Raw genomic sequence first — 115,343 nt, 5'->3', positions numbered from 1 at the left:
TTATTATGGAGAGAAGAAGGCAGAGCGTTTTTTAGCGTTAAATGAATGCTCTGTAAAAAGTACTGAAGGGTCCATTGTTATGGACATAGAAATAAAGGGGGAATCGTTTGAGACTTTTCGTGGAGATGGATTATGTATTTCCACCCCATCTGGAAGTACCGCATACAACAAAGCATTAGGAGGGGCTATCCTACACCCATCATTAGCATGCATCCAACTTGCCGAAATGGCTTCCATTAATAATCGAGTGTATCGTACTGTTGGTTCCCCGCTAGTGTTACCACAGCATCATACATGCTTGTTAAAACCAGTAAAAGAGGCTGACTTTCAAGTAACTATTGACCATCTAACATTACTTCAGCAGGATGTAAAGTCCATACAATGTCGAGTTGCAGAGGAAAAGATTCGGTTTGCTCGCTTTCGTCCGTTTCCATTTTGGAAAAGAGTAAGAGAATCCTTTATTACTGGATAATGAAAGGGATTCAAGTGACATGGACTGTGTCGATAGAAGATGAAGGAGTATTGCTTCGTGAATTTTTACGTGAAAGTAAGCAACTATCAAGAAAAGCCTTAGCAGATATAAAGTTTCAAGGTGGAGCCATTTTTGTGAATTCAAAAGAAGAAACTGTTAGGTACGTTCTAAAGTCTGGCGATAAAATCCAACTTATTTTTCCGAGAGAGGAAGTTAGTGAGTGGATTGTGCCTACCCCTCTTTCGTTGGATGTTGTATTCGAGGACGAACATTTACTGATCATAAATAAACCACCACATTTACCAACCATTCCTTCTCGAAACCATTCAGAGCTATCGTTAGCTGGTGCAGTTATTAATTATTATAACCAATGTAAATATCCTGCTACGTTCCATGCAATCAATCGATTGGATAGAGACACATCTGGATTATTAATGATTGCTAAGCATCGTTACATACATGATCTTTTTTCAAAACAACAAGTAAGACAAGTGCAAAGAAGATATCAGGCATTAGTGCATGGACGATTGGAATTGGAATTAGGTACAATCAATGTTCCGATAGCAAGAAAACCAGATAGTATTATTGAAAGAGTGGTTTCAGAAAATGGTCAATTCGCAGTTACTCATTATAAAGTACTAGAACGGTTTGATGATGCAACTCTCGTTCAAGTTTCCTTAGAGACAGGAAGGACTCATCAAATTAGAGTCCATTTTAGTCATATAGGTCATCCTTTGCTTGGAGATACATTATACGGAGGAAAATCAGAAGGGATTCATAGGCAAGCACTTCATTCTAGTGAAATACAGTTTTTTCATCCTATCGATCAGCATAAAATTTCATTTACTTGTCCTCTAGCAAAGGACATAGAAGATAAGTTGACATCAATGAGAATGGATATATAAGGAAGAGATAAGAAAGAGTCAATGGATTTTTCCACTGACTCCCTTTTCTTAATATGGATCAAACGGGCGAAACTTTTCTTCGAAAGGTGGTTGCTCTGACGGAACAGAAACAATTGATTTTTCTGGCCATCGCAAGGCAGTTAGTTCATTTCCAAACACGCAACCAGTGTCAATATTAATGGTATTGCCAACAAAGCGTGGTTCCTTTACAGGGGTGTGACCATATACGACTGTACAATCATAGTTATATTTTGTTGGCCAATCTCTACGAATGGGCCGTCCATCTTCATGCTTCTCCCCTGTAATATCTCCGTACAAAACAAAGGTCTTCACGTTTTTCGACGTTCTTCCAATGTCATTCGGTCGTATTCCAGCATGGGCAACAACTAACTTTTGCTCATCCAAAACTAAGTACAATGGTGCTGATTCGTAAAGACCCTTAAATAGAGAAGAATAGTGGTTAAATTCTTTTGTTGTTAATTTCTTTAGCTCGGCTACGGTTGTTTCTAAACCGTGAGAAATAACTACATTTCTTCCGAGAAAATAACGGTAAAGTTTGTTACAGTGGTTTCCAGGACAATAAAGAGCTTGCTCCTTTTTTACCCAGTGGGCTACGGAGTATATAACTGCTAATGAATTAGGTCCACGATCCATTAAATCTCCTAAAAAAACAGGCTTTCTTCCCTCAGGGTGGGTAAGAGTATTGGAATCATCGTCAATTGTGTAACCCAATTTATGTAGTAGTTTTGTCATTTCGATATTACATCCATGTATATCTCCAATAATGTCAAACAAATGAATCACCTCGTTTCTCTACATACCATTATAATATCATTTGACGAACCAATGGAAACTATGTAAAATTAGGACCAAGTACTAACAACAACTTCTATTATAGGAGGAAGATGTAATGAAAATAGATTTAAGTAAACGCACGTACGTAATTATGGGTGTTGCAAATAAACGAAGTATTGCTTGGGGAATTGCAGAATCTCTTTCAAAGGCTGGGGCTAAATTAGTTTTTACATATCAAGGAGAACGGTTAGAGAAGAACGTGACTGAATTAGCGGCGACATTAGAACGGAAAGATTCTATCATTTTACCTTGTGACGTAACAAATGATGAAGAAATTAATAAGGCATTCGACCAAATTAAAGAACAAGCTGGTACTATCCATGGTATTGCACATTGTATTGCTTTCGCAAACCGCGATGAGATTGATGGAGAATACTTAAACACGACGAGAGAAGGATTCTTGTTAGCTCATAATATAAGTTCTTACTCGTTAACTGCAGTGGTAAAAGCAGCTAGACCTCTCATGTCAGAAGGGGGAAGTGTTGTAACTTTATCTTACCTTGGTGGAGAAAGAGTCGTTAAAAACTATAATGTTATGGGTGTTGCAAAAGCTTCTTTAGACGCCAGTGTAAAATATCTAGCAAATGATTTAGGGAAAGAAAATATTCGCGTAAATGCCATTTCTGCTGGTCCAATTCGTACGTTAGCAGCAAAAGGAATCGGTGGGTTTAATGAAGTGTTAAGAGAGATGGAAGAAAATGCGCCACTAAAGAGAACAGTAACGCAAGAAGAAGTAGGCGATACTGCATTATTCTTAATGAGTGATTTGAGCAGAGGAATAACAGGCGAACTTCTTCATGTTGATGGTGGTTATAACACAATAGGATTGATGTAAGCATTGCCAGTAGAGAGTAGCTATTTCATATAGCTGCTCTTTTTTTAAAAAAATAAGAATTTATAAAATTTTTTTGAACTTAGAAAGATGTCTAGCTCCAGGTGCCATTTGCTTTTCGCCGGGAGACAGATGTGCACATTACTCCGTTGGCCACAGGACGGAGGCAGATTTTAGGCGGAAATGGTGCGCTTTGCTCTTTACTAATAAAAATGCTTCTTTTTGCAAGTTTCCAGAATTTTGTTCATATGATGAAAAAGAACTATAAAAAAATAAATGAAAAGTGGGGGATTTCATGGAAAAGAGTAAAGTGCGGTTAAGTAATGTTCAGTTAAAGCAAAAGATACTGCATTTGCAATCAGAAACTGCTAAGTATAAGCAAAAAGTAAAAATTTATGAAGAACAATATCACTATAAGTTATTAGAAGAGTTGACGAAAGAGAAAGAGCAACTTGAAGATCGCGTACATTACTTAGAAGATCAAATAAAACGTATAGAGGAGAGGAACAAAATATTAGAAGAAGGTTTTCGTGAAATACATGTCAATCGACAGAAAGTAATACAAGATTTCAAAAAGGAGACGATGAAAAGTGAACAATTTGAAAAGGAGAATATAGCTCTAAAAGGAGAATTGGCATTATTGGAGGAAAAGTTACGTCTTACTAGCAAACGGCTTCAAGAGTCATTGAAGCATCATGATGAATCAAATGAAGATAACTAAGTTATTCTTTCTTTAAATATCGGAATTTATAAACCGATGTTTAACTTCTAGCTAAAAACGGGAATAGATTCTTAATAGAATTAAAGGGGGTGCTCTTATGGGATATATACCACCGATAAAGGATGATCAATTTCTTATTTATACGAACCGGCAAAAGAATGAGAAAACAGACCTTGCACCTACACCCCCAACAAACCGGGTAGCATTTTACCGAACAAATCATCACCATAGAAATTTATTTCATTGGAATACTTCAGTTGATAATAGTAAACAGATTGAAGATATTAAGAAAAAGGCTCATAAGCTTGAAAGTAAATTACTAGGGAAAGGTTCATATGTTGATGAGATTATATAATAAGAAAGATCGAAAGCTATAAGGTGTATCTAACGTTGCTTGTAACGGAGGGTACATCTTTTTTAGTGCATAATATAAATAAAAACGTTGTTATTACTGTATGTAGTTTAGATGTGATTTTTGTCACAGATTAGCCACTAGTTTGCAACCATATGTTCACAGTTATAACGTTCGTGCAGGGAAATTCCATTATATACTGTTAGTGAAGATAGTTAGTGATCACTAAACAACAAGAAAGAAATATCATCTGTATTGGTTCTTATCATTTATTTTATAAAAATAAAAATTTGGAGGTATGGTTAATATGTTTATGAATTTCTTAAGAAACAATGTATATGCTGCTGGGGCTTTAACTTTATTACGTATCTATCTTGGTTGGTCTTGGATGACTGCAGGTTGGGGTAAAGTTACTGGTGACTTTAGTGCGGCTGGATATTTAAATGGAGTAGTTGCAAACGAAACAGTAATGAACACATACCCAACCTATCATGCTTTTATCGAAAACTTTGCATTACCTAACGCTGGAGTATTTAGCTTTATGGTTGCTTGGGGAGAATTATTAGTTGGTCTTGGGTTAATCGTTGGAGTATTAACAACAGCGGCTGCATTCTTTGGTATCATGATGAACTTTGCTTTCATGTTTGCAGGAACAGTTTCTACAAACCCATGGATGATACTTTTAACAATTTTCATTCTTGCGGCAGGATACAATGCTGGTAAATTTGGTGGAGATCGTTGGGTAATACCTTATCTAAACTTGCAATTCAAAAAAATTATTAAAGGTAAAACAACAGCAGAATCTCCTGCATAAAATTGTAATAAAACTACATTAACGAAGAAAAGCACTCTCAAAAATGAAGGGTGCTTTTCTTCATTCAAGGAGAAGAAAGTTTTTAAATAAATCTAATTTCCTGTTACACTAATAAGACAAGGGGTGAAAACAATGTCAAAGGAAAATGAAGAAATGGTCGAAAGAGTAAAAGCCGAATTAGAGAATGTTATGGATCCAGAGTTAGGGGTAGATATTGTTAATTTAGGTCTCATATACGGAGTAGCATTTGATGACGAAAAGAATGTAAGAATCACGATGACCTTAACATCCATGGGCTGTCCTCTTGCCGGAACAATTGTGTCCGATGTAAGAAGAGCATTACATGAATTGCAAGAGTTTGGTGAAATTAGAGAAATAGATGTAGAGATAGTTTGGAAACCTGTCTGGAATAAAAAGATGATGTCTCGATATGCCAAAATTGCACTTGGAGTACATGATTATTAAGTATCTAATTTACTATAGTTCCAAAAATGAATTTTTTGTAAAATTCGATAAAATATATTGAGTAGTGTCCTTGCTGCAGACAACGCAGTAGTATTAGCGATGATGGTTAAAACATCTCTCTTCTGAGAAGCAAAGGAAGAAAGCCATATTATATGAATTGGGTGGGAGAGTTTTTCTTCAGACTTCTATCCTTATTTCTTATTTCGTTCTTATTTAATGTTTGGCAAATTCAAGCGATCGGAGCAATATATCTATTATTCTTAGAAATTCCAAATATTATGGGTAATTTCACATCACTTTCCAGAATCAAAGCTATGGAAACTAATTTTTGAGGGAGTATTTATTTCCATCGTACTGTTAGCCTGGTTCTTATCGAAGGAAAAACAAGAAGAAGTACTTGTAGATGAAGAACCAGTTAAACAAAAAGCTGCTAATTAATAGTTTAAGAGTAGAGCATAGAGCTAGTCAAAGGTCATAATTCTTTGAGTAGCTTTTTTTTCTACATTTTTTTCACCTAACAGGTTTGGTCCTTCATATAGTAACTGTGAAGGAGGAATGAAAATTGTCTAATATTATATGGGGTGTAGATTCAGCCGCCGCAGCAACGGAAAGTTTATATGACTGTGTTGTACGTAACTTTGGACAGCCTGACGTGTGGGGGAGATACTTAAACACGATACCGAATGTTAGCGAAGGATTATCTAGAAGTGAAATTCTATATTTAAAAGGGAAAGGAGTAAAGATCTTACCTATATATAACAACTTTCGAGAAGCAGTAGGAGCAACTGCTGGAAGAATTGCTGCACAAAATGCCATTTATAATGCCCATAGACTCGGTATCCCTAAAGGTGTCTTTATTTTTGCAAATGTAGAAAGGTTCTTTGAGGTAGATGCAGATTGGATTATTGCATGGGTTGAAAAATTTTATAATAGTGATTATCGCCCTGGTATTTATCATGATCCAACAGAAGGTCCTTTTAATGAAGCTTATTGTGAAGCGATTCAAAGAAGTGAGTTAGTGAGAACACAGACTGTTTTATGGAGTGCTGAACCGGAAACCGGTATAACAAGAAAAGCAAATATACCAGTATTCAATCCTAAAACTCCCAATTGTGCGGGGAACGTTTGGGCGTGGCAGTATGGACGAGATGCAGAGGAGTGTCCTATTGATACTGTATTATTACAAAAGAGATTGTACGACGAGTTATATTAGGTAAATGCATGTAAACATATTGGTTTAACATTAGAGAGTATTTTCAGACAAGAAGATAAACAGGATAAAGAAAAGCGCCTAATTATAAGGCGCTTTTCAAGTTATGGTGTTAGTCTACTACCAAGCAGTCCAAGCCGCTCCAATAATAACGAGCAGGATGAATAGGACTAATACTAAAGCAAAGCCTCCAGCGAACCCGCCGTGGTGACATCCGTAACCCATAATCATTCCCTCCTTTCATGTAGGGATAGTACAATCTATGATTGTTACTGTCTTTTTGTGTAGGTGAAAAGGAGAACCTGAAGAAATAAAGAAAAAATAGTTTTACAAAGATTTTTTAAAAATAGGCATTCACACATAGAGAATGAATAACATATTGTTATAAGGAAGCCGAAAGTCCATTTTAAGCTAAAGGAGAGGACATAATGAAAATGAGAATTTTTAAAAAGGCGAAGAGTGGAAATGCGGAAGAAGCTAAGGAAAGAGCAGAAGTTGTGAAGCAACTTATGGAAGCTAAAAAACAGGGGAAAGTATTTATTACAGATAAAGGGGAAAAAGTTCTAAATAAATGGTCTTAATTATTCTTAAAGTAATGAGCATTTGTAATTACATTATACTGTTATATAACCATCCATATAATGGATGGTTAATTTATTTTAATTAATTTCTTTTCTTATTAAAAAAAGGGTATACTGAGTATTAAGTGTATATCTGATATTAGTACCTGGTCATTACCGGTAAGGTTAGGGGTGTAATATGAAACATATAGGAATAACTGGAATTGGAACATTTCTTCCAGATGCAATCGTTACGAACAATGATTTAGAGAAGATCGTTGATACAAGCGATGAATGGATTCGAACAAGAACGGGGATAGAGGAACGAAGAATTGCGAACGAAGCAATGGATACCTCTCATATGGCTGTAATTGCTGCTAAAAATGCAATTATGGATGCCGGATTAGCTGCAGGAGAGATTGATTTAATATTAGTTGCAACAGCAACACCTGATTTTGCTTTTCCGTCTGTTGCAACAATGGTTCAAGAAGCATTAGAAATACCAACAACACCTGCGATGGATATCAGTGCAGCATGCTCAGGATTTGTATATGCATTAGTTACAGGAAAACAGTTTATTGAGTCGAATACATATAAAAACGTCTTAGTTATAGGTAGTGAGAAGTTTTCTAAAATACTGGACTGGTCAGACCGGACTACTTGTGTTCTTTTCGGAGATGGCGCAGGGGCAGTTGTGTTAAGTGAAGTGTCTGAAGGGAAAGGGATATTATCTTTTGAGTTAGGAGCTGATGGAGCTGGGGGAAAACATTTATTAGTAAATCCAAAATCTAACACCGTTGTAATGAACGGGAGAGAAGTGTTTAAATTTTCCGTTCGTCAATTACCTGAATCGACCTTACAAGTGGTAGAAAACGCAGGGTTAACCATTGATGATATCGATTTATTAATTCCGCATCAAGCGAATGTCCGAATTTTAGATGCGGCAGCGGCCAGACTTGGGATTCCGAAAGATAAGATATCCACTTCGGTAAGAAAACATGGTAATACATCTGCGGCTTCCATTCCTCTAGCACTCTCTTATGAGCTTGAAAAGGGGAAAATTGAGGATGGAGATATTCTTGTTTTCGTTGGTTTTGGTGGGGGATTAACATGGGGTTCTGTTTGTTTACGATGGGGTATATAAATACATTGAAGTAAGGGGAGAAGAGAGATGAAAAAGCGTGTTGTTATTACTGGTGTTGGTGCAGTAACTCCGTTAGGAAATGATGTAATCACTACATGGGAGAAAGTGAAAGCGGGGGAATCGGGAATTGCCCCGATTGAAAGTACAAATGTGGAGAACTCAAATGTGAAAGTAGCTGGGGAAGTCAAAAACTTTGAGCCTGGAAACTATATGGATTTTAAAGAAGCTAGAAGAATGGCGCGCTTCACTCATTTTGCTATAGCTGCAAGTAAAATGGCTGTGGAAGATGCAGGTGTTGTTGTTGGCGAAACTATTCCAGCCGAGCGTATCGGCGTATGGGTAGGGTCTGGTATAGGAGGATTAGACGAGTTTGAAATTCAACACAAACGTTTTTTATCAAAAGGGCCAAAGCGTGTTAGTCCATTTATCATACCAATGCTTATTCCAGACATGGCTTCTGGACGAGTCTCTATTGAATTAGGTGCTAAGGGAATAAATAATTGTTCTGTTACTGCATGTGCGTCGGGGGCGAACTCTATTGGTGATGCGTTTCGTGCAGTTCAAAATGGGGATATGGATATGATGATCGCTGGTGGAGCAGAAGCGGCGATTACGGAAATGACGATTGCTGGGTTTGCAAATATGACTGCATTGTCCACGAATCCAGATCCTAGGACTGCGAGCCGTCCGTTTGATAAAAATCGAGATGGATTTGTCATCGCTGAAGGCTCTGGGATTGTTATTTTGGAGGAATTGGAGCATGCTTTAGCTCGTGGTGCAAAAATTTATGGGGAGCTTGTGGGTTATGGTGCAACAGGGGATGCCCATCATATTACGACTCCTGCTCCAGATGGGGAGGGTGGCCAACGTGCAATGAAGCTTGCGTTAGCGGATGGTGGATTGTTAGGTACGGATGTAGATTATATCAATGCGCATGGAACTTCCACTTATTATAATGATTTGTTTGAAACGAAGGCAGTCAAGGCAGTATTTGGAGAGCATGCATATGACTTGAGTATCAGTTCTACGAAGTCGATGACTGGACACCTATTAGGGGCTGCTGGTGCAATTGAGGCTATCTTTTCTTTATTGGCGATTCGTGATGGAGTGTTACCGCCAACGATCAACTATGAAACTCCTGATGAGGAATTAGATTTGGATTATGTACCGAATGAGGCGAAGAAGAAGGATATTTCCGTTGTTCTTTCTAACTCGTTAGGTTTTGGTGGACACAATGTTACTTTAGCGTTTCGGAAGTTTGATAGATAGTTTGACGATTTGTGCCGATTAGTAGCTTATATAATCCTGTGCTCCCTACAGTGGATGCACAGGATTTTTTTTAAAGATAAAGTATAAAATTTTTGGACTTTGAAAGGTGTCTAGCTCTAGGCGCTATGACCTCGTGTCAAATAACCTAGCCGATTAAAAGTAAAAAGCGTTTTTTTTGTCTAGCTCCACCCGCTATCTGCTTTGAAAAATAACCTTCCAGTTGGAAAAGTAAAAAGCACTTTTCAACTGAAAGAACATTTTTCTTCGCAGACGGCAAGCGGATTACGCTTTTCGTTCGTCCAGAACATTTGCATTTCGGTCATGAGAGGGCGCCTTGCGCTTTTCTTACTTTGGAGGATTGAAGGGAGTGAGGGGAGGATTCCAGAGTGATGTGTTTGATGTGGCGAACGGGAATTGACGAGGGGTTTGAATTCCCGAAGTAGTGGTTGGAAGTGAGGAACGGGAAGGGAAGGGAAGGGGGGTTTGAATTCCCGAAGTAGTGGTTGGAAGTGAGGAACGGGAAGTGAAGGGGAGTTTGGATTCCCGAAGGAGTGGTTGGAAGTGAGGAACGGGAAGTGAAGGGGAGTTTGGATTCCCGAAGTAGTGGTTGGAAGTGTATGACGGGAAGTGAAGGGGAGTTTGGATTCCCGAAGTAGTGGTTGGAAGTGTGGAACGGGAAGGGAAGGGGAGTTTGGATTCCCGAAGGAGTGGTTGGAAGTGAGGAACGGGAATTGAAGGCCAGTTTCAATTCCCGAAGGAGTGGTTGGAAGTGTGGAACGGGAAGTGAAGGGGAGTTTGGATTCCCGAAGGAGTGGTTGGAAGTGGCGAACGGGAATTGACGAGGAGTTTGGATTCCCGAAGGAGTGGTTGGAAGTGAGGAACGGGAAGGGAAGGGGAGTTTGGATTCCCGAAGGAGTGGTTGGAAGTGATGAATGGGAATTGAAGAGGTGATTGGATTCCCGCAAACTGTGTCAGAAAAGGTAATCGGGTACCCATGCTAGTTAAGGTGAAGACTGGTTGTTTTGATCGCGACAAATTAATCATAGTTACTTTGTATAAGGAGACTCCTACTCGGGTCTCACTCCATTTAATACAACCGAAGCCATAAATGGAGAATATGTTTCAATAAGATTAATAGATTCACCCTCTAATACTCCTCCGACATAATGATGGATTCGATCTTTAATATATGTGTTTGAAACAATAAAAGGACCCATCTTCATATATTTATCCTCCACTGCAAATACCACATTTCGAATATTAGCCATAACAATGGTCGTCAAGCACATAATGCAAGGCTCCACAGTTGTATAAATGACACATTCCTTCCCGTGCTTCTTTAGGTAAGCTGCACATCCTATGATTGCCGTAGTTTCCGCATGAGCCACATCACTCGACATTGTTTCGCTTTTGTTCGATCCCCGCCCCACGATGACTCCTTTATGAACAATGACACAACCTATAGGTCTGTCACCACGTTTACCAGCTTCTTCCGCTTCTTTTAATGCTTCCTTCATAAAAATAGAGTGATCTATTTCATCAAAGTTATCAATCATAGTAAGAAGTTCCTCCTAAAGTATATGATTTTTCGTTAGTACTACTAGTCTTAAGTATAATAGAATAAATGAAGATTACTATCGTTTCAAAACTTTTTTCAACATACTGTAACTTTTACATACAGCAATTCGTCTGAATATCGACTTATTTGTTTTAGCTGGGGAGGTGTAGATTTGGGGAATGACAAGAAAATAGAGCTAGAAAAATGGTATCAATTATATAGTGATGCAATCTTTAAATATATTTGTATGATGACAAGGGATTATCAGCAAGCAGAGGACCTAACACAAGAAACGTTTATACGTGCATACAACAACATGGAAACGTTCGAACGAAAATCAGAGACGAAAACATGGTTGTTCCGTATTGCCCATAATATGACAATTGATTATTTACGGAAAAATAAGCCGTTAAGAATTCTCGAAAGTTTTTTGCTCAATAAGAAAGATACAGCCCCTTTACCAGAGGATGTCCTCCATATGAAGGAAAATATAAGAGAGATCTATAGAGCGCTAGGAAATTTGAAACATTCGTATCGGGAAGTGATTATTTTACGAAAAATTAAAGATTTTTCTATTCAGGAAACGAGTGATATTTTAGGGTGGTCGGAAAACAAAGTGAAAGTGACGCTACACAGGGCGATGCCATTATTACAAAAAGAACTAGGAAGGGAGGAAGCAGTGTATGAAGAAACAACCTGATTTTCATGAACTAGATGAAACGTTGAAGTCCGTTGATAAAGAGAGTCAGTGGGCTGAAGAGGGGAGAAATAAGGTGAAGCAGAGAATCTTTCATGATCTTGAAAAAAAGGAACGTTTTTTCTTTTCTAAAAAAGGTACGTCACTTAAATATTATCTCTCTCTTACAGCGGCAGCTTTTCTTCTGTTTATCCTACTTGTACCAGTACTTCCTTTTTTTGATCATGCACAGGAAAGTGGCAGAGGCGATGCTGCGCAAAGGTATTCTGATGAAATAGAAGGAGGGTTTTACTTTAATCTGCAAAGAATAGAAGAACAGGGGGATGGATATGCTGTCACTCTTTTCATTGAGAATACCAATGAAGAACCTTTTAACATACAGGATAATGAAATTTTTATTAAGAGCTTTGATAAGAGTAGGTTAGATGAAGTAGACGGAGAGTGGGTGAAACATCCTGAGGATCAATATGTAGATACATTTTCAGTTCTTATTGAGGTAGATGTATTAGAGGGATCCTTTGAGGTGGTGGAGCCAGGGGAAAATACTACGATTTCTTTTTTTGTTCCAAAGGAGTATATCGATAATAATAACTTTGAGTTAATGTATCAGAGCAAGGTTATTCCAAGTGGAAATTATAGAGGAAATTGGCCGGGAGTAACGTATCATGTAATCGATTTGCACCGAGAAAACATTGCGCTATATGACGAAGGGGATCACAATAGCAATGTTTTAGTGCCCTATTTACTATCAATTTTTATAATTACGGGACTACTTTTTGTTACTTGGAAATATAGCAATAGTACAAAACGAAAAACGATCCTGTCGGCTACAATTATTACGCTGGCGATTATTTCTCATTTTACGAATATTGCTTTAAAAGATGATATTGTAGAAATTAAAAAGGAGACGAACCAAACAACTTTGCCGATGATGGACGTGGTTCATGTAGAGATGTTAAGTAATAATGAAGCCCTTGCGTTTTATGAACATGGTGGGGGAACAATCTCCTATTTTGGCAGAAACATGCTTCAAAAAAACTTATTTGGTTGGCGCAATATTGGGGGAAGTTCGTATCAAATTACACAAAGAGATAATTTGCACTGGGGTTTTTCTAACTTATCATATAGCTCTCCTAACTTCGATAGTTTGATTAGTGGGAGATTATTTAATGACGAGGTAGTAGAAGTTATTGTAGTTGTAAATAATCAGGAAGAGAAAGCAAAAATTGTAGAGTACAGAGATGGCGAAAGGTTCTGGTTTTACTTATCAGAGGTAGAGGACTTATCAAATTCAGTACCAGTTTATGGCGTCAATGAGAATGGAGACATTTTGGAGCAATACCCTCCAGAGAGAGATAATTAAAGAATAGGATACGATTATTTGTGAGCCTACTTCATTAGCGGATATCACAAAGTAAAAATGTACGGGATGACTTCATCAAAATATATTTTTATAGGGGGTAACAAAGGAGGTGATTTTTCCCTTGTTGCTCCCTCTTTTTATTTGAATTTTGTTTTATATTTTCCGAGACTTCTTCTGAAAGGCACGGAAACGCTCTGATCGTGCCTTTCATGAGAAAAACTTCTTCTGAAAGGCACGGAAACGCTCTGATCGTGCCTTTCATGAGAAAAACTTCTTCTGAAAGGCACGGAAACGCTCTGATCGTACCTTTCATGAGTAAAACTTCTTCTGAAAGGCACGCAAACGCTCTGATCGTACCTTTCATGAGAAAAACTTCTTCTGAAAGGTACGTAAACGCTCTGATCGTGCCTTTCATGAGTAAAACTTTGATGTATATGTCAGAAATAATGTAAAGCACCCTTGACGTAAAGTTTCTTTTACATTACGATGAATATACAGGAAAGGAAGGAATTTTCCATGCAAAATCGTATGAAACAGTTACGGCAAGAAAAAGGGATTTCTCAAGAACAGATAGCTGTAAAACTAGGAGTCTCTCGCCAAACAATAATATCTATAGAAAAAGGTCGTTATAATCCTTCTTTGCCACTTGCAATGCAAATAGCTCGTCTTTTTGGAACGATTGTAGAAGAAGTTTTTTTATTAGATGAGGAAGATAGGCTTAACCAGTAATAAAATGGGGGTTGTACTATGAAGAAAGTTAAGAGTGGAAAAAGATTGATGTTTCTTATTTTTGGTATCTGTTTTACTTTATTTACAATATTAATATTTATTTCAACAATATATACAAATTCATTCCCACAGGGTCATGAGTTTGGTTTACTTTCTACAACAATCATGTGTTTTTGTCTTGCATACTTATACCCACAGTTTAAAGATAACGATGAACGAACGAAGCGAATAAAAGAAAAAGGAATGTTCTATAGTTACTTTTTCATTTTGGGATTCATGATTCTTCTTATGGTTCTATTCCAAACCAACGTAGTAAGTTTAGACGGATTCCAAACAGTAAGTATATTGGCCGCATTTACGATTACAACGGTGTTTTCTTCGTTTGTAATATTATCATTTCGATACTAAAGCAATTAGAAAGATTCACATTTAGGAACACCCTTCTTACAACTAACGAATAAAGAAATGAAAAAAGGCTCAAGAATCCCTGAGCCTTTTCCATTATTCCCCTGTCACTTTCAACTCTACATCCACATTCCCTCTTGTTGCTTTCGAGTATGGACAAAACTCATGTGCTTTTTCCACCAGTTCTTCTGCTTCACTTTGTGAAACTCCTTTTATGTCTGCGTGAAGGACAACTCCAATTTTGAAGCCTCCATCACTTTCGTCCTTTAATAAACTAACTTCAGCTGTAATTTTGGAATCAATTTCTTTTTTAGCTTTTCTAGCCATCAAGTTTAGGGCACCATCAAAGCATGCAGAATATCCTGCTGCAAATAGCTGTTCGGGATTTGTTGCGTCAGCTGGGATGTCGGAACCTTTTGGCATAGAAAGATCTAAATCAATCACACCGTTGTCCGATTTTACATGCCCTTCACGTCCACCTTGCGCTGTTGCTGATGTAGTTAAAATTTTGTCTGCCATCATTACCACTCCTTTTTTTGTCCTATCTAACTTATTTACTAAAAACGAGATTTCTAAACCACTAAAGTATGTACTTCTATGTTGGAAGCAAAAGTATTTGACACGAAACACTTTCGTATAGCGTATAGTTGTAGAAAATATCTCGTCATTTAAATAGTATGCTCGATTTTCATTCGATAAACAGTTTAATTAAAAGAAAAAGAATCATAATTATGGTAACATTATGACTATTGGCTAATAGTGGTGGGAAATACAACATAGAAAGAAGGTCTTATTAATGAAAAAAATGATTGGTATTACATCAAACTTGCGTCACGATGGTGTGTTAACAACAAGTCAAGACAACATTACAGCAATAACAAAATTCGGAGGAGTACCAGTTGTATTACCTAATATTTCTGATGAAAAGTCAATTGATAAATTAATAGATTCCATCGATGGATTATTAGTTACAGGTGGGGGCGATATTGACCCTACTTTATTTGGTGAGGAACCACATCCTGACTTAGGGGAAATTAATCCTGAACGAGACGTGTTTGAAATGATCTTGATAAAAAAATGTTTGGACCGTAATATTCCTATTTTAGCGATTTGCCGAGGGTGTCAAATTCTCAATATCGCAGCTGGAGGAGATATGTACCAAGATATTTATGCACAAACATTTCATCAGCTTCTTCAGCATTCCCAACGTGCGCCGAGAACACATACTTCTCATTTCGTTGAAGTAGCGGAAGATAGTTTGTTTCACCAAATCGTACAATCTTCTAAGTTTAAAGTGAATAGCTACCATCATCAGGCAGTAAGAGACTTGGCAGATGGATTTAAAGTGAGTGCAAAATCAAGTGATGGGATAATAGAAGCATTTGAAAGTGAACATCATAAATTTGTATTTGGAATTCAATGGCATCCAGAAAACCTTTTACAAACAGATGACATTAATTCTGTGAAGCTATTTAAAGCGTTCATAGAGTCACTTTGATTTTTACTAAGAAGCCAGTCAATGCTAAGAGTTGGGTGGCTTCTTCGCTACATTTTTTAGAATTGAGGTATCTTTATGCAACAATGTGGTCTGGTTTTAGAAGGTGGCGGTATGAGAGGGCTATATACTGCTGGTGTTTTAGAGTTTTTTCTACAAAAGAATCTGTTTTTTCCATATGTCATTGGGGTGTCAGCGGGTGCTTGCATGGCTGCCTCGTATTTATCAAAACAAAAGGGTAGAAATAAGCAGGTAAATATCGGTTTAGCGAATGATCCTCGTTATCTATCTTACCGAAACTTCCTTTTAAAGAGAGAACTATTTGGTATGGATTTCCTGTTTCATGAAATACCAAATAATGTTATCCCCTTTGATTTTGATACTTTTTATTCTGGAGAGGAACAGTTTTGGATAGGAACGACAGACTGTGAGACAGGAGAACCGATGTATTTTTCGAAACATAGCATTGGGGAGGATATCTTAACGATTATTCGTGCATCTAGTTCTATTCCATTTATCGCACCTGCTGTTCAATACAATGGAAAACAGTTATTAGATGGCGGCATAGCGGATCCTATCCCGATAAAAAAGGCACAACAGGATGGATTTAAAAAGAATATCGTTATTATGCCAAAACGAGGAGTTTTCCAAACGAGAAGCAAACTAGCTTTTTTATATAAATATTTTGTAAAGAAACATCCCAGTATAGCCAAAGTGTTAGAAAATTCATATAATATATACAATGAAACGCTTCATTACATACACCAAGAAGAAAAAAAAGGAAATATCTTACTCATCCAACCAAGTGTAGATTTGCCAGTCAGCAGCATGGAGCGTAATCAAAAACGTCTTACTCAGTTATATGATCTTGGATATGAAGACGCTCAGAAACGGTATCACACAATATATCAATGGCTACAGTCATAAACCCTACATCAAGAGAGAATATCTAATGATGTAGGGATTTTTTCATATCATCTATCCCAACATTAGGAAAAGCTTGAAACATAGGTATATACGCCTGAAAGAAATAATAGATTTGTTTTAAGAGGAATATTCTGGGGGGGTTGTGCGATGGAAAGCCAATTAGTACAAAAGACGTACTTTAAGAAATTTATGAAGCCAGGAGTGGAGTTGCAACCGGTAGAAGTGCTGGGGGAAGTGTTTCGTGGAATTCAAAGAAAGGAATCATCAACAGAGTTGTCTTCCATTCGGTTTGCACAAGGAGAAATTTATTTTCATGCAAATGATATGGAAGCTGCGATTTATAAATGGGAAAAAATCGATTCAGAATTAGAACCTTGGGCAAAGAAAAATATAGCGGATGCTTATGTTGAATTGGGAATGCACGTGGAAGCAGAGAAATTGTATATAAAGATACAATCACCTAGTAATGTCTTAGCGGTAGAAGTTGCTTTGAAGCTATTTTTTCTTCATAGAGATCGTGAAAAAATAGACAAAGCCTATAAATATATGAAAAAAGCGATATCGATTGATCCAGATTATCATGATGTAACAGAAACTGCGCGAATCTTTTATGAGCAACAAAAGGATTATAAGAGTGCTGTGGAATTAGCAGTATCAGAAGCTATTCGAACAGCCAATCCTTTGTGGTTTCGTGTTATTAAAAAATATGTAGATCAAGGGTATACAAAGGGGTACATACCTGATTATTTTTATGAAGCATTACAGATTGTTTCTACTGTGGATAAAACCTTATTTGCAGAGTTAGCAACTGCTTTTTGGGATAGCTATAAACATGGAGAGTATTATTTAACCTGGTTAAATAACGTAAATGTTTTGCTAGTAACCGGTGAGGAGCATCTTGCTGCTTGGGATAACTTATCGGATCTTTTTCGAGAAAGCTATTTAGATATTTTAGATGGAAGATATTTAGTGAAGGACGTACAGCCTATCATTCCTTCTATGCTAAAAAATTGGTTAACGTTCTCTAAGGAAAAGAAATATTTGTTTCCTGCTGCAGCCGTCTTTGCTTGGAATGAAGTGTTTCCATCTAGGATTGATGCATCCACGTTAGAGCTCGCAAATAACTATATCCTTCAGTCGGAGTATGAGAGTGTTAAGTTAGAGGACAGCATGCAATTACTTGAAACATTGTATACTTGGGCGGAAATTAATAACATGAAGATTGATAAAAAAGCAAAATGGCTCTCTTCCAAACTGTTGGAAGGAACGAAAAACCATTTATATGTGACAGGACTTATGGGAAGCGGTGTACAAGATGTTCAGTCTTTTCTGTTGGATGGAAAGGGGGCATCTGAATCCCATACATCGTTCGTTGAATTAGGCGATCGTTTGTTGCAGGAGGTTTCTTCCGAAGGGATAAAACAAGTGGAGGAGTCCTCAGAATTAGAAGAGAGTGCTATTGTTTTTCAAAAAGAAAATAGTTGGTTCTTAAGACAGCTGGAGTGTTCGCTAATTTTTGTTCCGGAGTGTGACAGGTTTGAGGAACTTCGGTATGTTGATGTTGCGGATGGTGTGTTATTTGTTGTGAAGGAGTTGTCTGATGAAAGTGTTTCCTTGATTCGTCGTTTGAGGAAGGAGTTTTTGGTTCCAGTACATTTTGTATTGAGTGTAGATGATGATGATTGGGAAGAGTCTGAGGGCAAGCTTCGTCGATGTTTTCCTGAGTCAAAGGTGTATTTGCATTTTACTCGTGAAAAGCGGTTGCGTGATTTTGTTATGTTCATTGAGGATTCGTTTGCCTTTGGTGAGGTTTCGGAGGAGATTCAGGCTTCTAAGTTGTTACATGTGATTCGTGCTACGTTGAATGATTTACTTTCAAGACGTGAAGCTAGGGAAGTGGCCTTGCATAAGAGTATTGAATTTTATGATGATATCTTGCGTAAGTTGAATGGGTTTATAGGGAATGTAGAGGAAGCGGAGCAGGAGAAGTTGGAGATGGTGGTTGATACGTATTCCTCTATTAAGGAGGATGCGAAAAATCAGGCAATGATGGCAATTCCGAAGCTGTTGCGAGATTGCTCTAGCTTTATTCAAGAGGATAGTGATTTTTCCAATCTTCATGAAGAGTTGAATAGGAAGATGAATGATGAGGTATATTCCTTTTTCCAAGAGGAACTAATTCCTGAGTTTCGGAGGGATTTGGAGGATTGGTTAGCGGCTACCAATGAGGATTTGGTTTCGTATCAGCAGTATTTGACAGAAATGTGTGAGACGTTACCTGTTTTTGCGGAGAAGCGTATGATGTTGACGTGTGATATGCAAGTTTTAAATGATTGGCGACGGGATATTAAGCGGAAAACAAAAGGAATAGAATTGGTAGAAGAGAATATTATGAATCGTTCTCATGCATCACAATTTTTTCTGAAGAGTGCTGGCAAATTGTTTGGGTCGCGGCAGAAAAATAATTCTATGTTGTATCAGCGTTATAAAAAATTTGTGGATAATCAAAGCTTTGATGAGGTTGCGAGATCCATTATTGAAAAGTATTTCTTTGAGTTTGATTCATTTGAAAGAGTGTTAAAGGGTGATGTTGGTATCTTCTTTGAGGATGTGAAGAGGGAGCTCGAAAAGCATGTGGAGTTCTGTTCGGTGGAGAAGGAAAATGCGCAAGAACAAGTGGAGGGTATGCATCAAAATCCAGAAATATTTTATGATCCTTTGAAGCTGTTTGAGGTACGGTTGATGCAATGCGAGACGATGGAGAGGGCGAAGAAGAGCGATGTTGCTGTTAAGTAGTTTTGAAGAAGGTGTATGGATATATTCTATGTAAGGTAGAGAGAACCATGTTCTAGTGAGATATTTGCTGGAATATGGTTTTTTAATAAGTCTCTAAGATTGCGCCATGGCGGATGAAAATACGTGTAAAGTCTTTTAGAACTCCCCATCTTATTTGCAATGAGTGTAAGCCCCTGAGACTCCTGTGGGATGCAGAGCAGAGGCGAGACTTCGGAGCGACGAAGGAGTGTAGAAGGCTCGGCAGCTCCCCTAGGAAAGCGAATGGGCTGAAACGAATGGAATAACTACCAACAATATTAGTAATACTAGATAGTTTGACTACTTATTGACACTCGTATTTTCAGGGTAGACTTTTAAAAGTAACAACTCCCTACTAAACCATTTCACAAAACAAACGAAAGGATTTCCAACCTCGGTGTAGAAGTGTTATACAAAAATAATGTATTGGGGGATCTATAAAATGAGCGACGAAAGCAGAAAACATTCACATATAATCAAACAAATAGAACAGAACCTTTCTAAATGTCTTCTAGGAAAACAAAAAGAAATTAAGCTGTTAATGACCTGCTTGCTTGCTGGTGGGCATGTCCTCCTGGAAGGGGTACCTGGTACGGGGAAGACAATGCTTGTGAAGGCATTAGCGAAAACAGTTCAGGGAGACTTTCGGAGAATTCAGTGTAACCCAGATTTACTTCCAACGGATATAACAGGGTTTTCAATATATCACCCGAAGGATGAGGAATTTGTGTTCAGACCAGGTCCAGTGATGACAAATTTCTTGTTAGTAGATGAAATTAACCGCGCATCTACGAAAACACAATCCGCACTTCTGGAGGCAATGGAGGAAAAACAAGTATCTGTGGATGGAACCATTTACGAACTGCCACAACCCTTTTTTGTGATGGCAACACAGAATCCAATGGAGTTTGAAGGAACGTACCTTTTGCCGGAAGCGCAGTTAGATCGATTTATGATGAAGTTTACAATGGGGTATCCAGACAAAGATACGGAGAAAGAGTTGTTGTTTTCCAAAAGTAGTGTCCATCCGCTAGAGGAATTGCAAGCGATTACAGATATGCAACACATTATGAAAATGCAGCAGGAAATGAAGTCAGTGCATATAGCGGAATCGGTGATAGATTATATCCTTGAAATAGGGAGAAAGACTCGTGAGCATGCTCAGATCTTTTTAGGTGTTAGTCCAAGGGCAACTTTAGCTTTAGTGCAGGCCTCAAAAGCATATGCGTATGTGGAGGAGAGGGATTTTGTTACTCCTGATGATGTGAAACTATTAGTTCTCTATGTTTTCGCTCATCGGATCATTTTGAAGTCTCAAGCGAGTGTAGAAAACAGAGTGGAATCGGTATTACAAACAATTATGGAAAGTGTGAAGGTTCCTATTCGATTGGAGAAGTAAGATGAGAAATCATTTGTTAATATTGCTTCCGAAAAACAAAGAACAGCGACCTTTCTTTTATAGTGTTGTTATTATTTGGTTTTCGAGTCTCCTCTTTTTCTTGTTCACTGGTGGGAAATTAGCTTTTATGCTTTTTACCATTGTGACAATTCTTTCTGTCTATTTGATTTCTTTGGAAAAATGGAGTGGGATTATGGAAATTAAGGGTGAGAGGATCATAGATCAGGAGGGAATGTCAGATAACGGTCGTTTGGAAACGGGAGATACCATACAGGTGAAAATGGAATATCTCTTGCCGGGGTTTTGGCCACTTACACATGTTTTCGTCAAAGATAGCTTGCATCATCATCAATTAGGTGTAACAACACATGAATCGTCCTTTGTTCCGAATTCTTATAGAAAAGGAGATATTACTTATTCTGTTAAGGTTCAACGGGGGGCTTATGTGTTTGGAACAACCGAATGTACGACAAGCGATGTGTTTCAGCTACAGGAGCATAAAAGTGTAATGGATCTTTCAGCCGCGTTTCGTGTGTTTCCGAAGACGATACCGATTTCCTATTGGGAAGACGTACACACTGTGGAGAGGGCAGCTCACCAGCTTTCTTCTTCCTTACATTATCAAAGGGAAACGACGCAGATTGATGGGGTCAGAGAGTATGTTCATGGAGATAGACTATCGCACATCCATTGGAATGCTACAGCGAAAACGGGAGAGTTGAAGTCAAAAGAGTTTGAGAGAGAGGCTCGTAGGAAAACGGTGGTAATACTAGATCGTCATATTCATAGTTACAGTGATGATAATCATTTCGAGCTGGCTGTTTCCGTTTGTGCTTCTCTTATTACTTACATGATCAGGAAACAAAAGCCTGTGGGTTTGCACTGTTATGAAAATTATATTGAGCCTAGTGTTGGGAAAAAGCATCATTACCGTCTGGAAGAGCATCTGCTCCACGTATATCGCGATGGAAAAATGCCAATTTATCAATTGATAAATAATAGAAGGAAGCTAGTACCAGGAACGGTTATTGCTGTAGTTACACCAGTAGCGAGTGAAGCACTCTACCACCAGTTACGTTTCTTGAAGCACATGAATCTTCAACCTTGTCATTTTTTTATAGGAAAACAAAGGAAGCAGGGTTTCCAGAAGTGGGAACGATCGTTAGCAGAGGAAGGGATTAACGTTTATAGTGTATCAACGTTAGATGATCTACGTGCGGTGTTAGGGGGGAAACTCCATGAATAGGAAGAAACAGGTGGACTGGCTAGAACGCAGTGTCATTCTATTATCTGGTGTTTTTCTTTATTCGTTGTTAACGTGGCTTTCCTCTTACTGGGCGGAGGGTACAAAACCAATCGTTATCGTCGTATTACTAACTGTTTGTGTAACAGAGATGTATTTATTTCGCCGAACATGGCTTCGACGAATGTGCCAATTTTTCCTTTTATTTGGAGTGTTAGTCTATTGGTTGGAGTGGGATATTGGGGGAGTATCCTTTACATCTTGGGATGAAATGCAGCAAGCAATCCTGTTTGTTGGAGATCAGTTATTGTATTATCTTCCCGTGTTTCTGATTGTATTAGGTACATGGATCATTTATATTGTGACAATTAGGTGGTTTGAATCAAAGTGGCGAGCGGTAGGAACTCTTTTTATTAGTGTGCTCTTTTTTTCTGTACTAGATACCTTTACTTCCTTATCTTTGTGGGTCGATATCGTCATAATGATTTGCGCAGTTCTTTTATTGTTAATGGTACATCAGTTTCGAGCACTAAGGGAAAAAAGCGAAGAGGCGTGGGAACACTTAACTGACTATCCTGAAACGTTTATCGTTCCAATAGCTGCGATTATGTCTATCGTTGTGTTTACTGGAATATTTGCCCCTGATATTCGACCTCTCGTTACAGATCCGTACACGTTATGGAAAAAACATAGTAGTTCCAAAGTGGAAACAGGTGTAAATCCAAATAGGAATAGTGATGCCAACAGTAGTTTACCAGTTAGTGGGGATAGTATTTCAGGGTATAGTCGAGATGATCAGGAACTAGGGGGTGGGTTTTCGTTCGACTACTCTCCTGTTATGACAATCGATACGTCTTATCCTACTTATTATCGTGGAGAATCTCGTTCTTTATATACGGGAGCAGGCTGGGTGGAGGATAAAGAGGATGAACTGTTCCAACAAGCTGTGTTTGTGGATGGGGAAGCGAGCACGTTTCAAGGTGATCGTGACTATATTGATACTTCTCTTTTAGAAACTCGGGAGATTACTCAAACTATCACATTTAGTCCGCGAATTGGAAGAACGTTTCCTGTTCTATTTGGTGCTTATTCTATATCAGAGCTTTCTATAACAGACTATTTTGAAGAAGAAGTAGGTTTGAGTCAAGAAAGAAGCCCAATCGTTGAGTATCGTTCATTGGAAAACGAGGATGCTGAAAACTCATTCATATGGCTTCCACATTCAGAAGAAATCCATTTTGTAAGTGACGACGAAACTGCTTTTCCTATGAAATATGAGGTTGTTTCCGAAATCCCCATCATTGATGAAACGAGTTTACGAATGGTAAATAACGTCAATCTAGAAGAAGGATACTGGCAAAGGTATTTGCAACTACCAGAAGAGTTACCGGACCGTATTTTTGACTTAGCGGAAGAAATTGTTGATCTGGATGCTTCTCAATATGATCAAGTATTGGCAATAGAATCGTTTTTAAAAGATACCTATGAATATACGACAGAGCCAGATACTAGTTTGGGAGAAAGTACGGACTTTGTGGATCGTTTTCTTTTTGAGGTGGAGGAAGGGTATTGTGACTATTTCTCCACAGCAATGGTTGTGCTAGCTAGAACTCTGGATATCCCAGCGCGTTGGGTAAAGGGATATACTCAAGGAACACGTGTGGAGGAAGAAATAGATTATTATTTTATGGAGCAAGATCCTACTGCACCTGGTACGTTCCAAGTTCGTAATTCGAATGCACATTCATGGGTCGAAGTTTATTTTGAGGGGTATGGATGGATATCTTTTGAACCGACGCCAGCGTTTTCTCTTCCGACACTGTATGCGACTGAGGAGGTTCCTGCTGAAAATGTAGAAGAGATAGATGTAGCAACAGATGGACAAGAGGAAGATAAAGGAACGTTTTCTCTTTCTGACATTCCTTGGTTCCACGTTGGCCTAATCGTAAGTATCGCAGTTCTTTCTGTTGCTCTTGTCGTAGTGGGGAAAAAACGGTCATGGCATTTTTCGAGAATATGGAGGGATTGGAAAAAAGGGAGATTAGCAACAACTTTAAATGAGAAAATAATCATCGAGTTTGAACGTTTTCTTCGTTTTGCGAACCGAAAAGGGTATGAAAAAGAGGAATATGAAACGATGAGAGAAACGTTTATTCGATGGGGGGAGAAAGATAGTAAATTAGAAGGTGATTTAATGCAGGTACTCCTTTTATTTGATAAGGCGAAGTATGGGAGCAGAGGTATGAGAAAAGTGGATCTTGAAAAAACCAGAAAAAAGGTAATGGATATAAAGAAAAGGATGAAGGGATAATCTTTATTCCCGGAAGAGCTTTAAGAAGGGGAAAGCGGGAAACGAATAGTGGTTTTATTCCCCCGAATGAAGTTTAGAAGAAGGAAACGGGAATCCAAGGGTAGATTGGATTCCCAAGTTATCCTTCCAAAGGAATAATTAAGATGTAACCAGAAGGAAAACTTCCTTCCAATCTTAAATAACCCGCCTAGTTAAAGAGATAGTAATTTTATTGCAGTAGAGGGAATGTGTTTTCCATTCTTACCCAATTGAATAGTGAGATATGGTAAGATAAAGTACAAAGAATAGAAGCAGTTTTCTACAGTAGGGGAGAGTGTGCGTATGATATTGCATAAGGTATTCGATGGTCTAAAGAATATGTTTTTGGACTTAGTTGCAATGGGAAAGGGCTTTATTTATGGATTTGTGATGGTAGGATTGTTTATTACCATTTGTAGTGCATTGATTTATGTTTTTTTCTTCTTAAAAAATGCAATCTTCTAGAAGTGGAGAATAGTGTGTGTGTAATTTAACCCATTCATGAGATAAAACTATCGTTACGAATACCTGATGTATTAGGAGGTAGAGATGAGTAATAATTGGAAGTCATGATAAAACTGAAAGGGAAAGTTCTAGGGGGAACATACGGGAAATACTTAAGTTCTTATCATCACAACAACTCACTTATTTTTCACGCTCCAGAAAATATTTATTGGCACGATAAGAATTGGGAAGGTCAAGGGTTTTGGAGACTAGAATGGTATGAACTACCAAATGGTGATGATGTTCTTTGCCTTTATGAACAAGAGACACCGACCCCTTTGGAATTTGAAGAATGCCCCCCATTGTCTAGTCAAAAATACATAGTGAAAGCCTCTAGCTATTCATCTTCTAACTCTTTGATAAAAAACGTCTTCGGATATGGAGCAGTTCCGAACGAAGAACTTCTTTATTCTATCGTCATACAGCTAGAGAATAACTTTGTACACATTATTGCAGGACCTGTTATAGAAATGAAGATTCTAGATAAACATCCGGAACTATCACATTATGACAGATTATTATTTACAACAGGGAATGAATGATCTAGTGCACAATGGGATATAAAACTACGCTGAGAGATACGAATACTAAATACTAATTAGGAATGAGTCTCGCACCTTCGATAAAAATCAGCATTGTCCTTAACTTAACCTTTATTTAAATAGATGATGATAAGTATCGAGGAGTTTAATTATTAGTCTTTCGATTCCAATTTCCCCAGCCATACTTGTTTTCATCAATACTTGAAATTTGCGTTGTTCCACAGTTATTTAAAAAATCAACAACAAAAAAAATTCTCACGTACTTAGTTATAAGATCGAACATTGTGTGAAAACCTCCTAAACACTTATATAAATTAATTATTGGATAGTTAAGCCAGAACTATACTAGGTGTAGTATTTCAGGCAATTTTTCTTTTCATCTTCACATCATTTCTATATAGTAAAAGTGAAGTAGTGATCTACATAGGAAAAAGCTTGAGGAGATGATAGTTTGCTAGAATTACAATGGTTTGAAATTGTAATGGTTATTTTGTGTGCAATGTTAATTGGTGTTTCAAAAACAGGCATACCTACATTAGGCATTCTTGTTGTTGCAACAATGGCTACCATTTTTCCAGCAAGAGAGTCGATTGGGATTGTATTACCAATGTTAATTGCTGCAGATATTATCGCAGTTACATATTATCGCCGAAGTGTTGATTGGAAGACTTTGTTAAAGCTTATTCCTTGGGTTCTTGGAGGAATTATCGCAGGGTTTATACTGTTATATACAATTGAAGCAAGTAGACCAATTGAAATCATTCTAGGTCTCCTGGTACTAATCTTGATTGGTGTCCAAGTATCGAGAGAGCGATGGGGTGCGAAGTGGTTGGAATCAATGCCAACAACAAAATGGTTTGTTGGAGTCATGGGAACATTAGCTGGTTTTACAACAATGATAGGGAATGCAGCGGGCCCAATTATGGCTATCTTTCTCATTGCGATTGCATTGCCTAAAGAAAAGTTCATTGGTACTGGTGCTTGGTTTTTTTTATCCGTGAATCTAATCAAAGTTCCTATGTATATTAGCCTAGGTTTAATTACAATAGGAACAATTACTTTTAATGCATGTCTAATTCCTGCTATTCTGGTAGGAACATATTTAGGAATAAAATTACTGCCGCGAATTCCACAAAAGCATTTTAATACCATTATATTAATATTAGCTACTATTGGAGGATTGCGCTTACTACTACCATAACTAACAAAGTTGTAGGTTAATCTTTTTTCTAAGAAGAGAATGTATAACATTTCTAGGTAATGTCTATGGAACTTACTATACGTCAAATACAATCTTCCCACGAATTATTCCCCACGTCCTACTCCGTTTTGCATCAGTATTAATGGTAGTGTTTTGGTGAAAATTATGATCATCAGTGGCCGCAAAATTTAGGATAAATATGGGTGGACTTTTAGGATCCATTATAAAGTATATGATGTTCCTCCTTGTGTTAAATTTGTTATCTAATACACTTTTTCTACAATCACTATTTTCGGAAAATAGGTTCTCTGAATTAGGAGATAAGAGATTTGTTTTCCGAAAGATCATGATATTCTAGTACTATTAGTTTTGGAAAGGGGTGACTGTATGAGGAAGTATGAGAAAGATTTCTATTTTGAGCAGAGAGACAAATTGATTAAAAAGCTTCCAGAGCCTGAAAAATCGGTGTTTCTTTATTTTAGAAAAGTGGAAAAAGCGCATTTAGAACAACATGGAAGACTTATAGTTAATGGAAAAACCCCAATCAAAGTAACAGCAGAACATTTCATGATGAGTGAGGGTGAAACGAAGAAAGTTTGTTTAAGAGCCACAATTTTACTAAAGGAGATGATGCAAAAGTAGACTCATGTGAGGTATCCCTCTAAACAAGGATTATTTGTATTCCATAGCGAATTATATAAAAGTCAAGGAGTATTAAGGGGGGCGTGTATTGGAAAATGTATATATCAATATACTAATAATTATTGTTAGTATTCTTATTTATCATATATTTATTACTATACATCAAATATTCAAAAAAAATAGTAAGTACGTACTCGTTATATTATCGGCACTATCTATAGTTCTCTGTATGCATTTTCCGATATACGAGCAACATGGACATGTTTATGATCTTCGTTTTATACCAATGTTTATTGGTGCAATTTACGGTGGGAGAAATGTCGTTTTATCTTTGGTTATATTTTCAGTAGTGAATCGCTTTTTTATTGGTGGCGACGGTTTCTATGTATATTTAATTACCATAACAGTTGTGCTTTTTTTTCTTTACTATTGGTATATTCCAAGATTTAACTCTCTATTGTTAAAACAAAAATTGATCTATTCTATGTTTATAGCTATGTTTTACCCAATACTTGAGTTTCTTATCTGCCATTTATGGTTCGGTACACTTGAACATATCCCGCCAAGACTGATAGGTGTAAGTTTAATTACTAATTTATTCGTAACTGTTGGTGTTATATATTTAATTGAATATTTAAGAAAAGCGAATGAATTGATGGAAAATTATTATATTCAAGATAAGTTTAAAGGATTAAGTGAAATGGCTTCCTCCATATCACATGAAGTTCGAAATCCACTAACGGTTACAAAAGGTTTTATTCAACTTGTAATGAATGATGAGAAGATTGAAATAGAAAAAAGAAATCTTCATCTAGGGCTTGCATTGCAAGAACTTAATCGTGCAGAATCAATCATTACGGATTATTTGACCTATGCAAAACCTTATGAAGAAATAAATTTAGAACAACTGGATGTAATTGAAGAAATAAAATATACTGTGAACGTCCTAAATCCTTTAGCGTTAATGAATAATGTTCATATTCAAGTGAAACATCAACAAAATGAGGCATATTTAATAAAGAATGATAAAAAGAAATTCCATCAAATTATCATTAATTTATCTAAAAATGCAATAGAGGCTATGCCAAGTGGTGGGGATTTAGTAATAAAGATTTCTAAAGAAAGTAAATTTGTAAGTATTGAGATTTCCGATACGGGTGTTGGTATGACAGAAGAGGAATTATCAAGGCTGGGAACACCATTCTTCTCCATGAAAGAGAAAGGAACAGGATTAGGTACAATGGTGGTGTTTAGTTTAGTAGATACATTAAACGGTCGCATATCAGTTACTAGTATAAAGAGGGAAGGAACGACGTTTCAACTTTTATTTAAGAGTGTTGATCACATAGCAGTTAGTGAATAGAATAACGAAAAATAAAGAGGCTGAGACAAAAGCGTTTCCAACGCTGGGAAATCCGAACGAAACTAGAACAAACAATTACAGATTTTTGTGGGAAATATAGTAGACTATATGTAAGCGTTTCTTTTTTTGTAATCCTCAGACAGAAAGGAAGGTTACAGTATGAAAGATCTTATTTACGTATGTAAACTTCAAGAATTAGAAGATGTAGGGGTAAAAGTAGTGAAAGGTGGCGGACATGGTATTGCAGTTCTATATGAAGATAACCATGTTTATGCTGTAGACAACAGATGCCCTCATTTAGGTTTTCCATTACATATGGGCAGTACTTGTGATGGGATCCTTACATGCCATTGGCACCATGCTCGTTTTGATATAAAAAGTGGTGGGACATTAGACCCGTGGGCAGATGATGTAACAACCTATCCAGTGGTAGTAAAAGCAGAAGAAGTTTTTGTGAATCCAACTCCCTATAACAAACAATCCGTAGCGAAACTAAGAAGACGACTGCGCGAAGGTTTAGAACAAAATATTAGTCTAGTTATTGCAAAAGCGGTTGTAGGGTTAGTTGAAAATGGAGAATCACCAAAGAACATTGCGCAAATAGGGGTAGAGTTTGGAACGAAACACCGTCAGAGGGGTTGGAGGTCTGGATTAACAATCCTAACTGCAATGACGAATGTCCTACCATACCTAGATAAAAATGGTAAAATATTAGCTTTATATCAAGGATTAGTTCATGTTGCAAGAGAAAGTGCAAGCATGGGAACTCGATTTTTACTTGGCCCTTTACCAAATACTGAAAAGAAACCAACCATGAAACAACTAACAGAGTGGTACAGACATAGTATAGAGGTAAGGGATACCCAAGGTGCAGAGAGAGTATTATTAACTGCTATTGAAATAGGTGCATCCACAGAGGAACTGTCAGATATGATGATGACAGCAATTACGGATCATTTTTATATGAACGTAGGTCACACGCTTGATTTTCATAACAAGGCATTTGAGGTTCTTTCACAATTAGGGGGAGAAAATAAACAATATATTTTAGCTTCATTACTCCCAGAATTAGCAAATGCATCAAGAAGTGAAGAATCTAATAGTTGGCAAGCCCCTATTAATCTTGTTGAACCGCTTCAAGAGGCATTCTCCAGAATACCTAGTTTCGAGAATAGTACCACAGATGAACACGGTGTTGATGAGGAAGAACTTGTTCAACAATTATTAAGTGACCAACCTATAGAAACCATTCATCAATTAACAAAAGCACTACAGCAAAAAATGTCACCAACTAGATTAGCACAGCTAGTAACGGTAGCTGCAGCTGAAAGAGTTGCTCGTTTTCACGTACAAAATGAATTTCGCGACTGGATAACAGTTCTTCATACATTCACACACACCCACGCAGTACATGAATCATTGAGAAGATCTTCAAGTAAAGAGCTAACAAGAGCAATTTATCATGGGGCAATGAGTATTTATCTAGATCGGTTTCTAAATACTCCATCAGCTAGAAGACCCAAGGTAGATGAGAATTGTACACATATATCCAATACGAATGAACTATTAGAATTACTAAATAAACAACAACAAACGGACGAAGCTGCAAAGTGGGTAGTAACATATCTTGAGAGTTCTGGAGATAAAGTGGAGTTGTTTAATACCCTAGGTCATGCGCTATTAAGAGAAGATGCGGAGTTTCATTCCTTTCAAATGTTTGAAGCTGCTATAACAGAACATGAACATTGGAGGAAAGAGGATTCGTCACTTTCATTAAAGGCACAAGAAACTCTCATCATTGCAGTGACAAGATACTTGGCATCACATGCACCTACTTCAAGAGAAATTCCTCACACTGCGAGAATCGCTATGCGTTTACATCGAGGTGAGAAGTTATTTGAGGAATAAAAAACAAAAGGTGCGTCAAAGGACACTGTCCTTTTGACGCACCTTTTTAACATGTCTAGACTAATTACGCAATTACGGTTGCGCCGATAATTACTAAGAGGATGAACAAGACTAGCACCAACGCAAAACCATTAGTGTAATACATTATTCCAGCCTCCTTATGGTAAGACATAGAAGGAGACGTTATCTCCTTTATTTTTATCATATGTGTAGTACTCTAATTTGTTTGGATGTTACCCTAGATCTCACAAACTTCTTGTTTGTAATTTATATAGTAATAAATATACATGAATGTTTTGTGAATAGAAGTAAGAAAAAGTTCGTGAATGTTTCAGACATTTAAAGTCATTTTCCGATTATCGCTCGGATTTCTCATGTTAAATCGATAAGTACAACGACGATAGTGTGTCAGAAAATGTAATTCCTAGTCAATAATAGTCTGAATATTTTAATATGGGAAACCTTAACAATGTGTTACGATAAATTCCGTTATTAAATAACTAACTTACTAGGTGGTGGCTGAATGCAAAAAAATTCTAAAATTATAAAGGAAGAGGATGAAATAGCAAAAGAAATGGAAGACGAAGATTTTTATACACTTCTTGAGGGTGATCGTCTTTAATTTTTAATATATATAATGGATCTGGAGGAATTAATTTGAAAAGAAAAGATTGTGTAGGAATGCTGTTAGCTGGTGGGCGAGGAACAAGGTTAAAAGACTTAACCGATTATAATGCAAAACCTGCAGTTCCATTTGGAGGAAAGTACCGTATTATTGATTTTACATTAAGTAATTGTAAAAATTCCGGAATTGATACAATTGGAGTATTGACGCAATATCAACCTCACTTATTACATTCATATGTAGGGAATGGAGATGCATGGGATTTTCAACAAAAGCATGGAGGGTTAACAATTCTTCCACCATATCAATGTAAGGATTCGGATCATTGGTACGAAGGAACTGCTCATGCGATATATCAAAACATGCATTTTATTGAACAATATGATCCAGAGAATGTGCTTGTCATTTCAGGAGATCACATATACAAAATGGACTATAACATTATGCTTAAGGAACATAAGCAGATCGATGCAGATGTTACCATATCTGTAATGGAGGTTCCTTGGAATGAGGCAAGTCGTTTTGGTATTATGAACATAGATGAAAAGAATAACAGAATAGTCGATTTTGAAGAGAAACCAGCTTTTCCAACCTCCAATTTAGCATCGATGGGTATCTATATTTTTAAGTGGAGCGTATTAAAAAAATATTTGATAGAGGAAGAGACAAAGGAATGCTCATCTAAAGATTTTGGGAAGGACATTATCCCTAGTATGTTATTAAATAATCAAAAATTGAATGCACACACTTTCAACGGGTATTGGAAAGATGTTGGAACAATTGAAAGCTATTGGGAAGCAAACATGGACTTATTAAAAAATGATACTAATATATTTTTATCAAACAGAGGGTGGGAGATTAATACCGTTGAAAAAACAACTCCACCTCAATTCCTTGATGAAGGCGCGATTGTGAAGCAGTCAATCATAAGTGGTGGTTGTGAAATCTACGGTCAAGTTACCCGCTCTGTCTTATCTACGGAAGTTAAAATTGGAAAGGGATCAGTTGTAAAAAATTCAGTGCTTTTGCCTGGAGCAACTATTGGAGAATTTTGTGTTATAGAAAATGCCATTATCGGTGAAGGTGTATCTCTACCGATGAATTTTAAGTTGAAACCTAATAATAATAAGATTGAATTAGTTGGAACATCCATTATTGAGGATAGTAGAATTTTTAGTGTAAGGTAAATAAAAAAATCACTTCGTGAAGAAGTGATTTTTTCATTTTTATAAGTTTTATAGTGTTAAAGAAATGTTACATTTATTGAATCTCTTGTGGGCTTTTAGGTTAATTCAGATTAATATCCGTAACCGCCACCAACAACAACTGCACCAATAATTGCTAAAAGTACGAAAATCACTAAAACAAAGGCAAAGCCTCCAAAATGGGATTGTGTATGTGACATTCTTTTCAGCCTCCTTAAATTTGAAAGTCAAAATGTTATTAACGAGAATTTGATTCTCTAATTATACCGTATGATTTATTGAAGGAATTGATTGTATATTTGCCTATGACGTCTCAAAATATTAATTCGTCTACCTCGAAAATTCTGTAGTGTACGATTAGTTCGTGTTTAGGAATATGCGAAATGCAGACCTTACTGATATATAATATAACCTGAAACGCTGGTCGTCACATTGGCAGGATCTACCGTTAATATTGCCAAACCTCTGGGAACGATCAATGAGGTATCATGCTACGACCATACAAACCCTTCCTGCGCCAAAAAAGGAACAGATTAACCAAAAATTGAAAGAATTGCATCCCGATAGAAATGTGAATCTTACTAACACATTTGATTACCAAACATTTTCTGGATTGTTGAAAAACAATGACATCCACGTAGATTTGGATGAAATGCTAGAGCGATTTATTGCTCAAGCTGTTTGCAAAGAATATTGTGAAACACTCCTTAAACAAAAGACTTTGTAATACATAAAGAGGTGGAACTAAGTAATATTCCGCCGCTTTTGTTGTAAGAAAAACCGCTGCTGTTCATTCTCCACGGTCTCAACTACGCTGGTGGAACTGCCGAACAACGTTCGTGAATTCTGTCTAAGTACGTACCCATACCTCCTGTGGGATAAACGACGTCATTTCTCCATCCTAGCTCCTGTCTGTTACAGAGTCTCACTTCTGTTCTCCTTTCCGCAGGACATTGTAAACATCCTTGAAACCGTACTAGCTTTTCAAGAAGTTTGTGGATTTACGAACAATATATATAGTTGAAAGCACTAATTTTCTAATCAGGTTATTATCATCTGATATAGGTTCAGAGGTTTGAGTACAACATCTGTATATTCATTTTTATGCATACAAGATACAAGTAATTCTAAGTTCCTATTGTTTTTGTATAGAGAGAGTAATATTCTTAATTTTGACATTATCCAACATAAAAATCTAACGAAATATTACAAAATATAGTAAAATATTCTCAGTTGTTAACAAAATGTTCAAAAAAGATAGTGAAAATAGTCGGAATATCCCTTATAATTATATTATAGAATACAAGAGAAAAGGTGATGTAGGTGAGCCAATTAAGCGATGAGCTGTTACTCGAAGCATATGATATAGCAAAAGATCTTAGTTTATCCAGTGAGTTCTTAACATTACTTGAATTTGAAATAAATTTAAGAGGTTTATATAAAGCATTAAAAACGGAAAAAGTGTTCACTATTTAGAACGTAAGAAGAAATAAGATAAGAGCCTGGCCAGTGCCAGCTCTTATTTTTTATAATTATGCATGAATGTAAGTATTTTCCCTCTTCATCTTTTACAATTACTTGACCGGGGCTCTTGTATTCCCTGGCTACTACTAAACTACGTAAGATAAGGTCTTTTGCCTCAAGTCTTGACTTTACAGATTAAGAAGAAGAGATTTATAGACATTTTCAATTGACGTGTTACAATATTGGTACATAGTACATATAAGGGAGATAGTCTCATGAAACTTTGGTTTAAGAAAATTTCCGTAATCCTTATAACTTTTATGACGTTGGGTGTTTTCATACCACCGACGTATTTAGATGCTCACGGAGACAATAAAGAGTATTCCTCAAATTCAAATTCTAATATAGGTGAACAAGACCTTTCGTCATATACTGAAGATAATTTTACAAGTAATTTAGAGGAAGAACTTGATTTTTCCAATAGCTATGTTGGATCTGAAGAGTATGATACTAGTGAATATTATATAGACTTCTTAACGGATTTAGCGAAGGAACAGATGGTTACTAAACTCGGTCCTAAAATTATTACTCAAGTAGAAGAAGATTTGATAAATAATATTATGCCAAATATGGAAGATGTTGTGAAATCTATCCTAGCAGAAGCAGGAGAAGAGGATATCCAAAATTTTAGTATCTCAGAACAGCCAGCAAGAGGGTATGGGGAGAAAATTTTCAATATTTATAATCAGAAAACAAATAAAGAAGTTGCAAGGTTTGATGTACGACGTGACATAAGACCGAAAGATGGATATTGGTTTAATTTTCATTACCATTTAAGTGACGATGATTTTGAAACACACCATGAATTAGGGGAAGTATATTGGGATAAAAATACTCCGCCAAAATGGATGTCATAGTAGATGGAAAATCCTTAGTATCAGTGATTATTGATACTAAGGATTTTTATTGAATCATTATATTCTACGCATAAGATTATGTTTAGAATATAAACGATTTTTCTCCTGTTCGAGTATTTTTCTATTCTCATGATCTTGTTTAACGTTTGGTTTAAATTGTTGTTTTATTTTTGAGAATAATGACATGTTATCTCACCTCACAGTTTCTTTCTTACTTATAGTCTAAACATTTCATAACATAATCAAAACGTTCTTGAGGTTGTTATTCGCTCCTCCCATGGTCTGAGTTTTCTCTCCAACGAAAGTTTACTATAAATTAATTTTAATCTCCTTAGGTAGGCGTTGAGGAGCGTTAGGTACATTACGTGGTTCAAAGTTCACGACATCGGAAGAAAAAATATGGATTACTACTTGTCCTTTTATTGTCTTTGCCTTAATCAATATTGGTTGGTTATGAATGTTTTTAAAAGTAAAATCAGGCCCGTACCAACTCACGGTAGCATCCCTTCCAGGTGGAACATACGGCACCCTTCGACTATGTGAATATCGCTGAATCATCTCAACTCCAGCACGATCTACTGCATTAAATAAGGTGGATGACACTTGACATATTCCTCCACCAATCCCTTCGTACAATTCTCCTTTCACGATAACTGGGGCAGGTAAATAGCCTTTCTCGAGGGTTCTTTCTCCAACAACTTCATTAAAAGAAAAAATCTCTCCTGGAAAAACAACAGCATTATTAATAGCTTCAGAAGCAAGACTTATATTATGTGAACGTTCATGATTTCTTTGATTGAAATAAGTAACATAACTACCTATTTGTTTCACGCGTATTTCTGCTAGTAATTCACTATCAACTTTTGGATGAATGGGTATAAGAGGTACATTCATTTTTGCTGAGCCTCGTCCGAAATAATATGTATAAAACTGTTTTTTAAATGCTAACTGGTTTAAAGCATAACCATCCTCGCCTGGTTTAATTTCTCCAGAATCATTAATAAATGCATTTCGCGGTGGATTGTAAACTTCTAGTTTTACTTTTTCCATTAAACCTTGAAATGTAGTCATATCAATTACGGAATCGCCAAAAATAGGAGAATAATACGCAGCTCTATTGACAGTAGCAAGTGTTTTATCTTCATGAGTGAGTAATAAATTATCGTTCGTTTTAGAAAAAGGTGCGATTAGTAATAGTAACGCTAAAAATAAGTTATGCATAAAAAAACCTCCTTTTATAAGTATTCGTAAGGAGGCGGTTTATCATGTAGATAAGTCTTACTAAATTTTCCCCATGGAGAAGCCATGAAACAAACGGCCACCATATGGATTCAAAATTAGGTCAGTTAATTCAATAATCTTCTCTTTTCTACCAGTTTGATAAAAATCTTCAAATGCAGTTACAAATTGTTCTGTAAAAGTTTCATCATAATTTCTTAGTGCACGCACGAGCCATTTTGATTCGCCAATCCAACAACCGTTTGTTCGAAGCACAAACTCATGAATCCAGGTTGCTAGCGTGTTAGCGATAAAAATAGCCTCTGATCTATCTGCTGAACCGATAAAATCATCTAATGCGTCAGTAAGGAAATAACGTTTTAATTCTATTTGCTCTTTTGACCATGGTTCTGGACCATTTTGTAACATTTGAAGCGCTTCTTTTTTAATAGGAGTTACAATTCCACGATCTACTAATACAATTCCTTCAGCTACCATTTTTTGGTGTGTAGGCATTGCGCATTCCAAGTCTTCTTTAAAGATTTCCTTATAGGAGTGTAAGTTATGAGCAAAGATTTCTATTGGCCATCCTTTAAACATAATAGATTCTCTAAACGGAAATAAAAGACTTGAATCAAAAATAACGATATCTAAATCAGATGTTGGTGTTCCCTCCCCTCGAACGACACTCCCTGCTAAAATAGCTCCATCACAAGTCGAATGATTAGAAAATATAAATTGACTAGCGGCTTCTAAAGGTTGAAGTTTCCCCAAAGTGGTCTTACCTCACTTTACTTTTCTAAGAATAAGAATATTTTATTACCACTAATTATATGAACGAATAGGTAGTACAATATCCGTTTATTTGAAATGATTTTTAGCAAATTAAATGATGTACTATCTTGACACGAAAATAATGATATGATAAATAAATAATGGGGTTAGCACTCGGATAAGTAGAGTGCTAAAATAGAAAGAAAAGAACATAAGCAGTTAAAAGGAATATAATTGAAAAGGAGAAATTGATATGGAGAAGAAAGAATTTCAAGCAGAATCAAAAAGACTATTAGAAATGATGATTAACTCCATTTATACACAAAAAGAAATTTTCTTAAGGGAGTTAATATCAAATGCAAGTGACGCAATTGATAAGATTTATTACAAAGCGCTAACAGACGATTCATTAACCTTTGAAAAGGATAGTTATTACATAAAAGTCTCGGCAGATAAAGAAGCAAGAACATTAACACTTACAGATACAGGAATCGGGATGACAAAAGAGGAACTAGAAAACAACCTTGGAGTGATTGCAAAAAGTGGTTCCCTCGCTTTTAAAAATGAGAATGAATCAAAAGAAGGTCATGACATTATTGGTCAATTTGGAGTAGGTTTTTATTCTGCATTTATGGTGGCCGATGTTGTAACGGTTGTGAGTAGAGCATTAGGTAGTAGTGAGGCATACAAATGGGAGTCAGAAGGTACAGATGGATATTCCATTGAACCTCATCAAAAGGATTCAGTTGGTACTGTGATAACATTAACATTGAAAGAAAATACTGAAGATGAGAACTTTGATGAGTATCTGGAAGAGTATAAACTGAAAAGTATTATCAAGAAGTACTCTGATTTCATTCGCTACCCTATTAAAATGGATGTTACGGTACAGAAGCCAAAAGAAGATAGCGCAGATAATGAATTAGAGGACCATGAAGAAGAGCAAACAATTAATAGCATGGTGCCAATTTGGAGAAAAAACAAGAGTGAGTTAACTGATGAGGACTATATTAACTTTTATCAAGAAAAGCGATACGGTTTCGATAATCCTTTAAAGCATATTCACATTAGCGTCGACGGGATGCTTCGCTATAACGCTATTCTATATATTCCTGAAAATATTCCATTTGATTATTATTCAAAGGAATTTGAAAAGGGGTTAGAGTTATATTCTAGTGGTGTTTTAATTATGGACAAGTGCGCTGATGTTTTACCAGATTACTTCAGTTTTGTTAAGGGTATGGTAGACTCCGAAGATCTATCCCTGAATATTTCTCGTGAAATGCTGCAACATGACCGTCAATTAAAGCAGATTGCCAAAAATATTAAGAATAAAATCAAAAGTGAGCTTCAATCACTATTGAAAAATGATAGAGAAAATTATGAACAGTTCTATAAGTCATTCGGGCGGCAACTGAAATATGGTGTGTACAGTGACTTTGGTAGTAATAAAAATGACTTGCAGGATTTATTGATGTTCTATTCTTCTAAAGAGAAGAAGATGGTTACGTTGGACGAGTATGTCTCAAACATGCCAGAGGATCAAAAGTATATCTATTATGCATCTGGAGATAGTTATGAGCGAATTGATAAGCTCCCTCAAACGGAGATGGTTTCAGAAAAAGGTTATGAAATCTTATACTTTACAGAAGATATTGATGAGTTTGCAATTAAAATGTTAATGACATACAAAGAAAAAGAATTCAAATCTGTTTCCAGTGGTGACCTGGGAATTGAGGAAGAAATATCAAAGGAAGACAATGATACAGAAGAAAGTAACAACAAAGAGCTCTTCGACTATATGAAAGACATCCTAGGAGACAAAGTAAAGGATGTAAGAGCATCGAAACGCTTAAAGTCTCACCCTGTCTGTTTATCAACAGAGGGGGAAGTTACAATTGAAATGGAAAAAATCCTGCAACAAATGCCCGATAACCAAAATGTAAAAGCGGATAAAGTATTAGAAATAAACGTGAACCATGAGGTGTTTGAAAAATTAAGAACATCCTTTGAGTCTGATAAAGACAAAGTAAAACTATTTACAGGGTTGCTATATAACCAAGCACTCCTAATCGAAGGCTTGCCAATCCAAGATCCAGTGGAATTTACAAATGATATTTGTAAAGTGATGGTGTAAATAATAAAAAAGTCCATTTTAGAACCACACAGTGCTACCAATACTGTGTGGTTTTTCATGTCCTAACTCGTGATTTTGTTATTCTTTAATAATTTATTACTACGTTAAAATAGGGAAAATTAACCTGATTTATAGGACTTATCTTTGAATTTCGAAATTGGTGCTATTTCTGAGATATTATCATGTATAATTTTTTTATTAATAGGAATTTTTAATACTACGAAAATATGGATCGAATTTACTGAATGGAGTGGCACAATGTCGAAGGTAAAGTCTTTTTTTTCACAACTGAAGTTGAAGTTATTAAAGAATAAGCAAGTTAACAAAACTATGTCATCGTGGATGAATGTGGGGATACGTGTAAAATTATTAGTTACTTTTAGCATTGTTATAGCTCTTTTTTTCATTGGATTTATCATTAGTTTCTTTCAAATGAACAAGGTAGAAGATGAGGTTCGATTTCTAGAAAATCAATCGGCAAGAGCAGTTATGGCTACTGATATAACTGCGATCTTTCGTGGAAAGTACATTGCAATTAGTGATTATGCCCGATTAGGGGTGTTTGATGAGGAGCAATATGAAACTTATGAAACAACACTATTGAATATCTTGAATGAATTTGAAAATACAATGGTTACAGAAGAGCAGCAAGTCTTATTCGAACAAATTGTACATAATAATAATCGTATGAACCGAAATATAGATGATATGTTACGTAGCTTTGCAATGAATGAACTTCTTATGTTAGAAATGAACACGCTGGTTCATGTTTCTGCTACAGCGGCACAGGAATTATCTGAAATAATGCTACTTCAAATGCAAGAAGCTGGAGAGGAAGCATCAGGAGCTGTATTTAGTACAAAGACAATCTTTACAATAGTATTTATAATAGCTTTTGTTCTTGGAACAGCACTTTTTGTAATAATTAGTAACAGAATGATTAGCACTATTAAACAAATAATGTCCATGGCAGCAAGCATAAGTAAAGGCAACTTAGATATTTCGAAAATAGAAGACACTTCAAACGATGAACTTGGCAAACTAAGTGTTTATATGAACAAAATGGTGGAAAACCTACGTGAATTAGTTCAACAAATCTCAATTACTTCTGAACAAGTTGCGGCTTCGTCAGAGGAACTTACAGCAAGTGCGGAAGAGACTAGCAGTGCAACAGAAAGTATTTCTAACTCAATTCAGGAGGTTGCCATTAGCTCCGATAAGCAACTGGATAGCGTGAAAAATGTTTGGGAGTCTGCTAATGAAATATCTACAGGTATGGTACAAATAGCATCGAGCATAGAGCAGGTAAATTATGTTGCATTAACGTCGAAAGAAACCTCAGAACAAGGAATAGAAGTAGTTTCAAAAGCTGTAAATCAAATGAAAGTAATTAGTGATAAAGCAAATATAACAGGAAGAATTATAAATGAATTAAGCAATAAATCAAATGAAATTGGAAAAATCGTTAGTGTAATTACAAATGTAGCAGATCAAACGAATTTATTAGCATTAAATGCTGCAATTGAAGCGGCGCGAGCAGGAGAACATGGTAGAGGTTTCTCGGTTGTTGCAAATGAAGTCCGTAACTTAGCAGAACAATCTCGAGATTCTGCAAAACAAATTCGATCTCTTATTACTGAAATTCAATATGACATTAATGAATCAGCAACAGCAATGAGCGAGGGGAAGATTTCTGTAGAAGAAGGAATTACGATTGTTGATAATGCTGGTAAATCCTTTCAAGGTATTTATGAAGCAGTAAATGGTGTTTCTTCACAAGTACAGGAAGTTTCAGCGGCTGTAAAGCAAATAACATCTAGTGCAGAATCAATGTTAATAACGATGGATGAGATGGAAAAAATTACGGAAAATTCTGTGAACTACACAAAAAATGTTACTGCTTCTGCCCAAGAACAGAATGCATCGATGCAAGAAATTTCTGCATCCTCAGAAGCATTAAGTGAAATGGCAGAGGAGTTGCAATCATCTGTAAGAAGGTTTTCATTGTAGGAGATGGAAATAGCATAGAGGCACTGAAAAAAGCTCGCTTATAACTTTTTCAGTGCCCTATTTTAATTATTATTGGTATTTACCACGGTCTTCTAGGATACCAAGGATACGGGAACCAAGGATATCCAGGTGGCCAGTAATATAGTGTGGTGGCCATGGGCGCCGAGGAGGCCATGGGTGGCGAGGTGGAAAAGGATGCCTCGGTGGTCTTGGATGCCAAGGCCCACCACCATGATGGAATGGATACATAGAATCACTCCTTTTTCGCTTGATAACATATCAAATTAATCAACTCATAAGAAAGAGCTTGTCCAAAGAAGAAATAGGTAGAGAGTGGAAGGCGAGTATACTAGAATCATAGAGAAATAGATTAACAACTAGATATTTTGACTCAAAACCCGTTGCAGTATATGAGGGTGAATGATTGGTTATTAAGTAATATTACATAGTAAAGGAACATATAAAGTTTTAGCAAAAAGGACAGAGCGAGAGTCTATCATGACATATCCATGTGAAGTACTTGCAGTTACAGGAAGTCTGTATAAGAAGAAGCCTGTGCACGTATGCAACAGGCTTCTTCTTATTTTTGTAAGTCAATTTTTATCTCTAATTCCTCAATAAAATTCGGGATATCATTCTGAAATACAGCAATAAATAGGTCATCAAGAGGAGGAGCTTTCAAGAAGGTAGCTTTATATTGGTTAATTGTACCTTCTACACGAGCAGGTGGCATATCGTCTGTATAATAGTGATTGCCATTACTGTCCTCTAAGCGAAATGAAGATGACTGACTATACGCATCTTCGCCATCGATAATGTATGAAATGGTAGTGACGCCGTCATTTTCCTCAACAGAAAGTACTGTCATATCACCAATACCTCCCTGAGAAAGAGAAATCACTTCTCCAGACCATTTTTTCTTTTGAACTTGAATGGCTTCTTCCCTTGATTCCAAATATGGCTTAACTGTCAGGGAGTTTGGAATTGTATCTAACGGCTCAAACGTATATTTCAATGATTGAATGACCTTATCTCCTCGTTGAATACCTCCACCACCACCACCGAATGGTTGGAGTACGCGTCCTTGATCATCTACCACTAAATATTGTATAAATTGTGAATTGTCTATATTCTCTATCCTTGAAGTGTCCTCCACAGTTCGAAATGCAATTTCTGTTGCTGTTGGGAAAAAAGTAATCATATCATAGTGTAATATTATATCTTTCGTTTCCTTCGTTATATTAACAAGAAAAGAATCGCTGTCACCTTGACGTTCTACAGGTATGTTAACTTTCCATGAACGTCCTTCCCATGGAGATATTTCTAGAATGAAATTGTCTGGAATTTCATCAATAGGACGAAGGCTTAACGTTTCAGCATAGTTTCCATTATCTAGCTCTAAACCACGTGCCCCCCAACCCCCGTCTATATATTGTCCGTCTATTCCAAATCGAATATCTCTTAGCAAGTTTTGATTCGGTTTGGGGTTTGTAGGGTCTAATGATTCAATAATATAACCGATATGAATCTCAGATCCGTCATAAAGGCTTTCTGTAAAGGTAACTCTATGTCTGTCAAACTCAATTTGTTGTCCTAATTCGATTGTTAGCCCTTGTTCACTACCCTTTTTTAATCCTATATTCCCGACTGTTTCAAATACTGACCCGACTATAGGGATTGACCTGAAAGTATCGGCAGCTGTTGGTGAAATATAGCTCATTCCTAATGATGTAGTGAAAGCTACCAATATGGCAGCTACACTTAAAGAGAGCTTAGAAAGACGTCTATTCCTTGGTAATCGTTGTAGAGTATCCTCAATATGAGTTGTAATTATTTTTGGAGGGAGTTTATTAACTTCCTTTTTTATTTTATCTTCCCATTTTTCCATTGGACTTCATCCTCCTGTTCTAAAATTTCACGCATTTTCTCTCGAGCTCTTCGTAATCGAGTTTTAACCGTATTTTCTGGTACTTCATAAATAGATGATAAATCTTGAATAGATATATCTTCAATATGATATAACTTGATTAGTTCCTGTTGTTCATGAGGTAATACACTTAGAAGCTCCTCTACCTCTATGGATTCATAACCTTTCTCTAGGGAGGAGGTCTCTTTCCAGTCTTCAAAAGGAACAATGTTTTTCCTCTTTCTAACTATTTGATAACACTCATTCATTAAAATTCGAATAATCCATGTCTTAAAATACTGTGGCTCCCTTAAAGAAGATAGTTTTTCGAATGCTTTTACAATGGTCTCTTGAATTGCATCAGCACAGTCTTCATTACGTGAGAGAATTGTTCTAGCAATACGATACAAAATTAGTTGATGACTTGTTACTAGTTTTTCAAATGATGAAACCTTTCCACGCTGAGCTCTTTTAACCTCTTTGCTTATATTCAATAGGATTTACTCCTTTCCATCTGACCTGTTCGTTAGATACATTATGGCCTTGTAAGGTTTCATTATTTTTAAAAAATGAGAAGGGAAAGCTTTGTTTTCTAAAATCAATTAATCTTTCATCACATATCACATTATCGCATGTGTGCCTGTGATCAGATACTTTTTAAACATAACTTTAAGATTTTAAGTTAGAAATAACTGGCTAAACTAAGTTATAATAAATGGATCGTCTAAAAAGGTGGTTTGAATTATGTCAGATAAACAATTTCGAGTTCTTTTATACTATAAATATGTACCAATAGAGAATGCAGAAAAATTTGCAGAAGATCATTTAGAGTTTTGTAAACAGCTCGGTATTAAAGGACGTATTTTAGTTGCAGATGAAGGAATTAATGGTACAGTATCAGGTACTGTAGAACAAATGGAAAAATACAAAGAGATCATGCGTAATGACCCTCGTTTTCATGATATGGTATTTAAAGAAGACGAGTCGGATAGTCATGCATTTAAAAAGATCTTTGTCCGTTATCGGAAAGAATTGGTCACCCTTCGATTAGAAGATGATATTAATCCTTTACAACAAACCGGAGAATACTTGAGTCCAAAAGAGTTTTACGAAAAAATGCAACACCCTGATACAGTAGTCATTGATGCTAGAAATGACTATGAATATGACCTTGGTCATTTTCAAGGTGCTGTTAGACCCGACATTCGTTCATTCCGTGAGCTACCGGAATGGGTTCGTGAAAATAAAGAGAAATTTAAGGATAAGCAGATTCTAACATATTGCACAGGCGGAGTTCGTTGTGAGAAGTTTTCTGGATGGTTAAAGGAGGAAGGCTTCGAAAACGTAGGACAACTTCATGGTGGGATTGTTACTTACGGCAAAGACCCTGAAGTAAAAGGCCAGCTATGGAATGGTCAATGTTATGTCTTTGATGAAAGAATTAGCGTTCCTATAAATCAAGTAGAACATGTTATAGTTGGCAAGGATTATTTTACTGGAGAGCCATGTGAACGATATGTAAACTGTGCCAACCCAGAATGCAACAAGCAAATTCTTACTTCGGAAGAAAATGAACACTTTTATATGAGAGGTTGTTCACCTGATTGTCGTGTCCATCCTAGAAATCGTTATATAGAGGAACATGAATTAACAGAAGAAGAGGTTCAAAATAGATTAAATAAAATAAAAGAAAAACATTAAGAAAAACTAATATAAATTAGTAAAAAGACGAGAAACAATTGACTAACGGGTTTACTTCAGAGGTGCAAACAAACCATTCGCAAGCAAAATCACATGCGCTTTAACTTTCACATAAGAAATCACAAAGTAATTCACTAACCTATTCACATAGGTGGAAAAAAATATAGCCTTCATGTGATTTCGATGTGATTTGCCCTGCGAATTTTAATGTGAAAGGCAAGGATTTGGATATTTATATTTAAGTAATGAAAGGATATATAAAATTTTTCAAGCAATGTAGTGAAAGAAACGAGGAGAAATGCTCAATGGAATAAATAAACGGAGAATTTTCGCTTATTTTATAAATAGCACGGAAAACAGTCGGAATAAACGGAGAAATTCCACTTATTGACTCAAATCTATTAAAAAAAGGGGGATTTCCTTTGCGTAGGCGGAAAAACTCCCCTTATTTTCCAAGAAATTAGGTGAATTTTGATTTTAAGCGGAAATTCTCCGCTTATTTTATTTCAGTGGTAAGGATAGGAATACATAGACTTGGCGATAAGTTACGTTTATCTAATAAACTTCCAAGAAAACCTCATTTACTTCAACAAGTGGTTAATGAAATAAGCAAATATGAAAACAATAGCACGAAGAAGTCTTCGTGCCATTGAAATATACGAAATATACTATGGATCTAGTGGCGAAAGATGTGTGATTTATCGTGTGAATTCGTCTGTGATTTGACGTTTTGCTCCTCTGAAGTAAACCCGTAAACAATTAACTGTGTCGTCTTTTTTTTATAGGGCTAAACCAAAAGAGCGTCTGAGTAAGACGCTCTCATCAGGATGTCTAGCCGATGTTTACAAGAATATGCTGTTATTTTCCTTTATTAGGCAATAATAGCTGCACCAATAATTACAAGAAGAATAAACAGCACTAACACTAATGCGAAACCACCTGCAAAACCGCCTGTTGATGGTGCTCCACAACCATAACCATATCCATAACCGTACATGAGATCACCACCTTCCCACGAAGGATACTACATCATATGATGGATCTTTGATTTTGTGTAGTTACTAACCTAGTATGGGCGTAAAAATGGGTGTCTGTTTATGGTTTGACTTTTTTAATCGGAAAGTGAGTATGCACTTCGATTTAGATGTTCACTTCCAACCGTTAACAAAAACAATGTATCTTGGGTACAAAACTCTCGTTCTCAAGACGAATATCTTGTCTAGGGAGTTTTTTGATTCGGCACTCTTGAAGTTGTTAAGTAGAAAAATGGCATGGAAGGTGTGAAACAATGATTCCTAACAAACTAAAAGCTGGAGATGAGGTTAGAGTTATTTCTCCTGCAACAAGCTTAGCTATTGTGGATGAATCTGTTCGGAAACTGGCTGTAAAACGTTTAAAGGATTTAGGGCTAAACGTTCGTTTTTCTAAAAATGCAGAGGAAATAGATGAAGGAAGTTCATCAACGATTGAATCGAGGATGGACGATTTGCATGAAGCTTTTGCTGACAAGAATGTTAAAGCGATCCTCACAACACTTGGTGGTTACAATAGCAATCAACTTTTAAAATACATTAATTATGAATTAATAAAAAACAATCCGAAAATATTTTGTGGATATTCAGACATTACCGCATTATCCAATGCAATCTATAGGAAAACAGGACTAATTACATATTCAGGACCACATTTTTCCACATTCGGTATGGAAAAAGGGGCGAATTATACTCTAGATTTTTTCAAAAAGTGTATGATCGATGAGGAACCAATTAACATAGTTCCAGCTTCTTATTGGAGTGATGACAAGTGGTATATGAACCAAACTGATCGACATTTTATAAAAAACTCAGGTTACTCCGTTATTTGTGAAGGTAGTGGGGAGGGAACGTTGATTGGAGGAAACCTATGTACACTTAATTTACTCCAAGGTACAGAGTTTATGCCCTCATTAAAGAATAGTGTCTTATTCATTGAAGATGATTATGAGAGTAATGCTTTAACGTTCGACCGAGACTTGCAATCAGTTCTTCATTTGCCTGATTTTGAAGCTGTTCGTGGTATTGTTATTGGTAGGTTTCAAAAGGGGTCCAATATATCAGAAGAGACAATAAGGAAAATTGTACATTCAAAAAAAGAATTGTCTTCTATACCTGTTATTTATCATGCTGATTTTGGTCATACGACACCAATTTTTACATTTCCGATTGGTGGACATGTAAAAATACAGGCAAAAGATGAACAAGTTAAAATAATAATTGTTCATCATTAAGGTCAAGTAGAAGAGCGAAAACATGAAGAAAAACACTTTGATACAGTAGCGTATTTTTACTTGTACTTTCATTACTATTTTACTTATTAATCAATTAAGGGAAACAAAGGAATTAACATAGAGAAACGTATAAACATGCACAATTGCACATGATTTTCTATAGAGTAAAAGAGGGATGAGTTTGGACTCATCCCCCAAGCCATTCCTTATTTCATTGTGGTGTATGGAGTAAGATTATTAGCGAGTACCGCCAAATTGTTGCTCGGCTTGTTGTACTAAACGCTTCGTAATTTCTCCACCTACTGAACCATTTGCGCGCGCAGTTGCGTCCGCACCCAATTGAACTCCGAATTCCTGTGCAATCTCATACTTCATTTGATCTAGAGCTTGTTGTACTCCAGGTACTAAAAGTTGATTATTGTTTGCCATTGGTAATTCCTCCTTTCAATTGTACGCTCTTATTGTGTGAGCTGGGAGAAAATATATGTATGTATTTATAATTTTTTTTTTGCCTATTTATGGGAAACTAAAGCAACTACCCTAGGTAATGCGAGTGAGTTGCAGTGAGTGCAATAGCAGCCCACCAAAGTGAGTAATACTATAATAAATTTAGCTACCGTGAACCCACGTATTCTCAGTAGATTCCATGTAAGTAAAAATTTGCACCATGCTGGATGAAAATACATTATGAAGTATTTTAAGTGCCATTCATTTTTCTATGGAATGAGCGCAAGCCAGGGGGGGGCCAGTGGGAAGCAGAGTATAGGCGAGACGCAATAGCGATGTAGTTGTGAATCGTGAAGGTGTCTCGGCAACTCCCCACAGGAACGGGAGCAGGTTGAAGCGAATGGAATACAAACCAACAAAGTTAGAAATACTAGATTAATTACACGCTATTGATAATGCGTATTTTCAGACATAAAAATAAATAAGGAGCACGAGAGAAATCTCATGCTCCTTTTAGCCATGGTTATATTGTTTTTTTACAGGAGATGTGGAGTTGAAATATAATTAGCGAGTACCGCCAAATTGTTGCTCAGCCATAGATACTAAACGCTTCGTAATTTCTCCACCTACTGAACCATTTGCGCGCGCAGTTGCGTCCGCACCCAATTGAACTCCGAATTCCTGTGCAATTTCATACTTCATTTGATCTAGAGCTTGCTCTACTCCAGGTACTAAAAGTTGATTATTGTTTGCCATTGGTAATTCCTCCTTTCAATTGTATGCTCTTATTTTGTGAGTTAAGAGAAAATATATGTAGTTTTTATAAAGAAATGTTGTCACCTTTTTTTGGAAAATGTAGTCCTTTTAGATTAGTGCATAAACATGATCTTAATAGAAATATATATAAGCTACGTTTATGATGCGGGAAAAATAAATTCGGTGTTTTTGCGGTGAATTTAATAAGGAGCATGAGAAAAAATCTCATGCTCCTTTAGCCATGGTTATATTGTTTTTTTTACTGGAGATGTGGAGTTGAAATATAATTAGCGAGTACCGCCAAATTGTTGCTCGGCCATAGATACTAAACGTTTCGTAATTTCTCCACCTACTGAACCATTTGCGCGCGCAGTTGCGTCCGCACCCAATTGAACTCCGAATTCCTGTGCAATCTCATACTTCATTTGATCTAGAGCTTGCTCTACTCCAGGTACTAAAAGTTGATTATTGTTTGCCATTGGTAATTCCTCCTTTCAATTGTATGACTATATTGTGCGTGCAGAGTGATGAAAGTATGTAGTCATTGCTGTGCCTATTTATGGAAATGTCTATTGATTAATGTAAGATCCAGATATATATAAGGAACTGATGTTAGAATAAGTTTAACGATAGCTATTTTTAAGTGCAATAGAATTAAGATAAGGAAGTGAGAAATGTGAATATGAAGTATAAGATTCTAAACAGTGATGACTATCCTCAATTAGAAGCGATGCAAACAGGTATTGAAAATGATTATGTCGAGCGGATATTCCATAGGCTTACTTCCGGTAACCATCGTCTTTATGGACTTTTTTTAGACAATCAAATGATAAGCATGGGTGGTTACTCCATCTTTGAGGAACGTTATGCTATGCTTGGACGCTTACGTAGTGATCGCAGATTCAGAGGGAACAATTATGCAACAAAACTTATTGCACACATTATAAATGAAGCATTTCAGGTGAATGGAATTAAGTGGGTAGGTGCTAATACACAGGAAGAAAATAAACCAGCAAGGAGAGTAGTGGAAAAATTGGAGCTTACTCCTCTAGCAACGTTACATGGGGCAGTGACAAAGGATCTTTCATCACTTGAATCAAAAGCGAAACCATGGAATCGTATTACATCTCATGAGAGGAAAAAACAGTGGCTAAAGGAAGTTTATATAAGAAGAACAGCTATTTTTCCATATGAAGTGTATTACTCTTTTCCCGCCACAAAAGATTTATTTAAGGACGAAGAGGTTCAAAAGTGGTCTTTTTATGAAAATGCTACTCAAAATCGAGTTCTAATCACAAAATATGATCAAAAAAAGAATCATTATTTACATGCTGTATATCCCTGGAGTGATATCACATCACAAAGTGGTTTGTGGGAAACGATATCCAATGATTATCATGAGTTAAAGGAACAAACTGGTGCTGATACATACATTTGGATGGACTTAACGAAGGAAGAAGTACAATTACTTCCAAAGAATCATAACTTTGAGTTGCCGTCACCTTGGATGTTATATGGAATTGATAAGGTGAATTACTGTAAGTTAAAGTGATTAAAAAACGATACAAAAGTATTGTTCAAGATGAACGTTACTTTTGTATCCCGCTTTCAAATTAGCTTTTCTTAGCAAAAAACAAGGACAATTTATACTATTGTACTATTCTTTCATGTAAGACATGGCTTCCTCATTATGTTGATCATGATCTGGGAATTTTGGTAAATCGGCACCTTCAACCATATTAGGTATCATTTTTCAAGATTGAATTTATCCCAATAATACAGATGTCCAACAATTTGTATGATCGACCATTTTCCTTCTTTTATAGGTTGGCATAAAATATCTTCAGGAAGTTCTTTTAATCGAGAAATGTAATCGACCATGTTATTAGAGTGAATCCAAGTTTTATTCAAATTACTCACCTCTCCAAAATGTCATAGCTTGTTGTATATTAAAATCTATAGAAAAAATTCCTAAATTGTTTGACCTTCATTATACATCAAATAATGTTTTTGATTTCAGTCTCAACTTCTATAAGGAATTTTCCTGTTTGGTTCTATTATTATCTAGTCCAACTAACTTTTCACTTACTACCCAAAGCTTAGCTGCGATTTCTTTGTTATGTGTTTTTTTATGCGTTGTCTCTTCTTTCTGATGGACGAAGTATTTTCCTGAGATGCCCTTCACTTCATCTGATGTTGCTAAGTAGATAGAAGTACGAGCCCCTTCTGTTGGAGTTTGAAAAAATGGTTTTAACATTCGCACAATGGTTTTCCCAAAGCCTGTCTTTCGATCAACTCCTAAATTGGTGGAAACTGCACCTGGGTGTAGGCAATTTACGGTAACTCCCGAACCCTCGAGACGACGGGCGAGTTCATAGGTAAAAAGAATATTCGCTAATTTCGATTGACCATATACTTTAAACGTTTTATATTTCTTTTGTGATTGTAAGTCATCGAATGCAATGTTTCCCACTTTATATGCTCCTGAAGAAACATTAATGATTCTTGCTGGTACACTCTCTTTCATCTTGTCTAGAAGTAAATTAGTTAGTAAAAATGGGGCTAGGTGATTTACACCAAATTGAAGTTCGTACCCATCTTTCGTTTCTTGACGTTTTGTTGTTATAACTGCCGCATTGTTTACTAAAACATGTAAGTGATCGTATGTCTTATTAAATATAGAAGCAAACTTACGAACATCATCCAGGTTACTAAAATCACAAATATGTAAATCGATGTTATTGTTTCCACTTTCCTCGATGATTTGTTGTTGGGCTATTCTTCCTTTCTCCTCGTTTCTACAAAGCATTACAACATGAGCATTTTGTTTCGCAAACTCTAGTGCAGTAGCTTGTCCAATACCTGAATTAGCACCTGTTACGAGCATTATTTTCTTTTTCATTTCCGTTTTTCCTCCTGCCTTCTTTACAATTTATTATAGAATGTCTAACTATAAAAGAATAGAAACTTTTTTTGTAGTAAATCGTACTTATAATATTATGAAAAAATTTTAATTCGTTACATTTATGATCTTTTATAATTGTAACTACTGTCAATTGCAGGCGAAGGGGCGTGAAAAGTGGTTGTTGAGATAGTAATTTATTCCTTAATGATAATTAGTTTGAGTTGGATGTTGATTGATTATTTTAAATCTAGGAATTTTATTCTTCAAGCGAAAAATCCATTGTATCCTAGATGTACGATCGATGGAAAAACAGTGAGAACTGTAATGGCTCCGGTAGAGGAGCTTTCCTTCCAAACGAGAAGCTGGAAAGTGAAAAAATGGACGGTATTTACTGTTACCATTTTGATTATTGCAGTTATCTTTATAACAATATATTTTGAGCGTTATTCCTGGCATTCTGCTTTAATTTTTATTCATCTACCACTAATGACAAAGTTTACTTCAAAAGTTCCTTGTTTTGTCATTTTACCTATTGGAGTCTATATTGAGGAGAGATTATTTAAGTGGGAGAATATAAAAGGCTATACGACATCTTCTATAAAAATAGGAGATGAAGCATATGGGATGTTTGATGACTCTCCTAGTTACACGGAGATAAAGCTACACGGGAATCGGAAAACAAAATCCATTTACGTTCAGGATAGGAAAGAAATTGATAAAATTATCTCCGTCTTAAACAACAATGGTGTATATGAGGTGAATAACAGCAAAGTAGCACATCAGTAAACGTTTGAACCATTGAAAAAAGATCAAACGGAATTTTCGGTTCAATCGTTACTACTATGGCTGCATTTCCATAAGTTTTTTTTACAAAATTGGGGGAAAACCAATGGAATTTTCTTTTGAATATTCAACGAACATAGTTGAAATCGTAGTGGATATTTTTTCGTGGGCACTAATCATTTATTTTATCTATTATTTCTATCAAAAACTAGAACGAAAACCAAAAGTATGGAAAGCAGTTGTAGCTACGTTTGTTGGTTTATTTACATTTTCATTTAATTTTACTATGTTAGGTGCGCTAGTGGAGATCCCTATTTTACCTTTGGGAGTTTGGGTCTTGTATTGGTATGCTCATAGTAGAAACGGGGCTTGGGATAAGTATCGATCATTTGCTTGGCTTGGATTTGTGGCAAATTTTCTTTTTATTGTAACTGCCATTCTATCTGTGTTTCTTCATCACCTTGTTTTTCCAAAAGACGATCCATCCATATATATTTCAAATGCGGAGAATGCTGGGTTACTAAAGACTCATCCTTCTGGAGAAGAAGTGGTTTTGGATAAGGAGAATGTAAGCCAGGCACTGTCCTCGTATCACGAGGAACAAGTAGAAAGTATAGACTGGTATACTGATATAACGTTTCAAGTGGAGCCTCATGAAAGGGAAGAAAAGTTTCCATATCATTTAATTGGTACGAAACCAAAATGGGGTAGCGGTCTATCTACAATGATTTACATTGAGCGAGATGGAAAAGGGATATTAGTAGATTCATCAGAAAAGCAAAGATATTTCCGAACAACTGAATCGTTGTTGAAAGGTGGCAGTGAATAATGAAGAAAAAACGTTTGTTAATTGTATTATGTGCTGCCGTTCTTGTCTTTTCAGGAGGTATATACTTTTATTTTTTTTCAAAGCCTAATGAATTTTTGAGTGATGATGTCGTATTAGAAACAATTAACAGCTATTTCCCGAATGCAGAGATTCAGGAAACGATTATAATAGAGGATACTCATGTTTATGTTCCTTTCCTAACGAATGATCGTCCTGGAAGCAGCTATTGGATTTGGAAAAATAGAAATTGGGAATTGGGTGCAATCGATGTAATGCAAACTCCACGGATATGGAAAATAAATCCTAAAGATCCAACCACGTTTGTAGTGGTATGGAATATTGAATCAGGTGATGAAGTGGATGAATTTGCAGTCTATTTGACGAATCAAAGGTCTTATAATGTTATTTATAATGTGCATAGATACACTCCGAAGGTACAGTTCGAAACGAGAGTTCCATTAAATGGTGCGGATCAAACATATGGTATGTTTACACTGCCTGATGAATGGATCGTTTTTTTAGAGAATTACCTTGAGGTAGAGGGAGAAAACCAATCTGATTCAATATTTTTTGATAACTTCCATCACCATTCAAATGTCCAGTTCGGTTGGATTCCGTATGACAAGAGTGGAAATGTACATTTCCCATCATCGGAGAATGGAAGAACAGGACATGGGTTTGGTAATATTCATTTAGATTTTTTGATGAGTATTTCGGAATATGAGATAGAATGAAGAGCTTTATAAGAGATGTTCGGATTATACAGAATATACGAAGTTAGTTAGTGTTCATAAGGACAAAAATGGTAGAAGCAGTTGAAAATGTCCTTATGGAGAGCTCATAAGGACAAAAATGAGGATGGAGAAGCAGGCATGTAAGTGCAAAATTAGTAGTAAACAGAAATTATGTTTACTATTTATTTTTTTAATATGAATAAACTCAAACTAACAGATACAATAAATCAAAACAATCCCCTCAAAGAAATTCCTCCCTTCGAGCTCAATTTGTTGACGGATAATTTGGCTATATGTGAAAATGATGAGTAGTACTCAACTACTATCTTTTTTAAAGTAACTCTTGTTTTTTCACTGAAGAGAACCTTGAACCACAGGCTGTTTTCTAACAAATTGTTGTTTAAACGAAAACAACCTAAAACCATATAAGCCAAAATGAAACCGGAGGAGTCCAAATGCTCACGTGGATAGTACAACGTTCTAAAGTATTCTTTATTATATTTTTTATGTTTGTGATTGTTGGTGTTTATACTTTTTCTACTTTACCTCAACGAGAAATTCCTGAAATATCATTTAATATAGGAACCGTAACAACAGTGTATCCTGGTGCGACGGTAGCTGATGTGGAGAGAGATATTACGAATCCCATTGAGTCTAGCTTATCATCTGTTGATGGGATAGAAGAGATAACTTCCTCATCTGCTGCAGGTATTTCGAACATTGTGATAACGATAGAAGAAGGGGAAAACAAAAATCAGGTTTTATCAGATATTAGGCAGGCTGTTGCTGAGGCATCTGCTAGTTTCCCAGATAATGTTCAGTCGCCTAATGTAAATGAAGTATCTGGCAGTACCCCTATTGTTTCTTATCATCTAGTAAGTGAGGAACGATCGGAGCTTCATCACCTTCATGATGAAATGACTCGTTGGAAAAATGAGGTGGAAAAGCTTACAGGTGTCGAAAGGGTAACTGTAAAAGGTGTATCAAGTTCCGAGCTATTATTATCATTTGATTCACAGTTATTAGGAGAAGCACGAATCGCCATTCCTGATGTGATTTCCGCAATTGAAGAAGAGTTCCAACCTACGCCTCTTGGAAAACATACGGTAAATGAAGAAATAGTTCAACTAAAGGTTGATAATTATCGTGATATTACTGATGTGGAAAATATTTTCTTACGTCAAGACTCTGATGGAAAGCCAATATATATAAAAGATGTCGGAACAGTTTCCCTTCAACCGAAAAAAACAGAAGATATTATAACAATCGAAGGTAAACCTTCTATTTCCTTCACAGCATTCGTTAAAGCTGGGGAAGACATTCCTACAGTGGATACAAGAGTCGAAGAAAAGGTAATGGAGCTTTCCCATGCATTACCTGACACTGTTGAAATTGTTCCATACTATTCACAAGCAAGTCTTGTAACAGAAATTTTTAAGGGGCTATTTTTATCGTTAGCAATTGCTGTTGGGGCAGTAATACTCACAGCATCATTGGGGTTAACAATTTCTGGAGCTATTGCTGTAGCATTAGCAGTTCCTACTTCTGTACTGATGGGATTAATCCCCCTTCCTCTTGCAGGAGTGGATTTAAATCAAATATCTATTATTGGAATAATCATTGCACTTGGTATTCTTGTAGACGACTCTATTGTTGTGAATGACAATATCGAACGTCATTTTAGAATGGGAGCCACTCGAATGAAGGGGGTTGTAGATGGAGTAAGGGAGATCTGGGTATCAATTGTTACATCAACCCTTGCCATTGTTTTTACCTTCTTACCTCTTGTTTTCTTGAGTGGTGGAAATGGTGCGTTTATTAGAGCTTTGCCTACCGTGTTAATTACTACAATATTAGCATCTACGATTGTTGCATTAATTCTTGTGCCAATATTACGCTTTTCCATTGGAAAACGTAACGTCAAATCGGAGAAATCATCACCAGGATTGTTAGGAAAACCGTTAGATTTACTTTCTAACATCTATGCTGACAAACTATTAAAGAAAGCTAGTAGACGTCCATTGCTTATTTCCGTAATTGGTCTGATACTAACAACGGCTACATTAGGTTTAGCTGCATTAACTCCTTTTGAATTTTTTCCAGCAGCTGACAGAGAAGAAGTGACGATTGATGTAACACTTCCAATTGGAACAACATTAGAAGATACGTATGAAACGTTGGAAAACATAACAGAATTTCTTTCCGGAGATGAAGGCGTAAAGGAGACAAGTATTTTTGCAGGAACTGGGTTACCGAACTTATTTAATAGTTCTCTTGATATATCTGGTGATTATACAGGTCAAATTGTCGTAAGAGTCGATCGTAAAAACCAAACGGCACAAGGATTCATTGAGCATTGGACAGGACCTTTAAGAGAAGAATTTACCGATGCAGTTATTTTTCTAGAAACAATTGAACAAGGTCCTCCGAGTGGAGCGCCCGTTACGGTAACTATTACAGGTCCAGCTTTAGAGGAACTGCTCGCAGTACGTGATAACCTACAAACAAAAATGATGGGAATAGGTGCAGAGTTAGTTCTTGATAATATTGGGAGTCCTGAACCAACCTATGTTTATGTTCCTATACGAGAGAGTTTAGAAGAAAATGGGGTAACCATCAATCAGATAAGTGAACAAATCCGGCTTATAACAGATGGAATACCATTCCGTACTTTTGATGATGGCACGAAAAGTATTGATTCCCGTATCGTAGTTGATGAGGTAGTTGAAGGTAACCCACTGGACTTACAAGAAATTGAGATCGTAATTCCACAGCAAGGGCCACCTCTCATGGTACCTCTGAATGAGTTAGTATCTATGGAGGAAGCGGAGGAATTGCAGAGGATTCCTCACCTGAACGGAGAACGGTCCATTGTCCTTCGTGCATTTCCAGGAGACGTAGAAGATTTTAAATCAAAAGTAACGGAAATAGTAGAAGAAGAAAGGGAGACCTTTACTAATGGTGAATATTCAATCCTGTTAGGTGGAGAAAATACCGATCAGGAAAATTTCTTCGCAGAGATAATCGTACTATTTATTATCGTAATTCTGCTGGTATACGTACTAATAGCGTTTCAATTTAATTCATTATCTATGCCTTTCTTAGTGTTGGTAGCAGTCTATTTAGCTATTGCCGGAGCCATTCTTGGATTATTTGTGACGCAAACACCAATTAGCTTTTTAGCTGTAATGGGAATGGTATCATTAACTGGAATTGTTGTTCGAAATTCTATCGTCTTGATTGACTTTATGGAAAAAGGAAGACAAAAAGGAATGGCAGTAACGGAGTCGGTTGTAGAATCAGGAAGAGCGAGATTGCGTCCCATAGTTTTAACTGCCATCACTTCTATTGTTGCCTTAATTCCAATTGCAGCATCAGGAGACGCATTATTTGCACCGCTTGCTGTTACCATTATTTCGGGTATCTTGTTCTCAACAATATTAACTCTACTTATCATTCCAATGCTCTATATCGTTTTTGTACAATATATGAAAAAAGAAAAGGTAACGAGTTAATATTAAAAATAATAAGCAAGAAGGTGTATTCTAGTGGATTACCCTAGGATACACCTTTTCTTCCATTTATCGAACTATCCGGCGATATTGTGATTTTGTAATATAATAAAATACTCCATAGATAACTGCGTAAACAGTGTACATAACGGCCGAAAAAGCTAAGACAGTAGGATAGGAGTTATCCACAGATATTATTTGTGTAAAGATCATTGTATCAGCTGCTTTCATGGCGAAAATGCTATGAATAATACCGATAACGAGTGGAATAAAGAATATCGGAAATAACCTTTTTGTAATCACCTTTTTCTCCGTGCTACTATCCATTCCAATTTTGCGAAGCATCTGAAACTGATGTTTTTCTTCCTCAGCAGCTACTACTTGTCGAAAATAGAGAAGACTCGCTGTCATAAGAATGAACACGACGCTCATAAAAAATCCAATAAAGCAAACTAATCCAAATGTTTCCATTGCTTCACTGAAATGGGTATACGCTGTACGATAACTGCCAACATTGCCACGTAAAACTGCTGTGAGATCATTATTTAGGTCTCTTGAAGATAAAGCATTGGAATAGTTAAAAACATGTGCGTTTGAACCCCTTGTAGATATATCTCCTGACTCTCTTAGTGATTCATAATCACTGTCATTAACAACAATAGTATGAAGAGCACCAAATGTTCCAATGTCTTCATTTATGATCGATGTAATTTCCAACGTTTTTTCTGAAAAATGTAACTCGTGGCCTATTATTGCTTCTTCTAGGTCATTTGAATAGTAGTTGCGAGCATATAAAGCTTTGCCTTCTTCTAACGTTATTAGAGGAATATCTTTTTTGGCGATGGATGTTAACGCCCAAAATTCTGATAAACTATAAATACGGAAGTAATTATCAGGGCCAAAATTGTAATGAATGTTTCCTCCAACTACATTGTTCGTTTTTGGGCTAGTTTCGTATAACGTAACAGTATGTTGATCTGTCACGGTGGTACCATACATATCAAAGGTATCATAAACCGAATCTAGAACATTTTCGTCAGCCCAATAATAATACATATCATAACCAATGGTATCGTATGTGTTATTTTCTACGTTACTATATAATGTGTAGCCAGTTGCAATGGCAGTTGTACCAACTGCAGATAAAACGGCAATGGTTGCCATTGTAGAAGAAATAGTGATTACTCTGTGCGACAAGAAGGAAGTAGCTATTAGGTTATCTCCTTGATAGTATGCATCTTTCTTGTTTTTTAAGAGGTGAATAAGCTTTGGTAGACCAACCCAAAAAAACATATAGGTTCCCAATATAACTAGTAACAAGATAAGTAAAGTAAAATTAGAAATTCGTTCCGGATCGTCTAACATAGTAGCTAAAGAATATCCAGTTCCAATCAAAGTAAGGGAAAATAGTAGTCCGATGTACGAGCCTTTTGTTTTTCCTTCTGAAAGCTTAGCCCCTTTAAATAGATCTACTAATTGAAATTTACTAATTACCCTTAAACCTGATAAACCCATAATGGAAAATATAATGAGAAATAGGATAACCGTAAGAAGTATGGATATGGGATCAATATAGAAGCTTATGTTCCCAGTAAATGTCTCTAATGTAATAGTTAACAGTATCATTGCTATTAATTTGGAGAAGAAAACTCCACTAGCAATTCCAATAATTAATGTAGCAACCCCAATAATCATTGTTTCTAAGAAAAGAAGTTTACCTATTTTTGCATTCGTCATTCCGAATAATGCATAAGTGGATATCTCTTTCTTTCTCGCTTTAATAAAACTATTATTAGAACTTAGTAAAAAGAAGAGAACAAAGATCATGATAATAACTCCAAAGCTTGTTAATAGAGCTTGGTAGCGGTCATCGTAAGTAAGAGCTTGTTTAATCTCTTCATTCTGTATAAGCGCTAAGAAAGAATAGGCGGTAAAAACACAAAAGGTGAGAGAAAAGAAGTACATCACATATTTTTTGAAATTAAGTTGGATATTCCGGAGTGCCATGGTGGAAAGTTTCATTTTCTTTCCCCTCCAAGAACAGTCATTACGTCAATAATAGAGTCAAAAAACTGTTTTTTATTCTCTCCAGAATATAATTCGTTATAAATCTCTCCATCTCGGATAAATAGTATTTTCTCACAATAACTTGCAGCAAAAACATCATGAGTTACAAGTAAGATGGTTGCGTTATATTCCTTATTAATATAAGTTAGTAAGTTTAATAAATCCTTACTTGATTTCGAATCTAAATTTCCTGTAGGTTCATCTGCTAGTATTAGTTTTGGTTTTGTTATTAATGCTCGACACGCAGCAGCTCGTTGTTGTTCTCCACCAGATACTTCATAGGGGTATTTATTAGCTACTTCTTTTATTCCTAGGTCTGTTATAAGGGGAAGGAGTTTTTCTTCCATCTGCTCCGTGCTAGCTCCTTGCAATGCTAGTGGTAAAAGAATATTTTCTTTTAGTGTCATTGTTTCTAGGAGATTATAATCCTGAAAGATAAATCCAATATTTTTCATTCGATGATTTGCAAGCTCTTTTTTTCCAAGTAATGCAATTTCATTTCCAGCCATTTCAAAGCTACCTGTAGTAGGCTTATCTATACTTCCTAAGATATTAAGTAGGGTCGTTTTCCCAGAGCCAGACGATCCCATTACACCAATGAATTCACCTTTATTCACTTGGAAAGTAATATTCTTTAAAGCTTGATACTGCTTCCCATTTTTCTTTGATCCATAAACTTTACTAATACTATCAACAGTCAATATCTGCATTGATATATCCCCCATCCATTTACGTGTATGAGATAACTATATCTCAGAATACAGACTCGTAAAATCGAATTACCTTACAGTTTTGGTGTTAAACTTACATTTTTGTCACATTATAAATTGTTTCGTTTTCTTGAAAAATAAGGCTAAATTGTACATATTCGTGAAGTGTTGATTGGACCGTTAACTCGTGTCCGAGTTGATCACTTAGTTTTTTTGCTATATATAATCCGTATCCTGTAGCTTTAAGTCCTGTTCGGTTTTGAGAAGAAGTGTACCCTTTTTTAAAAACTTGTCCAATGTCCTTATCAGAAATTCCAACTCCACTATTTTTAATAGAAACGATTGTCTTTGTCTCATCCGTTTTTGTCGTAATTTCGATGTATCCATTTTTGGGAGTATACTTAACTGCATTCGAAATAATCTGGGATAAAATGTAGCTGCTCCATTTTTCGTCGGTTAAAACCAAACATTCTTCTCCTGTAATGGAAATATTTATTTTTTTATAACTAAAAAAGCTAGAGTAACTTTTTAGGGCTGTGGAAATTAACTTCTTTGAACTAATATAGGAGATTTTATAATCATCTGAAAATCTATTTGTTTTTAGTTCGTAAAAAACTCTTTGTGCGGATTCCTCGATAGAAAATAATTCGGTATAAAGACGCTTATATACTTTGGGAGGAAGTTGATCTTCTTCCGTTTCTAACGTTAATTTAGCAGCGGAAATTGGTACCTTTACATCATGAAGCCATTTTGTGATAAAGTCTATTTCTGCCGATGCTTTAGTTCGGATTTCCCCTTTATACTTTTCAAAATCGAAAACAATTTGTTGAAGATGCTCAGCAAAATTTCTGTCTAATGGAAACGGAAATTCTTCTAACTCTTCAGTTGAACCTTTTAATTGAGCGAAGCGATTAATTTTCTCAAATCGAGATTTTATTACAAAATAATCAATGATGATATAAAAAAAAGTGAGTAATCCCCAGCCAGTCAGAATATAGGTAGCGTTCGAATCGGAAAGGTGGAGACTTTTGTCCAGTTTGTAAATAGTGAAAGCAAAGAGAAATGCAAGTAGAAGATAGGTAAAGGTAACCCAACGTTCTTTCACGTATTGGTGAACATTCATAGTAGCCGATATCCTTCCCCTTTTATAGTTTTAATATAGTCTTCCAATCCGAGTGCTACTAGTTTTTTTCTTAACCGATTCACGTTTACCGTTAACGTATTATCGTCAACAAAGCTTTCATCATCCCATAAAGCTTTGATTAGTCTTGTCCGAGATACAACATTACCTTGATTCTGAATGAGCACTGATAATATTCGAAATTCATTCCGAGTTAATTCCATTTCTTTTTCACGGTAAATAACTAATTGTCGATCCATATGTAATAGTAAATCTTTATATTGCAGGATATGTAAGTCTTTATCTGTATAAGCATATGTACGACGAAGAATTGCCTGTATTTTAGCAATAAGTAAGTCCATGGAAAAAGGTTTTTCAATATAGTCATCTCCCCCTTGGGAAATAGCACGAATTTTATCGCCATCACCATCTCGTGATGAGATAAAAATAATAGGAACATTGGAGAGTTCTCTAATTTTTGCACACCAATAAAAGCCATCATAAAACGGTAAGTTAATATCAAGTAAAATGAGTTGAGGTTGGAAGTTTGAATAATCAGAGAGTACATTATGGAACTCTGTTATTTTTTTTGGAAGATACCCCCACTTTATCAGTCTATCTTCTATAATGGAGGAAATGGTGTTATCGTCTTCAATAATTAGTATTTTATACATAAGATGTATCTCCTTTCGAGAAAAACAAACAAAGAAGGACTATCACTCAATTCTATTGTTTTACTAAATAAATTTATTGTATCACTAGTATTATAGTATAAGACTTTTGAAGTTGTTGGAAGAGTAAGTCATTCGAATTTAGATAGCATTTTTTGTAAGAGAAAGGAAATACATGTGTAAGTATAGAAATATATTATACTTTAAGAATGTTTCACTTCATAGAAGGAGTAAAGTATAGAAAACGTAGGATTACGCCATAAGCTAATTTTTTCTAATAATTTTACAAGAATATGAATCTTTTATAGCGAATGAAACGTTTAAAAAGAAAGAGATACTTTTCTTAGGGGGAAGAGGGATGTTACCAAGATCAAATGTTATAGGACGTGTCTTATTTTTTATTGGAATATTCTTAATGATTGTACACTTTATTGCGGGAATTTATTTTGGAAGTATTCCTTATCAATATGAACAGGTTTGGTCTACTACATTTATGTGGTGGATTGCCGGATTTGTTAGTGGGATGTTATTCATTGGTTTTTCTGAAATTATCGAATTATTGCAGAGAATGTTAGGGCAACAAAAAGGCAATACCGTGAATGTTCAGGAAAAAGAAAAACCAGCCACTAATCATATTGAACAACCAGTTTCGAAAGAGGAAATTGTTAATGAATTAGGAGAAAATACAACCAATCAAATTTATGAACTATATGAAATGCAAAACAAAAGAATTGAAGAAATAATCCTTACCCCGTTCGAGAAAAAAATTCTTGTTAAATCAGTAAGAGAAGGGGAGTTTGTATCCGTAATAGAGGTTGTTTCCACTACGGGGAACGATGCAATTAATTCTACTATAGAAAAACATCCAGAATTAAAAGAGTGGTATAAGGAGAATAAGAAGAATTAATACTATAAAGGAAGGGCACACTAGGAAATTTGATTTATTTATATTTCTAGTCCCCTTTAGGGAGTGCAATCGAAAATGAGTATTCAACTTGCTATTGTTGCTAGTGTTATTTTAATGGGGATTATTTCCTATGTAACATATCTTTTTAGTAAGAGGTCCTCACATAAGCTTGTAAAGTTTATTCCTGCTATAACAGCTATAACTGGAATTATATTCTTCTATATTAAGCTTCAGTTCATCTCTCAAGGCTATGACGTGATATATGATATGATTGCTATTATCCTGTTATCTGTTGTTCTAGGCTTCTCTTTGATCGGTGCGCTAATCATTGAACTAATACAATGGAAAAAACCAAGGCACCACTAAATCTTCTGTGTGTTTGGAGGTAAAAATGATCTTACCACATTGCTCGATGTGTAATTATCAATTTAAATGGAAGGAACTTTTATTCATGATGGGGATGAAAAGATGCCCAAAATGTGGAGAAACGCAATATGTTACTGCGAAAAAAAGACGACAAGCTGCTTGGTGTGGACCTGTTATTGTCACTCTTATGTTTGTACTGCAAACGCTGTTTAGTCTTACTATGCAATCACTTGTGGTTGTAGGACTAGTATTAATAATCGTTGGTGTTACAGTAAGTCCGTTTATGTACGAATTCACGGAAAAAGAAGAACCCTTATTCTAATAATTTACTACGTAGGTTAATTAACTAGTATAATAAATCGCGGTCTCTTTAGGAGATCGCGATTTTTATTACTATAACATCACTAATAAAGTGATAATATACACGATAATGAGTAATATCCCAATCCCTAATAAGGTGATAGCGAGATTTTTACTACTCTTTTTAAGTAGAAGAGCAATACCAATTCCTCCGAAAATCCCAGCCAGTAAGAACAATCCAATTCCAATAAATACAACAATTATTTCTGATGGCATACAGTATTCCCCCAATAACCTTAACGTCATTTCTCCGCTATAAATTATACTATAGTTTTTAGTTAATAAGGTATATTCAGTTTTTAACAATAGGAATTATTGCTGAGCAAGCAAGTTCAAATTGAATTTTTCACACATTGTTAATAATGAAAACGGCTTCTATATGTCTTGATTTTGACATTTTTTTATTTCTGATATCTTTATCCTTTTTTTCTGGTAAATTAAGAATACTTTTAATCAATAACATAGAAAAGGGGATAAGCATATGGAACATGCTGCTCTTTTACAAGTAGAGGCATTGGCCTTAAAAAAACAAAAAATATATAACCAAAGCCGAATTCGATACTTACTTCGCTCTATTCTTGCTAGTCTATTTATTGGCTTTGGAGTTATCGTGGCTTTCAAAACTGGGAATTTATTTTATCTAGAAGATTCTCCATTCACATACCCTATGGCTGCCATGACATTTGGAGCTGCAATCATTTTAATAGCATATGGAGGAGGAGACTTATTTACGGGGAACACGTTTTACTATACGTATGCCTCATTACAGAAGAAAATGGCCTGGTCTGAAGTTCCTAAGTTATTAACAATGAGCTATATTGGTAATTTTTTAGGTGCTATAGCTTTTGCACTACTTATATACTTTTCGGGTCTCTTTAATGAGCACTCTGTTAATAGTTTCTTGTTCAAAGTTGTGGATCAAAAAATGAATACTCCCTGGTTTGAGTTGTTCTTTCGTGCTATTCTTTGTAACTGGTTAATTTGTCTAGCTTTCTTTATTCCAATGAACTTGAAATCTGAGGGAGCAAAAATTTTTACAATGGTTCTTCTCGTTTTCTGCTTTTTTATCTCTGGCTATGAACATAGCATAGCTAATATGTGTACTTTTGCCATTGCGTTAGTATTAAATCATCCAGAAACAATTAGTTTTAGTGGCATGATTCATAATCTTGTTCCGGTTACACTTGGTAACATTATTGGTGGGAGCTTGTTGATGGGGGCGTTTTATCATTACGTGAACAAATCTAAATTAGAGGAAGATTTAAAAGAAATTAGAGTAGTAGAATCAAAAGTATCTAGCAATTAAATATAAGCTGAAACTCATTCTATTCATAGTCTGGAGTTCAGCTTTTTTTATTGGAGTTTATCTATCCTCCTTCAAAAGAGCTACATTTTACATAGAAAAAGTTTGTATATATGTTCTTCGGGAAATTCTTCTGTGTTACTCATTCATATGGTAAAATAGGGAAAAACATATCACGAGGTCTATGAGCAAGTAACGCCTATAGGAGCTAGGGTGACATAAGATTCTTTGTTTTTGTCTACTCTCATAAAGCTTTATCTCCCTATACGTGATAATAAGTGTTAAGATGAAAAGTAGATATCAATTTATAGTTTGGAAATGTCAGGACTGAATAAAGGAGTAATACATATGATAGATAAGATTTTTTCGGAAATTTATAATTGGTCAAAAGCAATTATATTTGCATTTGTTTTTGCAGTATTAATTAATGTCTTTGTTGTTCAACCTTATACAGTGGATGGGAGTTCGATGGAACCAACTTTAAATGGTATTGATCACTATGATGATGAAAAAAAGGGTGATCGAGTAGTCGCATTTAAAACTCCATTTATTCTAGGGAGTTCACCGAAAGCTGGTGATATTGTGATTGTTAATAGTGAAGTTGACAATCAAAGAACATGGAAGGACTTGTTTTTAGAAAGCCCCGTGTTAGCACTTTTTATTGACTCAGATAATAAGGAAACTAATATTTGGATTAAGCGGGTTATCGGTGAACCAGGGGATACTTTGGAAGTTAGGAACGGTTATGTTTATCGAAATGGAACGTTACTAAACGAGGACTATATCAAAGAAGAAATGTTTGGAAACATTCCCGAGTTTATCGTACCTGAAGACACTGTTTTTGTAATGGGTGATAATCGAAACGGAAGCAAAGACAGTAGAAGTGTTGGCCCGATTCCTACTGATAATGTTATTGGAAAAGTAATTTTTAGATATTTTCCTTTTGAAAAAATGGATTATTTTAATTGATAATTTTACATTAGTTTTTGAGTTTCCCGGGAAATATGGAGTGTAAAACAAAGGGAGAACTAGTGAACTCGATACTAAAAAAGTATTAATTTGAAGGAGTACTTATGGTTAGAAAAGGGGTATTTTGGAAGTTTTCCATTGTCTTAAAAGTTTTTATTGTTCTCATTTTCTCATTTGTCGTTTGGTTTGCAGTGCATACCATAATCATTGTCCTTGATGGTATGAGTGATGATTTTAAAAATACAGATGTAGCAGTAGTTTTAGGCAATAAAGTGGAACTTGATGGGCAACCCTCTGAACGATTACAGGCTAGGCTAAATAAAGCAAGCAGTTTATACAATGATGGGTATTTCGAACATATTATTGTGAGTGGTGGAGTAGGGATAGAAGGATATGATGAAGCTGTCATTATGAAAGAATATTTAATCAAGCTGGGTGTTCCAGAGCAATTTATTATCTTGGATAGTAATGGATATACTACTTTCATGACAGCGGAAAACACGAAACAGATTCAAGAAGAAATGGGCTTTACCTCTATAACTGTAATATCTCAATATCATCATATAACAAGAACAAAACTAGCTTTCAAGAAAGTAGGTTTTGAAGAAGTATATTCAGGTTATGCGGAGTTTTATGAGCTGAGAGATGTTTATTCCGTTGTTCGTGAATTTTTCGCTTATTATAAGTATCTCCTAAAATAATTAGCGATTCTCGAAAGGTCATATTATTAAGGTGAAAGATCATCCTATACATCTCTTAGTTAATTCATAAGGAGGCAAACTGTGAAACGAAAAAATGACTTTTATCCTTAGCAGTAATAGCTTTCTATATGATTTTAGGTTATGTTTTCAATATAGAAGTATTGAAGATTGTTTAAATAAAAGCTAATTCTCAAAGTGTCAGTATTATTGGGCTAATCATTTGTCTTCTTACTATCATCGTAGTTCATCGATTTATTATTATGAAAACGAAACAGGAAGAAGAGTAACCCTTTTATATCTGTATGAAACCTTTTTTTGTGTTTAATGCTTAAAATGAATAAATAGAATAAATTCAGATAATGGGGAGGAGAACAATGGAGATATTTATTGGGGCTATTATCCTATTAGGAATTTATATATTGTTTAATTATATTATGGGTTATCGTAAAAATCAAATTGTTATAGACTTTGAAGAGCGTTATGTGAACGTGCATGAACATATGGAAGCAATTCAGGCAAAACTTGAGACTCAAGGTAGAAAGGTAGAGCAAAATGGTGTAAGAGGCTTATTAATAGACAATAGGCCATATTTTTTTATAGAGAGAACCATTAATATGGGAGGAATTCCGATGCAACGGACTATCCTTGTACCTGAGAAAAAGGAATAGTGGGATAATATTTTCGTGCAATTTAGATTGGTATTCAAGGTTATATAGCCTTATCGACGTAGACGATAAGGAGAACAATACAATAGGTTAATAGATTACTAACCAGATTACGTGATCATAAGTCGAAAAATCATTCTCCGTTCCTCCATAACATGTGTTTCTTGTTTATTTATGATAAAATAAACGAGGATGGTGATGGATGTATGCATTGGAAGAAATATTTTATTTTGTTGGCGTTTTTCATTCCGATAGTAATTATCATAGCAAATTTTTTGCCTGAAGGAATACAAACGTTTGCCTTCATGTTTGCAATTATTGGATATTTTGTTCTCTACTATAAATGGATTCATATGGAGAATAAAAAGAAAGAACAAAACAATTAATAATAAAAAACAAGAAGGTGTTACCTATAAGTGAAATAACATATAGGTAACCCTCTTTTATGCTTTTTAAAAATAAGGAGTTCTTTGAAAGCTTTCATAGAGTTCCATTTCTTCTTCTCTTGTTAGTGGAGCATCTAATTCAAAAAATGGTCCATTTTTAATGGCATCTTTCGGTAGATCCACGACGAGCCTTTTGTCTGTCCAAGAAATAGAATTTATCCAGTCAACGGAAAGAACCACAAATTTCCCTGCTAGTAAATTCTTGGTTTCAACTACAAAATAACGAACCTTCCAACTGTCATCAGAGATCATAAAGTCAGATACATGACCTATCTCGCCATCAGTTGCTTGAATAGTGTACCCAGTAAAATCTCCCTTTATATCATTAACACTTCGTAATTTTCTTTCATCCTCTTGTTCTGGTGTTAGTTTATCCACTTCTGTTTCTGTTGTATTTCCTAACTCATGTGGGGTATTAAAATCTCCCCATAGTCTATTATTATCAAAATAGCTCCAATAATGTGGCCAACCAAAGTGGGCATGTAAAAGTATTTCATGTTTTCTTGAAATAGGTTCATGTTCTTCTAGACTTGGACTGTCCTTAATACTTTCTTTTGTTTCCAGGATATTTACCATCCCATTCTCAAAGTCTACACTATCAAAGGAAATGGGAGATACTAATACTTTTCTTCCTGGTAACCATTTCCTAGTATCAATAACTAAATATCGGATGACCCAATTATCTTCATCGAAATAAATATCTTTCACTTTTCCTAGTTCACCATCAGTGGCTTGTACATTATATTCTAGAATTCTAGATGCAAATGTTAACATAATTAGCCTCCTATACTGCTAGTAATGGTATTACCGTATACTTTTCTGTAACCTAGTTATAGGAAACTTAAACATAGGATAATCAAAGCCGGAAGAATAATATTCTACATTTCAACTATCTTGATGAGACTTATGAAGTAGTATCTGACTAATCAAAGCTAAAATGGGAAGTTCTAATAATGGACCAATTACTAATGTTAAGGCAATGAGAGGTTGTTCTGGAAATGCAGTCATCGCGATTGCCAAGGCAATTGGTGAATTCCGAGCCAAGGTGGAAGAAATTAACCATCCATCTGTATAATAATATATTACTATTATTAGAAGAGTAGGGAAAAGATAATATATTTTTCTTAGTAGTAGAAGAGGTGGTTATATATGACGAATACTAATAATGATACTTTCACACATAAACAAGTAGCGGTGAATTGTTTTAATAAAGTTTGGACATATCTTGGTAAACAGGAGCGCACAGAAGAAGCTGAGTTAATGATCCACCTTAGCCACACATCTTTCTGGCATTGGTCACAAGTAGAAGACTATTCTTCGCAAAACTTATCAGTAACAGAGATCTACCTTTCGTATGCTTTTTTGTATAAAATATAGTAAGTGATTTTAAAAAGGATATTTACGTATTTTAAGGAACAGTTGATTAATGGAGGTTTTATTGATGGAAACTTGTGAACTTTGTGGTCGAAGTGAAGTCGAGACTACCGTACATCATTTAGTTCCAAAAGAAAAGGGTGGAACGTTTGGTGCAACAGCCAATCTATGCATTCCATGTCACAAACAAATTCATGCATTGTATACAAATGAAGAAATTGCTGCTCGTTTAACAACATTATTAGAACTTAGAACAGATGAAAAGTTAGCAAGTTTCATCAAGTGGATCCGAAAACAACCAGCAACGAAACTGATGAAAATACGAAAATCAAATGAGAGAAAAAGAAAGAAGAACTGAAGTATGGCTCTACTATGGGATAGAGTAAATTAGAAATCGTTATTGTTTCAAACCTATTGAAAAAGAGGGTTTGGATCTAAAGATATAGAAAATATATAATGGAAATAAATACGGGAGGTAAACGTGGAAAATGAATAGGGTAAATCTCATCACTCTAGGAACAAATGATATGGTAAAGTCACATGAATTCTTTAAACAACTTGGATTTGAAACATCCATTCGAGGTCCTGAGTCTAGTCCGTTTATTATTTTTTTTAGAAATGAAGGTTCGAGAATTGCATTATATCCAATTGAAGAGCTTGTAAAAGATGTGAATAGAGAAAATCCTCCGACTATATCAACCGGTTTTCCTGGATTAACTTTAGCATACAATGCAAAAACCATGGAAGAAGTAGACGAAGTTCTCCAGCGAGCTGAATTAGCAGGCGCAACAATTGTAAAACAACCTAAGAAAACGGATTGGGGAGGCTACGGTGGATACTTCACTGACCTTGATGGATATTATTGGGAAGTGGCGTATGGAGAAACCTGGGAGTTTGATGATGTTAACATGCTCGTAATTGAAGATGAGTAATCAAAATATATTTTTAAATGATCTATTTGTTGAGTATTCCATGTAAACTGGAATGCTCTTTTTTTGTCTATATTGAGAATTATTCATGACAAATGTCATTTCTTTTCATGACGAAATCCACTAATTCATAATTTCTCTCCAGTTTATACTGAAAGTACAACATACGGAGGTGAATAAAGATAATGGATATAATTATGAAAATAGAAGGTGTGACAAAAACATTTAAGAAAAATAAAGCAGTAGATGGAGTTTCTTTTAACATCAAGCAGGGAGAAGTAATTGCAATTCTTGGACCAAATGGAGCGGGGAAAACAACAACAATCATGATGATGCTTGGATTGTTAAACACCACTAGTGGTCAAATTAAGGTTTTTGGATTAGAACCGAAATCAAAAGAAGTTAGAGAAAGAGTAGGCGCAATGCTACAGGATGTGAGCGTTGTTGATGCCCTTACAGTTAAAGAGGTAATCAAACTGTTTAGAAGTTATTATCCTAACCCAATGTCGTTTCAAGAGCTTGTCGCTTTGACAGGTCTTAATGAAGAGGACTTGAAAAAGAAGTCTGAAAAATTATCTGGCGGACAAAAAAGACGACTAAGCTTCGCACTTGCTTTAGCTGGTGATCCTGATCTATTGTTTTTTGATGAACCTACAGTTGGAATGGATATCACTTCGCGAAACCTATTTTGGAAAACAATGAATGAATTAAAAGCTAGAGGAAAGACCATTATTTTTACAACTCACTATTTACAAGAAGCAGATGACACAGCAGAAAGAATTATTCTGTTTCATCAAGGGAAAATTGTGGAGGATGGTACACCAGCATATATAAAGGCAAAACTCGCAAAAAAATACGTATCGTTTACTTATAATAAACCGTTTATCAGAGAGGAACTTACTTCTCTTCCTTATGTTACTAATGTGTCTGAAAGAGATGGTAGGATTTTCTTAGAATCAGAAAATACAGATGAAGTATTGCGAGCTTTGTTCGAGAAGAGATATGCCATTTCTCAAATTGAAGTTGTACAAGGGAGATTAGAAGAAGCGTTTGAACAACTTACAGAAAAAAAGGAGGTTGTATAGATGAATGCAGTATTCATGCAATGTAAAGCAGAAGTTTTGAGAATACTTAGGAATCCTTATTATGTTTTTTGGTCATTAGCGATGCCGATTTTCTTTTATATATTATTTACTAAAATTTTTAATACAGGAATGGATGGCTTAGAAGAGTGGAGAGCACATTATCTGATGTCAATGACAACCTTCAGTGTGATGGGTTCAGGGATTATGACATTAGGAATACGATTGGTAGAGGAAAAGAAGCAAGGGTGGTCCATGTTTATGAAGATCACACCATTATCTGACTCTGCATATTTTTTTGCGAAAATGACAGGACAAACGGTTATTCATACATTCTCTATTATTGTCATTTTTTGTTCAGGAGCAATTATTAACGGTGTCTCCTTATCACTGACGGAATGGATATTTAGTGGACTTTGGATTTTAGCTGGATCTTCTGTGTTTTTAGCGATAGGCACTTTAATAGGAACGATGAATAAAGTGGATACAGCATCGGGAGTTAGTAATATTCTTTATATGGTGCTGGCAATATCAGGTGGAATGTGGATGCCGATGGATACTATGCCACCATTTATTCAATCAGTTGGACAATGGCTTCCATCGTATAATTATGGGAATGGTGCCTGGCAAATTATTCGTGGTAACACACCTGAGTTAATGAATATTCTAACATTAATAGGATATCTTTTCCTTTTCATGATATTATCTATGTATATTAGAAGAAATCAGGAAGTGAAGGTGTAAGTAATGATGGAAAAGAAGGAGAGATTTACCCTTTTTCCAAAACGGTATGGATATTTTCCCTATGTATTCCTTGTTTATTTATGCATGCCAGCATATTTTGTAGCTACAGAGCAAGGTGTGAAGATGGTTCTAGGTTGGGGATTGTTACTTTTATTCTTTATTAGTTATCGGCAACTATATTTTTTAATGGGGTTAAAAGGATTCACAACTTGGCTTATGTTACAAATAGGGGTTATTGTCATTCTTTCACTCTATTATAATATTAATAGTGTATTCTTAGGATTTTTCACCGCCAATTTTATTGGCTGGTATCAAGAGAATCGACAATTTCGGAATACATTTATTATTTTTGCTATTAGTATTTCTATACCGTTTATTCTTCAGTTTGATACGTTACGAAATGATGGGCTATATTATTATTTGATATATCTACTTATTATGTTTATTGCACCATTTGGAATCCGTTCTATGAATAGTCGAATGGAGTTAGAGCAAAAGTTAGATGAGGCAAATGAGCGAATTGAAGAATTGGTGAAACGGGAAGAAAGAATGCGAATTGCACGTGATTTGCATGACACGTTAGGTCATACACTCTCGTTAATTGCTTTAAAATCACAGCTAGTATCGAAACTGGTGAAAAAAGACATAGAGAAAGCGGAGTTCGAAGCAAAAGAAATTGAAAGAACCTCTCGAACAGCATTATCCCAAGTAAGAGAATTAGTTTCGGATATGAGAACAATAACAGTAGCGGAAGTATTAATAGAGTCAGAGTCTATATTGGCAGCTGCTAATATTCGATTTCATATACAGGGGGATATTCATTTACATCATATTCCAAGTGTTCCTCAAAATATCTTGAGTATGTGTTTGAAGGAATCAATAACTAATGTAGTAAAGCATAGTAATGCTAAGAATTGTTTTGTAAGAATTATGAAAAGCGTTGGGGAACTGAAAATTGTCGTGGAAGATGATGGAATTGGTTTTACTAAGATAAATACTATAGGAAATGGGTTACAAGGAATCTCAGAAAGACTAGAGCTAATTGACGGAGAAATGAAAATAGTAGATGGAAAGAGAACGCGACTCGAGTTCTCTGTACCTGTAATTGTAAAAGGTAGAAAGGTAGGGGCTTCCTAATGATTACAATTATTATTGCAGAAGATCAACGGATGTTAAGGGGAGCCCTAGGTTCTCTCCTGGATCTAGAGGACGATATAGAAGTAATTGGTCAAGCTGAAAATGGAAAAGAGGCTCTTGATCTTATTCTCTCTTTAAATCCAGATGTATGTATTATGGATATTGAAATGCCAGTATTGAATGGTTTAGATGTAGTAGAAAAATTAAAAGATACCAACAATGAATGTAAAATCATCATTTTAACAACTTTTGCCCGACCTGGTTATTTTGAACAGGCGATAAAATTGGATGTTCATGGATATTTATTAAAGGACGGTTCAAGTGATGAGCTAGCACAGTCAATACGACGGGTTATGAGTGGAAAACGTGAATTCGCTCCTGAGTTAGTTTTTGGGAGCATGAAAGAAGAAAATCCATTAACAACTCGTGAACGTGATATTCTAAAATTGGTGGCAGAGGGGAAGACTGCTAAGGAGATTTCTTTGCAATTATATTTATCTTCTGGCACAGTTAGAAATTATATGTCGGAGATTATACATAAACTAGAAGTTAAAAACAGAATGGAAGCTATTTCACTTGCTCAGAAAAAGGGGTGGCTATAGATCTTTTTATGAAATAGTTGACACAAGAAAACTATGTAGGATATAATTATCTCGAATTCGAGATAATTAGAAAAGGGTTGAAGAACTCATGGACGCACAGGAGAATAACTATTTAGAAGAGGAACTATCGTTAAAGTTGTTTGTTGTACTTACTCGTGCTTTACAATCGATTAAGAAACGAGTAGAAGAGGATATAAAAAGCTATGGATTAAACCCTACTGAATTTGGTGTCCTTGAGTTGATTTATAACAAAGGTGAGCAACCCATTCAAAGAATCGGTGAAAAGGTTCTTATTGCAAGCAGTAGTATTACGTATGTAGTGGACAAATTAGAAAAAAAACAGTACTTGAAAAGAAAGCCTTGTCCAAAAGACAGACGAATTACGTATGCTGTTCTAACAGAGGAAGGTACAGAATTAATGAGTCGTATTTTTCCTAGACATAGAGAAGCAATTAGGGAAATTTGTGTAGGTCTTGATTCTAAAGAGAAAGATTTTATGATTCATCAATTAAAAAAATTAGGGTATGCTGCTCAAAAACATAGCTAATTTTTTTGGTTATATATCTCGAAATCGAAATATATGAATTAAGCGTATTTGTGTGGACTTCCATGATTAAAAAAATGTAGGAAGGGTATAGAAGTGTGAAAACAAATAGTTAACGCATTACTATTTCATTACTAGTTGTAATCAGTTTGAGGTAATATCTCGACTTCGAGATATTTGAAGTGGAGTTATATATATAAATTACCTGAAATAACGGGGGTGTTTATATTTTTATTTGCTTACATTATGATTCATCGAAGTAGGCGTTGAATAAATGAGATTCTTTGAAAAAATACTTGGGAAGAAAACAAAGGAGATGGATACAATGGCAAACATAAAATTAGCGGTGATTTATTATAGTTCAACAGGTTCTAACTATACATTAGCAAAATGGGCAGAAGAAGGAGCAGCGTCTGCTGGAGCCGAAGTAAAAGTGTTAAAGATACCAGAATTAGCACCACAAGCGGCAATTGACTCAAATCCAGCATGGAAAAAACATGCTGAAGCAACTAAAAATGTTCCGGAAGTAACATTGGATGATCTTGAATGGGCAGATGCCATTATTTTTAGTGCACCAACTCGTTTTGGTAGTATGCCTGCACAAATGAGACAGTTTCTAGATACTACTGGTGGACTTTGGGCAAATGGAAAACTTGCAAACAAAGTAGTTAGTGCCATGTCATCTGCTAGTAATGCCCATGGGGGACAGGAAGCAACAATTCTATCATTATATACAACAATGTACCATTGGGGAGCTATTGTAGCGTCACCTGGTTATACAGATCCTGTGCAATTTGCAGCTGGTGGGAATCCGTATGGGGTGAGTGTAACAGTTGGTCAGGATGGGAAAATGCAAGAAGACGTAGAGGATGCTGCAAAGTATCAAGCGAAACGTACTGTAGAAGTTGCTAAATGGGTGAAAAAAGGGCAACAATAGTAGAAGAATGATGTATACGGTGTGTCATAATTTATGTTGGCACACCGTGTTTTTGGAAAGAACGAAGGTTGGATTAGAATAGAGATGGAATAATTCCCAGTTGGAGGAAAGCAAATGAACCAGTTAAAAGGTGCACATCATGTCACTGCAATTACAAGTAGTGCGGAAAAAAATTATGAATTTTTCACGTACACATTAGGAATGCGTCTAGTGAAAAAAACGGTAAATCAAGATGATATTCAAACATATCATCTGTTTTTTGCCGATGATACAGGTAGTCCAGGAACGGATATGACGTTCTTTGATTTTCCTGGAATACCAAAAGGTGTACATGGAACAAACGAAATTTCTAAAACTGCCTTTCGTGTTCCTAGTGATGCAGCATTAGATTATTGGGTAAAACGATTTGACAAATACAACGTAACTCATGCAGGAATAAAAGAGCAATTTGGTAAAAAGACATTGTCGTTTGTTGACTTTGATGATCAGCAATACCAACTTATTTCTGACGAAAAGAATACTGGAGTAGAGTCTGGAAGCCCTTGGAAAGATGGACCTGTTCCATCGGAATATGCAATTACCGGTTTAGGACCCATTTTTATTCGCATTGCAAACTTTGATTATTTTAAAGAAATGCTTGAGAAAGTTCTGATGTTTAAAGAGATCGGTCAAGAAGATTCTTTTCATTTGTTTGAGGTAGGAGAAGGAGGCAATGGTGCTCAGGTAATCGTTGAGCATAATTCTGTTTTACCACAAGCACAGCAAGGATTTGGCACAGTTCATCATGCGGCATTCCGAATCGAGGATCGCGAGGAACTAGATGCATGGGATCAGCGATTACAAAACTTTGGTTTCCAAACATCGGGATATGTGGATCGTTTCTTTTTTCAGTCTTTATATGCAAGAGTGGCACCTCAAATATTATTTGAATTTGCAACAGATGGCCCTGGTTTTATGGGAGATGAGCCATATGAAACTCTTGGTGAAAAACTATCTCTTCCTCCATTCCTGGAAAATAAGCGAGAGCAAATTGAAAAGATGGTACGCCCAATTGATACTGTTAGAAGTACGAGAAATATTCAAAAGGAATATTGATTTTTAGTAAAATTTTATACAGATTTTTATAGCGCTTCTCCATCTGAAGAGAAGCGCTTTTATTTTGATTAGATTTGTCAGTAAAAAAACATATTAAAAGAATCACAATTTAGCAAAAGTCAGAAAGTGTGGGGGGGAAGAAGTATATATGTAAGGTGGAGGGATATGAAGATAACAGGTTCCGTTACCTATCGCAAAACTATCATTTACGTACCAAAATGTAAGTGGAAATGTATATTAAATTGCGCTGTATTTTGCAGCGCTTTTTGTTTATAAAAAAATAACCTAGTTCAATATAAACCAAGTTATAACCTATATTTGTATTTTTTTTCTTCAACTAATCGGGTTTTGTTCAATAAACCACTCCTTATTCATGATTGGACCCAATCGGACTAATAAGGAAATCAGCAACATGGGTTGATATAATAGGGGGAGAAACTACCCTTATTTCCCCCTATCCAAGCTATATTCTAAAGCTTAAAAGGAAAATCTCCCCTTATTTTAAGTATCTTTGGTCACTCAATGAAGGAAAAATTTCGTTTGTTGTAAAATTCAATATTCACAATCATCCCCTTTAAGTGCTTAATTTCACAATCACTGTATTCTCACTACTATCATTTTAACGTAAAAAACATACTTTCTTTTGATAACAAGCGATAAAGATATCATTTCCATATTACATTATATTTCTATACACTCAATTAACATACAAAAATGTAGATTGAAATGTAAACATGCACTGGACAATGTCCCCCAACAATTTCGTGTGCAATTTACCATTAAAATAAAAGCAATTAAAAAGACAAAAGTGACTAGAAATTACAGAACGATTCAGTAGTCATTTTACGTTACATTTTTAATGTTTGCGATAGGTAACGGAACTAGTTAATATGAAAAGCTGATTTTTTATTGAAAGTTATGTTGCGTAAACGCTTACGTTATAGGAGATGAGATAGTGAAAATATCAGATTTGTAAAAAATGTAAAAAGTTTTAGTACAGTGAAAGTTTTCGAAATACCACAATAGAGCAACGAGTCTGTATCCAAAAGTTTGAAACTAGGAAGGTGATGTTTATCATATGGTTACTTTTTTATTGTGATATGCAGTTTTTTCGACAACATAAATAAACTTTATATACTAAAATAGTGAAAAGGTTGAAAAGGAAGTAGATTGGTTTTCTCATTAAGGTGGAATTTTATTTAGAAGGGGTTAGCAAATGTATGGATTAGAAGCGCTATTATTAAATGTCTTATTTTTAATAGTATTTATGATTTTCATCCCACTTTCACTAGAATTTAATCAGAAAATATTTAAGTGTGAGAAAAACAAGTCGAGATTATCTGTTTTCTCAATTGTATTAGGAATACTATGCTGTATGTCATTTCCTATATCGATAATAGAAGGATATATTTTTGACTTAAGACTTGTTGCTATCATGATAGGCGGCTTATATTATGGGTTCCCAACTAGTTTAATGTTATCGGGGATAATGATAATTTATCGGTTTTTTCTAGGAGGGATTGGAGTATCAGCAACTCTTGTAGTTACTTTCATTTTACTTGTAAGTATTTTTTTTCTAACTAAATCATTTCGATACGGTTCTAGACGGAAAAAACTAATTATAGGAAACTCCTTGGCTTTTATAACTACTATCTTAGTTTTAGTAAATTCAACGTTTCTATTTAATATCTCTATTCCTAGTTCCCTTATAATACTATATGTTTCTATATCTATGGTAGCGACATTTATGATTATTTACATATATGAGGTGTTTCGTGAATCAATTTTCATTAATCAACGTATTATAAAGGCGGAGAAAATGGAAATTGTTAGTCATCTTGCTTCTTCCATTTCTCATGAAGTTCGTAATCCGTTAGCGGTTATAAGAGGCTTTCTTCAAATGTTGGATCAATCTGAAGTCTCTAAAGAAAAAAGACAACAGTACTTACGAATTTCTATACAGGAAATAGATCGAGCAAATGATATTATTCGAAACTATTTGACATTTGCAAAACCATCGATGGTAAATATTAAAATGATTGACGTAAAGGAAGAATTGTTGAGAGCAGTGAATATTATTACGCCACTAGCAAATATGAACTCTATAGAAATTAAGACAGATATTCACTCGTCATTTATTGTAGGGGAAACACAATTGTTGCAGCAATGTTTACTAAATATTACGAAGAACTGTATCGAAGCTATGCCTAATAGCGGCCTACTAACTATAGAAACACAAGAAAATAATAAGGAGCTTATTATTCATGTAGGCGATACAGGAACAGGCATGTCTCCTGAACAACTTTCACGTATTGGGGAACCATATTTTACTACAAAAGGGAGGGAAGGTACCGGGTTAGGCATGATGGCAGCTATGCAAATTATTGAAATATTAGGTGGAAAACTTCAAGTTACAAGTGAAGTAAACGAAGGAACTGATTTTTACATAACTCTTCCATTAGAAGAGAAACATCAGCACTCTGATACACAGCAAATTCATATAAGTTAGAAAAGGAAATCAAAAGGTTTTTTGACACCACCTTTTGATTTCCTCTCTATTCGTTTTGTTTATTTTCCATTTCAAAAATCCATTTCGTAATTAATTCAGCACTTTCATCTGAAACAAGTCCACCAGGCATCCTGCGTCCGTCTCCATTTAAGGTGATTTCGAGAAACTCATCTTTTGTTAGGCCAGTATTAAGAAGTCCTGAAGCAGTTCCGCCATTTAAATCTCTTCCGTGACAAGCCATACAAGCCCTTTGATATAGAGGTTGTGCAGCTTCTGTAAGTTCGTCCTTTGGTTCTATGGATTGAACCTTTGGACCATCGGAACAACCAAGTATGATAGTTGAAAAGATAATTAATGCAAAAAAAGTAAGTAGTAGTTTATAATTTGCTTTCACAGGTGGTCACTTCCTTTTCAAGTTAGTAATACAACTAATATTGTATTGGAAATTAAGAAGAAAGAACGAATAGAGTCATGTCATTTTCATGACATTTCCATTTAGGAAGGGAACGGAATAATGAAACTATGTGTTTTCTGTGCGATACTGTTTTCATATAAATGTACATTAGAAAAAAAGGGAGAATATCCTTTTTAAATGAAAGAAGTGATGTAGATGACATACGAAAAATATCTCTATCTTTATAATCATGGGAAAAATGTGAAGGTTAAGGTTCGTAATTACAAAAAAGATGATTTCTCTGAACTAATAAAAATTCAAGAGGAAAGTTTTCCGCCACCCTATCCTTCTGATGCATGGTGGAATGAAGAACAATTAACAAATCACGTGATGTTATTTCCTGAAGGTGCATTATGTGTAGAGGTGGATGGAGTATTGGCTGGGTCTATGACGGGGGTGTTAGTTACATTTGATCCTGCACATCCAGAGCACACTTGGGAAGAGATTACGGACAATGGTTATATACGTAATCATGATCCAAATGGTAATACGTTATATGTGGTAGACATTTGCATTCGACCTGCATTCCGTAAACTCGATTTAGGAAAATGGCTTATGCAATCCATGTACGAAGTGGTTGTTCATAAAGACTTGGATCGGTTACTTGGTGGAGGACGACTACCTGGTTTTCATAAAGTTGCGGATAGAATGACAATAGAAGAGTATTATGATGCTGTGATTTGTGGTGAATGGAAAGATCCAGTGACTTCCTTCCTGCTCCGATGTGGTAGAACGCCTGTTGGAATCGCTACAAATTATTTAGAAGACGAAGAATCTCATAATTATGCTGCATTAATGGAATGGAGAAATCCGTTTAAAGAAGTAAAGTAATATAACGACATTTCCAGTAACAATACCATTTCGGTGTGCATAGAGAGGCTTCTTTGCATAGTTAAGAGGAGTAGGGGTTATTTTAAAGGCTCTGTTAAAGTTTGTTGTTGATATTCGCTATTATAGAACAAATGTTCTATAATGAAGTTATCAAAGATGGGGGTAGTGATGACTGTGAGAGCAACCGATATCCTTAAAGCCATTCAAAAACTTAATCCAGCGGAAAAACATCGGCTACGGGAATATTTAATCGATGTTCTTACTGCCTCATCGTCAACAGGAACGGTACTGGAAGAAATCTCTGAACGAAAGCATAAGGATGGCTATCGTTGTCCTGGTTGCGAGTCAGAACATATTGTGCGGTTTGGAAGATACTCTACTATCGTAGATGGCGAAGAAGTGAAGAAACAGCGTTATCGCTGTAAGGCTTGTAAAATGACTTTTACTGACCTCACCAATACGGCATTATATCGAACACGTCATCTCAATCGTTGGATGCGTGGCGACCAAGTATCTGAACAATTATCTTGCGTGGTTTCAAGTGTTAGAGAGCATCCATCACCAACGAAATGAAGTCACAATGAACGATATGATAATAAAAGGGAATTTAATTCCAAATATAGAAACATATGATACACTTAGATTATCTAAGTTTACTGTATAAAGGCTATTTCTTTATTCAACGGGGAGAAGAGTTACAGAAAATTTAATAGCAAAGGGGTTAGAAAAATGAAGATTTCAGATGTGTTCAATAATTTACCGACACTGGAAACAGAAAGAGTTTTATTAAGAAAATTTACACTCGATGATGCTAACGATATGTTCGATTACTCTTCTGTTCCTGAACTATCGAAATTTGTTCCGTGGGAAACTCATACAACAATTGAAGATTCAAAGGGTTTTATAAGTTATATCATAAAACAATACGAAGAAGGTAAACTAGCTCCTTGGGCTATTGAATTAAAAGAAAATAAGAAAGTGATAGGAACGATTGATTTTGTCGCTTGGTTCCCACAACATTCCCGTGCTGAAATAGGATTTATCTTATCAAATGAACATTGGGGGAGAGGTTTAATCCCCGAAGCAGCAAATGAAGTTATTAAATTCGGTTTTAACAATATGGAGTTAAATAAAATAAAGGCACCTTGTATGGTGGAGAATGTTCAGTCTCAAAGAGTGTTACAAAAACTTGGAATGACTTTAGAAGGCATCTTGAAAGACGAATATTTTATAAAGGGCAAGTTTCGAGATATGGCTGTTTACTCTCTATTAAAGAAAGATTTTCAAAATAACAAAACGGGTAAGTGTTAGGTGAATAAGACAATAAAACAAAAAGGACTTAGAGATGATTTTCTCTAAGTCCTTTGATTATATTTGCTTCTTTAACTATAAAAACATTTGTTGAACAATATTAAAACTTGACCCAATCTATATCATCGTCTTTTTTAAGCAATTCAATGGCTTTTAAATGCTCAGATTCATTCACTATGTTATAACTTCTAAGACCACGACTATCTACTATGGTGAGATAAGTATTATTAAAAATTAAATTAAATGATTCTCTTCGCTTTCCTTGAGGAATCATATTTGTTGTGGTGATATGCATACTATAATCTAAACTATTCATGTTAGTAAATCCATTTAATATACTGGAGATAATTTCTTTATCCTCTATTCTATCCTTCGTTTTCATATCAATTTCATTATCGAGGTGAGTAAATATTTCAATATCGTCAATTATCGTCTCTTCATTTATTGGCTTTACTACTTGCTCGAAAGTTTTGTAAATAAACAGTTTGTTAAAAACGAATGTCATTACTATTACCAGTGTTGTTGCTATAAGTAGACCAATTATTTTCTTGTTCATTTTGAGGTAAACATCCCTTCAATAAACTTCTATTGATATTCGTAATAGTGATAATTGCAAATGAAACATCATTAACCAGTTTCTCTGCACAAAAAATGAGTTAAAAGATTGCTAACCGAGATTTTACTAACACCCTTCACGTTTGTTTAATAAGGTTAGACTTCATCCTTAAATGTTTTAAAATATTCTTGCCCTAAGATTATTAAGCCTAAAATAGTTAATAGAACTCCTATAATAAATGGAAAACCTAAAAATAAAGACTGTACAACTTCATTTCCATATTGCTTCGCTCCAAAAATTGCATGCCATAATTTCGACTTACCAGACCATGCAGTTATATTAGTTGCGTAAATAGTACCCGCTAAAATAATTGTTAAAGTCACTAATAAGCCACCAAGCATTATAAATCCACCAATTACAATTTTTTTCATTATTTGCCCCCCCTTATTTTTATTGTTGTCATACTTTTCTTTACCTCATCTAATTTCACTAAAGGAAGCGTTAGCTACACAACATCAACAATGCTTGTTCTACTAAGCGTACGATAGTGCAATAAGCAACAAGAAAAATGTTGGATTTAAATTATTTATTGGTATTAATAAGTTCTCTTAATTGAGTGATCTTAATTAACGATAAAATTTCACTGATTGTTTCTTTATCATTAATAATGATTCTGTCTTCCCATTCCGTATCAGAAGGTATTATTTCTAGCTGAGTAGCAGTATTATTTATATACCGATATCCTGCTAAGTCAAATGAAAATATAAAGTAAAGGATAACTGCTATTATAAGTGGGATTATGGTTAGTTTAAGAACTTAATCCAATTGACTTTTATTTCACTTGTCAACTTCCTTCTTCCTCCTTACATTCCAAAGATATACGTATTTCACTTTCATTTAACATTACATTTTAATGGTAACATTAATCCCCTTCTAATTAGTATTAATATATATAAAAGCGTCTCTGCCATATTGCAGAAACGCTTCCTTTAGTGCAATAAAAATTACCAAAAGTATTGTAAAGCCAACTGATATATTGCTATGCCAAGCCCTAAAATACTCGCTTTCATTTTAGATGGGTGGTTTCTTGAACTACGGAACAAGTATAAAAAAACAAGTATAAATCCCAAGGGTACCCATAACTCAAAAACACCATTTTTTGTATTTGTAGTAAAAATTGGAACAATTATAGTGCTTATCAGAAAGTAAAAAAATACTGTAAAGCGTCGTGTTTCTAGTTGTTTACTCCACCTTACTAAGAAAATAATAATTACTATTGCAATAATTGTAGTGTGTAAAGGGGGGAGTAAAATTCCAAAATTCCCGAATTCGAAATGCATTTTATACAACCCTCCTTATTTTGAAAACAAGTCTATTTTCTGTACATAAACATTTAACATCATAATTGTGATACGCAATATTACTTCGTTAGCAGACAAGAAAAATGTTTTAATAGCTACCTTTCATAAATGATTCTCTCCGTCAGCAACACAACGACAACGACAGCTTGTAATACTAACGATACTCCGTTAGCAAGTACAATTTTTCACAAAAAATCAATAAAAAAATCTATTCTTCATATCCTTTGTAGTTAATGACAAATTTAGTTTCTTTTAAATAGGAAACTTGAAACACCGATAACCAATCCGAATAAAACTAAACCAAATCCTATAAAATCAAATATATTATTCAGGGATAAATAATTAAAGAAAAATCCAACTAAAACTAGGAGTATTGAAAGTAAAATAATTTCTGTTCCTGTTTTACTCTCAATTATTGGACTTAAAAATATAGATAGTATAAAAACTAATAAAATAACCCCTAAAAATCCAAAGAATAATAACATTATTATTTCCCTCTCCTTAATCTTTTTACTTCTTCCTTCAATCTCCCCTTTAGTTTAACATGATTTTCCAAATAAATGTCTAACCAAAGGGGATATTTATTCATTTTATCAGAAGTATTAGCGGTATAATTCTCTCCGCATCGCACCACTAAGTTGTGCATAAATCTTTGTTGTCTCGCTTTTCTCATGTCCTTATAAATTCTGTATTACTTCTAATGGAGCACCATTATTCAACATATGAGTCCCATAGCTGTGTCTAAGTTGGTGAGGATGAATGCTTTTATTTATTCCAGTTCTACTGGATATACGTTTTATTACATACCTCATTTGTGCAATACTCAATCGGCGAGGGGTTCTCTCCGTTATAAATAATGCCCTATTGGTATCCATCCGTTCTTCCAAGTACCTTCTTAGCCATATCTCATAACGCATATTAAAATACACTTCCCGTTCCTTATCTCCTTTTCCTCTTACAATGGCAGACCGACTTTCTAAGCTAATACTTTCTTTATCTAGTAATACAATTTCTCCGATTCGACAACCTGTTGAATACATAAATTCAAATAATGCATTCTCAAATGAGTTACAAAAAGCTTCTCGTAAATATTCGATTTCTTTTTCAGCAGTAAGGATTTTCGGTATCCATATAGATGTTTTAGTTCTTTCAGTTTTCTGGCAGGATTATTTTTAATAATCCCTTCGTCATTTGCCCATTTAAAAGGGAACTTAACAAAGCGAATCCGATGTCCTAATCTTGCTGGTTTGAGTCGGTCAGAATCCTTCACTAAGTACGCCTTTAAATCCCTATGTTCTATTTCTTCTAATTTTACTTCTTGAGTAAAATGCTTAACTAATAGATCATGTTGAACGGTATAGGCTTTTAATGTTTGCAGCGAATATCCTTCAAGCATCTTATCCGATTGATAGTTCTCCTGTTTTTGCTCACATAAATTGAGCCACTTCGCTCATGAAAATGTGAGCCACTCCATTTCCAGTTAGAACACCGTCTTGATATGGAGTGAGAGGCATGATAGGCTTGTTGCCTCTCGAAACAGCTTGCTGTGTCGCCTTTCGAGCTAAATCATGCCTCTGGAGGCTCCATGTCAAGACATTCCATAATTACCAGTTGCAAAGTTAAAAGTGGCTCACAAAGATGTAATCGGAGTGGCTCAAATCTAATTTATCAAATACACCTCCCAAGCTTCCGATAACAACATCATATAATTCCTCCTTAATAGTTTTTATTATTGTTTTTGGCAATCTGTAACAATTACAAATGTGACTTTTTCTTTTTATACTAGTGTTTTATTGATAAATAGATATGAAAACACAAAGTAATTCAGAGCCCTATTCACATAGGTGGAAATAAATATATCCTTCCTGTTATTGTGATGTGATTTGCCCTGCGAATTTTAATGTGAAAGGCAAGGACTTGGATATTTATATTTAAGTAATGAAAGGATATATTAAATTTTTCAAGCAATGTAGTGAAAGAAACGAGGAGACTTGCTCAATGGAATAAATAAACGGAGAATTTTCCCTTATTTAATAAATAGCACGGAAAACAGTCGGAATAAACGGAGAAATTCCGCTTATTGACTCAAATCTATAAAAAAAAGGGGGATTTCCTTTGCATAGGCGGAAAAACTTCCCTTATTTTCAAAGAATTTAGGTAAATTTTGATTTTAAGTGGAAATTCTCCGCTTATTTTATTTCAGTGGTAAGGATACGAATACATAGACTTGGCGATAAGTTACGTTTATCTAATAAACTTCCAAGAAAACCTCATTTACTTCAACAAACGGTTAATGAAATAAGCAAATATAAAAACAATGGCACGAAGAACCTTCGTACCATTGTAATATGCGAAATATACTATGGATCTAGTGGTGAAAGATGTTTGATTTATCGTGTGAATTCGTCTATGATTTGACGTTTTGCTCCTCTGAAGTAAACCCGTAAATATAATAGGTACATTTTCTTTTTTTATAGATAAAATCCAGGTAGTTTTGGACTAAAAATCTAAACTTTATTCATATAATTTATAACTTTAGTAATGGAATATTTTACAAAATTAAAAGATGATCATTAATAACAAATAATTCGAAACTTTTGAACTAGTATAAACAGGATAAGTAGGCTTCCATATTTGATAAAAGGTACATAATACCCTTCTGGAATTAGTATAGAACTATTAAACTATATCTATAATTTATATAAAGATAGAATAGTTAGAATATACTGATGATTGGAGGAGGGTACATGTCAAAAATAAAGGAGTTAAAAGTTCAGGAGTATCCACAACAGGTTTTTCAACATATAATTTCCTTTACCAAGGAAATGAACAACCCTATGTTGATGAAAAAAGAGATGGACAAGTTGATTGAACGACTAGGTAGAAAAGGTCATAAGCATAAGCATCGAGTTATTACAAAAGTTCTAGCAAGAAATGAAGAGATGAAAACGCTGACGTTACAGATTATGGTTCCCCTTAAAGAAAATTATGATGTGACGTTATTTTTAAAAGACCATGAAGAGTATGAGTTGATTAATGAATATTACATTAAGGACAGTTTGAAAATATCTATACCTAACGACATGAATGAATTTAAGAGAGCTGTTAATACATTTGTTAATTATTATAAAGATACAAATATAAATGAACTAGATTTAAAGAATAACCACATAATTGAAATTGCCAAGGTTGATGCTTTTGGAACAGTAATAGGGTTTGATTTACATTTAGAAACAGAAAAAGAGGAGGTATAGGGATGTTAGCATTAAATGAAGGGATGCACTATATTCGATGTTCACGGTACGAATATTTAGTAAAAAGAGGGAGTATCTCAAATTATTCTTTTAGTATTAAAGATGAGGAAAAAACGGGAATTCTAGATGCAATGTTTGAAATTATTAACTATCCTATTGAGTTAAAAGACTTAGAGGAACAACTTGCCTCTTTGTCTGTAGCTCCTAACTCAGATCAAATGAAATCACTAATTCATCAATTGTTAGAGATAGAGGTTCTTTATGAAATTTCTAAAAAAACAAAGCAAGATACATCACTCTGTGTTATTGTTGATGACCACGATCAGAGTCAAATTGTTACTTCTACACTGAAAAATGAACAGTATTATGTGACATATTACTCAATAGATAATAAATCAAGTTCTAGTTTACCGTACATCGATCTAGAGAATGAAAAAGATACAAAAGAAGTGTTAAAAAACTTCGATTATATTTTGCTATTTAAAAGAAATTTTTCACCAAATACTTTTCATAAATTCAATAAATTATGTTTAGATTTGAATAGTAAACTGATCATTTCATATTTAGATGGAAATGAAGGCATCATAATCCCCCTTGTAAATTGTGATCAAGTTGGTTGTTATAACGATTTTGAAATAATGCGAGAGTCCTCATTTTATAATTTGTTAGATTATCAGGTTATGAAAGAACAGCTTCTCCTTGATGAAAATGGTGAAATTTATGTGAACCCAATTCATTTTACTATTTTAGTTAACCAAACTTGCTTATTATTAGAACAATTTATTTCATACACAAACATGAATTATTTTGCATATTCCTTTGATTTTGAAAGAATGGTTAATACGAAATCTAGATTATTAAAATTTCCTAAGTGTCCTAGTTGCCAAGGAGATAAAAATCTTGTGCATGCTTTTATATAAAGGGAGGGGGATTATATGGACAAGCAAGTATATGGAACTATGTTTGAAGAGAAACAACAGCAGTTTACCAGAGAAGAAATAGCTATATTTAAGCGCTATATCGAAGAAAATGTTGCTTACTCTGATAACAATTTTGAGTTTTTAGAAGAGAATTTATCTTATTATTCATATAGACATACAAGTAATAATTATTTTTCTCCAGCCGAATATTTTCATGTAAATTCGAATTTAGTTAAATCTGATGAAATGATAAAGAACATTCATCTTTATGAAAGAGCAATAGAGTGGCATAGCTCGACAGTTCACCCAGAGGACTCCGAATATGTGCAGAAGAAAGAAAAATATATAGATGTAGACGTTTTTCCAGAACGGATAAAGCATCTTGTATCTTATTTAAATACATTTTCTAATCTAGACTATTTTAGCGTTGATATTTTGATATATAGTGATGGAGCTATATACCAATATTTACCACAGAAGAGATTTCTTTTTAAATGGAAAAATCATGCTATGGATTTCTTCAATAAACTACAGGAGCAACATTATTTTGTACTTACAAAAGATATTAAGGAAAAATTAAGTGATGAGAATGGTGCACTAGTTATTTTTCCAATATTTACTCCCATTAGAAAGATGTTGTTTCTGGGGGAATATGGTTATAGGAGTAGTTTGATGAAATATGGAATGATTGTTGAAAGGATTAGAGCTTTATTAGATAGAGAGGAAGTAGTATTTAATAAGCTAGATTACTTTGAAACGGCAGAAATGAATAACTTCCTAGGACTAGATGGTGTGGAGAGAAGTGTCTTGACATTATATGTTGTGAAATAAATAGATGAAAGGAGATATATTATGGAGGGAACAAGAATTAAAGAAATTCCTGAGCATATTCAAGGAATGAAGGAAATGATGTTAGAAAAGTCTGACATAGATCAGATTAAAGTTGTTCATGAGATCATAGATGATACTCCATACAAGACAAAGAACTATATGAAATATATGCATGACGAATACCATATTGTCCATAACAAGAAGCAAATAATCGATAATTGTATTCGGAAGTATAAGTTAAGAGTTAATAAAGAAAAGCTTCATAAGCAAGACATTTTTGATGTAATTGAAAATAGACATTCCTTAAGAGATTTTGATAATAGAACAGTGGATTTCGAAACCTTTAGTAATATTATTCATTTTAGCTTTGGTGTTAAGTATTTTGGTGTGGGACCATATGATCAGAAACAATTTCCATTTAAATATACAAATTCCCAAGGTGGACTAAATTATCTAGATTTGTTTATTTTTATTAATAATGTAGAAGGAGTAGAAAAAGGGTTATATTACTTTGACTTTATTGAAGATGAACTATGTTTAGTAGATCATGGTAATATGCGCATCCTGATAAATGACACACACTTTCAAAATGAATTCACTGTATATAGTAATTTTGTTTGTGTTATTGTAGCCGACATGGAGAGGGTAGTTCCGAAATATTATAAGCGTGCATACCGTTTTGCTCATGTTGATTCTGGAATACTCTTATCCTATCTTCAGCTTTTGGCAGAGCACCATGGATTAGGATCGTGTGCAGTTGCGGGATATCTAGAGCATAAACTAGAAGACATATTAGCTTTAGGTAGTAATGATTATCCTATTGTTTCAATGTGTTTTGGCTATAAATCAGCGGATATATAAATAAATGATAGTAGTATCTCAGCTTATCCTTATTACCTTGTTTGTTTTGCTATTTACATTTCGAGTACCAAAAAAAACACCCTTCATTTATTTTATCCTTTTACTTATTTGTATACTAACTAACGTTCTCTTAATAGGACAAATTGAATGGAAAATAGTAGTTTCGTTTACGTACTTTTTTCAACTGCTCCTTGTAGTGGGATTAGGAATTTTGTTCTATATTGTCGACTTAATCATATTAAATATGATCAAACACAACGTTATTTTACTAGATTTTGCTTACATGCTTAAAGGAAGGGTAAATATTAAAGCTCTATTGATTTCATTTGTTATTGGGCTGCAAGAAGAAATCCTATTTCGTTATTTCCTTTTTATGGAGGGTGGTTTCTCAATAATTATTCTCTTACTAATTAGCAGTATCCTTTTCGGAATCAATCATCTTACGTTCTCTAAATATGATATGTTTTCCAAAATGGTACTTGGCTTAGTGTGTGGAATTATATTTATACTTACGAGAAATATTCTGTTATCGATTGTTTTGCATCTTGTATATAATTACTTTGCATTGAAAAACAAAGAAGAAGGATGGGGGGTTGTACAACGTGGGAATTGAAATAGATTCACTTATTAAAAGATACGATGGAAAAGTAGTCCTAGACGGTATTGAATTACATATAAACGAGCCAGGAGTCTATTTAATTGCAGGCCCTAACGGCTGTGGGAAAACTACCTTACTTGAGATATTGGTTGGATTGCGAAAATATGATCAAGGAAGAGTAAAAATAAATGATCAGAGAGTAGATGATGTGGAACTTAAACGTAAACTAGGCTTTCTAACTCAGCAAAATACATTGAGAAAAAATTGTACAGTTGCTGAGGAATTAAATCTAGTGAAAGAAATATTTAAGCTAGATATTGACACATATAAATATCTAGAAAGATATAAACTTCAAGAATATTATCATCAAAAAACGAAAGGACTATCAGGGGGAACAAAAAGAAGAGTATTAATTGCAATGTTGTTCATGACACAATACGAGGTGGCAGTACTAGATGAGCCAGTATCAGGCTTAGATACGTTCAGTCGAGATGAGATATGGAATATGATCAGAGAGTACGCAGAAGAGAATATCGTTGTTGTTTCTGACCATTACTTAAATCAAGCTGCACTATATAGTGACTATGTCTATTTAATGAACAAAGGAAAAATCGTTTTACACGGTAAAACAACGCAGCTTATTAAAGATTTTAAACGTGGGTATGTAATTAAAACAAGAGTAAATCATCTGGAGGAACTAAACTCCATCCTAGATGAGAAAAGGGCTTTGTTAGATTTAAAGGTGTCTGGGTCTGTATACAATTATTTTGTTAATCAAGAAGACCAACAAACCATTCAGAAGCTAACTAATTCATCACAGAGGATAAATGTTCACCCTGTTAATTTAGAAGATATTTACTTTTATTACACTGGTGAATTTGTTAAGGATTCGGGGGATTGAAGATGGTGGCACATTATTTAGCTTTTTTTAAAATTGAATTAAAGGCATTATTAAGAGAACCTGTATCTATCTTTTTTATGGTTATTTTACCAATTATTTTAACGATGGTATTCGGAGGGGCTTTTGGAAATGAACCTACCCAATATGGAGAAAATGTATTAGGGATTGATACGGTCGTTCCTGTGAATATTGTTTTTTTGTTAGCAAATGCTGGTCTTATGGGGATACCAATTACTATTTTAGAGTTAAAGGAACAAGGAGTATTAAAAAGATACAATACTTACCCTGTTAATATGAGGACATATTTTACATCGATTGTAATGACCTTCTCATTAGTAAGCATACTTTCTACGTTTTTATTTGTAAGTATTGCTTATTTTGTATATGATGCATCCTTTTATATGAATGTAATAGAAGGGATTCAATTTATTGGTATTTATTTACTGATAATTTATATTTTCTATGCTATAGGATTTTTAATTGCGCTATTTATAAAGTCTTCAAGGACAGCAAGTCTAGTTGCATCGGGATTTTTTATGGGGCTATTATTTACATCAGGTGTTGTGTTGCCTTTAGATTCTCTTCCAAACAATGTACAGATAATTGCCAAAGTTTTTCCCATGTCACACAGCATTGAAGTAGTTCAATTGCTTTGGATTGGTGAACTTACTCTTTCAGATTCTCTAAATAATTTACTATATTTATTCATTTTAGGTATTGGATTATTTTTTATCTTAAGGAGCGTGAAGATGAAATGGGATTAGAAAAAAATAAGCAAATGGTTAGTATCACAGTACTTAATAAAAGGAAAATTTCAGAGCCTGCTTCTTTTGAATATGAGGATTTTACAAATTACATGGAAATGAATAGTTACTTGGGATACTTTAATCTAATAAAAAAATTAGATGTTGTCCTAGCCCCGTCATCAGAATTACCACTGTTTATTGGTAATTGCGAATTCATGAATATTAATTACTTCTTTAATTATCTATTAAGAAGTACCAGTATGTCTGTTAAACTCAGCGAATCAATATTTGCAGGCGGTAAAGGTTTTACTGTCTATAAAGCAATCTGTTCGTCTTTAGGTGAGGCATTCGAGAGGCTTATGGCTTGTCTGGAATACTTTGTGCAAAAAGAGAATATTGAAATAGGTACTTATAAGATGCTAAAAGAAAAGGGTTTAACACCAATTCATCCTAATGACTTAAGGAGCTTTTCAGATGAGCAATTTTTGGATGAGAATTTGTTATTTGACGTTTTTGATGAAGATACGTTTACGAGCTGGATAAAAATGATAGAAATGTCAAGTGGTACGGAAGTATATATTCCTGCATGTTTAATCCTTATGTATTACAAACCGAAAAGTAAAAACGAAAAACGAATTGGTTATGCAACTTCTGGGGGATTAACTTCTCACTATCTAGAAGATAAAGGAATACAGCACGGCTTAATGGAAATAATTGAACGTCATGAAATAAATTTATCTTGGTATTGTAAGATTCAACCAGAGGAAATAATTATCGACGATAGCGAAGATCCACAACTAAGGAAGTATATGAATTATATTACTGAAAAAAATATACGTTTTTTCCGACATAATGTTGATCAGCAGAACTTTCATGTAATAACTGCAATGTCATTTGATGATGATATGACGAAATATTCCTTCAATACAGGAGGGGGAATCTCTCCGAGTATAGAGAGAGCTATACTTTCATCTCTTGAAGAATATACACAGGCAGTAAATAATACTAGAAAAATAGTATATGCTCCGAATTGGTTAACTTCTAGTTATTCCAATGGAGTACTTGATGTCAATGAAGATGATGATCCAAAAAACTTTAAAACATTCTATCAAGCTGTATCTTACTATGGATTAAAAAGAAATCAACATAAGCTAGATTGGTTTGTTAAGGATAATCCCAAGAGGTTGTTATCAGAAATTCGTGAAACAGAAACAAGATTAAATATTTTAGAGTATATTAAAAAACATAATATTGAACCTTATATTGCTCGATTAGATATAGGAAAGCAATTTAAAAATATATACATTTCAAAAGTGTTTATGAAAGAGTTCACTCCAGCTTTTATTGCAGGTGTACCAATGTTCGGACACAAAAAATATAATCAGTACTTACATAAAGATGTGGAGATGAATAGAGAAATACTACCATTCCCTTAAGAAGGTTAATCTTATTGATCTTAATCATGAAAGGGGGTGAAAAATATGGAAATAATAAAAAAAGTGGAAGATCAAAAAGACTTCCATGCTAGTGCATTATCACCTGGTGGTTGGTGCTGCTCTTGTTGTTGCTGGTGCTGGGCAAACATTTTCAACTAACAAGAGCAAGGGAAGAGAGTATGTAACGGATACTCTCTTTTCTTATTTGATATAACAAGTATATGCCATTTTGAGTTTTTTTAGTACATAAAAAGAATAATTATATCAGAAAAATTAACTTATTCCCTTGAACATTTGAAAAGTGTTTGAGCGATGGGCCCATAGTTAGCTTTATGTTTAAAAAAGAAATATAATGACATTTTGAAGAATAACTCTTTTCCTGAGTGAAATGTCTCCATAGGAATCAAGCAGTGGAAAAAATAGGATGGGTAATAAAGATTGAAATGCCTTGAATCATCTTCTAAAATTGGATGGTACTGGCGTTAGCTTTTAACATTTTCAGTAGCCTCCAAGTCGTTGCACTTTCTTCAAAAGAGCTGCTAATTTTGGAGTTTTTTCCACTCTGTAATTATATTTTTTAGATCGCTTCCGTAAACAGCTTCAAACATTTGAATGTCACTGTAAACCTTTAAGAAGTCATCTTTCCCCTGTTTTTCAAGTAAGAATAATACAAAAGAGCTTGCTTTTACAGGCCCATCTAACTCTTCAAAATAGTTATCCATCGTTGGTCCGTAATTAGAATGATGAAATTTATACTCATCATCATAAACAGAAGAAGTTGCAATTTCGAATGCATGAATATCAACAGGTTCATCATATTGGAATGGTTGTTTGCTCACTTCGTTGTACTTTTCAATTACTTCCCAACTGGTAGAATCAGAACTTGTCATAATTTCTTTTATGAAAGAAAGGTATGCATCTTGCACATAACCTTTTTTCATTGATTCAAAATCATACATAATATTATTCGCTAATCCTTGTTTAAAAGGGTAAAACTCCGTGTTTATCCCTACTCGGTTGGTTATAATCTCAACTAGATCACTGACCCAGAATAACGGGGGGCTGTCCTGTAGTCCATACAACTTCATTATCTCCGAATGGACGACTTCTGCCGAAACATTTGGATTTTGACTGTTTTTATGAGGGTTCACATGGAAAATAATAGGTTCTTCCCCTTTATAATCAAACCATTCTTCCACATAACGTATGCTATCCTCGAAATAATCGATATAATCTGTTACCTCTTTGTAACTCCAATTGCCATTGGAAAAATAGGTTGTCACTTTTTCAGTATTTAATTGAAATAAAACATCGTCAAAACCATATTTGTATTGGTAATTAAAGTCTAATGGTGTATTAGATTGGCTAAAATCAAACCAATGTTGATTGAGTAAAGAAGCGGCTTTTTCAGCCTTGTCTTCCAAGAACAAATCAATAACATCCTTTAATACGCTCTTTTCATCTAGATATTGTACAAAGTGATAAGCAACATCCTTAGAATTTGGGCGCAATTCATGCTCAATGTATCCTGGAATAAACCAAGCGTCACCAAAGGGATGATCTTCACTAGAGAAACGATTTTGCAGGATTAAGAGTCCAATTTGACTAAAAGTTTCCCTTGTCCAATATAACTCCATTCCAACACTAAGCCATGCAGGCAATTTATAATCACTTAAAAAACTTACAATCGAACCTATTGATTCTTCACTATATGCTGTCAGTGCTAGTCTTGTAGAATGGGAATCGATAGAGAAATCTTCCGATGCTGTATTAAAATATATTTCTAATGGTTGATCTGCATGAGAAATTTTTAATAATTCTTGACTATTACTGATAATGATGTTTGTTTCTTCTATGAGATCTCTGCTATAAGAATTTGCTCTTTCGGAAAAATAGAAGTCGACATTCTCCAAATGCCCTTTGACTGCATATATATATCCAAGGTTTGATAACAGTATGCCTGATTCATCGATTTCTATGTCGTTGGTCTTGATTTCCACATCTTCATCATGATTTGTAGTAGTCTGTGTTGGTTCACGAAAAAAGATGATAACTGCTACAACAATAAAAAAAATAATTCCAAAACTTATATATTGATTCTTCTCCATTCTTTTAGCCTCCACTACCAATTTATTACATTGTCCTTATAATGTAACATTAACTATCATGGTAGAGGAATGAAAAAAATGTATTTTTTGTAAACCATGATGTTGTATTGAGAAAAAATGATATTTTAGCCTTTAGATGAAGTAGCACTTTTTTAGTATAATACTATTAATATTAGGCGGCTAGGACAAAAGTGTTTTCAGCAAAGAGAAATCCGAACGAAATGATTCTTGGTATACTATTCGCTGCAGAATATACTTCGCTTTCCGCGGGTGGCTGGTGAGCCCGCCGGAGTCTTCGTATATTTCCTCCGCTAAGGTTACCTATCGTTCGTCTTTTCAATGTTACACTTTCGTTATGACCCAGCCTCATCATAATGATAACTAAATGAATTTAGGTGTTCTTCATGACTGAATTTCTTTTATTGTTTCTTCTTATTTCCATCCTTACGAACATTCCTGTTATTGGTCCGTACATAGGTCTTTTCAACACAATGGTGCATGAAAGTGGTCACGCATTTGTGGCATACGTAACAGGAGGACGGGTAAGATCTATATCACTTTTTGCTAATACAGAAGGACTAGCAGTTTTTGAGTATCGGCATTGGTTTGGTCGTGTGCTTACTATATTAGCTGGTTATCCGATTTCTTCATTCGTAAGTGTTATATTTATTTATGGGATAAAAATGGAGTATTATCTCTACTTAGGGTTAGCACTATTTGGCTTGCTTTTATATAACCTCGTATTTTGGGTAAGAAATTTTGTAGGTTGGATCTGGGTTTTAACTGTTCTTCTTGGTCTTACATTTATGTATTATTTTGAGTATGTTGAAGCATGGAAGATGGTATTAAACATAATCGGTATCTCACTCCTTATTCAAGCGTTTATAAGTTCTTGGACGATTTTTGTTATGAGCTTAAAAGATAAGGGCAGAGCTGGGGATGCAGCATTCCTGGCAGAGGCGACATATGTTCCGGCAGTGATTTGGGGCTTACTATTTCTAGTACAAGGAACAATCTTTTTTATTGTAGGTATAATGATATGGTTTGGGTATGACATAATGACTATCTTTAAAGGAAATTAAAGGATTCAAGGATAATTCATAGAATGGAAGTATATAAATCACACAGTGTAAGGGGTGTATGTATGTACGTGTTAAAAACCAAGGAAACTGACAATAGTGTTATTGAATTCATTGAGTCAGTAGACAGTGCGAAAAAAAGAGAAGATGCATATAAATTACTAGATATTTTTACAGAAACAAGTGGTTATGAAGCGAAAATGTGGGGTCCTAGTATTATTGGGTTCGGTACGTACCATTACAAATATGCTTCTGGTCATGAAGGAGATGCTCCGCTAGTTGGTTTTTCACCAAGAAAAGCAAAAATTAGTTTATATTTTGCAACGGGAGATACGAAAAGAGAAGAATTATTAAAGAGGTTTGGGAAACATACTTCTGGAAAAGCGTGTGTGTACATTAATAAAGTTACAGATATCAATGAAGCAGTTTTACGGGAGTTAATTCAACAATCCATTGAATTTTTACAAGAAATGTATCCAAAACAATGACATAAAAAGAGTTTTTGAAACGAATATATTGTTAGACGGAATAAGAATCGTTCTAATAGACCAAAAGACTATTACAAAAGAGATTTCGAACTTCAACGCGTAACATTTTTTGAGAGAATGAAAACAAAAAAATTGGTATTTGTTGAGCGCTGTTGAACTTTTTATATTTAGGCTTTTTTGTAAGGGAGGTGGTGTAAACGTGATTATCCTTAGAAGTCTATTACTTATGGCAAGTGTTGGTCTCTTTATCATACTTAGTTTAGGTTGTAGTACGGGAAATAATCAAGCGATGGAAGAAGAAATATGGTTGATCAGCAATCTTACACAGAAGGCAGAGTTAAGGTTAGAACAGAAAACATTTGCAAGTGCCTTGCAAAACGAGGAGTCTGCAGTAGAAAACGACGTGGGAAATGATAGAAACAGTGATACTACGAAAGAAGAGGAAATAGAAGAAGAGACCCCTGGGGAAGAGTCAATGGATGAAGGTGAAAACGAGGAAAAAGGTGACAAAGAGACAGCGAAGGAAGTGGAAACACCGTCTTCAAAGGATGACAAGCAAGAAAATGGGGGAGAGCAGATGCGTGGTAGTGTAACTTTTAAAGTGTTAACAGAGTCTGAATTAATGGGAAACTATGAGAGAGCATATCAATATTATTCATCTACGAAAAATCAAGACATAAGAGACTGGCGAGTGTTTTCCGAAAATGAAATGAGCGTAATTGTTATTTCAGGAGGAATGAAAAATACTGGTGGCCATTATATCGAAGTGATGAAGGTTGAAAACAAAGAAGGTATGACAGTTATTCAAGTAAAAGAGCATGCACCAGGACCAGGTGACATGGTTACTCAAGTAATGAACAATCCAATAGTAGTAATTTCCGTGAAAGCAAGTGAATTACATGATGTAATTGAAGTTATCAATGATAAAGGTCAACCTTTCGAAAAACATAGTTCAAGTGCATATTAAATAATGAGTAATTCACCTATGTTAACTGAATTCTTACTAATCTGAATAATCGAGTAGAGGTATCTCCATGTATAGTATGATATACTATGCAAACATAATAGAAATAAAAACAGGAGGCACTATGTTAACATTTGAAGAGAAACTAGCCATTATTGAATCATTCCCTGAACTAGAACGAAGGGATGTCTCACTAGGAAGAGTAAATTTTCATTATCATGATAGTTCGTATGATCAGAAAAACGTCGTTTATCATTTACACCCAAATGGCAACGGTTTTGTTTATGCAGGCAAAATGACAGGCTATGAAACAAATGATAAAGGAATGGTAAACATCCGCGATTTTACAGAAAAAGCTTTACGTTCTACAATTCGGAAATCTATTCTGTCATTAACACCGAAAGAGACAGAAGAGAATGAATATCCTGAGGAAGAAGTATGGATAAATAATAACACAGTTACATTAACATTATTAAAAGAAGATGATCTCTGGAATGTTTATTCAGATGAAATGTTAGATGGAACATTTACAACATATAAAGAAGCATCCAATTACTTAAGTGAAGAAGGATTTTCAAGGGTGTAAAGGTTTTCTATATAAGTAAAGAATAATTAGCTCCTTCCTAATGAGGGAGCTTTTCTTTGTGGATAAGAATGTTATACTAAAAATATAGTAAGAGGGGGAGGGTGTAATGAGTGTGAATAATATTTCAATGTTAGATACTATGAGATCTCGTCAGTCTATTAGAACGTTTGATACGGAAGCTATATCAGAAGAGCATTTCAAACAAATAAACAACTACATAGAAGAAGAACAAAATTTCGTTAGTCCTTTTGGTTTAAGGGGATACATAGAGCTTATTCCAGTAGTAAACAATGTTACAGATAAGGGCATAAAGTTAGGAACATATGGATTTATTAAAAATCCAAGAGCCTATTTAGTAGGTATGACAGAGAATAATAAAGATGCAATAGTTCAGTTCGGTTATGTATTTCAAAAGCTAGTAATATTTTTAACGCAACTAGGAATTGGTACATGCTGGATGGGTGGAACATTTAACCGTAATTCATTTGAGAAAGAAATCTCTTTAAAAGAAGGACAGTTCATTCCATGTGTTACTCCAATAGGCTATCCGAAAGAAAAACAGAGAGTATTTGATAAAGCACTTCGTTTTGTTGTGAAGGCAGATAATAAAAAAGCGTGGGATAAGCTATTTTTTGATGCAAATTTTGAATCTCCACTAGTAAAAGAAGTAGCAGATACGTTACAAATCCCGATTGAAATGGTGAGGTTAGGACCTTCCGCTTCTAATAAACAACCTTGGAGACTTGTTTTATCAAAGGATCGACAGTTTTGTCATTTTTATATTGAACATACACCGAATTATAGTAAGTCATTTGGATATGACATGCAGTTACTAGATATGGGGATAGCGATGTGTCAGTTTGAGTTAGCATGTAGCGAATTGATGATATATGGTGAATGGTTAAAGGAGAATCCTGCATTAGCAGTTCCGAATAATGAAATAGAATATATAGTAAGTTGGAAGTTTTGGTAAAATAGTAGATAAAAGATGAGTGGGGAGTATCTCTATGAAAAAAGTTGGTATCATATCAGGGATCGTAATAGCACTTCTTATCATTGCATACGGTTTAGTTGGTAATTATTTTTACAATTATGCGTTAAATGCACAAGATGAAAAGGAGTTTTTGGAGGGTAATCCGCACCTGGCTGAGAGTGAGGCTGTCATGGCTGATGTTGCCGAAGCAGCTAAGCTAGCGGATGATGATTTTATAAGTAGGTTCGAACCTTCTATCTTGAAGGTTATTTCTAATGATAAGCTTCAATTAAACTTGAGTGGAAATTTATTTCAACAAGAAGTTTCGAGTAATAAATGGGCTATCGTTGCACACGGATACTCAGGCAATGCTTCTCATATGACAAGATGGGTGAGGAATTTTTATGAACAAGGATATAATGTCCTAGCACCTGATCTTCGAGGGCATGGTAAAAGTGAAGGAAATTATATTGGAATGGGATGGCATGATAGAAAAGATATGCTCCTGTGGATTAATAGGATACTAGATTTAGATCCTGATGCAGAAATTGTGTTATTTGGAATATCTATGGGCGGTGCTACTGTAATGATGACGTCAGGAGAAGAATTACCACCTAATGTAAAAGTAATAGTAGAGGACTGCGGGTATACTTCCGTTAGTGATGTATTTATTTATCAGCTCGATGATTTGTTTGGATTACCAGAGTTCCCTGTTATACATGCAGCAAATACTGTTACAAAACTGCGTGCAGGCTATGATTTATATGAAGCTTCAGCAATAGAGCAAGTAGCAAAGAGTACAACACCCATGCTGTTTATCCATGGTGAGAATGACACATTTGTTCCCTATGAGATGCTATTTGAGGTTTATGACGCTGCAAATGTCGAGAAAGATATGCTAATAATCCCAGGAGCAGGTCATGGTGATGCAGAAAAGGTGGATCCAGAAATTTATTGGAATACCATTTGGGGTTTTGTTGGTAAGTATATATATTAGTTATTCAAAGTGTAAAAAATAATAGGGTAAATAAACATTATCTCTTTTCTCATAAATTTAAAACATAGATAGACAGAAGATCAATAGTTTGTTAGTTTTTGAACCTTGTATGTTCGTAGTAAGCCATCAAGGTTCTTTTATTATGGCTTTTTTCCTTTTGTAATTGTTAAAAAACACACTAATGTGTATTGGCATGTACCGTTTCATTTTATGAGCACGTCTCATAGGATAACTAGTAGATTTTTTATTTAAGGAGTGATTGTTCATGGGTTTGTTAGAATATATCAAAGATGGTGTATTGTATTTAATCCCTGCATTACTCATATTAGGAAGAATATTGAAAGCAACTCCATATATAGAAGACTGGTTGATTCCTTATATATTATTAGGAATTGGAATAGGGCTTTCCACTTGGATATTAGGTTTTAAAGCGGAATCCATTGTACAAGGAATACTTGTAACAGGTGCAAGCGTTTATGGCTATCAGTTAATGAAGCAAGCAAATAAAAGAAATAAATGATCTTGGAGGAGGTCATAAAATAAAGGGGTTTTACTATTTTTGTAGAATAGGTAAAATGAAAAAACTAATAAGTAATGTGCGGGCACTGGAATAGTCAAAATCAAACTTTTCAGTGCTCTCTCCATAATTCGGGGGGGGTGTTCCTATGAAGGGATTTTCATACGAACAATACGATGGAATAGGACTAGCTGAATTAATAAATTCAAAAGAAATAAAACAATCTGAAGTGGTTGAAGCTGCTATTGCTAGAATCGAACGTTTCAATCCAAGTTTAAATGCAGTTATACATAGAATGTATGACCAAGCAAAAAGTACTCCTCCCTTCAGAGAAAACAATAGGACTGCTATTTTTACTGGTGTTCCCATGCTACTAAAAGATATTACACAAGAAATAGGGGGAGAGCCTATTACATCAGGATCAAAAGTTTTCTCATCCTATATATCAAAGCAAGATTCTACATATACAAAACGAATAAGAGAAGCTGGAGCTCTATTCTTAGGTCAAACCAATGTTCCAGAGTTTGCGCTAATGGGGATCACAGAGCCACTCCATTATGGGCCTACGAGAAATCCATGGAATACAAACCATACTCCAGGTGGTTCAAGTGGAGGTTCTGCAGCTGCAGTAGCATCGGGGATGGTACCAATTGCTGGTGCGAATGATGGTGGAGGTTCTATTAGAATTCCAGCTTCCTATTGTGGATTGTTTGGTATAAAACCATCACGTGGAAGAACACCAGTGGGCCCAGTTTTTGGACGGCACTGGCAAGGAGCATCTTCAGATCATGTGTTAACGAGATCTGTTAGAGATAGTGCGGCAATGTTAGATGTATTAAACTATCAAGAAAAAGGTGCGGCATTTTCTGCCCTCCCTTATAAAGGAAGTTATTTGGAAAGTATGGATACTCCCACGCGTAAGTCACTAAAAATTGCGTACACTTTACAGTCCCCTTTAGGAACAGAAGTACAAGAAGATTGTAAGGAAGCTGTAAAAAAAGCAATTACATTGCTAGAAACCTTGGGGCATGAAGTAGAAGAAAAGGATGCCCCAGTTGATGGGAAGATTATTGCGAAGAGCTATTTGACCATGTATTTCGGTGAAGTAGCTGCAACATTAGCTTCTGCTGAAAGAGTGCTTGGAAGAAAAGTAAAGATGAAAGATGTGGAACCTACCACGTGGTTATTAGGTCTTATTGGCAATAGCATTCCTGCATCAGAGTTCGTTTTAAATCTACGAGACTGGGATAAAGCCGCTTATGCAATGGAAGAATTTCATGAAGAATATGACTTGTATGTAACACCAACCACTGCTTTTTTACCCGCAAAAATAGGGGAAATGAAACTGAAGCCTATGGAGAATTTCCTTGTTCATTTAGTTGGTAGATTAGGGGTCGGAAATATATTAAATAAAACAGGTGTTGTGCATGAAATTGCAGAAAAAAACTTAATGAGAACTCCCTTTACTCAGCTAGCAAACTTAACTGGTCAACCTGCAATGACTGTTCCTCTTCATATTACAAAAGATGGGTTACCATGTGGAACTCAGTTCATGGCATCAAGAGGGAAGGAAGAATTACTATTTCAAGTTGCAAGACTATTAGAGCAGACGGAGTTATGGATAGATGTGAAAAATAACAATATGTATGAAAGTGGTAGGTAATAGGAGACCCTTCCTCTCATTTACTTTTCAACATGCTTGTAAGTAATTCTATAGACCATTACATGTCACCGTAATATGAAGGGTCTTTATTTTTTCTTAATCAATGTCTAGTCTAGATCTAGATCCTTCTCTTATAGACTCAATCATTTGTTGTCCATTCTTTCGTACAGCTTAAAATAATGAGATAAATAAGATATACACCTAGGTAAGCTCCTGTCATTAGGAAAAAAGGATTCAGAAATATACCATGAATATTGGTCATGAATACGGTGTTATCCTCAATAATCTTCCAAATGGCTACTGCAGATATATTTCCGAAAATTAATGCTGAGATGAATGCAACGCTATGATAAATGATACGAATGTATTGCCATTTTCGTTGTGCGCTAAACATTAGTAAGGGAACGAATATACTACTTAAGATAATTAGAAATGTTATGGTAATACACCTCCTTTTCCTTTGTTAAATTGCATCCTCATTTTTCTCTTTCCAAATATCAACATATAAGACTGGAGCTGTGCGATAAGAACTTATGTGGAACGTGCAAAAAAACATATTAATTTAATTATTGGCTAAAATAGGGAAAATATAACAAGCGGGGGATGATGAGCTTAAAAATATGGATATCTAAGGTGTTGAAGGTCGTTTTCGTAGCTACTTTTGTTCTTTGTTAGTTGGGCTCATACAAATGTAAAGACTGCAGATAATCCACTATTAGACAAGCGGATCAAGTACGAATAAGCATTCAATCTGAAAATTGGGAAGAGGCATTAATTGATATAGAGATAATATAAGCTCAGTTTAATACAAAAGGTGGACTCTTGAACTTTTGGGTCCTATTGAACATGTAAATGACGATAGAATAAATCTTGCAGCATTATTGGAAGCTGTGGAAAATGAAAACGATAGAGATGCAATGATATTGTTAGCAGAGATAGAAGTGGATTTAACAATTTCATCATTATAGCGTAAAGAGGGGGATCCAAAAGGTTGTTTTTCTTTGGACCCCCTTTTGAATGTTTCCTTCGTAACAGTTCAAGTGAAAAAATATACTTTATTATAAAAAATAAACAGAAAATTAATATCAATTATCTTAAATAAAACTTTGACATTTTGAAGATAATTTACTTAGGGAGGTGTCAAAATGACACATTATCAAAATCCAATTCATGCACAATCATCTTTTCAACCTAATTTTTCAGGTACAGATGCACAACAAGTAAGACAACAGAATGCACAGTCTGCTCAAGGCAACTTTAGTGGGTATAGCTCTCAACAAATGGGAATGCAACCACAATACCAACAATCAAACTTTAGCCAATTTGGGAATCAACAATATCTCCAGCAGAGTCCTGCAGGAACAGACATTCAACAAGTAAGACAACAAAACGCACAATCTACACAAGGGCAAAGTGGGTACCAACAAATGGGGGTGCAACCACAGTACCAACAATCAAACTTTAACCAATTCGGGAATCAACCACAATTCGAACAGAGCCCTGTGGGAACAGACATTCAGCAAGTAAGACAACAAAATGCACAATCTGCACAAGGGCAAAGTGGGTACCAACAAATGGGGATGCAACCACAATACCAACAATCAAGTATTAACCAATATGGGAATCAACCACAATTCCAATTCCAACAGAGCCCTGTGGACACAGACATTCAGCAAGTAAGACAACAAAATGCACAGTCAGCACAAAGTCAAGGAAGTGGCTTTGGATCGCAACAAATGGGAATGTCAACTGGTTTCCAACAATCTGGAAACTCTAGTTATAGGCAATTCCAATCACCAACTCAACATGGATTTTCTGGAACTGATGTGCAGCAAGTAAGACAACAAAATGCTCAGTCAGCTCAAGGGCAATACGGAGGAAATAATTATTCTCAATAATCAATAAAAACTCTATAAAATTTTTCATGATTACACTCTTAACCAAAAATTTATTATTATTGGGTGGAAATCATGTACTAAAATCAGACGATGAACAATAATACTATTAGTTCTCAAGCATCTCAACTACTTCAGCAAATGCAACAAATGGAGAAACATGCACAGCAATGAAGACTGATTTCTAATCAATTATAATAAATGGAGTAAAACGAAAGTATGGCGCGTCAACAAGCTCAACAATGAAACAACATGTTTCACCAATAAATAAGGCAGAAGCAACGTTTAACACAATCCAACAAGCATCAATCCACAACTCAAATGCATCAACCACCAACTAGTTACCAATAATTGGTGCAAGACTAGAGGGTACTAAAGGTTTGCATATAGTATTACTCAACATTTAATATTTTATTAGTAATTTTAAAAAAAGGCTATGTTAAAGGGCAATGTTGATTTTTGTACAATGTTGATTTTTACGGAAGGTGCGAGACTCCTAGGGGATAAGCAGGCCAGGCGAGACCCCACAGGGAGGTAACGACCGAAGAGGCTTGCGGTTCGCCCCAAGGAACGCGAGCAACCTGGAGTAAAAATCAACATCAACGTTTAACAGAGGTAAAAAAAGATAAATCGTGTAAGGACATCTGTCCTGCACGGTTTATTTTATTTGGTTTGTATTTCTTCGTTCACACTTTCCTCCGTTTTTTCAAAAAAATAAATGCTATAATTTATTTGATTCTGTATATAGGAGTGATCATATGAAATTAGAGCATTTGCAATCACTATTACGAAGTTTTGTTGAGAAAGGACCAGTTGGTTGTTCTTTAGGGATTCATTATAACGGAGAACAGGTTTTAGAAGAATATGTAGGTTATGCAGATTTAGAAACGCAAAGAGAAATAAGCGTAGATAGTATTTTTCGTATTTATTCTATGACAAAGATTGTTACTTGTACGGCTGCAATGATGTTATACGAAAAAGGGTTATTCCTTTTAAATGATCCACTTGAGGACTATTTACCTGAATTTAAGGATCCTCTAGTACATCGAAAAAGTAAGGATGGAGAAATACATATTACGGCTGCCACACGCTCTATACATGTGAAGGATTTATTTACAATGACCTCTGGTATAACGTATAACGGAAATTCTGATGAAACGGAACGAGCAGTTCAGCAAGTTATGAATTCATTGGGAAAAAGTGAAGGGGAATCTACTTTTGATGTTAGGTCCGTTTCTAAGAAACTTGCATCCATTCCTTTAGCATTTGATCCAGGAACACAGTGGCGTTACGGATTAAGTCACGATGTTTTAGGAGCACTTATTGAGGTGGTATCAGGAAAGAAATTTAGTGAATTCTTACAAGAAGAAATCTTTGAACCTTTACAGATGAGAGATACATTTTTTCGATTACCAAGAGATAAACAAAGTAGACTGTGCAGTATATATAACCGCAATGAACAAGGGGAAATTACCAAGAATACGGAGATTGATAAAGGGCTCCATTTAGGGTCTGCTTTTGAGAGTGGTGGTGCAGGTTTATTTTCAACTTTAAGAGATTATAGCAAGTTTGCTCATATGCTCGCTCTTGGAGGGGAATTAGATGGACAGCGAATTATTGGGAGAAAAACGATAGAATTAATGAGTAAAAATCATTTAAATTCAAAACAATTATCTTACTTTCGCTGGCCATATTTAGCTGGTTATGGTTATGGATTAGGAGTACGAACAATGATAGAGCCTACGATTGGTGGAAGTAACAGTTCTATTGGTGAGTTTGGTTGGTCTGGTCTAGCGGGAACGTGGGTACTAATAGATCCAAAAGAAAAGTTATCTGCGGTTTATATGCAGCAGCTATTACCAAACTTGGAAGCATATCAGCAACCGAGGTTAAGAAATGCAATTTATGGTGCAATTCAGTAATAGAAGGGGATAGATAAAATGATCGTAGCAAAAGATGGTAGCGGCAACTTTACTGCAATACAAGAAGCAATAGATAGTATACCAGAAAAAAATGAGGATAAAGTCATCATCCAAATGAAAGGTGGCATATATGAAGAAAAGCTGATTATTAATAAACCGTTTGTAGTTTTAGAGGGGATGGAGAATGAAGAAGTAATTATTTCATTTGGTGATTATGCCAAAAAGTTAGGAGAGGGTGGAGCAGAATTAGGTACATTTGGATCATATAGTACATTGATTACGGGAGCCAATTTTTATGCGAAAAATATTACATTTCGTAACGATGCTGGACCAGGAACGGAGGTAGGCCAAGCGTTAGCGATGTATGTAGATGCTGATAAGTGTAGGTTTGAGGACTGTTCCTTTTTAGGGAGCCAGGACACTATTTTCCTGGGTCCTTTGCCACCGAAACCAATGAAGGGAAACAGCTTTGGTGGACCTAGAGAGGGTGCTGAGAAAAAAGTAGGTCATAGTTATTTTAACAGATGCTACATTCAAGGAGATGTTGATTTTATTTTTGGTTCAGGTGTCTCTGTTTTTGAGAACTGTGAAATTTTCAGCTTGGATCGTGGAATGGATGTGAATGGGTATATTACCGCAGCATCTACACCAAAACACAGTGAATTTGGTTTTGTTTTCATCAATTGTCGACTAACAAGTAATGCTGCAGCTGATTCGGTTTATTTAGGTAGACCATGGCGTGACTTTGCCAAAACAGTTTTTATTAACTGTTGGATGGGGGAACATATCAAACGAGAAGGCTGGGACAATTGGAATAAGTCACAAGCGGAAACAACCACGTACTATGGGGAATATAATAGTCATGGACCTGGCGGGAACATGGATGCTAGAGTAAGCTGGGCGAGAGTATTAACGGAACAAGAGGTTAAACAATTCTCAAGTGAAAAAATTTTAGATTTCTTAAATTCTATATAGACTAGGAGATAAAAAGATGGATAACTCATTAATAATTCACCGTGTTCCTACAAATAAAAAAAAAGTTGCTATCACTTTTGATGATGGACCAAATCCGGTTTATACACCTCAAGTTTTAGAAGTTTTTCAGAAGGTATCTGGTAAAGCAACTTTTTATATGATCGGTGAGCAGATGAAAAAACATCCTAAAATCGTACAAACAGTCAAAAAAGAAGGTCATGAAATTGCTAATCATACATATACCCATCCGAGACTTTCACAATTAAGTGATTTTGATTGTAGAACGGAGCTACGTCTTACACAGGAAATAATAGAGAATATGACGGGAGAGGCACCAGCTACATTTCGACCACCTTTTCTTGACTATAATGAACAAACGATAAGAATTATTAAGGAATTTGGCTATCGTGTTATAGGTGCGGTGAATATGGAAGCACTTGATTGGGAAATGCCAGGAGTGGATCATATTGTATCTAAAACTCGTGACCAAATATCAAATGGAAGTATCTTTCTATTCCACGATGGATTTGGAGATAGATCCCAAACAGTTGAAGCGGTTAGAATACTTGTTAATGAACTTACAGAGGAAGGCTACAAACTAGTAACAGTAAGCGAGTTATTCCAAGAAGTATAGTGAGGTGGAATTAGTTCTTAAGCCAAAAGAAAAGTATGTGTACACTGAAAAGGAACAAACTTTTTAGTTTTATAAGAAAAGAAGAGGGTACTGAAAAAGTAAACTTTTTTCAATGCCCTCTCAAAAATTTCTATGTGTCCAACATCAATTACTCCTCATTTGACCAGTTTTTTAACCAATCTTCCCAATCATGATAATTTGGGGAAAGGTAGCATTTATTTTTTGTATCCACAGTATTTGTTTCCTTAACTCCAGTGCCGCCAATGATAAATTGGAGCGAATCATTATATTTTATCATCTCCGAAATGAAATTTTCTACAGTGGTATTTAAAATTGGTTTAGAGATAGAAAAGCAAACAAGTTTTACATCTTGTTGTTCCATGATCTCTCTTAATCCCTCCAAAGGCGTGTTTGGTCCTAAATATATAACTTCAAATCCGTTCTCCCTTAAAAATAATGAAAATAATAAGAGCCCTAGCTGATGGTCTTCTCCTGTAGGGCATAAAGCAATAACTTTCGGAAGTTTCGGTGAAATGGGAAAGATTCGAAAAAAATGAGAAAAACGTTGATAAACAATATTACTAATCATATGTTCATGTGCAACACTTAGTTTTCCATTTTCCCAGTCATCGCCCACCTGTTGCATAAGTGGAGGTACGATTGAAAAAAATACTTCTCGATAATGAAACTGAGAAAAACATAGATCTAATAACGTATTGCACGATTCTGCATCACCATTTTTAACAGCTTCATATATTTTTTTTATGTGGACACCAGTATACAAAAACGCTTCTTTTGGAGCTGTGCTTATATCTTCCTTGGTAATTATTTCTTTTGTATCTTTTTTCATTTTGTGTAATAGCTTTACTGACTGACTCACTTTTAAGCCTTTTTCATCAAGTTGTTTTTTTATCCATTTTAAATCTTCAATATCTTCTTCTGTATATACACGGTGCCCCGAATCTGTTCTTTTTGGAATGACTGCATTATAGCGATTTTCCCAGGAACGAATTGTAACGGTAGGCATATCTAACATTTTTGAGACTGCTTTTATGTTATACATCTTCTCACCCGCTAAGATCTGTTTATTTATTAAAATCATATAACAATTGTGTAATAATGTAAATCATGTTTGTATAACTTTTGTAATGAATTTTTTTTGAAATGAGGAGTTATCAGCATTTAAAGTTATACAAAACCTATATAATAATGTACAATGATTATATATTATCTATACATATGGAAGCTGGAAGGAAAGTGAATAATAATGGGATGTCCATTTAAAACGGTATTCGGAAAATTAGGAGTGGGGAAAAGGGCAGTATTTCATCATGATATGAAAGGGAAGCTAGATATAGGTTCATCAACATATATAAAACAGTTAGAGATGATTCACTTAACAGAATCTGAATTAGGCATAGTTAGAGATTTACAACCTGTAATAAGTGAAAACATCGATCTTCTCATCGAATCTTTCTATAATAATATTGAAGATAATAGCCAGTTAATGAATATTATTAAAGAACATAGTACCGTTTCGAGACTAAAAGAAACATTGAAGATTCATATGCGAGAAATGTTTTCTGGTTCCATTGATGATTCTTGGATTGAAAAGAGAATGGTTATTGCTCATAAACATGTTCAAATAAATTTATCAACGAAATGGTATATGAGTGCCTTTCAACACCTTTTTTCGGGAATTACGGCAGTTATTAATGAAAAATATGAAGGTGATAAGATATCAGCTGTTCTTGCTACATCAAAGTTATTAAATTTTGAGCAGCAATTAGTATTAGAAGAATATGAGAGGCAAAATGAGAGATTACGAGTCGAAGAAACGGAAAAAGCGAAAGAAAGTGTAAAAGTTACTATTGGAGAATATGCAAATGAGTTGGTAGCTATTTCAGAGGAAACGAGTGCGGCTATTGAAGAGATGACAGCCCAAAGCTACGAAATTGCTGAAAAGGCTAGTGCTGTAGCTGAAAAAGCAAAAGTTGCAAAAGAAAAAGGCTCTGAAAGTAAGGATATAGTATCTGATTTACAAGATAAATTAACCAAAGTAAAGATCTCAACAAATGAAACAGCGAAAGTTATTGATGACTTAGAAGGAAGAAGCTACGAAATTACTGAAATTACCGATGTAATTAAGAATATTGCCGATCAGACAAACATGCTGTCACTTAATGCAGGAATTGAAGCAGCGAGAGCAGGAGATCATGGTAGAGGATTTGCTGTTGTTGCAGATGAAGTTAGAAAACTATCGTTACAAACGAAAGACAGTGTTTCAAACGTAACGAAGTTGATTGAACATACAATTGCGGATATAAAGAAACTAGTAGAAAAAAATGACCAAGTGGAAACGTATGTAGGAGAAGGAATGACTAGAATGAATGAAGTTATGGAGACTTTTGAATCAATTATTATAACTCTTCAAGATAACAGTAAACAATCGGAGCATACAAAATCAGAAATGGAATCTTTCGTTGTTGTAAGTAATGAGATTTCTGCTGCAGCAGAGAAAGTATCAGCATCTGCTGAAGATATTAATCATGCAGTAAAAACAATATAAAAATAATATACGTTACAAAAAAGAATCCATTATTAGGGTTCTTTTTTGTATAATCAAATTAGTTTATCATAACAAGATATGAGCAAAGCTATTATTAACGTTAAAAATTGTGAATTCTATTTTATATGGAAGGATGTTTAACATGAAGCTAGAAAAAGGGCAGAAGTTATTATTTATTGGGGATTCTATTACAGACTGTGAACGTTCAAAACCAGATGGAGAAGGATTGTTTGGTGCTCTAGGAAAAGGCTATGTATCCTATGTGGATGGGTTACTTCAATCCGTTTATCCAGAGTTAGGGATTCGTGTAGTAAACAAAGGTATTAGTGGTAATACGGTAAGAAATCTCCATGATAGATGGGAAGAGGATGTCATAAAACAAAATCCAGATTGGCTTGTTGTCATGATTGGAATAAATGATGTTTGGCGTCAATATGATGCTCCGTTTATTAAGGATTGGCACGTATATATTGATGAATATGAAAACACATTGAGAAAACTAGTGAAAGAGACAAGAACTAATGTAAAAAGTCTCGTTCTTATGACGCCGTTTTTTATTGAGGATAATGAACAAGATCGTATGCGTCAAACAATGGATAAATATGGGGAAGTTGTAAAGTTAATTGCAAAAGAGAACGATTGTCTTTTGATTGATACTCAAGCGGCTTTTCATGTGGTGTTAAAGGAGCTTTACTCAGGAGCATTGGCATGGGACCGTGTTCATCCAACTCCCGCAGGTCATATGATCTTAACAAGAGCATTTTTAAAAGAGATTGGATTTGATTGGAATAAATAATCGATTCGACTTCAATAGTGTTCTTTATGTAACTTTTGAATAAGAAAAGCGCATGGAGCTAGACACCTTTCTAAGTTCAAAAAAATTTTATAAATTCTTATCTTTTAAAAAAAGAGGGGATAGAAACTGTATGAAGCGTTTCTTCCCTCTCTCCTAACCTTCTCAAACCTATAATTACCCGCCCATTTTACGGCGAGTGTTCATTGTCTTTTTGGTTTGTTGGCTTTTCATCTGTTTTGTTTGGTTGTTAAAACTATTGCTATTTCCATTAGCAGCTTTGTTTTTCTTATTAGCTAATTGTTGTTTAATAGCTTCCTGTAGACTAACTTTCTTTGGTGTTTCAGACATATTCTTTTCCTCCTGATAGAGTAGTAATACTTTTAGTATAATCTATTCTTGTCCATTTTTGTGAGATAATATTTCTTTAATTAGAAAAATTTACTTTCATATAACCTAAAGCGAGTTTTAATCATACATATTTTATTATTACAGTGAAATTAATTTTAGTGACTTTTTCTCGTTGCTATTGAAAACATTACAATTGTAGCAAAGAACAGTTGAAATAGTATTGGACCCAGATGATTATTCGAAGATAATAAGATAAGTGGGGCCCAACCATTTAGGGAGGACTCCACTTAATGTATTTAGGAGAGAAAAACTAGTGTTCGTTAGTTACTAACTCTACAGGTCCATGATCGTCACAGTGGTCTCCATGAACGTGATGTAAGCGGCCGTTGACTAAATAATCCATATGGTCACCATGCGGAACCATCTCATGTCCACAGTCTTCATTATGATTACACCCACAACTTACTTCTTGGCAAACATTAGGATTCGTACTACTAACAGCGATCTTACACTCGTCCCAATGTCCATTATGTTTATGATGCAGATGTCCATTGTGTACATAATCTATATGATCTTCATGACGAATTTTCGTATGTCCGCAATCCATACTGTGCTCATGATTATGATGCTCATGAATGTGATGTCCTTCATTACTCATATCATATCCCTCCTTATGCTTCATGTTTCCCTAATAATGATAAAAAATAACGTAATATGGAACAGAAACTTAGTAGAATGTTTTACAATATAACGATGTATTTTTAAAAATGGGTTGCTTTTTTTAAAAAACTAATTTAGTATATAAATCGTAATAATTACGATTTGTATAAGGGGGAGTATTTTGTTGGAGTGGTTAATTATCGGAGGTGGAATTCACGGCTGTACAATTGCTAATTATTTAATTAGTAGTGGAAAAGCAACATCTAAATCACTAAAAATAATAGATCCCAATCCAGAACCAATGTACAAATGGAAACGTTCAACAGAGTTGATAGGAATGGAATTTCTTCGTTCTCCCTCTGTTCATCATATAGATATTGATCCACTTGGTTTACACAAATATGCTCAAGAAAAAAATGAAGTTAGAGCGTTTTATGGGAAATACGATAGACCATCCTTACATTTATTCAATGAGCATTGTGAAACTACATTAGAGAAAATTGAAATTAAACGCTCTTGGTATCAAGGGAAAGTAATTGATGTGGAGAAAGTGAAGAATGGATGGAGAGTACATACAACGGACGGAAAAGTTCATGTGAGTGAAAAAACGGTGATTGCTATTAGTATAAATAACCAATTAAATATCCCTCAATGGGCAAAAGGGTTACCTATGCAGGAAGATAATATGTTTCATATTTATGATGATAAGGCACCAAATTTGGAAGATATATCTTTACCAATTGTCGTAATTGGTGGCGGAATTTCTGCTGCACATTTGACAATAAAATTATCGAATAGGTATCCAGGCCAAGTTACATTACTTAAACGTCATCCATTTCGGATTCATTCTTTTGATAGTGATCCAGGCTGGTTAGGACCAAAAAACTTGTCATTCTTTCATAAGATAAATGACTATAGCATACGACGAGAGTTGATTAATGAGGCAAGATATAAGGGTTCTTTACCACGTGAGTTATATAACAAACTGCTCTATTTAGAAAGAGAAAAGAAAATTTCAATTATGAACGGCGAAGTACAAACTGCCAAGCTAGTTAATAAGAAAATTGTATTACATTTAGATGGTCTTGAGAAAGTCAAAGCAGCTACTGTCATATTTGCAACAGGGTTTGTACCAACGCTACCTCAAGAACAGTGGATAACGAACTTAATTAAGAGAGAAAAATTAAGGTGTGCAAAATGCGGTTACCCGATCGTTCATCATTCTTTACAATGGTGTGACCATCTTTATGTCTCAGGTCCATTGGCAGAGCTAGAACTAGGACCAGTTGCAAGGAATATATCTGGTGCACGAAAAGCAGCAGAACAAATTGTAAATAATAACTAATTTTATTTAGAGAGGTTGATAATAATGAAAAAGAAGGTTCCAGTTACAGTATTGAGTGGTTATTTAGGCTCAGGTAAAACGACACTATTGAATCACATTTTAGAAAATAAAGAGAATATGAAGGTTGCTGTAATCGTAAATGATATGAGTGAAGTAAATATTGATGCTTCCATGGTAAAACAAGGTGGGTTTTCACGAACAGAAGAAAAATTGGTGGAGCTACAAAACGGCTGTATTTGTTGCACATTACGACAAGATCTGATAATTGAAGTGGAGAAGCTAGTTCGTGCTGGCAATATTGACTATATCGTTATCGAGTCAACAGGTATATCGGAGCCAATTCCTGTGGCACAATCCTTTACATATTTAGACGAAGACTTAGGTATAAACTTACCTGATTTATGTAGTTTAGACACAATGGTAACAGTTGTAGATGCCAATCGTTTTTGGGATGACTATGCGTCAGGAGAAAGTTTGTTAGATAGAAAGCAAACTGATGATAACAATGACGTTAGAGAAGTTGTAGATTTACTTATTGATCAGATTGAATTTGCTAATGTTATCCTATTAAATAAAATAGATTTAGTTCAGGAAATAGATGTACAAGAATTGAGAAGTATGATCAGAAAATTAAATGCCGATGCTAAAATCATCGAAACAGTTCATTCCAATATAGATCTTAAGGAAATAGTAAATACGAAGGCATTTGACTTTGAGAAATCAAGTCAAAGTGCTGGTTGGATTAAAGAATTAAACGAAGAACACATTCCTGAAACAGAGGAATATGGCATAAGCTCTTTTGTGTACAGAAGAAAGCGACCATTTCACCCTGAACGCTGGATGGAATGGCTGGAAGATTGGCCAATAGATGTTGTTCGAGCAAAAGGATTTTTTTGGCTTGCAACACGAAACGATATGACAGGGTTGCTTTCACAAGCTGGATCATCCTTAACTATTCAAGGTGCTGGTGAATGGGTTGCAGCTTATTCAGAGGAAGAAAAACAGCAAACATTAAAGGAAGAACCTGAACTACTAGAGAAATGGGATCCTTTGTATGGCGATCGAATGACAGAGCTAGTTTTTATTGGTCTGCAAATGAACCAGCAAGAAGTCGAAGCTTCATTAGACAAGTGTTTAATGACAGATAATGAGATGAAGGAGGATTGGAGTTTGTATCACGATCCACTTCCAGCTTTTACGTATTAATATAGTAATAATTGAACCTTATTATATCTAAAGAAAGAGCATTTGCTCCTTAATAAAAGGAGCTGCTCTTTCTTTCTTTATTTATGAGTAACAGAATAGTAAAAATATAACAGTGAAGAACTAATAAAAATCAATTGACGATGATTCTCACTATCACTTATAATGAGAATTGTAGTTAAGGGTGATAATCATTCTCATTATAAAATAGAAAATCAATAGATATGGGGGAGTTGTTAGAATGAAAAAGCTTTTAAACATCACGTTATTTACTTTACTTTTGGTTGCGTTATTAGCGATTACTGGTTGCAGTAATGATGAAGCAGATGCAACATCGGATCAAAATAATTCATCTGAAGAAAATAATGCAGCAAACGAAAATGAAGAGAGCAATGAAAATGATGAAGTAGTAGAACTTGGTGGAAAACTAGTTGTCTATTCATCACGAAATGAAAAATTCACTCAAGATCTATTAGATAAATTTGAAGCAGAAACTGGTGTAGAGGTAGTAGCATTACATGGAGCAGAACCTCTTCAATTGTTAGAAGAAGCTAGAAACGTTCAAGCTGATGTTTTTATTTCGAATGATTTAGGAGCACTTGGATTTTTACACGGTCAAGGGATCTTAGCAGGCGCTAATCCAGAAGGAATTGAAACAATCCCAGCTCAATTTCGTGCCGATGATAATGCATATTTTGCTATCTCAACACGAGCACGCGGTTTTATTTACAATAAAGACTTAATTTCTGAAGAAGAATTACCAACTGGAAATGAAGATTTATTCGATGTAAAATGGTCAGAAGTGCCAGGTGGTTATGCAATCACTCGTGGTGGTAACGGTGGTATGACAGGACATGTATCAGCACTTCGTTACGCTTGGGGCGATGAGAAAACCTCTGAATGGATTGCAGCTATTAAAGAAAATGCAGCAGGCATTTATCAAGGTCACGGTGATATACGTCAAGCGGTAGGTAATGGTGAACATGCTTTCGGTTTAGTAAATAACTACTATTTCCACCAACAATTATTAGAAGAAAATAATAATGTAGGTTTCATTTACCTAGATCAAGAAGATGGAGAAATGGGTGCTATTGCTAACGCTGCAGGGGTAGGACTTGTAGCAGGTGGTCCAAATGAAGCAAACGCATTAGCATTCCTTGAGTGGGTATTATTGCCTGAAAACCAAGTAGCATTTGTTGGTACATCTCTAGAGCTTTTAATTAACTCTGAATATGGAGCTGAATACCCTGAAGAAGTTGCTCCACATGTAGTAAACTTCAGTGACTTACAAGTACAAGATATGCCACTAGGAGAACTAGGAAACTATTTTGAAGGAACGAAAGAACTAATTGAGAGATCTGGGTTAGATCTTGAGTTAAGATAATGAAAAATGTTGGGGAATTATTCCTCAACATT

Annotated in this window: 121 protein-coding genes and 3 pseudogenes (1 of these 124 running past the window's edge); 90 read left to right on the top strand and 34 right to left on the bottom strand. The window is 35.1% G+C overall.

Annotation, left to right across the window (positions count from 1 at the left end; genetic code table 11):
* Positions 1-472: the 3' portion of an NAD kinase gene (locus tag ACERII_RS00620; protein ID WP_373639452.1), read on the top strand. It extends 323 nt beyond the left edge of the window; 472 of the gene's 795 nt are visible here — the last part of the coding sequence; its start codon lies beyond the left edge, outside the window; its stop codon occupies positions 470-472.
* A 14-nt stretch (positions 473-486) separates the two neighbouring features.
* Positions 487-1,377 carry an RluA family pseudouridine synthase gene (locus tag ACERII_RS00615; protein ID WP_373639451.1) on the top strand — a complete coding sequence of 297 codons (891 nt, stop codon included), beginning with the start codon at positions 487-489 and terminating at the stop codon, positions 1,375-1,377.
* Positions 1,378-1,425: 48 nt separating this feature from the next.
* Here the strand turns inward: ACERII_RS00615 and prpE are convergent, their stop codons facing one another.
* Positions 1,426-2,172 (bottom strand): bis(5'-nucleosyl)-tetraphosphatase PrpE, encoded by a 747-nt coding sequence (prpE, locus tag ACERII_RS00610; RefSeq protein ID WP_373639450.1) that lies wholly within the window; start codon positions 2,170-2,172, stop codon positions 1,426-1,428.
* Positions 2,173-2,287: 115 nt separating this feature from the next.
* On the opposite strand from prpE, the gene fabI reads away from it, so the two are divergent.
* The 7 genes and pseudogenes from fabI to ACERII_RS00575 all read left to right on the top strand — a co-directional run bounded on the left by fabI (position 2,288) and on the right by ACERII_RS00575 (position 6,629).
* Positions 2,288-3,067, top strand: coding sequence for an enoyl-ACP reductase FabI (fabI, locus tag ACERII_RS00605; protein WP_373639449.1), 780 nt, complete (start codon positions 2,288-2,290; stop codon positions 3,065-3,067).
* Positions 3,068-3,359: 292 nt separating this feature from the next.
* Positions 3,360-3,785 (top strand): hypothetical protein, encoded by a 426-nt coding sequence (locus ACERII_RS00600; RefSeq protein WP_373639448.1) that lies wholly within the window; start codon positions 3,360-3,362, stop codon positions 3,783-3,785.
* A gap of 97 nt (positions 3,786-3,882) precedes the next feature.
* Complete coding sequence (locus ACERII_RS00595; RefSeq protein ID WP_373639447.1) at positions 3,883-4,140, top strand: hypothetical protein; 258 nt, start codon at positions 3,883-3,885, stop codon at positions 4,138-4,140.
* A gap of 304 nt (positions 4,141-4,444) precedes the next feature.
* A complete protein-coding gene (locus ACERII_RS00590; RefSeq protein WP_373639446.1) occupies positions 4,445-4,951 on the top strand; it encodes a DoxX family protein in 507 nt (168 codons plus the stop codon).
* A 132-nt stretch (positions 4,952-5,083) separates the two neighbouring features.
* Entirely contained in the window at positions 5,084-5,416 is a 333-nt protein-coding gene (locus ACERII_RS00585) for a metal-sulfur cluster assembly factor (protein WP_373639445.1), read from the top strand.
* 54 nt (positions 5,417-5,470) lie between these two features.
* Positions 5,471-5,694 (top strand): annotated as a pseudogene (locus ACERII_RS00580) (TerC family protein); the annotation flags it as partial.
* A 284-nt stretch (positions 5,695-5,978) separates the two neighbouring features.
* Positions 5,979-6,629: a glycoside hydrolase domain-containing protein gene (locus ACERII_RS00575; protein ID WP_373639444.1), complete on the top strand. Its 651-nt coding sequence runs from the start codon at positions 5,979-5,981 to the stop codon at positions 6,627-6,629.
* A gap of 117 nt (positions 6,630-6,746) precedes the next feature.
* Here ACERII_RS00575 and ACERII_RS00570 read toward each other — a convergent pair whose 3' ends face one another.
* Complete coding sequence (locus ACERII_RS00570) at positions 6,747-6,851, bottom strand: YjcZ family sporulation protein (protein WP_373639443.1); 105 nt, start codon at positions 6,849-6,851, stop codon at positions 6,747-6,749.
* 203 nt (positions 6,852-7,054) lie between these two features.
* Between ACERII_RS00570 and ACERII_RS00565 the strand changes: the two genes are divergently transcribed.
* From ACERII_RS00565 to ACERII_RS00550, 4 genes are all read left to right on the top strand, one after another.
* The gene (locus tag ACERII_RS00565) at positions 7,055-7,207 is read left to right on the top strand and encodes a hypothetical protein (protein ID WP_373639442.1); all 153 of its coding nucleotides are present in this window, start codon (positions 7,055-7,057) and stop codon (positions 7,205-7,207) included.
* A gap of 178 nt (positions 7,208-7,385) precedes the next feature.
* Positions 7,386-8,330: a beta-ketoacyl-ACP synthase III gene (locus tag ACERII_RS00560; protein ID WP_373639441.1), complete on the top strand. Its 945-nt coding sequence runs from the start codon at positions 7,386-7,388 to the stop codon at positions 8,328-8,330.
* Between the two features lie 27 nt (positions 8,331-8,357).
* The gene (fabF, locus tag ACERII_RS00555) at positions 8,358-9,599 is read left to right on the top strand and encodes a beta-ketoacyl-ACP synthase II (RefSeq protein WP_373639440.1); all 1,242 of its coding nucleotides are present in this window, start codon (positions 8,358-8,360) and stop codon (positions 9,597-9,599) included.
* Between the two features lie 771 nt (positions 9,600-10,370).
* Positions 10,371-10,550, top strand: coding sequence for a hypothetical protein (locus tag ACERII_RS00550; protein WP_373639438.1), 180 nt, complete (start codon positions 10,371-10,373; stop codon positions 10,548-10,550).
* Between the two features lie 116 nt (positions 10,551-10,666).
* Here the strand turns inward: ACERII_RS00550 and ACERII_RS00545 are convergent, their stop codons facing one another.
* Entirely contained in the window at positions 10,667-11,155 is a 489-nt protein-coding gene (locus ACERII_RS00545; protein ID WP_373639437.1) for a nucleoside deaminase, read from the bottom strand.
* A gap of 174 nt (positions 11,156-11,329) precedes the next feature.
* Here ACERII_RS00545 and ACERII_RS00540 point away from each other — a divergent pair, with 174 nt between their 5' ends.
* From ACERII_RS00540 to ACERII_RS00525, 4 genes are all read left to right on the top strand, one after another.
* Positions 11,330-11,857, top strand: a complete 528-nt coding sequence (locus tag ACERII_RS00540) for an RNA polymerase sigma factor (protein ID WP_373639436.1) — start codon at positions 11,330-11,332, stop codon at positions 11,855-11,857.
* Positions 11,841-13,217, top strand: coding sequence for a hypothetical protein (locus ACERII_RS00535; protein WP_373639435.1), 1,377 nt, complete (start codon positions 11,841-11,843; stop codon positions 13,215-13,217). Before ACERII_RS00540 ends, ACERII_RS00535 begins: the two co-directional genes overlap by 17 nt.
* 516 nt (positions 13,218-13,733) lie before the next feature.
* Complete coding sequence (locus tag ACERII_RS00530; protein WP_373639434.1) at positions 13,734-13,946, top strand: helix-turn-helix transcriptional regulator; 213 nt, start codon at positions 13,734-13,736, stop codon at positions 13,944-13,946.
* An 18-nt stretch (positions 13,947-13,964) separates the two neighbouring features.
* Positions 13,965-14,354 carry a hypothetical protein gene (locus ACERII_RS00525; protein ID WP_373639433.1) on the top strand — a complete coding sequence of 130 codons (390 nt, stop codon included), beginning with the start codon at positions 13,965-13,967 and terminating at the stop codon, positions 14,352-14,354.
* 93 nt (positions 14,355-14,447) lie between these two features.
* Here the strand turns inward: ACERII_RS00525 and ACERII_RS00520 are convergent, their stop codons facing one another.
* Positions 14,448-14,870 carry an organic hydroperoxide resistance protein gene (locus ACERII_RS00520; RefSeq protein ID WP_373639432.1) on the bottom strand — a complete coding sequence of 141 codons (423 nt, stop codon included), beginning with the start codon at positions 14,868-14,870 and terminating at the stop codon, positions 14,448-14,450.
* 277 nt (positions 14,871-15,147) lie between these two features.
* Here ACERII_RS00520 and ACERII_RS00515 point away from each other — a divergent pair, with 277 nt between their 5' ends.
* The 12 genes from ACERII_RS00515 to ACERII_RS00460 all read left to right on the top strand — a co-directional run bounded on the left by ACERII_RS00515 (position 15,148) and on the right by ACERII_RS00460 (position 30,718).
* The gene (locus ACERII_RS00515; protein ID WP_373639431.1) at positions 15,148-15,849 is read left to right on the top strand and encodes a gamma-glutamyl-gamma-aminobutyrate hydrolase family protein; all 702 of its coding nucleotides are present in this window, start codon (positions 15,148-15,150) and stop codon (positions 15,847-15,849) included.
* Between the two features lie 75 nt (positions 15,850-15,924).
* On the top strand, positions 15,925-16,773 hold the full coding sequence (locus ACERII_RS00510; protein WP_373639430.1) for a patatin-like phospholipase family protein: 849 nt from the start codon (positions 15,925-15,927) through the stop codon (positions 16,771-16,773).
* A gap of 147 nt (positions 16,774-16,920) precedes the next feature.
* Positions 16,921-19,569, top strand: a complete 2,649-nt coding sequence (locus tag ACERII_RS00505) for a tetratricopeptide repeat protein (RefSeq protein WP_373639429.1) — start codon at positions 16,921-16,923, stop codon at positions 19,567-19,569.
* Between the two features lie 460 nt (positions 19,570-20,029).
* Positions 20,030-20,986, top strand: coding sequence for an AAA family ATPase (locus tag ACERII_RS00500; RefSeq protein ID WP_373639428.1), 957 nt, complete (start codon positions 20,030-20,032; stop codon positions 20,984-20,986).
* A gap of 1 nt (position 20,987) precedes the next feature.
* Positions 20,988-22,232: a DUF58 domain-containing protein gene (locus tag ACERII_RS00495; protein WP_373639427.1), complete on the top strand. Its 1,245-nt coding sequence runs from the start codon at positions 20,988-20,990 to the stop codon at positions 22,230-22,232.
* Positions 22,225-24,540, top strand: a complete 2,316-nt coding sequence (locus ACERII_RS00490; RefSeq protein ID WP_373639426.1) for a transglutaminase-like domain-containing protein — start codon at positions 22,225-22,227, stop codon at positions 24,538-24,540. The genes ACERII_RS00495 and ACERII_RS00490 overlap by 8 nt, the downstream gene beginning before the upstream one ends.
* A 321-nt stretch (positions 24,541-24,861) precedes the next feature.
* Positions 24,862-25,023 (top strand): hypothetical protein, encoded by a 162-nt coding sequence (locus ACERII_RS00485; protein ID WP_373639425.1) that lies wholly within the window; start codon positions 24,862-24,864, stop codon positions 25,021-25,023.
* Positions 25,024-25,127: 104 nt separating this feature from the next.
* Entirely contained in the window at positions 25,128-25,604 is a 477-nt protein-coding gene (locus ACERII_RS00480; RefSeq protein WP_373639423.1) for a hypothetical protein, read from the top strand.
* 451 nt (positions 25,605-26,055) lie between these two features.
* A complete protein-coding gene (locus tag ACERII_RS00475) occupies positions 26,056-26,805 on the top strand; it encodes a sulfite exporter TauE/SafE family protein (RefSeq protein WP_373639422.1) in 750 nt (249 codons plus the stop codon).
* A gap of 387 nt (positions 26,806-27,192) precedes the next feature.
* Positions 27,193-27,447 carry a hypothetical protein gene (locus ACERII_RS00470; protein WP_373639421.1) on the top strand — a complete coding sequence of 85 codons (255 nt, stop codon included), beginning with the start codon at positions 27,193-27,195 and terminating at the stop codon, positions 27,445-27,447.
* 88 nt (positions 27,448-27,535) lie between these two features.
* A complete protein-coding gene (locus tag ACERII_RS00465) occupies positions 27,536-28,810 on the top strand; it encodes an ATP-binding protein (protein ID WP_373639419.1) in 1,275 nt (424 codons plus the stop codon).
* Positions 28,811-28,969: 159 nt separating this feature from the next.
* Positions 28,970-30,718, top strand: a complete 1,749-nt coding sequence (locus ACERII_RS00460) for a Rieske (2Fe-2S) protein (protein WP_373639418.1) — start codon at positions 28,970-28,972, stop codon at positions 30,716-30,718.
* A 64-nt stretch (positions 30,719-30,782) separates the two neighbouring features.
* On the opposite strand, the gene ACERII_RS00455 is transcribed toward ACERII_RS00460, so the two are convergent.
* Positions 30,783-30,863, bottom strand: a complete 81-nt coding sequence (locus tag ACERII_RS00455) for a YjcZ family sporulation protein (protein ID WP_373639660.1) — start codon at positions 30,861-30,863, stop codon at positions 30,783-30,785.
* 512 nt (positions 30,864-31,375) lie between these two features.
* Between ACERII_RS00455 and ACERII_RS00450 the strand changes: the two genes are divergently transcribed.
* On the top strand, positions 31,376-32,530 hold the full coding sequence (locus tag ACERII_RS00450; protein WP_373639417.1) for a glucose-1-phosphate adenylyltransferase: 1,155 nt from the start codon (positions 31,376-31,378) through the stop codon (positions 32,528-32,530).
* A 110-nt stretch (positions 32,531-32,640) separates the two neighbouring features.
* On the opposite strand, the gene ACERII_RS00445 is transcribed toward ACERII_RS00450, so the two are convergent.
* Positions 32,641-32,748, bottom strand: coding sequence for a sporulation protein YjcZ (locus ACERII_RS00445; protein ID WP_373639416.1), 108 nt, complete (start codon positions 32,746-32,748; stop codon positions 32,641-32,643).
* A 278-nt stretch (positions 32,749-33,026) separates the two neighbouring features.
* Here ACERII_RS00445 and ACERII_RS00440 point away from each other — a divergent pair, with 278 nt between their 5' ends.
* The 3 genes from ACERII_RS00440 to ACERII_RS00430 all read left to right on the top strand — a co-directional run bounded on the left by ACERII_RS00440 (position 33,027) and on the right by ACERII_RS00430 (position 34,929).
* Positions 33,027-33,275, top strand: a complete 249-nt coding sequence (locus tag ACERII_RS00440; RefSeq protein ID WP_373639415.1) for a hypothetical protein — start codon at positions 33,027-33,029, stop codon at positions 33,273-33,275.
* Positions 33,276-33,871: 596 nt separating this feature from the next.
* Positions 33,872-34,024 (top strand): sporulation histidine kinase inhibitor Sda, encoded by a 153-nt coding sequence (gene sda / locus ACERII_RS00435; RefSeq protein WP_373639414.1) that lies wholly within the window; start codon positions 33,872-33,874, stop codon positions 34,022-34,024.
* Between the two features lie 263 nt (positions 34,025-34,287).
* Entirely contained in the window at positions 34,288-34,929 is a 642-nt protein-coding gene (locus ACERII_RS00430) for a YpjP family protein (RefSeq protein WP_373639412.1), read from the top strand.
* A gap of 309 nt (positions 34,930-35,238) precedes the next feature.
* Here the strand turns inward: ACERII_RS00430 and ACERII_RS00425 are convergent, their stop codons facing one another.
* Together ACERII_RS00425 and ACERII_RS00420 are read right to left on the bottom strand one after the other, a co-directional pair.
* Positions 35,239-36,150 carry a VanW family protein gene (locus ACERII_RS00425; RefSeq protein WP_373639411.1) on the bottom strand — a complete coding sequence of 304 codons (912 nt, stop codon included), beginning with the start codon at positions 36,148-36,150 and terminating at the stop codon, positions 35,239-35,241.
* A gap of 60 nt (positions 36,151-36,210) precedes the next feature.
* A complete protein-coding gene (locus tag ACERII_RS00420; RefSeq protein ID WP_373639410.1) occupies positions 36,211-36,921 on the bottom strand; it encodes a nucleotidyltransferase domain-containing protein in 711 nt (236 codons plus the stop codon).
* A 253-nt stretch (positions 36,922-37,174) separates the two neighbouring features.
* On the opposite strand from ACERII_RS00420, the gene htpG reads away from it, so the two are divergent.
* Together htpG and ACERII_RS00410 are read left to right on the top strand one after the other, a co-directional pair.
* Entirely contained in the window at positions 37,175-39,058 is a 1,884-nt protein-coding gene (gene htpG / locus ACERII_RS00415; protein WP_373639409.1) for a molecular chaperone HtpG, read from the top strand.
* A gap of 258 nt (positions 39,059-39,316) precedes the next feature.
* The gene (locus ACERII_RS00410) at positions 39,317-41,068 is read left to right on the top strand and encodes a methyl-accepting chemotaxis protein (RefSeq protein ID WP_373639407.1); all 1,752 of its coding nucleotides are present in this window, start codon (positions 39,317-39,319) and stop codon (positions 41,066-41,068) included.
* A gap of 69 nt (positions 41,069-41,137) precedes the next feature.
* Here ACERII_RS00410 and ACERII_RS00405 read toward each other — a convergent pair whose 3' ends face one another.
* The 3 genes from ACERII_RS00405 to ACERII_RS00395 all read right to left on the bottom strand — a co-directional run bounded on the left by ACERII_RS00405 (position 41,138) and on the right by ACERII_RS00395 (position 43,468).
* Positions 41,138-41,317 (bottom strand): hypothetical protein, encoded by a 180-nt coding sequence (locus ACERII_RS00405; RefSeq protein WP_373639406.1) that lies wholly within the window; start codon positions 41,315-41,317, stop codon positions 41,138-41,140.
* A gap of 331 nt (positions 41,318-41,648) precedes the next feature.
* Positions 41,649-42,956, bottom strand: coding sequence for a DUF4179 domain-containing protein (locus ACERII_RS00400; RefSeq protein WP_373639405.1), 1,308 nt, complete (start codon positions 42,954-42,956; stop codon positions 41,649-41,651).
* Positions 42,932-43,468, bottom strand: coding sequence for a sigma-70 family RNA polymerase sigma factor (locus ACERII_RS00395; protein ID WP_373639403.1), 537 nt, complete (start codon positions 43,466-43,468; stop codon positions 42,932-42,934). Before ACERII_RS00395 ends, ACERII_RS00400 begins: the two co-directional genes overlap by 25 nt.
* A gap of 250 nt (positions 43,469-43,718) precedes the next feature.
* Here ACERII_RS00395 and trhO point away from each other — a divergent pair, with 250 nt between their 5' ends.
* A complete protein-coding gene (trhO, locus tag ACERII_RS00390) occupies positions 43,719-44,675 on the top strand; it encodes an oxygen-dependent tRNA uridine(34) hydroxylase TrhO (RefSeq protein WP_373639402.1) in 957 nt (318 codons plus the stop codon).
* An 871-nt stretch (positions 44,676-45,546) separates the two neighbouring features.
* On the opposite strand, the gene ACERII_RS00385 is transcribed toward trhO, so the two are convergent.
* The gene (locus ACERII_RS00385) at positions 45,547-45,672 is read right to left on the bottom strand and encodes a YjcZ family sporulation protein (RefSeq protein WP_373639401.1); all 126 of its coding nucleotides are present in this window, start codon (positions 45,670-45,672) and stop codon (positions 45,547-45,549) included.
* 291 nt (positions 45,673-45,963) lie between these two features.
* Here ACERII_RS00385 and ACERII_RS00380 point away from each other — a divergent pair, with 291 nt between their 5' ends.
* Positions 45,964-46,941, top strand: a complete 978-nt coding sequence (locus tag ACERII_RS00380; protein WP_373639400.1) for a S66 family peptidase — start codon at positions 45,964-45,966, stop codon at positions 46,939-46,941.
* Between the two features lie 237 nt (positions 46,942-47,178).
* On the opposite strand, the gene ACERII_RS00375 is transcribed toward ACERII_RS00380, so the two are convergent.
* From ACERII_RS00375 to ACERII_RS00365, 3 genes are all read right to left on the bottom strand, one after another.
* Positions 47,179-47,370, bottom strand: a complete 192-nt coding sequence (locus tag ACERII_RS00375; RefSeq protein WP_373639399.1) for an alpha/beta-type small acid-soluble spore protein — start codon at positions 47,368-47,370, stop codon at positions 47,179-47,181.
* 582 nt (positions 47,371-47,952) lie between these two features.
* Positions 47,953-48,144, bottom strand: a complete 192-nt coding sequence (locus ACERII_RS00370) for an alpha/beta-type small acid-soluble spore protein (RefSeq protein ID WP_373639398.1) — start codon at positions 48,142-48,144, stop codon at positions 47,953-47,955.
* A 287-nt stretch (positions 48,145-48,431) separates the two neighbouring features.
* Positions 48,432-48,623: an alpha/beta-type small acid-soluble spore protein gene (locus ACERII_RS00365; protein WP_373639398.1), complete on the bottom strand. Its 192-nt coding sequence runs from the start codon at positions 48,621-48,623 to the stop codon at positions 48,432-48,434.
* Positions 48,624-48,826: 203 nt separating this feature from the next.
* Between ACERII_RS00365 and ACERII_RS00360 the strand changes: the two genes are divergently transcribed.
* Positions 48,827-49,696, top strand: a complete 870-nt coding sequence (locus ACERII_RS00360; protein ID WP_373639659.1) for a GNAT family N-acetyltransferase — start codon at positions 48,827-48,829, stop codon at positions 49,694-49,696.
* A 194-nt stretch (positions 49,697-49,890) separates the two neighbouring features.
* On the opposite strand, the gene ACERII_RS00355 is transcribed toward ACERII_RS00360, so the two are convergent.
* Both ACERII_RS00355 and ACERII_RS00350 read right to left on the bottom strand, forming a co-directional pair.
* Positions 49,891-50,055 (bottom strand): DinB family protein, encoded by a 165-nt coding sequence (locus tag ACERII_RS00355; protein WP_373639397.1) that lies wholly within the window; start codon positions 50,053-50,055, stop codon positions 49,891-49,893.
* Between the two features lie 118 nt (positions 50,056-50,173).
* Positions 50,174-51,046, bottom strand: a complete 873-nt coding sequence (locus tag ACERII_RS00350; protein ID WP_373639396.1) for an SDR family oxidoreductase — start codon at positions 51,044-51,046, stop codon at positions 50,174-50,176.
* Positions 51,047-51,223: 177 nt separating this feature from the next.
* On the opposite strand from ACERII_RS00350, the gene ACERII_RS00345 reads away from it, so the two are divergent.
* The 4 genes from ACERII_RS00345 (at position 51,224) to ACERII_RS00330 (ending at position 56,910) form a co-directional block, all read left to right on the top strand.
* Positions 51,224-51,835 carry a hypothetical protein gene (locus ACERII_RS00345; RefSeq protein ID WP_373639395.1) on the top strand — a complete coding sequence of 204 codons (612 nt, stop codon included), beginning with the start codon at positions 51,224-51,226 and terminating at the stop codon, positions 51,833-51,835.
* 103 nt (positions 51,836-51,938) lie between these two features.
* A complete protein-coding gene (locus ACERII_RS00340; RefSeq protein ID WP_373639394.1) occupies positions 51,939-52,661 on the top strand; it encodes a hypothetical protein in 723 nt (240 codons plus the stop codon).
* Positions 52,661-53,395, top strand: a complete 735-nt coding sequence (locus tag ACERII_RS00335; protein ID WP_373639393.1) for a hypothetical protein — start codon at positions 52,661-52,663, stop codon at positions 53,393-53,395. Before ACERII_RS00340 ends, ACERII_RS00335 begins: the two co-directional genes overlap by 1 nt.
* A 455-nt stretch (positions 53,396-53,850) precedes the next feature.
* Entirely contained in the window at positions 53,851-56,910 is a 3,060-nt protein-coding gene (locus tag ACERII_RS00330; protein WP_373639392.1) for an efflux RND transporter permease subunit, read from the top strand.
* Between the two features lie 66 nt (positions 56,911-56,976).
* Here the strand turns inward: ACERII_RS00330 and ACERII_RS00325 are convergent, their stop codons facing one another.
* The 4 genes from ACERII_RS00325 to ACERII_RS00310 form a co-directional block, all read right to left on the bottom strand.
* The gene (locus ACERII_RS00325; protein WP_373639391.1) at positions 56,977-58,929 is read right to left on the bottom strand and encodes an ABC transporter permease; all 1,953 of its coding nucleotides are present in this window, start codon (positions 58,927-58,929) and stop codon (positions 56,977-56,979) included.
* Positions 58,926-59,684: an ABC transporter ATP-binding protein gene (locus ACERII_RS00320; protein ID WP_373639390.1), complete on the bottom strand. Its 759-nt coding sequence runs from the start codon at positions 59,682-59,684 to the stop codon at positions 58,926-58,928. Before ACERII_RS00320 ends, ACERII_RS00325 begins: the two co-directional genes overlap by 4 nt.
* 94 nt (positions 59,685-59,778) lie before the next feature.
* Positions 59,779-60,807, bottom strand: coding sequence for an ATP-binding protein (locus ACERII_RS00315; RefSeq protein ID WP_373639389.1), 1,029 nt, complete (start codon positions 60,805-60,807; stop codon positions 59,779-59,781).
* The gene (locus ACERII_RS00310) at positions 60,804-61,478 is read right to left on the bottom strand and encodes a response regulator transcription factor (RefSeq protein ID WP_373639388.1); all 675 of its coding nucleotides are present in this window, start codon (positions 61,476-61,478) and stop codon (positions 60,804-60,806) included. Before ACERII_RS00310 ends, ACERII_RS00315 begins: the two co-directional genes overlap by 4 nt.
* A gap of 355 nt (positions 61,479-61,833) precedes the next feature.
* Here ACERII_RS00310 and ACERII_RS00305 point away from each other — a divergent pair, with 355 nt between their 5' ends.
* The 3 genes from ACERII_RS00305 (at position 61,834) to ACERII_RS00295 (ending at position 63,070) form a co-directional block, all read left to right on the top strand.
* Complete coding sequence (locus tag ACERII_RS00305) at positions 61,834-62,382, top strand: hypothetical protein (protein ID WP_373639387.1); 549 nt, start codon at positions 61,834-61,836, stop codon at positions 62,380-62,382.
* 75 nt (positions 62,383-62,457) lie between these two features.
* The gene (locus ACERII_RS00300; protein WP_373639385.1) at positions 62,458-62,748 is read left to right on the top strand and encodes a hypothetical protein; all 291 of its coding nucleotides are present in this window, start codon (positions 62,458-62,460) and stop codon (positions 62,746-62,748) included.
* Positions 62,749-62,773: 25 nt separating this feature from the next.
* Complete coding sequence (locus tag ACERII_RS00295) at positions 62,774-63,070, top strand: TIGR04104 family putative zinc finger protein (protein ID WP_373639383.1); 297 nt, start codon at positions 62,774-62,776, stop codon at positions 63,068-63,070.
* 71 nt (positions 63,071-63,141) lie between these two features.
* On the opposite strand, the gene ACERII_RS00290 is transcribed toward ACERII_RS00295, so the two are convergent.
* Positions 63,142-63,324, bottom strand: a complete 183-nt coding sequence (locus ACERII_RS00290) for a hypothetical protein (RefSeq protein WP_373639381.1) — start codon at positions 63,322-63,324, stop codon at positions 63,142-63,144.
* A gap of 265 nt (positions 63,325-63,589) precedes the next feature.
* On the opposite strand from ACERII_RS00290, the gene ACERII_RS00285 reads away from it, so the two are divergent.
* From ACERII_RS00285 to ACERII_RS00265, 5 genes are all read left to right on the top strand, one after another.
* On the top strand, positions 63,590-64,414 hold the full coding sequence (locus tag ACERII_RS00285) for a formate/nitrite transporter family protein (RefSeq protein ID WP_373639379.1): 825 nt from the start codon (positions 63,590-63,592) through the stop codon (positions 64,412-64,414).
* Positions 64,415-64,759: 345 nt separating this feature from the next.
* On the top strand, positions 64,760-65,380 hold the full coding sequence (lepB, locus tag ACERII_RS00280; protein WP_373639378.1) for a signal peptidase I: 621 nt from the start codon (positions 64,760-64,762) through the stop codon (positions 65,378-65,380).
* A gap of 104 nt (positions 65,381-65,484) precedes the next feature.
* Entirely contained in the window at positions 65,485-66,081 is a 597-nt protein-coding gene (locus ACERII_RS00275) for a YdcF family protein (RefSeq protein WP_373639377.1), read from the top strand.
* 374 nt (positions 66,082-66,455) lie between these two features.
* Entirely contained in the window at positions 66,456-66,749 is a 294-nt protein-coding gene (locus ACERII_RS00270) for a hypothetical protein (RefSeq protein ID WP_373639376.1), read from the top strand.
* Positions 66,750-66,952: 203 nt separating this feature from the next.
* Positions 66,953-67,132 carry a hypothetical protein gene (locus ACERII_RS00265; protein WP_373639375.1) on the top strand — a complete coding sequence of 60 codons (180 nt, stop codon included), beginning with the start codon at positions 66,953-66,955 and terminating at the stop codon, positions 67,130-67,132.
* 66 nt (positions 67,133-67,198) lie between these two features.
* On the opposite strand, the gene ACERII_RS00260 is transcribed toward ACERII_RS00265, so the two are convergent.
* Both ACERII_RS00260 and ACERII_RS00255 read right to left on the bottom strand, forming a co-directional pair.
* Positions 67,199-67,966 (bottom strand): PRC-barrel domain-containing protein, encoded by a 768-nt coding sequence (locus ACERII_RS00260; RefSeq protein WP_373639374.1) that lies wholly within the window; start codon positions 67,964-67,966, stop codon positions 67,199-67,201.
* A 111-nt stretch (positions 67,967-68,077) separates the two neighbouring features.
* Positions 68,078-68,245 (bottom strand): annotated as a pseudogene (locus tag ACERII_RS00255) (arsenic resistance protein); the annotation flags it as partial.
* A 96-nt stretch (positions 68,246-68,341) separates the two neighbouring features.
* On the opposite strand from ACERII_RS00255, the gene ACERII_RS00250 reads away from it, so the two are divergent.
* From ACERII_RS00250 to ACERII_RS00200, 11 genes are all read left to right on the top strand, one after another.
* Positions 68,342-68,569: a hypothetical protein gene (locus ACERII_RS00250; RefSeq protein WP_373639373.1), complete on the top strand. Its 228-nt coding sequence runs from the start codon at positions 68,342-68,344 to the stop codon at positions 68,567-68,569.
* A gap of 64 nt (positions 68,570-68,633) precedes the next feature.
* Complete coding sequence (locus ACERII_RS00245) at positions 68,634-68,924, top strand: HNH endonuclease (protein ID WP_373639372.1); 291 nt, start codon at positions 68,634-68,636, stop codon at positions 68,922-68,924.
* Positions 68,925-69,054: 130 nt separating this feature from the next.
* Positions 69,055-69,498 carry a VOC family protein gene (locus tag ACERII_RS00240; RefSeq protein WP_373639371.1) on the top strand — a complete coding sequence of 148 codons (444 nt, stop codon included), beginning with the start codon at positions 69,055-69,057 and terminating at the stop codon, positions 69,496-69,498.
* Between the two features lie 182 nt (positions 69,499-69,680).
* Positions 69,681-70,580: an ABC transporter ATP-binding protein gene (locus ACERII_RS00235; protein ID WP_373639370.1), complete on the top strand. Its 900-nt coding sequence runs from the start codon at positions 69,681-69,683 to the stop codon at positions 70,578-70,580.
* Positions 70,581-71,321, top strand: coding sequence for an ABC transporter permease (locus ACERII_RS00230; protein WP_373639369.1), 741 nt, complete (start codon positions 70,581-70,583; stop codon positions 71,319-71,321).
* A 6-nt stretch (positions 71,322-71,327) separates the two neighbouring features.
* Positions 71,328-72,458: a sensor histidine kinase gene (locus tag ACERII_RS00225; protein ID WP_373639368.1), complete on the top strand. Its 1,131-nt coding sequence runs from the start codon at positions 71,328-71,330 to the stop codon at positions 72,456-72,458.
* Positions 72,458-73,060, top strand: a complete 603-nt coding sequence (locus ACERII_RS00220; protein ID WP_373639367.1) for a response regulator transcription factor — start codon at positions 72,458-72,460, stop codon at positions 73,058-73,060. Before ACERII_RS00225 ends, ACERII_RS00220 begins: the two co-directional genes overlap by 1 nt.
* Positions 73,061-73,148: 88 nt before the next feature.
* The gene (locus tag ACERII_RS00215; protein WP_373639366.1) at positions 73,149-73,607 is read left to right on the top strand and encodes a MarR family winged helix-turn-helix transcriptional regulator; all 459 of its coding nucleotides are present in this window, start codon (positions 73,149-73,151) and stop codon (positions 73,605-73,607) included.
* A 322-nt stretch (positions 73,608-73,929) separates the two neighbouring features.
* Positions 73,930-74,541: an NAD(P)H:quinone oxidoreductase gene (gene wrbA / locus ACERII_RS00210; protein ID WP_373639365.1), complete on the top strand. Its 612-nt coding sequence runs from the start codon at positions 73,930-73,932 to the stop codon at positions 74,539-74,541.
* Between the two features lie 114 nt (positions 74,542-74,655).
* Entirely contained in the window at positions 74,656-75,636 is a 981-nt protein-coding gene (locus ACERII_RS00205; protein WP_373639364.1) for a ring-cleaving dioxygenase, read from the top strand.
* 1,216 nt (positions 75,637-76,852) lie between these two features.
* The gene (locus tag ACERII_RS00200) at positions 76,853-78,145 is read left to right on the top strand and encodes an ATP-binding protein (RefSeq protein ID WP_373639363.1); all 1,293 of its coding nucleotides are present in this window, start codon (positions 76,853-76,855) and stop codon (positions 78,143-78,145) included.
* Positions 78,146-78,191: 46 nt separating this feature from the next.
* Here ACERII_RS00200 and ACERII_RS00195 read toward each other — a convergent pair whose 3' ends face one another.
* The gene (locus ACERII_RS00195; protein ID WP_373639362.1) at positions 78,192-78,539 is read right to left on the bottom strand and encodes a c-type cytochrome; all 348 of its coding nucleotides are present in this window, start codon (positions 78,537-78,539) and stop codon (positions 78,192-78,194) included.
* 216 nt (positions 78,540-78,755) lie between these two features.
* Between ACERII_RS00195 and ACERII_RS00190 the strand changes: the two genes are divergently transcribed.
* From ACERII_RS00190 to ACERII_RS00180, 3 genes and pseudogenes are all read left to right on the top strand, one after another.
* Entirely contained in the window at positions 78,756-79,430 is a 675-nt protein-coding gene (locus tag ACERII_RS00190) for a GNAT family N-acetyltransferase (protein ID WP_373639361.1), read from the top strand.
* A gap of 168 nt (positions 79,431-79,598) precedes the next feature.
* Positions 79,599-80,094: pseudogene (locus ACERII_RS00185) on the top strand (transposase).
* A 65-nt stretch (positions 80,095-80,159) separates the two neighbouring features.
* A complete protein-coding gene (locus tag ACERII_RS00180) occupies positions 80,160-80,741 on the top strand; it encodes a GNAT family N-acetyltransferase (RefSeq protein WP_373639360.1) in 582 nt (193 codons plus the stop codon).
* A gap of 100 nt (positions 80,742-80,841) precedes the next feature.
* On the opposite strand, the gene ACERII_RS00175 is transcribed toward ACERII_RS00180, so the two are convergent.
* The 5 genes from ACERII_RS00175 to ACERII_RS00155 all read right to left on the bottom strand — a co-directional run bounded on the left by ACERII_RS00175 (position 80,842) and on the right by ACERII_RS00155 (position 84,054).
* Positions 80,842-81,297, bottom strand: coding sequence for a hypothetical protein (locus ACERII_RS00175; protein ID WP_373639359.1), 456 nt, complete (start codon positions 81,295-81,297; stop codon positions 80,842-80,844).
* 155 nt (positions 81,298-81,452) lie between these two features.
* A complete protein-coding gene (locus ACERII_RS00170; protein WP_373639358.1) occupies positions 81,453-81,728 on the bottom strand; it encodes a hypothetical protein in 276 nt (91 codons plus the stop codon).
* Positions 81,729-82,900: 1,172 nt separating this feature from the next.
* The gene (locus tag ACERII_RS00165; protein WP_373639357.1) at positions 82,901-83,143 is read right to left on the bottom strand and encodes a hypothetical protein; all 243 of its coding nucleotides are present in this window, start codon (positions 83,141-83,143) and stop codon (positions 82,901-82,903) included.
* Between the two features lie 192 nt (positions 83,144-83,335).
* Positions 83,336-83,755, bottom strand: a complete 420-nt coding sequence (locus tag ACERII_RS00160; RefSeq protein ID WP_373639658.1) for a tyrosine-type recombinase/integrase — start codon at positions 83,753-83,755, stop codon at positions 83,336-83,338.
* Entirely contained in the window at positions 83,656-84,054 is a 399-nt protein-coding gene (locus tag ACERII_RS00155) for a hypothetical protein (protein WP_373639356.1), read from the bottom strand. The genes ACERII_RS00160 and ACERII_RS00155 overlap by 100 nt, the downstream gene beginning before the upstream one ends.
* Before the next feature lie 1,351 nt (positions 84,055-85,405).
* Between ACERII_RS00155 and ACERII_RS00150 the strand changes: the two genes are divergently transcribed.
* Genes ACERII_RS00150 through ACERII_RS00115 form a run of 8 tightly spaced genes read left to right on the top strand, consistent with a single transcriptional unit; the run spans position 85,406 to position 92,205 of the window.
* On the top strand, positions 85,406-85,912 hold the full coding sequence (locus ACERII_RS00150) for a hypothetical protein (RefSeq protein WP_373639355.1): 507 nt from the start codon (positions 85,406-85,408) through the stop codon (positions 85,910-85,912).
* A gap of 2 nt (positions 85,913-85,914) precedes the next feature.
* A complete protein-coding gene (locus ACERII_RS00145; protein WP_373639354.1) occupies positions 85,915-86,832 on the top strand; it encodes a hypothetical protein in 918 nt (305 codons plus the stop codon).
* 15 nt (positions 86,833-86,847) lie between these two features.
* The gene (locus ACERII_RS00140; protein WP_373639353.1) at positions 86,848-87,663 is read left to right on the top strand and encodes a hypothetical protein; all 816 of its coding nucleotides are present in this window, start codon (positions 86,848-86,850) and stop codon (positions 87,661-87,663) included.
* Positions 87,664-87,684: 21 nt separating this feature from the next.
* Positions 87,685-88,524 carry a SagB family peptide dehydrogenase gene (locus ACERII_RS00135; RefSeq protein ID WP_373639352.1) on the top strand — a complete coding sequence of 280 codons (840 nt, stop codon included), beginning with the start codon at positions 87,685-87,687 and terminating at the stop codon, positions 88,522-88,524.
* Positions 88,525-88,528: 4 nt separating this feature from the next.
* Entirely contained in the window at positions 88,529-89,137 is a 609-nt protein-coding gene (locus ACERII_RS00130; RefSeq protein ID WP_373639351.1) for a CPBP family intramembrane glutamic endopeptidase, read from the top strand.
* Positions 89,127-90,023 carry an ABC transporter ATP-binding protein gene (locus ACERII_RS00125; RefSeq protein ID WP_373639350.1) on the top strand — a complete coding sequence of 299 codons (897 nt, stop codon included), beginning with the start codon at positions 89,127-89,129 and terminating at the stop codon, positions 90,021-90,023. Before ACERII_RS00130 ends, ACERII_RS00125 begins: the two co-directional genes overlap by 11 nt.
* Before the next feature lie 2 nt (positions 90,024-90,025).
* A complete protein-coding gene (locus tag ACERII_RS00120; RefSeq protein ID WP_373639349.1) occupies positions 90,026-90,787 on the top strand; it encodes an ABC transporter permease in 762 nt (253 codons plus the stop codon).
* The gene (locus tag ACERII_RS00115) at positions 90,778-92,205 is read left to right on the top strand and encodes a YcaO-like family protein (RefSeq protein ID WP_373639348.1); all 1,428 of its coding nucleotides are present in this window, start codon (positions 90,778-90,780) and stop codon (positions 92,203-92,205) included. The genes ACERII_RS00120 and ACERII_RS00115 overlap by 10 nt, the downstream gene beginning before the upstream one ends.
* 539 nt (positions 92,206-92,744) lie before the next feature.
* Here ACERII_RS00115 and ACERII_RS00110 read toward each other — a convergent pair.
* Positions 92,745-94,313 (bottom strand): hypothetical protein, encoded by a 1,569-nt coding sequence (locus tag ACERII_RS00110; RefSeq protein ID WP_373639347.1) that lies wholly within the window; start codon positions 94,311-94,313, stop codon positions 92,745-92,747.
* Positions 94,314-94,717: 404 nt separating this feature from the next.
* Here ACERII_RS00110 and ACERII_RS00105 point away from each other — a divergent pair, with 404 nt between their 5' ends.
* The 13 genes from ACERII_RS00105 (at position 94,718) to ACERII_RS00045 (ending at position 107,006) form a co-directional block, all read left to right on the top strand.
* Entirely contained in the window at positions 94,718-95,395 is a 678-nt protein-coding gene (locus ACERII_RS00105; protein WP_373639346.1) for a M50 family metallopeptidase, read from the top strand.
* A 62-nt stretch (positions 95,396-95,457) separates the two neighbouring features.
* Positions 95,458-95,880 (top strand): DUF1801 domain-containing protein, encoded by a 423-nt coding sequence (locus ACERII_RS00100; RefSeq protein WP_373639345.1) that lies wholly within the window; start codon positions 95,458-95,460, stop codon positions 95,878-95,880.
* A 199-nt stretch (positions 95,881-96,079) separates the two neighbouring features.
* Entirely contained in the window at positions 96,080-96,847 is a 768-nt protein-coding gene (locus tag ACERII_RS00095) for a protease complex subunit PrcB family protein (RefSeq protein ID WP_373639344.1), read from the top strand.
* Positions 96,848-96,968: 121 nt separating this feature from the next.
* On the top strand, positions 96,969-97,430 hold the full coding sequence (locus ACERII_RS00090) for a hypothetical protein (RefSeq protein WP_373639343.1): 462 nt from the start codon (positions 96,969-96,971) through the stop codon (positions 97,428-97,430).
* A gap of 106 nt (positions 97,431-97,536) precedes the next feature.
* Positions 97,537-98,403, top strand: a complete 867-nt coding sequence (locus ACERII_RS00085) for a nitroreductase family protein (protein WP_373639342.1) — start codon at positions 97,537-97,539, stop codon at positions 98,401-98,403.
* Between the two features lie 34 nt (positions 98,404-98,437).
* Complete coding sequence (locus ACERII_RS00080) at positions 98,438-99,400, top strand: alpha/beta hydrolase (RefSeq protein ID WP_373639341.1); 963 nt, start codon at positions 98,438-98,440, stop codon at positions 99,398-99,400.
* Between the two features lie 265 nt (positions 99,401-99,665).
* Entirely contained in the window at positions 99,666-99,920 is a 255-nt protein-coding gene (locus tag ACERII_RS00075; RefSeq protein ID WP_373639340.1) for a phage holin family protein, read from the top strand.
* A gap of 145 nt (positions 99,921-100,065) precedes the next feature.
* Positions 100,066-101,580: an amidase gene (locus tag ACERII_RS00070; protein WP_373639339.1), complete on the top strand. Its 1,515-nt coding sequence runs from the start codon at positions 100,066-100,068 to the stop codon at positions 101,578-101,580.
* A gap of 830 nt (positions 101,581-102,410) precedes the next feature.
* Positions 102,411-102,548, top strand: a complete 138-nt coding sequence (locus tag ACERII_RS00065; protein ID WP_373639338.1) for a hypothetical protein — start codon at positions 102,411-102,413, stop codon at positions 102,546-102,548.
* Between the two features lie 177 nt (positions 102,549-102,725).
* Positions 102,726-103,478, top strand: coding sequence for a hypothetical protein (locus ACERII_RS00060; RefSeq protein ID WP_373639337.1), 753 nt, complete (start codon positions 102,726-102,728; stop codon positions 103,476-103,478).
* A 755-nt stretch (positions 103,479-104,233) separates the two neighbouring features.
* Positions 104,234-105,397: a serine hydrolase domain-containing protein gene (locus ACERII_RS00055; RefSeq protein ID WP_373639336.1), complete on the top strand. Its 1,164-nt coding sequence runs from the start codon at positions 104,234-104,236 to the stop codon at positions 105,395-105,397.
* A gap of 18 nt (positions 105,398-105,415) precedes the next feature.
* Positions 105,416-106,372 (top strand): pectinesterase family protein, encoded by a 957-nt coding sequence (locus ACERII_RS00050; RefSeq protein ID WP_373639335.1) that lies wholly within the window; start codon positions 105,416-105,418, stop codon positions 106,370-106,372.
* Between the two features lie 16 nt (positions 106,373-106,388).
* Positions 106,389-107,006, top strand: coding sequence for a polysaccharide deacetylase family protein (locus ACERII_RS00045; RefSeq protein ID WP_373639334.1), 618 nt, complete (start codon positions 106,389-106,391; stop codon positions 107,004-107,006).
* Between the two features lie 148 nt (positions 107,007-107,154).
* Here the strand turns inward: ACERII_RS00045 and ACERII_RS00040 are convergent, their stop codons facing one another.
* A complete protein-coding gene (locus tag ACERII_RS00040; RefSeq protein WP_373639333.1) occupies positions 107,155-108,069 on the bottom strand; it encodes a MerR family transcriptional regulator in 915 nt (304 codons plus the stop codon).
* A gap of 204 nt (positions 108,070-108,273) precedes the next feature.
* On the opposite strand from ACERII_RS00040, the gene ACERII_RS00035 reads away from it, so the two are divergent.
* Both ACERII_RS00035 and ACERII_RS00030 read left to right on the top strand, forming a co-directional pair.
* The gene (locus ACERII_RS00035) at positions 108,274-109,575 is read left to right on the top strand and encodes a protoglobin domain-containing protein (protein ID WP_373639332.1); all 1,302 of its coding nucleotides are present in this window, start codon (positions 108,274-108,276) and stop codon (positions 109,573-109,575) included.
* Positions 109,576-109,717: 142 nt separating this feature from the next.
* On the top strand, positions 109,718-110,371 hold the full coding sequence (locus ACERII_RS00030) for an SGNH/GDSL hydrolase family protein (RefSeq protein WP_373639331.1): 654 nt from the start codon (positions 109,718-109,720) through the stop codon (positions 110,369-110,371).
* Positions 110,372-110,545: 174 nt separating this feature from the next.
* Here ACERII_RS00030 and ACERII_RS00025 read toward each other — a convergent pair whose 3' ends face one another.
* Positions 110,546-110,719: a hypothetical protein gene (locus tag ACERII_RS00025; protein WP_373639330.1), complete on the bottom strand. Its 174-nt coding sequence runs from the start codon at positions 110,717-110,719 to the stop codon at positions 110,546-110,548.
* A gap of 310 nt (positions 110,720-111,029) precedes the next feature.
* Positions 111,030-111,377 (bottom strand): hypothetical protein, encoded by a 348-nt coding sequence (locus tag ACERII_RS00020; protein WP_373639329.1) that lies wholly within the window; start codon positions 111,375-111,377, stop codon positions 111,030-111,032.
* Positions 111,378-111,563: 186 nt separating this feature from the next.
* Here ACERII_RS00020 and ACERII_RS00015 point away from each other — a divergent pair, with 186 nt between their 5' ends.
* The 3 genes from ACERII_RS00015 (at position 111,564) to ACERII_RS00005 (ending at position 115,311) form a co-directional block, all read left to right on the top strand.
* Positions 111,564-112,724, top strand: a complete 1,161-nt coding sequence (locus ACERII_RS00015) for an FAD/NAD(P)-binding protein (protein WP_373639328.1) — start codon at positions 111,564-111,566, stop codon at positions 112,722-112,724.
* 24 nt (positions 112,725-112,748) lie between these two features.
* Positions 112,749-113,930, top strand: a complete 1,182-nt coding sequence (locus ACERII_RS00010; RefSeq protein WP_373639327.1) for a GTP-binding protein — start codon at positions 112,749-112,751, stop codon at positions 113,928-113,930.
* 238 nt (positions 113,931-114,168) lie between these two features.
* Positions 114,169-115,311: an extracellular solute-binding protein gene (locus ACERII_RS00005; RefSeq protein ID WP_373639326.1), complete on the top strand. Its 1,143-nt coding sequence runs from the start codon at positions 114,169-114,171 to the stop codon at positions 115,309-115,311.
* The last annotated feature ends 32 nt before the right edge of the window (positions 115,312-115,343 follow it).

The sequence above is a fragment of the Evansella sp. AB-rgal1 genome (assembly GCF_041820985.1).
In the GTDB taxonomy this organism is placed as follows: domain Bacteria; phylum Bacillota; class Bacilli; order Bacillales; family Salisediminibacteriaceae; genus Evansella.
This window is presented reverse-complemented; position numbering and strand designations above follow the sequence as displayed.

What these genes read in the sequence shown, in the direction of transcription:
- fabI (WP_373639449.1), top strand. Translation starts at nt 2,288, where the DNA reads ATGAAAATAGATTTAAGTAAACGCACGTACGTAATTATGGGTGTTGCA.
- ACERII_RS00600 (WP_373639448.1), top strand. Translation starts at nt 3,360, where the DNA reads ATGGAAAAGAGTAAAGTGCGGTTAAGTAATGTTCAGTTAAAGCAAAAG.
- ACERII_RS00595 (WP_373639447.1), top strand. Translation starts at nt 3,883, where the DNA reads ATGGGATATATACCACCGATAAAGGATGATCAATTTCTTATTTATACG.
- ACERII_RS00590 (WP_373639446.1), top strand. Translation starts at nt 4,445, where the DNA reads ATGTTTATGAATTTCTTAAGAAACAATGTATATGCTGCTGGGGCTTTA.
- ACERII_RS00585 (WP_373639445.1), top strand. Translation starts at nt 5,084, where the DNA reads ATGTCAAAGGAAAATGAAGAAATGGTCGAAAGAGTAAAAGCCGAATTA.
- ACERII_RS00570 (WP_373639443.1), bottom strand. Translation starts at nt 6,851, where the DNA reads ATGGGTTACGGATGTCACCACGGCGGGTTCGCTGGAGGCTTTGCTTTA.
- ACERII_RS00565 (WP_373639442.1), top strand. Translation starts at nt 7,055, where the DNA reads ATGAAAATGAGAATTTTTAAAAAGGCGAAGAGTGGAAATGCGGAAGAA.
- ACERII_RS00560 (WP_373639441.1), top strand. Translation starts at nt 7,386, where the DNA reads ATGAAACATATAGGAATAACTGGAATTGGAACATTTCTTCCAGATGCA.
- fabF (WP_373639440.1), top strand. Translation starts at nt 8,358, where the DNA reads ATGAAAAAGCGTGTTGTTATTACTGGTGTTGGTGCAGTAACTCCGTTA.
- ACERII_RS00545 (WP_373639437.1), bottom strand. Translation starts at nt 11,155, where the DNA reads ATGATTGATAACTTTGATGAAATAGATCACTCTATTTTTATGAAGGAA.
- ACERII_RS00535 (WP_373639435.1), top strand. Translation starts at nt 11,841, where the DNA reads ATGAAGAAACAACCTGATTTTCATGAACTAGATGAAACGTTGAAGTCC.
- ACERII_RS00530 (WP_373639434.1), top strand. Translation starts at nt 13,734, where the DNA reads ATGCAAAATCGTATGAAACAGTTACGGCAAGAAAAAGGGATTTCTCAA.
- ACERII_RS00525 (WP_373639433.1), top strand. Translation starts at nt 13,965, where the DNA reads ATGAAGAAAGTTAAGAGTGGAAAAAGATTGATGTTTCTTATTTTTGGT.
- ACERII_RS00520 (WP_373639432.1), bottom strand. Translation starts at nt 14,870, where the DNA reads ATGGCAGACAAAATTTTAACTACATCAGCAACAGCGCAAGGTGGACGT.
- ACERII_RS00515 (WP_373639431.1), top strand. Translation starts at nt 15,148, where the DNA reads ATGAAAAAAATGATTGGTATTACATCAAACTTGCGTCACGATGGTGTG.
- ACERII_RS00510 (WP_373639430.1), top strand. Translation starts at nt 15,925, where the DNA reads ATGCAACAATGTGGTCTGGTTTTAGAAGGTGGCGGTATGAGAGGGCTA.
- ACERII_RS00505 (WP_373639429.1), top strand. Translation starts at nt 16,921, where the DNA reads ATGGAAAGCCAATTAGTACAAAAGACGTACTTTAAGAAATTTATGAAG.
- ACERII_RS00500 (WP_373639428.1), top strand. Translation starts at nt 20,030, where the DNA reads ATGAGCGACGAAAGCAGAAAACATTCACATATAATCAAACAAATAGAA.
- ACERII_RS00495 (WP_373639427.1), top strand. Translation starts at nt 20,988, where the DNA reads ATGAGAAATCATTTGTTAATATTGCTTCCGAAAAACAAAGAACAGCGA.
- ACERII_RS00490 (WP_373639426.1), top strand. Translation starts at nt 22,225, where the DNA reads ATGAATAGGAAGAAACAGGTGGACTGGCTAGAACGCAGTGTCATTCTA.
- ACERII_RS00485 (WP_373639425.1), top strand. Translation starts at nt 24,862, where the DNA reads ATGATATTGCATAAGGTATTCGATGGTCTAAAGAATATGTTTTTGGAC.
- ACERII_RS00480 (WP_373639423.1), top strand. Translation starts at nt 25,128, where the DNA reads ATGATAAAACTGAAAGGGAAAGTTCTAGGGGGAACATACGGGAAATAC.
- ACERII_RS00470 (WP_373639421.1), top strand. Translation starts at nt 27,193, where the DNA reads ATGAGGAAGTATGAGAAAGATTTCTATTTTGAGCAGAGAGACAAATTG.
- ACERII_RS00460 (WP_373639418.1), top strand. Translation starts at nt 28,970, where the DNA reads ATGAAAGATCTTATTTACGTATGTAAACTTCAAGAATTAGAAGATGTA.
- ACERII_RS00455 (WP_373639660.1), bottom strand. Translation starts at nt 30,863, where the DNA reads ATGTATTACACTAATGGTTTTGCGTTGGTGCTAGTCTTGTTCATCCTC.
- ACERII_RS00445 (WP_373639416.1), bottom strand. Translation starts at nt 32,748, where the DNA reads ATGTCACATACACAATCCCATTTTGGAGGCTTTGCCTTTGTTTTAGTG.
- ACERII_RS00440 (WP_373639415.1), top strand. Translation starts at nt 33,027, where the DNA reads ATGAGGTATCATGCTACGACCATACAAACCCTTCCTGCGCCAAAAAAG.
- ACERII_RS00430 (WP_373639412.1), top strand. Translation starts at nt 34,288, where the DNA reads ATGAAACTTTGGTTTAAGAAAATTTCCGTAATCCTTATAACTTTTATG.
- ACERII_RS00425 (WP_373639411.1), bottom strand. Translation starts at nt 36,150, where the DNA reads ATGCATAACTTATTTTTAGCGTTACTATTACTAATCGCACCTTTTTCT.
- htpG (WP_373639409.1), top strand. Translation starts at nt 37,175, where the DNA reads ATGGAGAAGAAAGAATTTCAAGCAGAATCAAAAAGACTATTAGAAATG.
- ACERII_RS00410 (WP_373639407.1), top strand. Translation starts at nt 39,317, where the DNA reads ATGTCGAAGGTAAAGTCTTTTTTTTCACAACTGAAGTTGAAGTTATTA.
- ACERII_RS00405 (WP_373639406.1), bottom strand. Translation starts at nt 41,317, where the DNA reads ATGTATCCATTCCATCATGGTGGTGGGCCTTGGCATCCAAGACCACCG.
- ACERII_RS00400 (WP_373639405.1), bottom strand. Translation starts at nt 42,956, where the DNA reads ATGGAAAAATGGGAAGATAAAATAAAAAAGGAAGTTAATAAACTCCCT.
- trhO (WP_373639402.1), top strand. Translation starts at nt 43,719, where the DNA reads ATGTCAGATAAACAATTTCGAGTTCTTTTATACTATAAATATGTACCA.
- ACERII_RS00385 (WP_373639401.1), bottom strand. Translation starts at nt 45,672, where the DNA reads ATGTACGGTTATGGATATGGTTATGGTTGTGGAGCACCATCAACAGGC.
- ACERII_RS00380 (WP_373639400.1), top strand. Translation starts at nt 45,964, where the DNA reads ATGATTCCTAACAAACTAAAAGCTGGAGATGAGGTTAGAGTTATTTCT.
- ACERII_RS00375 (WP_373639399.1), bottom strand. Translation starts at nt 47,370, where the DNA reads ATGGCAAACAATAATCAACTTTTAGTACCTGGAGTACAACAAGCTCTA.
- ACERII_RS00370 (WP_373639398.1), bottom strand. Translation starts at nt 48,144, where the DNA reads ATGGCAAACAATAATCAACTTTTAGTACCTGGAGTAGAGCAAGCTCTA.
- ACERII_RS00365 (WP_373639398.1), bottom strand. Translation starts at nt 48,623, where the DNA reads ATGGCAAACAATAATCAACTTTTAGTACCTGGAGTAGAGCAAGCTCTA.
- ACERII_RS00360 (WP_373639659.1), top strand. Translation starts at nt 48,827, where the DNA reads ATGAAGTATAAGATTCTAAACAGTGATGACTATCCTCAATTAGAAGCG.
- ACERII_RS00350 (WP_373639396.1), bottom strand. Translation starts at nt 51,046, where the DNA reads ATGAAAAAGAAAATAATGCTCGTAACAGGTGCTAATTCAGGTATTGGA.
- ACERII_RS00340 (WP_373639394.1), top strand. Translation starts at nt 51,939, where the DNA reads ATGGAATTTTCTTTTGAATATTCAACGAACATAGTTGAAATCGTAGTG.
- ACERII_RS00335 (WP_373639393.1), top strand. Translation starts at nt 52,661, where the DNA reads ATGAAGAAAAAACGTTTGTTAATTGTATTATGTGCTGCCGTTCTTGTC.
- ACERII_RS00330 (WP_373639392.1), top strand. Translation starts at nt 53,851, where the DNA reads ATGCTCACGTGGATAGTACAACGTTCTAAAGTATTCTTTATTATATTT.
- ACERII_RS00325 (WP_373639391.1), bottom strand. Translation starts at nt 58,929, where the DNA reads ATGAAACTTTCCACCATGGCACTCCGGAATATCCAACTTAATTTCAAA.
- ACERII_RS00320 (WP_373639390.1), bottom strand. Translation starts at nt 59,684, where the DNA reads ATGCAGATATTGACTGTTGATAGTATTAGTAAAGTTTATGGATCAAAG.
- ACERII_RS00315 (WP_373639389.1), bottom strand. Translation starts at nt 60,807, where the DNA reads ATGAATGTTCACCAATACGTGAAAGAACGTTGGGTTACCTTTACCTAT.
- ACERII_RS00310 (WP_373639388.1), bottom strand. Translation starts at nt 61,478, where the DNA reads ATGTATAAAATACTAATTATTGAAGACGATAACACCATTTCCTCCATT.
- ACERII_RS00305 (WP_373639387.1), top strand. Translation starts at nt 61,834, where the DNA reads ATGTTACCAAGATCAAATGTTATAGGACGTGTCTTATTTTTTATTGGA.
- ACERII_RS00300 (WP_373639385.1), top strand. Translation starts at nt 62,458, where the DNA reads ATGAGTATTCAACTTGCTATTGTTGCTAGTGTTATTTTAATGGGGATT.
- ACERII_RS00295 (WP_373639383.1), top strand. Translation starts at nt 62,774, where the DNA reads ATGATCTTACCACATTGCTCGATGTGTAATTATCAATTTAAATGGAAG.
- ACERII_RS00290 (WP_373639381.1), bottom strand. Translation starts at nt 63,324, where the DNA reads ATGCCATCAGAAATAATTGTTGTATTTATTGGAATTGGATTGTTCTTA.
- ACERII_RS00285 (WP_373639379.1), top strand. Translation starts at nt 63,590, where the DNA reads ATGGAACATGCTGCTCTTTTACAAGTAGAGGCATTGGCCTTAAAAAAA.
- lepB (WP_373639378.1), top strand. Translation starts at nt 64,760, where the DNA reads ATGATAGATAAGATTTTTTCGGAAATTTATAATTGGTCAAAAGCAATT.
- ACERII_RS00275 (WP_373639377.1), top strand. Translation starts at nt 65,485, where the DNA reads ATGGTTAGAAAAGGGGTATTTTGGAAGTTTTCCATTGTCTTAAAAGTT.
- ACERII_RS00270 (WP_373639376.1), top strand. Translation starts at nt 66,456, where the DNA reads ATGGAGATATTTATTGGGGCTATTATCCTATTAGGAATTTATATATTG.
- ACERII_RS00265 (WP_373639375.1), top strand. Translation starts at nt 66,953, where the DNA reads ATGCATTGGAAGAAATATTTTATTTTGTTGGCGTTTTTCATTCCGATA.
- ACERII_RS00260 (WP_373639374.1), bottom strand. Translation starts at nt 67,966, where the DNA reads ATGTTAACATTTGCATCTAGAATTCTAGAATATAATGTACAAGCCACT.
- ACERII_RS00250 (WP_373639373.1), top strand. Translation starts at nt 68,342, where the DNA reads ATGACGAATACTAATAATGATACTTTCACACATAAACAAGTAGCGGTG.
- ACERII_RS00245 (WP_373639372.1), top strand. Translation starts at nt 68,634, where the DNA reads ATGGAAACTTGTGAACTTTGTGGTCGAAGTGAAGTCGAGACTACCGTA.
- ACERII_RS00240 (WP_373639371.1), top strand. Translation starts at nt 69,055, where the DNA reads ATGAATAGGGTAAATCTCATCACTCTAGGAACAAATGATATGGTAAAG.
- ACERII_RS00235 (WP_373639370.1), top strand. Translation starts at nt 69,681, where the DNA reads ATGGATATAATTATGAAAATAGAAGGTGTGACAAAAACATTTAAGAAA.
- ACERII_RS00230 (WP_373639369.1), top strand. Translation starts at nt 70,581, where the DNA reads ATGAATGCAGTATTCATGCAATGTAAAGCAGAAGTTTTGAGAATACTT.
- ACERII_RS00225 (WP_373639368.1), top strand. Translation starts at nt 71,328, where the DNA reads ATGGAAAAGAAGGAGAGATTTACCCTTTTTCCAAAACGGTATGGATAT.
- ACERII_RS00220 (WP_373639367.1), top strand. Translation starts at nt 72,458, where the DNA reads ATGATTACAATTATTATTGCAGAAGATCAACGGATGTTAAGGGGAGCC.
- ACERII_RS00215 (WP_373639366.1), top strand. Translation starts at nt 73,149, where the DNA reads ATGGACGCACAGGAGAATAACTATTTAGAAGAGGAACTATCGTTAAAG.
- wrbA (WP_373639365.1), top strand. Translation starts at nt 73,930, where the DNA reads ATGGCAAACATAAAATTAGCGGTGATTTATTATAGTTCAACAGGTTCT.
- ACERII_RS00205 (WP_373639364.1), top strand. Translation starts at nt 74,656, where the DNA reads ATGAACCAGTTAAAAGGTGCACATCATGTCACTGCAATTACAAGTAGT.
- ACERII_RS00200 (WP_373639363.1), top strand. Translation starts at nt 76,853, where the DNA reads ATGTATGGATTAGAAGCGCTATTATTAAATGTCTTATTTTTAATAGTA.
- ACERII_RS00190 (WP_373639361.1), top strand. Translation starts at nt 78,756, where the DNA reads ATGACATACGAAAAATATCTCTATCTTTATAATCATGGGAAAAATGTG.
- ACERII_RS00180 (WP_373639360.1), top strand. Translation starts at nt 80,160, where the DNA reads ATGAAGATTTCAGATGTGTTCAATAATTTACCGACACTGGAAACAGAA.
- ACERII_RS00175 (WP_373639359.1), bottom strand. Translation starts at nt 81,297, where the DNA reads ATGAACAAGAAAATAATTGGTCTACTTATAGCAACAACACTGGTAATA.
- ACERII_RS00170 (WP_373639358.1), bottom strand. Translation starts at nt 81,728, where the DNA reads ATGAAAAAAATTGTAATTGGTGGATTTATAATGCTTGGTGGCTTATTA.
- ACERII_RS00165 (WP_373639357.1), bottom strand. Translation starts at nt 83,143, where the DNA reads ATGTTATTATTCTTTGGATTTTTAGGGGTTATTTTATTAGTTTTTATA.
- ACERII_RS00155 (WP_373639356.1), bottom strand. Translation starts at nt 84,054, where the DNA reads ATGCTTGAAGGATATTCGCTGCAAACATTAAAAGCCTATACCGTTCAA.
- ACERII_RS00150 (WP_373639355.1), top strand. Translation starts at nt 85,406, where the DNA reads ATGTCAAAAATAAAGGAGTTAAAAGTTCAGGAGTATCCACAACAGGTT.
- ACERII_RS00145 (WP_373639354.1), top strand. Translation starts at nt 85,915, where the DNA reads ATGTTAGCATTAAATGAAGGGATGCACTATATTCGATGTTCACGGTAC.
- ACERII_RS00140 (WP_373639353.1), top strand. Translation starts at nt 86,848, where the DNA reads ATGGACAAGCAAGTATATGGAACTATGTTTGAAGAGAAACAACAGCAG.
- ACERII_RS00135 (WP_373639352.1), top strand. Translation starts at nt 87,685, where the DNA reads ATGGAGGGAACAAGAATTAAAGAAATTCCTGAGCATATTCAAGGAATG.
- ACERII_RS00130 (WP_373639351.1), top strand. Translation starts at nt 88,529, where the DNA reads ATGATAGTAGTATCTCAGCTTATCCTTATTACCTTGTTTGTTTTGCTA.
- ACERII_RS00120 (WP_373639349.1), top strand. Translation starts at nt 90,026, where the DNA reads ATGGTGGCACATTATTTAGCTTTTTTTAAAATTGAATTAAAGGCATTA.
- ACERII_RS00115 (WP_373639348.1), top strand. Translation starts at nt 90,778, where the DNA reads ATGGGATTAGAAAAAAATAAGCAAATGGTTAGTATCACAGTACTTAAT.
- ACERII_RS00110 (WP_373639347.1), bottom strand. Translation starts at nt 94,313, where the DNA reads ATGGAGAAGAATCAATATATAAGTTTTGGAATTATTTTTTTTATTGTT.
- ACERII_RS00105 (WP_373639346.1), top strand. Translation starts at nt 94,718, where the DNA reads ATGACTGAATTTCTTTTATTGTTTCTTCTTATTTCCATCCTTACGAAC.
- ACERII_RS00100 (WP_373639345.1), top strand. Translation starts at nt 95,458, where the DNA reads ATGTACGTGTTAAAAACCAAGGAAACTGACAATAGTGTTATTGAATTC.
- ACERII_RS00090 (WP_373639343.1), top strand. Translation starts at nt 96,969, where the DNA reads ATGTTAACATTTGAAGAGAAACTAGCCATTATTGAATCATTCCCTGAA.
- ACERII_RS00085 (WP_373639342.1), top strand. Translation starts at nt 97,537, where the DNA reads ATGAGTGTGAATAATATTTCAATGTTAGATACTATGAGATCTCGTCAG.
- ACERII_RS00080 (WP_373639341.1), top strand. Translation starts at nt 98,438, where the DNA reads ATGAAAAAAGTTGGTATCATATCAGGGATCGTAATAGCACTTCTTATC.
- ACERII_RS00075 (WP_373639340.1), top strand. Translation starts at nt 99,666, where the DNA reads ATGGGTTTGTTAGAATATATCAAAGATGGTGTATTGTATTTAATCCCT.
- ACERII_RS00070 (WP_373639339.1), top strand. Translation starts at nt 100,066, where the DNA reads ATGAAGGGATTTTCATACGAACAATACGATGGAATAGGACTAGCTGAA.
- ACERII_RS00060 (WP_373639337.1), top strand. Translation starts at nt 102,726, where the DNA reads ATGACACATTATCAAAATCCAATTCATGCACAATCATCTTTTCAACCT.
- ACERII_RS00055 (WP_373639336.1), top strand. Translation starts at nt 104,234, where the DNA reads ATGAAATTAGAGCATTTGCAATCACTATTACGAAGTTTTGTTGAGAAA.
- ACERII_RS00050 (WP_373639335.1), top strand. Translation starts at nt 105,416, where the DNA reads ATGATCGTAGCAAAAGATGGTAGCGGCAACTTTACTGCAATACAAGAA.
- ACERII_RS00045 (WP_373639334.1), top strand. Translation starts at nt 106,389, where the DNA reads ATGGATAACTCATTAATAATTCACCGTGTTCCTACAAATAAAAAAAAA.
- ACERII_RS00040 (WP_373639333.1), bottom strand. Translation starts at nt 108,069, where the DNA reads ATGTATAACATAAAAGCAGTCTCAAAAATGTTAGATATGCCTACCGTT.
- ACERII_RS00035 (WP_373639332.1), top strand. Translation starts at nt 108,274, where the DNA reads ATGGGATGTCCATTTAAAACGGTATTCGGAAAATTAGGAGTGGGGAAA.
- ACERII_RS00030 (WP_373639331.1), top strand. Translation starts at nt 109,718, where the DNA reads ATGAAGCTAGAAAAAGGGCAGAAGTTATTATTTATTGGGGATTCTATT.
- ACERII_RS00025 (WP_373639330.1), bottom strand. Translation starts at nt 110,719, where the DNA reads ATGTCTGAAACACCAAAGAAAGTTAGTCTACAGGAAGCTATTAAACAA.
- ACERII_RS00020 (WP_373639329.1), bottom strand. Translation starts at nt 111,377, where the DNA reads ATGAGTAATGAAGGACATCACATTCATGAGCATCATAATCATGAGCAC.
- ACERII_RS00010 (WP_373639327.1), top strand. Translation starts at nt 112,749, where the DNA reads ATGAAAAAGAAGGTTCCAGTTACAGTATTGAGTGGTTATTTAGGCTCA.
- ACERII_RS00005 (WP_373639326.1), top strand. Translation starts at nt 114,169, where the DNA reads ATGAAAAAGCTTTTAAACATCACGTTATTTACTTTACTTTTGGTTGCG.